Source organism: Arenibacter algicola (assembly GCF_000733925.1).
GTDB classification, from domain to species: domain Bacteria; phylum Bacteroidota; class Bacteroidia; order Flavobacteriales; family Flavobacteriaceae; genus Arenibacter; species Arenibacter algicola.
On sequence record NZ_JPOO01000003.1, the window covers coordinates 57672 to 173014 of the forward strand.

The following is a 115343-nucleotide window of genomic DNA, read 5'->3' on the forward strand; positions in this document are numbered from 1 at the left end:
CTTTGAAAGGGAACGAATCCCGTAGTCTGATAGAAACTCATCTTCATCCAAGAGCCGTATAAGGAGTTTTTCCAGTCTATAGCCCCTCATGATCGAAAAAAGATAGTTGCCATCCTTGTTGGCCTCCTCTATATTGGAGATTAGGGAAGCCAGATCTGGTCTGGTCCTAACAATTTCGGCGGCCCTTATTTTAAACTCCTTCAATTGTTCAAAGAGGTCCTTGTGAATGATCTCAACGGCAAATAAGGGAATTATACCTACCAAGGAACGTACTTTCAATCTACTTGTTGCCCCGTTGGAAAGCTCAACTACGTCGTAGTAAAAGTCGTCCTCATCATCCCACAGGGAGATATCTTTTTTCCCTATATGGTGCATGGCCCAGGCAATATTCAGGAAATGCCTGAAGAATTTGGCCGCAGACTCCTCATACACTTTGTTGGTCTTGGCCAGTTCCAAAGACATGCGCAGCATATTTACCGTAAACATGGCCATCCAACTTGTCGCATCGGCCTGCTGCATTCTGCTAACGCCAGGGGGCATGTGATTGCGATCGAAAACCCCAATGTTGTCCAGACCCAAAAATCCACCTTCAAAAAGATCGGTGCCATGTTTATCTTTTTGGTTTACCCACCAAGTAAAATTGATAAGTAGTTTTTGGAAGGCATGTTCCAGAAATTTGGTGTCCCCTTTGCCAGTGCGCAGTTTATCCTTTTCGTAGACGTTCCAAACCGCCCAAGAATGAACAGGTGGGTTAACGTCACTAAAATTCCACTCGTAGGCCGGGATTTGCCCGTTGGGATGCATATAACTCTCCCGCAATACCAACAGCAATTGTTCTTTTGCAAAATAGGGATCTATTTCCACAAAGGAAACCATATGAAAGGCAAGGTCCCAGGCCGCATACCAAGGATACTCCCATTTGTCGGGCATGGATATTACATGCCTATTGGTAAGGTGTTGCCAACTAAAATTTCTAGCGGCCACACGGAAGGGTTTTGGTTCCCCGGGCCCCCCAAAAAGCCATTTAAAAACATCATAGTAGTAGAATTGCTTGGTCCACAACAGACCTGAAAAGGCACTTTTGGCAATGGATTGGTGGGCTTCTGGCAGATCGGTCTTTAGGATATTGCCATAAAAATCCTCACTTTCTTTTATTCTTTGATCGAATACGGCGTCAAAATCGGACCAGGGATTCTCCAATTTTTTCTTGCTTAGCCGTATCCTTATGCTTTTTTCTTCTCCCGCCTTAAGTTTAAATTTATACCATACGGCCGACTTGGATCCATTTTTTTCTGGATTTACAGTGGGCTTACCATTTACCACATGGTCATTGATGCCATCCTTAACATAGTCCACCTCATTGTCCACATTATAAATACGTTTGTTGTTGGTCTCATTTTCACAGAACAGCTGTTCACCATCTTCATGGTAGAAATAATGCCTTCCGTTTCTTATACTTCTGGATTGTATACAATTATCGCCTATAGATTTGATACTAGGACGGCTAAACCGCTTATTATGCTTCCAAAAATTTCTAAACCAGAGGTGTGGAAGTACATGTATCTTGGCCTTTCTGCGACCTCTGTTGACCACCGTGATTTTCATTAGAATATCTTCTACATCTGCTTTGGCATATTCAATATAACAATCAAAATAGGCATTGTTATTAAAGGATTTGGAATCCAATAGCTCATATTCCATGTCTTCCCGGCTGCGAATGTTGTTATTGACCAACTCCAGATATGGAAATTTTTTCTGTGGATATTTATATAGGTATTTGCAGTAGGAGTGGGTTGGTGTGGATACCTGATGAAAATATAGTTCCTTAACATCTTCCCCGTGATTACCCTGGTTATTGGTAAGACCGAACAAGCGTTCCTTTAAAATTTTATCCTTTCCATTCCAAAAGGCAGGCGCCAGGCACATTATTTCCCTAGAATCGCAAAAGCCGCCTATACCTTCTTCTCCCCATCTATAGGCATTGCTACGTGCTTTTTCATGATCTACAAAATCCCACGCATGTCCATGCTCACTGTAATCCTCCCGAACGGTGCCCCATTGTCTTTCCGCCAAATACGGACCCCATTTTTTCCAATTTTTGTAATTGTCGGGAACTGCCAGTCTTTCTTCCTCAGCAATTTTCGGGGTAAAATGTGCCATTGAGATCTTGTTTAGGTGTAAATAGTAGAATTAAACCATAGATGTTAAAAACCGGTATGTTCTATAGCTATACATAAAGTTTGAACAACTATTTTTTAATACTGGTATTATGGTAAAAATAAGATTAATTAATTCAGTTGGTAAATATGCAGTTCAATATTGCCTAATTGTTATTTTTATGGACATACTTTTGTTATCTCATTAAAAAATAAGGTCCAAACTAAGGAAGTCATATTGTATTTACGCGGTTTGGGTAGTTGCCCAATCTTACTTTTACGAAAGGAGATAGCTTTTTTAAGGATTTGTTGGACAATCTATAGTGTCGGTCCTTTTAAGGTATTGATGCGCAAGCTGTTCTTTTTAATTGGCAACTACATTAGCAGGAATGTTGCTTTGCATTGCGTCTTCAATTTTGTCCAGAAGGTCTTCCGGTTCAAAAGGTTTAAAAATGAAACCATTCATGCCACTTTCGATAATTTTGCTCTTTACCTCCATAAATACAGAGGCGGATAGTGCCATTATGGGGGTAACTGTATTAAATTTTCTTATTTCTTTGGAAGCGGTATATCCGTCCATTATCGGCATCTGAATGTCCATAAGTACGGCATCATAATTATTTTCCCGAACCTTGTTTACAGCCTCTTGTCCGTCATAAGCCACATCAACGACAAGGTTGGCCTTTTCCAAAATTTGTCTGCCCACCATAACATTGATCTGATTGTCTTCCACCAACAAAATTCTTTTTCCCTTTAGATCATGTTCTTTTTTCTTGGTGGCTTGTTCCAGTTCATCGTTCGAAGCCAATTTTAACTGCAAATCGAAATTAAAACTACTGCCAACGCCCGGCTCACTATCAATTTTTACTTGTGACCCCATGGCTTCCACTATACTTTTTACAATGGGCAGCCCTAGGCCTGTTCCACCATACAAGCGATTTGTACTGGTTGAAGCTTGGGTAAATGCTTGCCATACTTTTTCATGCTGATCCTGGGCAATGCCTATACCGGTATCCTTTATTTCTGTATGCAAAAGGACAGTATCTGTGGTTTCGTTTAGTTTTGTGATCCTTAGGGTTACACTTCCTTCATCGGTGAACTTGATGGCGTTTGAAACTAGGTTGTTTATTACCTGGTTAAAACGTACTATATCTAACTGTACAATGGGAAGATCATCATCAATTTCCAATTCAAGGGTAATACCTTTCCGTAAACAACTGGGCTCATGAATTTTTTTAATTTGTTTTACGGCCAACATTATATTGGTAGGAATTGGATCCAAGGTAATTGTTGTGGATTCCATTTTACTGAAATCCAAAACATTGTTAAGCAGGTTCAGCAAAATCTTCCCTGAGTAGTTCAGCGCTTCTATATTCTGCACCTGATCTTGTCTTGGATTGGAATCCCCCAATATGTGCGAGAGGCCGGTAATAGCATTTAAAGGGGTCCGTATCTAATGGCTCATCATACTCAAAAATCTTGATTTGGCGTTGGATTCCTCTATGGCTTCTTCGCGCTGGTTGTGGATGCTGGAATAATACTGGGCATTTATATAGGAGAAATAAATTAACTGATAGGTTACCAATAAAATAGTGGTACCAATGGAGACAGGATAAACATATTTACCAGCCAGTTCAGGATCCATATGGATATTGGTGAACAGATTAAAATCCGTATAATACAAGAGAAACCAAAGTAGCATTGAAAGTCCGGAAAATAGGGCTATAATCTGCCGCTCACGTCTAAAGGAAAAGGTTACAAAGGGTAGGGCCAGGGCGAACATTAAAATAAACTCAACACTACCTGCTTTTCCAATAAATGAAGCCGTGATGGCAACACTTATATTAAAGGCAATCATGTAGATAAAGCGCGCAAGGGTGAGGTTTCCTTTTTTAGAAACAAGCGCCGAAATAATAAAAAAGGGTACCGTAGCCCCAATATATGTGCTCAATTCCATCAAACCCAAGCTCCTGGCAATAAAAAACCAAATTGTGGATATCATGGTTGTTAATATTGATAAGCAAAATACCAGTTTTACTCGTCTAGAAGAGAATTCAGCCATTGGTTTTAATAAATTAACGCAAAATAGGTGTACAATTGGTACTGGAACCCGCCATTTTTGCGATGTTTATAGAGTTCACTTCACTAGAACGATTATATCCTTTATTTATTATAGGTAAATTCTTACAATTTAGATTGGGAACCCAATCTTGCAGGGAGAAGGGATTATATTAAAGAGTGAAAATTCATCAATAGTTGTATGTGATTAAATCTCTTCTATTATTGATTTTCCGCAGGATTTATTACCACTTGTCCATTGCCAATTTTCGTAAAGTCTGATTTTTCCGTTGGACAGAATTTCCGGTTTTGAATTGCAGACCCCGGTCATTAATTCTCCTTTAGCGTTAACTTGATGATACCGCATGTCTATATTCCCGTCCGGGTCTACCAAACCTATCAAATGTCCTCTTATAATTTCCCCACCTTCATAATCGGAAGTCAATATATTGCCTTTTTGCCGGTATTTAAAAATGGTTTCAGCGGAAGTTTCCCCATTTTCCGAGTTTTGGACGGTTCTAAATTTCTTATTGTTATAATTCATGGGGATCTTTACATTTAAAATCAATCCTACTTGGTATATACTATTTCGCCCCCAAAAATCGTCATGGCTATCTCCGTATTTAAAAGCTCTTTTTCAGCAACCTTCATTAGATCCTGGTTATAAATAGTGAAATCGGCTAATTTACCAACCGTTATAGAGCCCTTAATGCCCTCTTCAAAGGCTCCATAGGCCGCATCCAGGGTATATGATCTAAGGGCCTGCTCCCGTGTCATCTTTTCTGCCGGCTCATAACCTCCATCCGGGGTACCTTGTAAAGTCTTTCTTGTTACACTGGCATAGAAACTCGCGATTGGGTTTAGTGGTTCCACTGGTACATCGGTGCCGTTCACTATGGGGATACCACTTTTTAAAAGGCTTTGCCACATATAGGCACCTTCTTTTATTCGTTGTTCTCCCAAACGGTCAATTGCCCAAGCCCTATCCGAAGACATGTGTATGGCTTGCATTGCCGGAATAACTTTTAATTGGGCAAATCGGGGTATATCTTCAGGATGTAAATGTTGAGCATGCTCTATCCGGAACCTGTGATCGGTTGCCAATTGGGGCAATTCGGTAAAGGCCGATTCGTACCGGTCCAGCACTTCCCTATTGGCCCGGTCGCCTATAGCGTGTGAGCATACCTGAAAACCGTACTCTAGACCGTTAATTGCGGTTTCTTCCACAAAATTCATTGGGAGGGTTTCGTGGCCAAAATGTCCAGGCCTATCGGTATAGGCTTCCAACAACCAAGCCCCTCGCGAACCCAAGGCCCCATCACAGTTTAATTTCACGGAGCGGATAGTTACTAAATTATCGGGATCCACTATTGGACCCTTTTTATACCATTCGTTCAACAACTCTTTGTCTCCGCCCGTTAGCATGCCGTACAGTCGAATTTTCATTTTATCCTTGGCTTTCATTTCTTCGTATAGCGCAATGGTCTCTCTACCTATTCCCGCATCGTGAAACCCGGTAATACCATTTTTATGGCAGGCGGCAACCGCCATTTCAAATGCTTTGATATCTTTTGCAGGAGTGTTCTCGGGTATGTGTTTTGTAATAAGGCTTTGGGCAAGCTCATTGAAAATACCCGTTGGCCTTCCCATGGCGTCCCGCATTACTTCACCACCTTCGACCTCAAATTTGCTGATTCCTTCCTTGTCCAATTCCATTAGGCCGGCAATTTCCATGGCCTTGGCATTGGCAAAACCTGCATGACCACTGGCGTGCCCCAAGTAAACCGGATTGTCAGGGGAAACTGCACTAAGTAAGTCATGTGTTTGAAAGCCATTTACTGTTTCTGAGGGCATTTCCGTCCATTTGCTTTGATGCCATCCTCTGCCCGTAATCCATTCTCCCGGCGCTGCAGTTTTAACTCTCTCGGCTACAGCATCTACTATTTCTTGATAGCTGGTGGTGTTATTGAGATCTAAGTTCAATTCATTGTAACCCAATCCCATGAAATGGCCATGCCCTTCTATTAATCCTGGCGTCATGGTTTTATCATTAAGATCCAACAGTTGTGTTTGGTCGTTTTTGTATTGTTCGGCTTCGGCAAGACTACCGGCGAAAAGGATAGTGTTGTCCTTCACGGCTACTGCTTCTACCATTGGCCTAGTAGCATCTACAGTATAAATATTACCTCCAAATATAAGTAAGGTGGCAGATTCATGTACCGTACCCTTGCAGGCTGTGAAAAGCAGGAAGCTTATGGACATTCTTACGAAAAGAGAATATCGTAATCGCATAAATATTCGTTTTAAGAAAGCTGAATTTACAATTTTAGGTGGAAACTAAAGGCAATGCAATGAGCAATTCCATTTTTTCAATAAAATTATTTACCAAAGGATGGGCAGCTTTTTTAATTGGAATAGAGATTAAAAAATTCTTCCGTATCCTTAATATCATTTAAACCCAAGATCCAACAAACTTCAGAAAGGTCCGAAAAATCCCTTCCACCTTGAGAAATACTCTTATTGTTGTAGCGCCCATCTTTTCCGTTATATTCATTTGAAATTTCAAAGGCGAGTTCCCAAACTTCAAGCAATTTTGGATTTGTAATTTTGTCCTTCCAATGGGTATATACTGCAGAGTTAAAACCAGGTGTCCCATTACCTACCACATTGCCGTCCGGTATTTTATGATAATCGGTGTTATTCTTTACGAATTCCAAAGCATTTGGAGAGGTAGATTTTTCATTCCAATCAGAATGTTGAACCACATGTATATTTTCGTTCGTGTTTATTTCAGGTAAACTAGCCTTAATGGATTGAATAAGTAGGGCAGTAAAATCTGATTGTCCCGCTTCAGCTATCCATACATGGCCTTCATTTAAGAGGGTTTCGGTTATTTTGGACTTAACTTGTTCAACGGCGGTTTGTATATTATCATGTGCATCCGTCCAATTGTCCCTGAATGCCAGCTCAAACAATGGATTGGGAGGAACGTACAAGCCGTTCTGAATACCGTAAGTGCCAGCAACGGCGTGATAATTTATGTTAGAATAAGTGACGTTGGACATGAGTGTAAAAAAAGCAGCTACGGTGTGGAGGTCATCTACATCGGTTTTACAATCATATTGAACCAATAGGAGGTCTTTTTCAATATTGAAACTTCCTACTTGCAATTTGCTGTTATCTATGTCATTACTTCTGCATGATAATAATATTATCGCTACTATAATTAATGTTCTTGATACCATTATTAGCTAACTAAATTAATCACAATTTACGTTTTTTACTTAACACAAAAGCTCACTGTGACAATTTATCAATATTACCATCTAGAAAATGTTTTAAATTCTTTCTAGGGTACGGTGTTTAAAATTAATTGAGCCTTTTTTAAAAAAGTAATATTGATTCTGTGGCTAAGGACAGCTAATATGGATTTTTATTCAGTCTTTAAAGGCGGGTAATAATTAATGCAACAAGTTTGCGCAGTCTTAGGGTAGAACTAAATACTGATTGTTACTTTATGTTCCGCGGTTTGGAACAATAGACATTCTGGGTACACCAAGACCATATTATCCCGATTATTCTTTCCCAATAATATAATCTGCAAAATAGTTCTGGGAATCTGTTATCCTGCCCACAATTTTAAGTCCCGTATTTAAACAGATATTTTGAATGGTAGCGTCGTCGTATTTTCTTGAAATTTCGGTGTGGATCTGTTCTTCTTTTCTGAAAGCGACTTTCATGTCCAAGCTTTTAATCTCTACCTCTTGATTGACAATACTTTTGATAGCGCTTTTGGCTACTCCTTGCTCTTCGTCATACATAGGCGTATGTTCAAACAAATCGGTGTTAAAATCTGCATCAAGTTCGCTGTTTATTCTACTCAATAAATTAAGGTTAAACTCGCTGGTTACCCCCTGACTATCGTTGTAGGCAGGGAGTACAATGTCCTTGCTTTTCTTTAAATCCACGCCAAGTATAAGTTTATCACCTTTGGATAAGTTCTCACTAAGATGGGTCAAAAAGAAATTGGCCTCCACATTCTCCATATTTCCAATATTGGAACCTAGGAACAGTACAACTTTGGGAAGGGGAGAGGGTTTTAAATCATGTAGGATATGAAAATAATCCCCTAGTTTGGGACAGATTTTTTTATTAGGGAATTGTTGCTTAATATTTTCTTCGATTTGATTTAGGGCTTTTGCAGAAATATCAATCGGGCTGTACTGGTATTGAAAGCAGAGGGTGTCCAATGCTTTTAGTAATTCCATGGTCTTATACCCATCACCAGCACCAAGCTCAATTAGGTCGAAGTTTTTTTGATTTGTAATACCTAGGAGATTAATGATTTCAGAAGCTTTGTTTTCAAAAATTTCAAACTCTGCATTGGTCAAATAATACTCCGGCAATTTCATGATCTTAGAAAAGAGTGCAGAACCCTTTTCGTCATAAAGATACTTAGAGGAGAGGCTTTTCGGGCTTTTGCTGAGCCCTTCTTTAACATCGATGGCGAATTGCTTGTTCATTTTGCTAATCGTATTCCGGTAAATTGCCATTGGGCATTTGGGTGAAAAAAATTGCGATAAGTTGGTCGGCTATGCTTTGGTGAAGTGGCTATTGAGGCTCCACGGAGAACCATTTGATTAATCATAAATTTGCCATTGTATTCCCCTATTGCACCAGGGGCTTTTTTAAAACCGGGATAAGGCAGATAAGCACTGTTGGTCCATTCCCACCGCTGCCCCCAATTAAGTTGGCTCGAAGCTATTTCCCACTCAAATTCTGTAGGCAAACGCATGCCTTTCCATTCAGCAAAAGCCATGGCTTCATAAAAACTGATATGTTTTAAAATGTCATTTTCCTTTATTTTCTGAAACCCTTTTAAGGTATAATGCATCCATTGCCCATCTAGCTGATGCCAATACAAAGGCTTAGAAACTTGGTTTTGTTTTAACCACGACCATCCTTCATCCAACCACAGGTTAAAATCCATATAGCCGCCAGCTTCAATAAACTCAATGTACTCCCCATTGGTCACCAAGCCTTTTTGAATTTCAAAATCGTGCAAATACACTTTATGGACTCCTAATTCATTATCAAAACAAAATCCATCTCCCTGATAGCCAATGGTGTAAACCCCTTCTGATATTTTTACATGTCCTGACTCCCTGTTACTTTCTTGATCCAGTAAGCTGGTTTCCACATCATAAGCAGGAAAAATGGGATTTTGCCCAAACATATATTTGATATCGCTCAGCAATAATTCTTGATGCTGTTGCTCGTGATGCAGGCCTAAGGTTACTAATTGAACCATTTCGGCATCCAACTTTTGCTGTAACAATTGCCCCATGGCCGTATCCACATGTTTACGATAAGCATACACCTCGTTAGTAGTGGGTCTGGTAAGATTACCACGTTTTGCCCTTAAAACCCGATCTCCTGCATTGTTGTAATAACTGTTGAACAAGTAGGGGAAATCTATATTGAAAAGCTTATAATCTGGGAGATGGGGAAGTAATACAAAGGTTTCAAAAAACCAACTGCTATGTGCCAATTGCCATTTAACCGGACTTGCAAATTCCGCTACCTGGACTACATAATCCTCTGTTTGGAGCGGTTTGCAGATTTGTTCCGTATAAGCCCTAACGTCATTGTATTGGTTTATCAAGTCCATTATTCAAGTCCTTTTTTATCTGGATTCCAGAACGGTTTGGTTTTAATTTGCTTGGTTTCCCAAAGAAGTTCCTGTCTAAAAAACCGGTTTAAGGCAACACACACTCTACTATCGCCTGCTATATAGACTATTTTTCTACCTTTAAATTTAGAGACTTTTTCGCTCACCATGGCAATTAATTCCTCGGTAGGATTTTTTGGCAATTGGTAAAAGTTGAAAGGGTGGGAGCCATCTATATCGGGAAATAGGTCCTGTTTATCTTGACTGTACACAATGCTTTCCACATGTTTGTCTAAGCCTATATTTCTAAGGATCATATAAAGATGGGATAGTGCGGAAAGGTCTCCTATCATCATATAGTTATCAGCAGTATCCTCCGCCAAAAAGTTGCCTTTTTTGTTTCTAAAATATATTTTTTGACCCACCTGGCATTTTTTTATCCATTGACTTCCAATTCCGTTGCTGTGGGTAGCAATGGCCACATCTAAATAGGACTTCTCTTTGTTGATATCCCAAATGCTATAGCTTCTCATTTTGTCTTTTAAGGACAATTCATCATTGCCGATCCCGAGTCCCATACGTAGGAAGGAACCTGGAATAAAATTGATTTTGCCAATGGTTTCGTTTTCTAAACGTATTTTATAAGCAGCCTCGGAAAGTTTCACTTTTTCAGTGATTACTGCCTCATTTAAAACAACGGATTTTATTATGCTTTCAATAAAACTCATGCCTTTTGTTTTTTTGAATGATTTTGATGATAATTTTCTATCATGGTTAAAGGGGATTTATGCGGTCTTCCAGCGGCTTTTTCATAATCTGAAACCACTTCGTTGGCTCCATTTCTAATGCCTTCATAAATTCCTGCAATGATGGTACCAAGAAATTCACCCAAGGCGGCCTGCCGTTCTTTCTTATAGTCTTCAACGGAAATTGAAGTAAATTTTAAATTGGTTTTGTACACTTGATTTATATATTCCGCCAATTGAGTTTGGGTAATTGCTTCCCCGACAAGGTTTAAGGTTTGGCCGTTTAGTTTATCATTTAAAAGGAGTTGTGCGTAGGCAAAACCTAATTCTTCCCTACTGGTATAGGTGCATTTTCCGTCAGCGGCACAGTTGGTAATTCCACCTTCCTTTATATAGGTGTCCATGTACTCCAAGTCGGGTTCAATATAAATGCCGTTTCTACCAATAATCAATTGTAAACCAGAGCTACGGACATCTTCTTCGGTCTGTCGATTACTTTGCACCACCGGGCTGAAGGCGGTATTTTCTTCATCGCCAACGATGCTGGTGTACACTATTTTTTGCACTCCATTTAACTTGGCGGCTTCAATCACGTTACGGTGTTGCTGAATTCTCTTCTGAGGTTGATCCATTCCAGAAACCAATAACACTTTATCAACGCCCTTTAAAGCCGCATCAAAATCTGTACGACTGTTGTAATCCCCTTTTCTGATTTCTATATCCAAGTGTTTGGCCTTTTCTGGTGTGCGTGCAATGCCTATGACGTTTTCCTTACCAATTTCCTTAATCAGCGCTTTTGCTATTGAAGCTTCTAATTGACCGCTTACGGATGTTACTGCAATTTTCATGGGTTATATTTCTTTTAATTTTCTTTGATGTATTCGATATGCCAATATGCTTTTTTTAATGGGGGGTATTCTTATAATAAATCCCAAGCCCACAATTACCGCATAGATCAGCCAGGTTTTATCCAAAAGCGCCACATGTAGTAAACTAAGTACAATAGCAACATATGCCAAACTTTGTAATTGTTTCCACTTTGACTTTAACCTTTTCATGGATTTTCTGTTTGATGTAAATAGTAACGGAAGCAATATTAGTACGGCTATAAAGCCGGCAATGTAGTTTGCTTGGGTAAAAGTTTCCAAAAGACCTTCGCCCCACACAAATATAATGAAGTGAAGTAGGCTCCATACCGCTGTGGCAATGCCCATGGCTTGGCGTACAAAAAGGTTATTGATGCCAAACAGAATAAAGAAGGGAGTACAGGTTAATACGGCTGTCATCCAACGAATGGCAAACTCCCCGGAAATGTGATACAATATGTCCAATGTGGATCTACCTTCACTTGCAGTATCTTCAATCATGCTAATGGATAGCCCATTTGCATAATCAATATTGACCATCCCGAAAATGATAAATAAAGGCAAGATCGCCAAAATGGCTACAAGCATCCACCCGTAGTTTCGTTTTATAAACTTCATTCTATTTATTTGTCGTTAAAGCTTCCAATTCCTTTTCCAAGGATTCGGCTTTTTCTTTAAATTTTTCCATAGCTTTTTTTAGTTGAGCAACTTTTTTAAAAACTTCCTGGTCTTAGATAGCTTCATAAATTATCTGCCCATCCTTTTCTTTAATTTTGGATTTACTGCCACAGCTTGGGCAATTTGCTACTTGACTCATAGTTTTATTTTTTTTACAAAATTGCCATCTCTCTGGCTATTTTAAAAGGTGAATGTAATCCTAAGAATGGTGATTTTGGAACTACGGATAAATACTGTTATAATGCCTTATCTTTCAAATTTTTCTCCATTTCATAGGAATAGGAGAGGTAATAGTTTCTCGCCGGGGCATTAATTTGTTGTGCTGCCAAGGCCCTTAAAAGCCTTATCTTAACTTGGCTGACTTTTACTTTTTCATAGTCGGTTGCCAGCAGATAGTCCGCCAATTCCAATCCCCATTGGTAATCACCTTGTTCCAATGCCCTATTTAGCTGTTGAAGCATTTTAACCTCACCACCTGCCAATTCAACCATATGTTTGGCCTCTTGTGTGGAAGATAAAGGATAAAGGTTGGTGGGGTTTCCATCAAACCAGCCAACATAGTGTAAAAATATAGATCGAACGCCCCATGGAACCGAACCGTAGAATTCCTGTAAGTTGGGTTGATCTATTAGGGAATCTGCCAACTTAACGCTGTCAACGGTTTGTTGCAGTGTATACCCCTTGTTCACAGCATCTATGGTCTGTTGGTAGACGCTTAAGATTGCTGTTGCGTAGTTTGTAAGATTGTCATGGACAAGTTTTGTTCCTGAGACAGGACGGGTATGGCCTGGTACTAGGAACTCCACGGGGTAGGTACTCATTTTTTGAATGGATTCGCCCCAAGATTTTACATCCCTATATTGCGAGCCACGAATGGCATAAAGGTTTGGAAATGATTTGTAATAATTATCTCCTGTGAACAATGTTTTTAAATCGGGAATCCACACAAATAGCTCGTCATTGGTTTCCCCATCGGCCGCATGCAGTTCAATATCTATGCCGGCCAGGTTAAGGGTTATGGAGTCTTGAAAAGTGAGGTTGGGCGGTAAATATCCTTTTCCCGCTCTATCTGTTGGGGTACTACCCGGAGCCACACCTCTATTGATAATCTCATTGGCCGGTAAATCGCGCCCAAATTGCCGTATGTTTCGCTGTTTTAATATAGGCTCAATCGGTGAATGCTCCTGCAATTCGTCCTTAAACCCCTCCCTTGCAATGATCTTAACATCTTTGTTGTTGCCAACAAAAGCAGAAGTGCCTCCAGTATGATCTAGATGGCCATGCGTATATATTAGGGCTTCAACGGGTTTATCGGTTATATTCCGGAATTCTTCCGCTACCTTTTCCGCGGCTCCCAATGCACGTAACGCATCGATAATCACTACCCCTTTTTCCCCAACAACCATAGAGGCATTGGAACCATCATAGCCCACCGCCACATATACCTTTTCATTCAGCTTGATTATTTCGGGTATAAATTCGGCATTCTGACTTTTTAATTTGGTGATATTTGGGTGTTCTTGATCTTGTTGTTGTAGTGAGTTCTCCTGGGGTGAATTTTGGCATGCCTGTAACAAAACAATTCCCCAAAAAAGCATGGTTGCCCTAACTATTGATATATATTTTGTAGCGATTTTACCTTTTTCTATTTTCATTTCTATCCGATTATTTCATATTCAATTTATGGACTATATAATTGGAGACCAAGAGATCAATAACTAGTTCCTTTTGAATTAATACTGTTATTTTGGAATTGAACTTTTGTCTTTAGTTGGTTCCAATATGTTTTATTCCATACAAAGTTGCCATTAATCTTGGGGTTCTAAAAGGTGAATGTTTTACCGTAAATGGTAAAAGTGGAACCATAGCCTTAGAGCGCCATGAATGTTATAACTTTTTTAATAAGAGTCCGATTGACTTTTGATTGTTCAGGAGTTTGTTCGTTCAATGTCATCCTTTGGGGACAGAATCATTAGTTTTACTAAATTATTCAGGGCTATATACATGTCCCTTTATATGGAACTCACTATAATTAAGTTCAACAAAATAAAAATCTGATGAAGTTAATGGAGTCCTCATCAGATTTAATTTCAATTCTATATGTCACCAATTCATCAAATAAAATAGTAGCAATAGTTTGAACCTTATTCGGCCTGTTTTAAATGATCTATAATCCCACTTTTAAACACTGTTTTTAGGGTTCTTTCAGGTCTATTTTCGTATCCTATTATAACGGAATTGTGGACTAGCATTTTTTCAAAATCAAATACTAGGGTCAAATAATCCTTTATGTCTGTTTCATGCCAATTCATTAAATAAAGTCCATTGCCAATTTTACGGGAACGATAGGGAATATCTTGATTTCCTTTTCCTTTTCCAGGTCCGGCAACCCATTCATATTTAGTTTTGCCATTGTAAAACTCAATGTGTACAGCAGTGCCATCCTGATACTGGAAGTTCATGGAATAACCGTCCAAGAAATGTTCGGGTTGTCCAAACTGAAAATTATTTCCGTCTGTTGTTTCATTTTGTGCATTACCAATTGTAACACTTAATATGGTTAGAATAAGTAATGACCTTAATTTTGTTTTCATTTTCTTAGATTTTAAAGTTTGGTACAAAGTTGACCATATACTTTAAAATTAGGCAGGTAAATCTTGGGGTAAGAATGGTAAATATGGGAACGATACTTTTATATATCAGCTTTGAATTGTTTGGGGGTAGTACCAGTATGCTTTTTGAAGAATTTGGTAAAGTTCGTCACTTCATCAAAACCCATGTCATATCCTATTTCCTTCAAACTGGTATTTGTACTAACAATAGCTCTTTTTATTTCCAGGGTTACAAAATCATCAATAAAATGTTTGGCAGTGTTCAAGGTGAATTCTTTAACGATCTGGTTTAAATGTTTGGTGGAAATGTGCAGCATTTCCGCATAATCCTTTACGTTGCGGGTCAACTTAAATTGTGCTTCTACCAAGTTTTTAAATTCGAGAAAAATAGGATAGTGCTGATGGTTTTTTTTGGGTAGGTCTGCGGTCTGGGAAAGGCGTTCCAATCGTAGTAGATATAATTCTAGCATCGCAGCTACTATATTCTTTTGGGCGTAGCTGTTTTCCTCTTCCAATTCAACTTTTAATTCGGTTATAAAAGTCTCATTAAAGTTACCACTTTCTACCAAAGGCTTGGAAATATGGTAATTGTAAAGATGTGAAATAAACTCAATGGAGGATTTGGAAAAATAGTTCAGAACAAATTCCTCGGTAAACAAAATAAGGAATCCCTCATAATTAGGGTTTTCCTGAAAAGCATGTACTTGACCCTTGGCTATTTTTAATACCGTCCCTTGTTTTAATGGATATTCCTTCAGGTCTATTTGGTGGGTTCCCTGACCATTGGTAACAATCAACAACGCAAAGAAGCCTACCCTATGTGGTAAATTGGGATTATGGCTTAAACCTCCCTTAATTTTAGCAAACAGCTTGGATAGATTGAGGCACTCGAAGTCTTTTTCATTTTCTTCGCTCTCAAATGATATGTTGGGAATAGTTTTTAAAGGGTTCAACCTAGTAAGGATTAGTTTTTAATAATGCTCAATATAGGAATTAATAATAATTACTCCCTTGCAACCCTACACTAACTTGCCTTCTAAAAGGAATGTTTATCAATGTACCAAAAATGAATAGAATAAGTACAGTGATCGCAATTTGCCACCGATCTTTTTTTTCTTCTTTGTACTAGATAATTGTAGATCCAACTAAGTTTATCGATAGATTAAGCTTGTTTTTTAGATGCCTTTTTTATGATGGAATAATTTTTTTGCACATATCAACATACTGGTTCCGAGAAACTTGTTTCCATTCCTTACTGCGCAAGGGAAAAGGAATTTCAGAGTCTATTGCCAGCGCTTTTTGGGTAAGGTGCTTCAGCCCTTTTATTATTTCGTTCAAGAATTTTCATTCTAAACCATTTAATAGCATAGACTAAAATAGTAATCCAAGCAATTGAGGTGAATACTCCTTTTAAAATAGTAAGGCTACTTGATAAAAGGACCAAGGTTTTGGTTAACTCCAAAGATTTTGAAATCATTAATATGACGCATATGTTCTCTGCATAATCAAATAGCATTGCCACAAATGGAATAACCAATAATATTGACGCTATTTTGCTTTTGGTTTCCGTTATACTAAAAAGTCGAAATATAATACTACTTAAGAATAGCGCCAATAAAATAGGATATAAAAGATCCAACAAAGTTAATTGCGGGAAAAGGTAGAGGGATGTAGTCTCGTTATTCAGGTTCTCCACAATTGATTCGGCTACGGAAACGGAATATCCCAAAGTTTGGAGGTCGAACACTTTGGTTCCAATTCGGTCATTGATCACAGGCAAAGTAAATATCATCATCATAAGCAGGACCAAGTGGCTTGCAACAAATAGAATACAGATATTCTTTACCGAGGAGGCCTTAATAAGTAAGGAATTTAAATTTGACATAGAGCTTGTTTTTGATTAGAAAACAAAGGTGGTCAATACACGGAGAGATTCCATTAACAAATGTTAAGCGTTAAGATTGTGTTCTTAATCTACTTAAGGAAATTGTAGTTAATCCTAAATATGATGCTATATCCGAATGCGGTATAAGGTTTTCGATATTTGGAAAATTATCTCTCAGAAGCTGCAACCTATCCTTACCTTTAAGGGAAGCCAATGCTATTTCTTTTTGGACCTTCCCCATTAGTTCATTTCTTAAAACTGTGTTTCCAAAATGTCTTATTTCAAGATCTTCTACCATTAATTTTTCGAATTCCCCGGCATTGATGGTTGCCATCTCCATATCGGTCAAAGCGCGAATATTAAGAATGGATCTGCCCTCCTTATTTCTTGTTGTGCTGGGAGATATTATAGAGCCCGACATAAAAAAAGAAATCGTTACATCCTCTCCTTCCGGTGTGTAAAGAAAACTTTTGCAGATTCCTTCCGTAATAAAATACTCCAGATTATTATTTTGTCCAACAGTTGTAATTAACTCTCCTTTTTTTACTTCATGATATTCCGCTATCTCCTGGATTTTTGCTATCGATTTACTCGAAATAGGCGATACAGAATTAATAATGGGACTAATGTTGTCGTACATCTCTTAAAGTAAAAATAATGGACACAAACCCAATAAATGGATTTGTGCCGGTTGTTTAAGCTTTGACTGGCAGGTGTAAGATAGCGTTATTTAAAAAACTAAGGCCTGAAAACCTGTAATTCCCACATTATTTATATTTAGAGTAATCATTATTTCTTTGATAGGAATAAGGTTTATTCACCCCTTAATTCTTCCATTTCTGCAAGGGCCAAGTCGAGCTTTTTTAATATTCCTCCATAAATCGTTTTTACATCCTTTCTATGAATTGCCTTACTAAAAATGCTCATCAATACAGCCATAATTATTACGATAATCGTGGTTGGGATATGAAGTCCTAATACCAGATCATTTGAGCTCCCAGCAACTATTTCCCGCTTGTGTGCAAACATATCGGAAAACCAAATTCCGAAATAGAAAACAAGAATTAATACAGGATATACAGCGCTATACATTTTTCCATACCTATCAATAGATTTGGATATCCAATCCTTAAAGGCTTTTAAAAAAGTATAACTACTTTGCCCTTTGTCAATTTTTTCCAAAGATTTTAATTCCTGGTAGGCGGTGTAGGCAACCCAGAACATCATTATTAAAACAATACTGCCTGCTAGCACGGCTCCTGCGAAATATGACGCTATAAACAGAAGTGAGGAGCCAATTATAATTCCCCATATATTGAACAGGAACATTTTTTGGAATTTATCGATGATATGAATCGACTTCTGGTTGTAAATGTCGTTTATCTTGGGAGCAATTAAGGCATTACTATTTAGGAAACCTTCTTTCCACATAGTTTCAATTGATTTTTCCATCCAATATTTTTTTTAGTCGTTCTTTAATTCTTTTTATACGGACCCCAATGTTATTTGGGTTGGTGCCAATGATATCGGCAATCTCCTGATAGGATTTTTCCTCGAGATAGAGCAAAATTACCCCCCTGTCAACCTCGGACAATTGCCTAATTGCAGCATATAACTGTTTAAGGGAATCGTCATTAAAAGCACGGGGCTCATCCCATATTTCTGAGGGTAGCTTATCCGAGGCCAGGCTCGGACGATTGTTTTTATGTTTCCTCAACAAGGTCATACTTACATTCAGAGACAGTCTATATACCCATGTAGACCACTCGGACTGTGCACGAAAGTTATTTCTGCTTTTCCAAATTTGTAAGCACACCTCTTGGTAATAATCTTCAAAATCTTGCTGGTTATTGGTATATGCCCTGCATATCTTTATGATAATTGCGGCATAAGGCAAAATAGATGATGTATAAAAATCGTTGCTCAATCTTCTGGTTTAAGGGCTTGCTTAATTTACAATAACATTTTACCTGCGGCCTTGGCCTGCGAATCCAAATTACGCCCTATTGCCAGGCCGATTAGCATTCCGAGGGCTATTCCAAACGATATCCCCAATGACCGCTCCAAATTTGAAAGTACCACTATTCCAAAAATAATTCCAAAAGAAGCTCCTAATCCTAAACCCATATTGGTATAATAGTCTTTAATAGTCAAGGAAAAAGTATCTTTCAAATATTTTTGAAACAACTTGTAAGTTCGTATAAAATATTTTCTATTTTTTGTGCTATTTGAATTTAAACCAAAACCATCTAGTTGCTGTTCAATAGATTGGATTTCAGCGTCTGATAAATAACAGTTCTCTAAACTGGTCAATATCTGAATGAATTTTTGGTAAATCTTAATTTCAGATTTTTCAGTTGTTTTGGATTCCAGATTTTTGAAATGGTCAAGTGCATTTTGTAGTGTCATAATTTTAATCTTTTCTTGGTTAGTGGCTGAAATCAAAGATTATTACACCCTTTGGGTAATTTTTTTTAAAAGATATGGGTTGCACTAGAAATATAGCTCCCTAGGATATTGGCCATAAGCCTGCGAAGGTGTGGTGTAGGAGGGGGGGCGCTTACCCTGATGTCTTACCCTTGCTCAAAGTCCTTTACTATTTTATCTATTCTATAGCAAATAGGAAAGATTGTGCGGCCGTATAAATATAAACAAAACTGGAATTGAAGACCAATTCAGGCTTTGCTTCATAGTAGGTACTCTTCTGCACGTATTATTTTCTTGCTAAGAATTTTAGTAATTTTTCAGGATCCTGTCGGTTGTCCCAAAACCCGGTGATTATAATTTTTTGATGTTGAATTTTGTAAAGTATGCTATAATGTCCCAAAATAATGGCTCGGGTATTTTTGTAATTTGTAGGTTTCCCCATTTCTGGAAGTTGTTTCAACAATTCTGTTCGCCCTCTAATTGCTAGGTTCAATTTCTGAGAGTATAGCCTACTTTTATTGCGTTTGTTCCAATATTCAAAAGTATAGTTTCGTTGCTTTATGGCCGTTTGTGTCCAAAATAGAGTTAGTCCATCCATTCAGAATCTTCTTTTCTAAGATCGCTTTCTGAAATCAGATTATCGTTTTCGATGTCCATTTCGCTCATCATGAGCATTTCAATGTGATGAGAATCCAAGGTTAGTTGGTTATCAATTTCGGTAGAATTTAAAATACTCTCAATTGCAGCCAGTAATTTTTCGTTTTTGGTGACCATAATTTGGTCAATCAATCTGCTTCTTAAATTATCGAGAGTTTTCATACTGCTATTTTTAATAAAATTCTGAAAATTTATCGGATATAGCAAATAATACACATTGCCCCTGTTAAGGCAGTTGAACGGGGGAGATTCGCTAACTCTTCCATCGTACTCTTGGTCAAGGTCTTTACTATTTTTTCAAAAGCAAATTAAGGAAGATTGTGCGGACGTATAAATATAAACAAACTGGAATTGAAGACCTGTCTGGATTTTTAATACCCTATAATTTATTTGTTACATTTCTTATATACTTGGTTACATATGTAGCATCTGAAAATGAGTACTTTATATAGTTTTATGGTTGAAATTGGATATAATTTTAAATCAGAGAACATGAAAACAAAGTTGTTATTTATTCTTTCCATTTTTTCCGTAGTAGTTATTGGTAATTCCTGTGCAAGCGACAATGAAGCTTGTCAAGAGGATCCTGAAGTTTGTGCTTGTTTAAACAATCCTCTAGCATGTATTTCTCCAGTAGGAACCAATGAGGTACAGGCAGATTCCCTAAATGCCGTATCCAAACTCCCAGTTAGAAAGGAGTAGACATAATCCAAGTAATAAGTTAAAAAGAAAATTTAGCTCATATAATTCAAGAATATGAGCACCAGACTGTTTTTTTTCTCCTTCAGCCATTTCTTTATGCTTTGGGTAGCGCGACTGATATGCTTTTCCACGGCCTTTTCCGAGATATCTAATTGGGAAGCTATTTCCTTGTGCTTGTAGCCCGATTTCTTGCTGAGCAAAAAGACTTCCCTGTTCTTCTTTGGTAGTTGATCTATGGCCGATTCCAACAGTTGCATCCTTTCTTCCAATAATGATTCATCTCTTTCTACAAAATCTAACAAGATGTTATTTTTAAGCTCTAAAAGTGCAACTTCTTCTTTTTTAAGTTTCCGGTATTCCTTAAGAAAGGTATTATAGACGGCTCTATATAGGTAATTTTTTAGTGAAGTTCTAATGTTGAGGCTATCCTTTTTAATCCAAATTTTCACCAAGGTTTGTTGTACAATGTCTTCAGCTCGATCCTGATCCTTGGTTAAATTATAGCAATAAACCACCAGACCTGTATAGTAGAGTTCATACAGTTTTTTATAGGCCCTTTCATCTCCCTTCTTTAGGCTTTCTAATAAAAAAGTGTCTTGGTTGTACAAAATTTGATTATGGTTGGTTGGTGATGAAACTATGTAAAAGTGATAAATTTTTAGTGAAATATAAAAAAAAGTTAAAAATAATGTAGGGATTGGGGAAAAATCGGGGTCATACTTATGTAATTGATAATAAAAAAATGAAAAATAATAGGTTGGAAAATCTTATTCAAGACTATTTGGATGGTAAAATCGAGGAAGCCAAGATGTATGAGGATATCCAAGATTATCCCCTGGAAGAGGTGAAGAAGTGTTTTTCGGATTCCATGGAAGTAGATTATTTGATGTCCAGGAAATATTTAGAGGTAGATAAAGAAGTTGCGTATAAGGACTTTTTGGAACAAATTAAATTACATGCCCTTGATGTTCCAGAACAAAAGAAGGGAGTAATCCGGACGATATGGAAATATGCTGCGATTTTTATTGGACTAGTCGGATTGGGGTTAGCGATATCTTTTTTATCCAAATCCAGCAATGAGAGGGAAAATATAATTGTAGCCCAGGAAGAAGTAAACCTGCAACTAGGTAACGGTAAGCTTGAGATTATTAAAGAAACGGGTAGCACCAATATTCTGGATACTAAAGGGAATGTGATTGCAGTACAAACAGGAGATAAGATTAAGTATAAGCCCACAACTAATCCCAAAGAAATACAGTACAATGAGTTAAATGTACCCTACGGAAAGAAATTCGAGTTGGAACTTGCCGATGGTACTATAGTATATGTTAATTCAGGATCGGTTTTAAGATACCCTACCAGTTTTTCTGAAAGTAAAAGTAGACAGGTTTCCCTAAAGGGAGAGGCCTTTTTTAAGGTGGCCGAGGACAAAGAGCATCCTTTTATTGTCAATTCGGGTTCCGTCAATGTTCGCGTACTGGGTACGGAATTTAATGTATCCGCCTATAACGAAGATTTGGAAACCAGTACCGTATTGGTTTCAGGTAGTGTTCAGTTGTACGATTCCTTGTCGGTGGATAAGCAACAAAGAAAGGTACAACTAGTTCCAGGAGAAATGGGAACATGGAGTAAGGATCAGCAGAATTTTAAAAAGGACAAGGTAGATACTTCTATTTATACCTCTTGGGTGCAAGGGAAACTCATATTTAGGGATATGCCTTTTAAGCAAATCCGTAAGCAATTGGAACGCCGCTACAATGTAACCATTGTAAATACCGATACGGCTTTGGACAAGAATACCTTTAGTGCCAATTTTGAGGAAGAAAGTATAGAAGAGATACTGGAAATCCTGGATAGAACCTACGGAATAGAATATACGATCAAGGAGAACCAAATAATTATTAAAAAACAATAAAAATCAATATGGCCTATGAATTAAAAACCTAAAATTAATAGAAGGACCAACCCTTAAAAAAAAAATCGGAAAATGCTCGTAACATTTCCCGACTTAAAGATTTGGTCAAAAAATAGTGTAACCATTTAATAACCATAACAAAAGTATGAAAAAACTGATTAAAATCGGGTGTGCGCTTATGTGCGCCCTAAAGTGGGATCTTAAAATGAAGCTGACTGCCTTTTTTCTTTTAGTATGTATGCTGCAGATCAATGCCACCACATACTCCCAAAAAACTAGGATATCCTTGGATATGAACGATGTACAATTAAGTGAGGTACTTAACAGGATAGAGACCATTTCCGAGTTCAGGTTTTTTGTGGACACTCAGAAAATCGATGTAAAAATAGAAGTTGATATAAAGGCTGATAAAGAAAAGATTTTTGATATTCTAGATAAGTTATTTAAAGGAACAAATATTACTTATGAGGTATTCAAAAAGCAAATATTACTCAAAAAGTTAGATTACAAACCTATACAATTACAGTCTATTGGTCCAGACCAAAGTGTAATTGAAATTAATAAACCGCAACAGACCATTACAGGAAATATTTCTGATGAAAATGGAACCCCGTTGCCTGGTGCAAACATACTGGAAAAAGGTACAACCAATGGTACCCAGGCCGATTTTGATGGGAATTTTACAATTTCTATTGAAGATGAAAATGCGATTTTGGTTGTTTCCTATATAGGCTTTGCTACCAAAGAGGTTCAGGTTAATAGCCAAACAAATCTAAGTATTAATTTAGAGGAAAGTTCGGCTGGTCTTGATGAGGTGGTTGTAGTAGGGTTTGGAACACAGAAGAAGCTAAACCTTACCGGTGCAGTTTCGAGTATTCAAAGTGAAGATTTGGAGAATCGGCCAATAACCAGTGCGAGTCAGGCACTTCAAGGAGTACAAGGGGTGTACATAAATCAAATTGGAGGACAACCAGGAAATGATGCCGCAACGATCAGAGTAAGAGGTGTAGGAACATTAAACGACAACAACCCTTTGATTCTTGTAAATGGAATAGAATTTTCCATTAATGATTTAAATACAAATGACATTGAAAGTATAACTGTTTTGAAGGATGCAGCCTCAGCAGCAATTTATGGGTCGCGGGCGGCCAACGGTGTGGTTTTGGTAACTACCAAGAAGGGATCGCAAAAATCGGAGATATCCTATAGTACCTCAGTTGGTATACAAGAGGTTATTTCCTTGCCTAGAGTTGTAAAGGATCCTATTCAATGGATGGAATTGTATTCCCAAGCACAATTGAATTTTGGTACCAGTGAAAATGCATTAGTTTTTCCTCAGAGTTTAATAGATGAATACCGGGCAGGAATGCAAACTGATCCATTTACATATCCCAACAATGACTGGTATGATATAATGTTTGATCCGGCATTTATTCAAGAACATAATTTGAGATTTACTGGAGGAAGTGATAAAACTTCTTTTGCTCTTTCATTGGGTCTGTTGGATCAAAATGGGGTACTAAGGAGTTCGGATTCCGATAGGTATACAGCGAATCTGAATATTAACTCAGTAATGAATAAAAATGTAACCCTAGGCGGTACATTTAATGTTTCTTACAAAAATAGGGATGAACCTGTTGTTGGCATATCCGAAGCCATGCAAATGATCTTTAAAGCTCAATCTTATCACCCAACGAAATTGGAGGATGGAAATTATGGAATGAATTTTTTCGACATTCCTGGGCACCGTAGATTTCGAAATCCGCTGGCATTAACCGATGAGGGAGACAGTGATATACGGAACTTAAAATTGTTTCTAAATACTTTTGCCGAAATTAGTCTACCTTTTGATATAAAGTACAAGATTAATATGGGATTCACAAGTGATGCCCAACGACGAAAGATATTCACCCCTCAAATAGTACTTTATGATGCAAAAACAAAAGAGCCTACACAAATTCAAGCTGGAGGAAATCCTTATGTAACCTTTCAAGGGCAAGAAAGAGGAGTGGACCAACGGGACGATGAATCACAAAACTGGACTATTTTTAATACTTTAAATTGGAATAGGTCCTTTAATGACAATACCGATTTATCCATACTGCTGGGCAATAGTTATGAGAAATTCAACCGAAGTTTTTTCACGGCAAGTAATGAGGGATATTTAAGTAATAATTTATATGAACTAAATGCCGGGAGTACCAATCCGGTGGTGTCTGGTACTACTACTGAATCCAGCCTGATATCCTATTTTGGCCGTGCTAATTATGTGTTGGCCAATAAGTATTTGTTTGAGGCAAATTTTCGTTATGATGGATCTTCCAGGTTTGCCCAGGGTAATAAATGGGGGTTCTTTCCATCAGTTTCAGCTGGATGGAGGTTGAACGAAGAAAATTTTCTAAAAGATGTAGAATGGTTGGGTCAACTGAAAGTTAGGACATCATGGGGGCAATTGGGTAATGAGCGCATAGGATTATTTCGTTATTTGGATTTAATATCCCCAGGTCAGGATTATATATTTGGCGGTACAATCAACCCGGGTACTGCCGTTCTTGTTGACAATGATGATGAAATATCATGGGAGACTACTACCATTTCCAATATTGGTATAGACGCTACTTTTTTTAAGGGAAAATTATCATCTAGTCTTGAGTACTTCGATAAGACAACAGAGGATGTTTTAAGGCCAGTTGGAATTCCGTCACAAGTTGGGGCCTTGGGTGGTCCAATTAGAAATATTGGTACCATTGAAAATAAAGGAATTGAATTATCTTTAGGATACAGGAATGTAATAGGTGATTTTAGATATGATGTTTCGGGTAATCTTACCTATATAACAAATAAGGTAGTTAACCTGAATGGCGAGATAATCCTTGATGATTTTTCTTCTGACGGAAGAGGTCCTTTTAATATTACCCAAGAAGGAAAGCCTATAAATCAATTTTACTTATATGAGGCGGATGGCTTATTCCAATCACAGGAGGAAATTGATTCACATGCTTTTCAGGGTACCGATACACAGCCAGGATATATACGTTTTAAGGATTTGGACAATAACGGTACCATTGACCTAAATGATAGAAAGGCAACAGGCAATACCATACCAAAATATACATATTCTTTCAATATAAAATTGGCATACAAAAACCTTTCATTAAATACGTTTTGGCAAGGGGTGGAGGATGTACAAACCTATAATAAACATGTATCGGGTGTCCCCTTTTGGTTCGGAACCTCCTTACCTGTGGGTTGGGCAAATGATTCTTGGACTCCGGATAATAGGGATGCCAGTTTTCCAATTATAACTAGATACCAAGATACTCAGAATACACTTTTTAGAGATAGTGATTATTGGCTACTTGATGCTTCGTATTTAAGGTTGAAAAATATTCAATTAACTTATGATTTTAAGCCAGATTTATTGAGTAAAATAGGAATGACCAAGTTGTCCATTTTTTGTAACGCTCAGAACCTGCTTACGTTTACTTCCTTGAAAGATTTTGATCCCGAAACGGAGTTGCTAGGCAATGATTTCTTCAATTATCCATCAACGAAGATTTATACTCTAGGTTTCAACCTATCATTCTAAACTATACTGTCATGAAAAAAATCATATATATTTCCACAATACTTTGTGGGCTAATAATATCTACTAGTTGTTCCAGCGATCAATTAAACTTGGAACCTGCAGATCAGAGTAACGTGGAGACTTTTTGGACCTCTGATGTAAACGCTGCTTCTGCACTTACCGGTTGCTACGAACCATTGTTGGGCCCTTATAGGGGTGAAGGATCTTGGTTGTTAAAATTGGAGGACATAACCCCAAATTCGTTTGAGATTGACGATGGTAGTGGAGCTTCCTCCATTGCCAGAGGAGATAATAATCCTACATTGCCTCTTATCAATTCTCGATACAGTATTTGCTATGAGGGCATTGGGCGAACAAATACTTTTTTGGCTAATATTGATTTGGTACCTATGGACGAAGAATTAAAAAAACGTTATAAGGCCGAAGCGCGATTTTTAAGAGCATTTTATTATCATAATCTAATAGAGTACTATGGTGGTGTACCTTTAATTTTAGATCCTCCTAATAATAACGACCAAGGTCAATTACCCCGTAATACCAAGGCCGAAATACTCGAGGTAATCTATTCTGATTTGGATGCGGCAGCTGCCGATTTACCAACGTCGTATACTAGCACAGATAAAGGCCGGGTAACGAAGGGCGCAGCCTTGGCTTTTAAAGCCAGGACTGCATTATATAATGAGAACTGGGACGAAGCACTTTCTTCTGGACAGGCAGTTATAGATTTAAATGTATATGACCTATTTCCGGACTATCGTGGACTTTTTCTTTTAGAAAATGAAGGAAATAATGAGGTAATATTCGATATTCAATTTCAGTTTCCGGAAGTAACCAACAATTACCACGAGTTGTTCCAACAAGGAAATGTTTTCAAAGATCTGTTTGAGGCTTATTTAATGACCGATGGAGAACCAATTACAAATTCAGGATTATATGATCCCGCAAATCCAAGCGCCAACAGAGACCCAAGATTATCCCAAACATTGATAACAATAGGCTCAACCTTCAATGGCCAATTGGTAACTGGGGATGAATTATTTGCAGATTTAACAGGTTATGCATTTAAGAAATACACCTATTTTGTAGATGATGTAGCTCGTACAGCTCCTCAGCCAAACCAATCCGAAATAAACCCAATTGTTATTCGATATGCTGAAATTTTACTAATTATAGCAGAGGCAGAGAATGAATTAAATGGACCTTCTGATAGGGCATATGATGCTATTAATTTGGTTAGAAATCGTGTTTCAGTGGACATGCCGGATGTTACTCCAGGCTTAAGCAAGGAAGAATTTCGAGAGGTTGTCCGATTGGAAAGAAGAGTCGAGTTTGCTGGTGAAGGACTCTATTATAAAGATATTATAAGATGGCGGACCGCTGAAGCCGTTATGAACGCCGATGGTTTGGACAAAGATGGCAACGTGATAGAAAGACGAAGTTTTAATCCAACAAGAGATTATCTTTGGCCTTTGCCAGATAGGGATATTTTGCTGAACCCTAACTTGGAACAAAATCCCGGATATTAAATCTCACCTAATAGGTAAGCAAGGAAAATCACTTCTCTATTTAGTTTTATAAGAGGAAATACTGTAAAAAAGAATTAGCATATAAACCATTCTTTTTAAAAATTAGATTGAATTAATTCATTAAAATCCAATGAGAGTATTTAGAAAATTATGTCATATTGGTTCAGGGGTTTTATTTTTATCCCTGTCTATACCAGTTTTCTCCCAAACTTCCGTAAAAAGTCAACCCAACGTCATTGTTATTATGACCGATGATCAAGGCTCTATAGACCTCAATAGTTATGGGGCTACCGACCTGTATACCCCCAATATGGACAGGTTTGCCAAGGAGGGGGTGAGGTTCACCCAATTCTATGCGGGAGCACCCGTTTGTTCTCCCTCACGTGCCGCCCTAATGACAGGGAAGACCAATTTGAGGGCCGGTCTGGAAGGCAATGTCCCTATTCCGGAACACGCGGAAAGGAGCGGAGAATACGGTCTACCAACAGAACAAATTACCATGGCGGAGATGCTCAAACCCAGTGGCTACTACACCGCCTTAATTGGTAAATGGCATCTTGGGCACAGGGAGCAGAACTTGCCCAACGGACAGGGGTTCGATTATTTCTTTGGGCATCAGCGGGGTTGTATCGATAATTATTCCCACACCTTCTATTGGGACGGACCGAATAAACACGACTTGTATAGAAATTCACAGGAGGTGTATTATGATGGCCAACATTTTTCCGATCTAATGGTAGAGGAAGTCAAGCAGGTGATCAACCACAGGCAGGACAAGCCGTTTTTTATTTATTGGGCGTTCAATGCACCCCATTATCCCTACCAAGGAACTACAAAGTGGTTGGACCATTACAAAGATCTTCCAACACCTAGAAAAGAATATGCCGCCTTTGTGTCCAATACCGATGAGAAAATTGGCCAAGTTCTGGATTATCTGGATGAGATGGGTATAGCGGATAATACCATAGTTGTTTTTCAATCCGATCATGGACATTCCTTGGAGGAAAGGGCCTTTTGGGGAGGGGGTAATGCAGGACCCTATAGGGGAAGTAAATTTAGTCTGTTCGAAGGTGGAATCCGTGTACCGGCCATTATTCGCTATCCAGGAGTAATCCCCGCAAATGAAGTTAGGGATCAGCTTAGTATGGAGATGGATTGGTTTCCTACCCTTGCAGAATTGACCAATTCCAAAGTGGCGACGGATTTGGATGGGAAAAGTCTTATGCCCATTATTCTGGATAACAAAAAGGAATCCGTACATGAGGTGGTGCACTGGCAATTGGATAATTATGATGACAAAATGGCCCAATGGGCAATACGTAAGGGTCCTTGGAAACTTATAGGTAATGTAAGGGAGCCCATTGGCAAAGGGGAGAAAATAGATTTAGATAAATTGTATTTGGTGAACCTGGATAATGACATTGGTGAAAAGAACAATTTGGCCAAGTCCGATCCAAAAAAGTTGAATGAACTATTACAGTTGCACACTACATGGATAAAATCGGTTCGCTCAGAAATGAAGCAGTAGCTAATATTATTTTCCTCATTCGTTAGTCATAAAATAATTTGAGTTAGTTTAGTTGCAAAAGGAACATTGGGAGACCATTGTTCCTTTTTCGTTGCAGTTACCTTTACCTTTTTTAAATTGTATCAAAGTCTTTTTTGGTACTCATGCCATAAGTCAAATTCCAAAAGTCCTCCCAATACATTTTTGACTATTTAAACAATTTTTTGGTCAGTAATGTGCATTACTTACAAGGATTTTGATAACGAAGAAAAAAAAGATGTTATCTTGGTTGGTAACTTTTATGATTTTAATCCAGTTATGGAAGACAAGATGCGCCTCAGGGGTTGTTGTTGCTCTACAAGGGTGGTAATAAATTAAAGGTTGTAACCAAAAAATTAAAGTAGTGTACCACTTCAACGATTAACCAAAAATTTAAGCTTATGGCCATGGCCGATAAAAGTATAGTAATGCTGGGGTGTTTTGACACCAAGGGGGAAGATTTTTCCTATCTCCTAAAAAGTCTTGGGGCACTGGGCCAGCAAGTGATTACCATAAACACGGGGGTCATGGAGACTTCAGTTGACTTCCCCATAGATGTGGACCAGGATGCCGTAGCCACGGCTTCTGGCGCTGTCCTGGAAACTATCCGCAAGTCCAATGATCGGGGCAGGGCGGTGGAGCTGATGGGAAAGGGTGCTGCGGCCATCCTGTCGGAACTGGCCGAAAAGGACAAAATCAAGGGCGTCATCGGCATGGGCGGGGGAGGAGGTACCTATATCATCCTGGAGGCCATGCAGGCGGTGCCCTTGGGCATCCCCAAATTCTGCCTGAGTACGGTAGTGGCCAAGGACCTCTCCAGACAGATAGGGGTAAAGGACATTACCCTCATGTCCTCGGTAGTGGATGTGGCAGGGCTCAACAGTATAAGTAGGCTGTTGATACGGCAGGCGGCATCCGCGATCACCGCCATGGCGGATACCAAGGTGGATGCCTCGGAGGAAGCCAAAAAGAGCATCGCCATCAGTATGTTCGGGAACACCACCAAATGTGTCGACAAATGTACCGAACTGTTAAAGTCCAAGGGCTACGAGGTTATGGCCTTCCATGCCACCGGGGTGGGCGGGGCCACCATGGAATCGCTGATCCGGGAAGGGGTCTTCGACGCGGTGCTGGACGTTACCACCACCGAACTTGCCGATGAGCTCTGCGGGGGCATATTGAGCGCCGGACCAGACCGACTTACCGCTGCAACGGAAATGGGGATCCCCCAGATCGTGGTGCCCGGATGTCTGGACATGGTGAACTTTGCTCAAATGGACACGCTACCCGAGAAATACAGAACAAGACAGCTCTACAGTTGGGCTCCGGACGTGACCCTAATGCGCACCAATGTGGCGGAGAACGGGATACTGGGAAAACAGTTGGTGGACAAGCTGATAGGGGCCAAGGCCCCTGTGGAGATCCTCATCCCGCTAAAGGGCATATCCCAGATCGATAGCGAAGGGGATATTTTTTATGGACCCGATGCGGATTCGGCCCTGTTCGGGGCCATAAAGGAAAATGCAAAGGGACATGTTGAAGTCGTTGAAATGGATGCGCACATCAACGATGAAGCTTTTGCCAAGATGTTGGTGGAGCGTTTGTTGAAAATAATGGAATAGAGAGTACTACCATATATAGTCCAAAACAGGCTCTTAGTTTTGGAAAAAGAGTTGAGATAAAATTGCATAACCAGAAATGGTATTGGGCAAACCCTATCACAAAACAGCATTTTTTGAAGGGTCTTGAATTAATTTTAGATTAAGGGTTTCGCAATTTTTGGGCCCTTTTGTTAATTAATTTATAACTATTCCTTTTAAATTTAATTTTTATATAGTGGAGCACTATATTGCAGGCCATTAAGCCGGTTATCATTGCTTATACGCCTCAAGCAGAATAAATAAAAAGAATTCAGTTACCATAGCCAACCTAGAATATGAATACTACCAACGATTTTAAACAGTTCGAAAGCTTAAACGAGGAACAACTACCCGTTGCCAAACATAAATTACATGATTGGACCCATTTTGCCGGACTATATGCCGCAGAACATGTAGCGGCAACCGAGTTCGTTATAGGAGCTACCTTTGTAGCCCTGGGTGCAAAAACAATGGACATTTTATTGGGTCTATTGATCGGGAATATATTGGCCGTTCTCAGTTGGACATTCATCACTTCCCCAATTGCTGTGGATACCCGTTTAAGTCTATATACCTATCTCAATAAGATTGCCGGAGATTCCATGACAAAACTCTATAATTGGGCCAATGTCATCATCTTTTCGGTCATATCCGCAGCTATGGTAACTGTTTCCGCTACTGCTGTTAGATTTGCTTTTGATATCCCTGCCCAACTCAATTGGTATCCAACCAATATGTGGTTCATTTTAATTGTCTTGTCCGTAGGTATCGTAGTGGTATCCATTGCGCTCTATGGCTTTAATGCTGTTTCCGAATTTTCGGGCCTATGTGCCCCATGGTTGTTCGTAATGTTTACTAGCGGGGCTATGGTGCTTTTACCTGCATTGTCACTTGACGTTTTGGATAAAACCTTACCCAATGGTTGGAACGATTTTATAAGTTTGGGTGATCAGTCAATATGGACAGGAACCGATAGCAATGGGGAACCGGGCATTGGATTAATAGAAGTCATCGGCTTTGCCTGGGCAGCCAATACCATTACCCATTTTGGACTTATTGATATGGCCCTCTTACGTTTCGCCAAAAAGAAATCCTATGGTCTGGCTACCAGTACAGGTATGATGTTCGGGCATTATGTGGCCTGGATTGCTGCCGGTATAATGGGTGCCGGAACCGCAGTAATTCTGGGGAAGGCAATTGTAGAATTGGATCCAGGTGATGTTGCCTATTATGCCCTTGGTTGGTCCGGATTTGTGATTGTAATTGTTGCAGGTTGGACTACCGCCATTACAAATCTTTACCGAGCAGGTTTGGCCGCACAGGCTATTTTCTTTAACCATTCCCGAAAGAAAACTACCATAGTTGTTGGATTGGTAACCATTGCTGTAGCCTGTTTTCCTTTTGTATTTTCACAGATCCTTCCGCTACTTACCTATGCTGGTCTTTTGGTGGTTCCAGTGGGGGCCATCGTATTTGCTGAACATCAAATTTTTCCTAGAATTGGGTTTACCCGTTATTGGTCGTCCTATCGTCAGTTAACCTTTAGTACTCCCGCGGTAGCTTCATGGGGCTTGGGATTGGTATTTGGTTTTGGATTGAATACACTTAATGTAATGTCCTTCTTCTATCTATTTATTCCCACTTGGATTTTTACTATCTTGGTTTATACCTTATTGGCGGCCCGCTATGGTGCCAAGGAGAAATATCCGGAAGCTGAACAAAAAGAAATTGCACGCAACCAAGAGATTGCAAAGTTTCATGAGCACCAGGCCAAAACAGAGGCCAAGCCCCTTGTAGTTGTATCCATATTTTCCAAGGTTCTTAAAACCATAGCGATCATAGCCCTGATCATTACCTTAATTCTGGCCTCAGTAGTATTATTTGGCAGTGATGATGAAAATATGTACCTGGAAAATCGGGAAATATTTTATAGATATGCATTTATTTGCACCATCATTTATTTCGTAACGGCCTATTGGGCTTTGCTACGCATAAAATCAAAAAAAGCAAAACTTTAATGAAACAAACTATACTTCTTAAGCAAGAAAATTTGACTCAGTTGGGCAAGTTAATTCCTGTCCCTACTTATAATCGCAAGGCACAAAAAGTGGGAATGGTACATATTGGAGTAGGTGGTTTTCATAGGGCCCACCAAGCCTATTATACACACAAGCTTATGGAAGGGTTTGGTGACAATGAGTGGAGTATATGTGGAATTGGCTTGAGGGAAGGGGATAGAAAAATACATGATGTGCTTAAAAAACAAGACGGACTTTACACTTTAATCGTAAAGCATCCGGATGGCACGATAGAGCCACAGGTTATAGGTTCCATAATCGATTTTAAACTGGGTCTGGATGAGACCGATGCCGTTCTGGATATCATGGCACATCCGGACACAAAAATTGTTTCCCTTACCATTACGGAAGGCGGTTACAATTTTAACCCGACCACTGGAGAATTTGATTTTGCCAATCCAGATATCCAACATGAATTGAAACATCCCGAAAGTCCTAAAACCGTATATGGGTATTTAACAGCTGCTTTAAAAAGGCGTCGTGATGCGGGACTTGCGGCATTCACCATCATGTCTTGCGATAATATTGAACACAATGGGGATGTTGCACGCAGGATGTTGCTGGCGTTTGCTCGGAAACAAAATATGGCCCTGGCCGAATGGATAGAAAAGGAGGTGTGTTTTCCTAATAGTATGGTAGACCGGATAACCCCAGTTACAAGTCAAACGGATATAGAATATTTGGAAAATACCCAAGGTATAAAAGATGAGTGGCCGGTTACCTGTGAGCCTTTTATACAATGGGTGGTTGAGGATAAATTTTCGAATGGGCGACCAGAGTTCGAAAAGGTGGGGGTACAATTTGTACCCGATGTAAAACCCTATGAGAAAATGAAACTCCGTCTACTTAATGCGGGCCATTCCGTACTGGGTATTCTGGGCGCTATTTACGGCCATAAAACCATTAATGCCTGTATGGAAGACGAGACTTTCGTTACCTATTTAAGGGCATATATGGATGAAGAGGCAAGTCCGGTACTTGATGAAGTAAAAGGGATAGATCTCAATAAATACAAGGACAGTTTGCAGGAACGCTTTGCCAACCCCAATATTAAGGATAGTGTTAGCCGTATTTGCTCGGAAAGTTCTGCCAAATTGCCAAAATTTCTAATCCCGACCCTTCTGGAAAATTTGGCCGGAAAAGGAAGCATTAAATTTGCAACCTTGGTACTGGCTGCCTGGTGCTACTATAGTGATAAGGGGCTTGATAAGAATGGGCAACCCCTTGAAATTATAGATGCCATGAGCGGCGAATTGCAACGGGCAGCACAACAAGCAAAAACGGACCCGCTTGCATTTATAAGACAAGAATCCCTGTTTGGTGATCTTGTTCAAAATAAACACTTCACTGAGCTCTATTTGGATTTGGTACAGAAAATTTATGAAAAAGGAGATATCAAAAAGCAAATGCTAAGTATGCTCTAGAGCATGATTCCGTTATAGTGTGTGAAAACCTAAGGTCCAAATAATTTTAGGAATGGTCCAGGGCTTTTCCTATATCAAGTTATCAAGCAATTTTCGCCAATTTTGGTGCTGCAATATTATAGGGCAGCGTAAATTTGAAAGTACTGCCTTTTCCTTTTTCACTTTCCACCCAAAGTTGTCCATCCAATTTTTTTACAAATTCCCTGCAAAGGACCAGACCTAAACCGGAACCTTTTTCGTTCGCCGTGCCAGGCAAGGTTACATTAGTGGTTAAATCGAATATTTTTTGAACTGTATTTTCGTCCATACCCACTCCATTGTCGGATATAGAAATTTCCACATAACCCTGATTTGTAATGGCTGCAACCTCTATTTGTCCGCCTGGATTTGTGAACTTTATGGCGTTCGAAATTAAATTGCGTAAAACGGTTCCTAAAATATTTTCATCAGTACTTAGTTCAATTTCATCAGTGGCGGAAAAATACAAGGAAATGTTCTTGGCTTTTGCCTGGGATGTTTTAAGTTCAATGATGTGCGATATAACTTTAGATAAGTTAATTTTTTCTGGGTTGAAACCAAGTTCTCCAGTTTGTGATTTTGCCCAATTTAATAAGTTATCCAGCAAACTGAGTGTATTCTTGGCAGTGATATTTATTAGATCTACAAACTCTTCAGATTCGGAATTTTCGGTGGCCGCTACCTTTTCCGAGAGGAGCTCGGAAAGGCATAAAATGTTGTTGAACGGACTTCTTAAATCGTGGGCTATAATTGAAAATAATTTATTTTGGGTCTGGTTCAAAGCTTCCAGCTCTAGTTTATCCTTTTCAATGATCTTATTTTTTCGAAGTATTGTTTTTTGGTCTACTTCTTTTAAAAGCATTATAAAACCTATACTAATAGCACTGATTACAAGGACAGAAATTATTAGAAACCAATTATTGAAGGTAGAGTTCTGGAGGAAAACATATGAGTCGCCCAATTGGTATACGTGAATAGCACGAATTAGTTGGAATATTGAATACAAGAGAAGTACTCCACTTAACAGGATGGAAAACTTGTATTTATTTTTATTGAAAAATAGATAATAAGCACCTATCCCATAGAAAAGTGAACAGGAAACTATGCGTGTAATACTAAGCATGGTGTAGTTTTCTTCAGCTAACAAAATCACGGAATAAAACAGGCAAACAAAAACAGCGTAAATCCATAAAAGTTTTTTTCGCACTTTACCATCAAACGAAACAAGTCCAAACGAGGTAAATGCAAAACAAGAAATCATAAGGAAATTATTTATGCGCAAACTGAGCAAAGCAGGAAATAAGTCCCTATTGGCATACATGAGAATGGCAAGGGTTTGAAACGTAATACCCAATGCAACCAGCAACAAATACCATTGTTTGTGCTGATAAAAATATTGATAGATAAACAAAGCAATGATAAATAAATTATTCACCGCTAAAAAAAACAATATCGAGGGGTAGTCTAAGGTCATTGGTCGCTATTCATTTTATTTTGATAAAGATTAAAAAAAATCGCGCAATATTCTCTTTTTTTAATGTTTTTTGGGAAGCTTAAATGGATTTATGTGCTTGTTTAACCCTTCGACCTACGGTATCTGCTGTTTCTGGACAATTATTACAATTACCCTCAAATTTTAGCCGGACCCACTAAACAGCGAAGCTGTCTAACAAATAATTTAAATTTGTGAAAAGCTAAAAAGGTCCAAGATTAAGGATTATTTACTTATGGTAAATGGAATGTTAATATGTAAGGTTAGAATGCTGGGTAGGTTGGAGGATTACGTTTCATGGATTTCACTGTTACAGGTCAGAGTTACTTACTTTACCTTCAAAGAATCCTTTTAAAACTAACTTCATTCCCCAACTCATCAGTTCTTTGAATTCTTTGTTGTCCAATCCAGAGACATCCTTGGCAACAATAAGAGGTTCTATTCCCATTAAGATGGTCAGAAAGTGCACCAAATCTTTTTTTTCTTTAGGTCTTAGACCGCTTTTCATTAAAGCAAGCTGTAGCGTCTTGTTCCGTCTTGCACCACGTTTCTTTTCAGAAGCAGATGTGAGAACGGCGCTCAAATATTTTCTAAAAGCATTTTCATTGTTTACAGCATGGTCATTGTAATAATTTTGGATACCCAATATTGTATCATTAAGCGAGTAGTCCTTAAGATCTTCAATTATGTCTTCTGGAGTTTTAGTTCCAATGTCTATTCCTACCTCATAGGAGAGTATTTCTAGATTGGGATAGTATCTGTAAATGGTGGCCCTGGATATTTCGGCGTTATTTGCAACATCTTCAAGATTAAAATCTATCCCCTGGCGGACCAATTGTTTGGCACTTTCAAGGATTTTGCTCCTTGTTTCCAACTTTTGATTAATTCTTCCGGTTTGGATGTATTCCCTTTTCATGAGACAAATATCTTATAAAATTTGCTGAAGTCAAAATTCTGTTCTATATTTATGAGACAAAAATCTCATATATGAAAAATGGTTATGCAAAATGGGTAGTAGGACATAAGATAACTACCCATGATACTACTGGAAATTACGATTTAGCAGTTATAGAAACCCCTGCAAAGGTAAAAGGGCCGCCACCACATACCCACCAATCCTACAATGAGTCATTTATGGTCGTTGATGGTGAAGTCCAATTTTTTATTGGCGGGGCAATAAAGACTTTAAAGGCAGGGGAAGTTATAGATATTCCACCCCACACATTACATACCTTTGAAAATGTGAGTGACAAACCTTGTAAGCTCATCAATATTCACAGTCCCAAGGGATTTAGAGGATTCTTTGAAGAAATGGGAATATCGGAAGAAGAAACGGATGCCCAAATGAAATCAGTTGCCCCGGAAATGGTGCAAAAGGTAATCCAATCTGCAGCTAGTTTTGACATGCATATTAAAATGTAAATGATTCAAAGCTTGTTGCCACGAGCTGGAAGCAGAACTTTTTAAATGATTAGTGTTAACACCCAAAGCAATAGGCTTGGAGCTTTGGTAGTATAAAATTACACCTCCATTTTGCTCGAGTCGTTGTTATTGTTTTTAATTAGTGAAACTCAATTTTGAGAAGTAAGTAAGACGCACTGAAAATTGCAAGTTGAACTAATCCCGCCTTTTTCGGCGGGATCTAGGTTCAAAACCTCTCGACTCCGCCAGTCTGTCCGACCAGGCAGGCCCGAGGAGACAAAAACATTAGTTTTAATTAATGATCTATTAATTAAGTTTTATCAATTTTTAATTGTTAATGAGTTGTGTAGGGTAATGTTCTCTGGTCGAGCCTGCCTATCGGTAGACAGGCACATCCCGATGGTTATCGGGAGAAACCTCATTTCAATGTTCTAAGCGTCCAATACCTCTCGACTCCCCTCGAGGAGACAGAAACACTAGTTTTAATTAATGATCTATTATTTAAGTTTTATCAATTTTTAATTGTTAATGGGTTGTATAGGCTAATGTAGTCTGGTCGAGCCTGCCTATCGGTAGACAGTCGCATCCCGATGGTTATCGGGAGAAACCTCATTTCAATGTTCTAAGCGTCCAATACCTCTCGACTCCGCTCGAGGAGACAGAAACATTAGCTTTAATTAATGATCTATTATTTAAGTTTTATCAATTTTTAATTGTTAATGGGTTGTATAGGCTAATGTAGTCTGGTCGAGCCTTCCTATCGGTAGACAGGCGCATCCCGATGGTTATCGGGAGAGACCTCATTTCAATGTTCTAAACGTCCAATACCTCTCGACTCCGCTCGAGGAGACAGAAACATTAGTTTTAATTAATGATCTATTATTTAAGTTTTATCAATTTTTAATTGTTAATGGGTTGTGTAGGGCAATGTTGTCCGGTCGAGCCTGCCTATCGGTAGACAGGCGCATCCCGATGGTTATCGGGAGAGACCTCATTTTAGTGTTCTAAGTGTCCAACCCCTCAACACCCATAAACCAATGGTATAGAATAATTGGAAATAATTGGTAACTTTAAATGTCCCGCTATTTATTCTAGAATATGAAAAAATCCAAAAATACCGATGCCGAAATCCAAGGTTCCAGAAGGGACTTTTTATCCAAGACGGCGCTGGCCAGTGTGGCCTTGCCACTCTTGCCCGGCACTATAAGCGGGGCTTTCAATAATACATCAAACTCAAAACCACTCCCTATGAATGCAGAATCTCCAAAAGTCTTATAGGCCAATACGGCCCTTGGTTGGCCTCACAAATGCAGGATCCGCCCAAGTTGTCGTTCCGAAACGACATATGGTCCAATATCGAGGATTGGAAGCCCAGTGCCCATGCCAAGGCCCAGGAACAGATAGGTGAGCCTTTGATTAAAGAAGCTATTACAGTTACCGTTAAAAGGAAATTCAATTACGACGGACTCCATATAGAGGAACTTACTTGGCAATTGCCCTACGGAAGACCGGTGGAGGCTATTTTTATGAAACCTGAAAACAGCACAGGGAGGCTGCCCGCTATTTTGGGCCTGCACGACCATGCCGGGAAAAAATATTTTGGCAAAAGAAAGATTACCAAAACTTCAGATAACCAGCATCCGCTTATCGTGGAGCACCAGAAAAGCGATTATGAGGGTAGGGCATGGGCAAATGAGATGGCCAAAAGGGGTTATGCCGTTTTGGTACATGATGCTTTTTCCTTTGCCAGCCGGCGGGTGTTCTATGAAGATATGGCAGGTATTGAATGGGGCCCGTTAAAAGCGGAGGGACGCACCGATGAAAACCCTGAAGATGTCAGGAACATAGAAGCCTATAACGAATGGGCAGGCCACCATGAACATGTTATGGCCAAATCCCTTTTTTCTGCCGGTACATCCTACACCGGTATGGTACTGGCCGAAGACCGTATTGCTCTGGATATCCTGAGCGCTAGAAAAGACGTGGATCCCGATCGGATAGGTTGCGGTGGACTCTCGGGTGGGGGACTACGTACTGTTTTTTTGGGGGGAATGGATGCACGCATAAAATGTGCCGTATGCGTAGGTTTTATGTCTACCTGGAAAGATTTTTTACTGAACAGATCCTACACCCATACCTGGATGACCTATGCGCCGGGCCTGGCGAACTATCTGGACTTCCCTGAAATTTTTGGACTGCGGGTACCCCTTCCTACCATGGTGCAGAGCAATAATCAAGACGGACTATACACCTTGCCCGAAATGAAAAAAGCAGATGACATTCTAGCCGAAGTCTTTGCCAAAGCGGGACATCCCGAAAAGTATAGCGGAAAATTCTATGATGGCGGACATAAGTTTGATGTCCAGATGCAGAATGATGCTTTTGATTGGTTTGATATCTGGTTGGGGAAATAAGAGGTTTTCTTATAAATTATTACCTTGGTTTTAAGGAGCCAGCTGTAGCAAGGGCAAGGTCTTGGGTGAAATGCTCTATGTACGCCTTCCTGCACCCTATGTAAAAACCCCTTGATTTACTACTAAAATAAAAATAGATCTTTCCTATGTTGCATTAATCTACATAGTATCAACAAATCATTGAACATTGATTTCAAAGTCTGTGGTGTGGTCTATCTTCTTCCGCGGTGGAGGTGTCATGGCCGCACCCTGAGCGGAGTCGAAGGGTCGGACAAGCAAAGAAACCGAAGGTTCATGAATAGCTTGAAATAATAAGTAGAAATTAATGAACTAAATCGGAGATTCACGAAAACCGATGAAAACAGTAACAACCACTTGAGTACAATGAAAGAGGATGATGGTATTCTTGGATCCTATACGTTTGCCTAAACACATCAACTAAGCATGATCCTCAAATGAAACACTGGAAAAATACAGCCATAAAAAAAAGCAGCTCCTTAAAGAACTGCTTTTGAATAAGCTTAAAAAGAGTTGTGGATTATCCCTTTACGGTAACCTTTTCTACAACAATAGATTTTATGCCATCTTTTTCCACCACTTTTCCGGTTACTTCTACCGTTTCAGCAGCGTTTGAAATGGCTTGTTTATAGGCATCGGCAGCGTTGTGGTCTTCCACCAAAAGATAAACCATTCCGTTTTCACTGAGAATTCCGGCAGGTAATCCTTTATCCAAACAGGCTTGGGCGCATTTTTTGTGGCCTTGTCCCGTAGCTTCTTGTGTAACATAACAAGACATGTCCAAAACTTCTCCTTTGATAGTTTCACTGCTTTGGGCAAAAGCGTTGGATGAGAACATAAAAAGAAAAGCCGTCAATAATAATCCGAAATAAGGAGTTTTTGTATGTTTCATAGTTGATGATTTTGTTAAACGGTTTACTTCTAAAAATACGATAAAAATGGCAGATATTTGTATGATTGTAAGGAAATTATGGGGCGATTACTAGAATTGTTTTCAAAAAAAGTTTTAAAAAAATTCATTAGTTTAGTCCTGATGTAGAGGTATTTGTGGTCTTTTATTATTGAAAGTATTGCTTTTTTTGAACATGAAATTATGAATCCTAGCTTAAAGATCGTCCTTGTATTACTTGTGGTATTCCTACTGCTCCAAATGCCTATATTGAATCCTGAAAAAAATTATGTGGACGCCGATACCGAGGTGGACATTACGGATAAATATGAGGTGCCAATGAATATCCAAATGGATCTGTATGTGGCCTGCTATGATTGCCATTCCAATTATACCGAAGACTATCCCTGGTATTATAACATACAACCTGTAAGTTGGTGGATGAACAGCCATATTAACCAGGCCAAACAGGCTTTGAATTTCTCCGAATTCGCCACCTATCCCTCGGATACTGCGGTCAAGAAATTCGAATCCCTACACTTGGTCATGAAAGAAAAGACCATGCCACTTAAATCTTACCTATGGCTGCATGAGGAAGCCAAACTAACGGACAAACAATACCAACAACTTGCCGACTGGGCAAAAGAAATGCAGCAAAAAGTGGAGCAAGAAATTGATTCCACCCAGAATTAATTGAACTAGCCTTGTTTTTTTTTAAAGGTTCACCATTTGCATGTTAAAAGCTAAGGACTTTTTAAAATGCTAGTTATCTTTTATTTCTGCTAACTCAATATGTAGTTTTTGGTCTCCATAATTCACATAGTTCAACTTTACAAACCCAAATTTTTCATGAAACCAATAGGTCACTTCAGAACGGCCAAGGTCAAAGTTTGATACAGCTTTAACTTTCCAACAGTTTTCCAGTTCGCCATAGGTTGTTTGTATAGTTTCTTTGGATTGTATTTCGAAGGTACTTCTTATTTTCATGTGGGACCAATCCCCCCAACCTTCCTGCAATTTTATATCATTGTCCGTCCATTTTTTTCCTACACTCAAAGGGAATTTAATTTGCGGAAATGGAGCTACCTCTGTGAAGTTATATTGGTTAGACCTGAATGGATGCATCCATATTTCTTCCACATTCTCTCTTATTCCTGTACTTACTGTTTGCCACCATTCATTGGAAATGGCGCTCTTGTTGAGTTGATATAAATTGATGTTATCAATTGACTCCTTGTCAAATTCATATTTTACCAGAATCTCGTCCTGTTTTTCAGGATTATGTTCCCATCTCTTCCCTGTTGCCATTAATAAAATACGCTCCTTGGATAGCAATTCATTAGATGCGCTATAGAATGCTGCATCAAAAGCGTAAATTCTACAGGGTTTAAAGATTTCCCTTCTTTTTTCTATCCTTAGAACAGAATCTAATTGAGGAGTCATTTCTCCAATTATGCTTGCTCTATAATCGTACTTTGGCATTGGTTCTGGAGCACAAATAAAGTCATCACTTTTATTGTTGGCGCAACTTCCAAGGAGAAAGACGATGCCAAAGAATAGGTTCAGTTTATATTTCATAGCAGGTAATAGTGTGAAAGACAGACAGTACGAGCCTGCCTCGTCGTCATGCAGGTGTGACGCCTGTCGGCCGATAGGCAGGCTCGCTCCAGCAGGGGGGGTATAGCTTTGTGCGTTGTCATTTGTAATAATCAAGTACATTCAATTTTGGTGTTCCTGAATTTGGTTCCTCAATTGGTTTTTCGAATTTCATAATAATTGGCATTGGGAAATCTACACCAGTTACAACAGCTTCTCCTTCTCCAAGAATAGGTAAGAAGTCCAATGTGTTTTTATTAGCGGTACTACAAGCACTACTTATCGCTTCTTTATCATTAAAATTTATTAGTCTATGAACTATAAAAGTTCCCATTTGACTTAAAGTGCCTTTAGGAATATCTCTTGGCATTTGTGTAGCGATACATAAAAACAAGCCATATTTTCTACACTCTTTTGCTATTGAATCAAATGCGTCTAAAGGTTTAGATTCAAAGTATTCGTCCTTTATAGATTTGTTCAAAAATTGATGTGCTTCATCTACTAAAACAACAACAGGGGAATTTTCAAAATCTCTATTTCTGGCTTTATTCAATAAGTATTTTCCTATTGCGTTGACTAATGTTTCTCTTACTTGAAAATCGTATTTAACATCTTTAAGATTTAGTCTTAAAAGTTTGTCATCTTTATTATCAACCGATATAAAGTTATTAATTAAGTCAGTTATATCATTTTCTTTCTTTTCTTCTTGAAACCCGAATACTTGATTTAATTCTGGTGTATTACCTAAATTATTTACTCTTGAAATTAAACTCACACAATATGATACATCGTTCTGAGAAATATCGCCCCACGTTGTACCATTGTCCCAAACACATTCTTCGTTTAATTGTCTAGTCAGTTTTGAGAAATCAAAATCTGCCATTCCGTTTTCGATAACTCCTATGTTTCTAAAGTAGAAAACTTCATAAGGTTTTTTATTACATCCTTTTTTCTTTATAAGTCCTGATTCTACAGGTATTTCTTTGCCATCAAACTTTAAGTTTTCACCTTCACACAAACTCGCAATTTTCAATGACCTTATAGCTTCCATTAATTTAGGGGTTTGAGTTCGCGGTGAAGGTTTTAGCATAAAGAATAAATCGTCAATTGTTAACTGAGAATAATGAAAAACACTTTCTCCATCTCCAATATTGATGTTTTTTAAACCGTCATATTTTCCATTGTATTCACCAGTTGCATCTATTAATATAGCTTTATTGCCAGTTTTTATTAAAGCTTCGATTAGTTTACTTACAGTAAAGCTTTTTCCTCCTCCAGTTGTTCCTACAACTGCACAATGTCTACCAAAAATGGATTGTAAATTAACTTTGACAGCGATATTTGGACTTGAAACTAAATGGCCTAAATTAACTGCTGTAGTATTCTCTTCATTCTTAATACCGAATCTTGACATATATTCTTGAACTAAATCTCCTGAACTCACAAAAACTTTAGCTCCAATATTTGGATACGTAGTTAAACCTTTTTTTACTGTCAATGGGTCATATAAGTCAAAGGATAAAAGTATTTCTATTTTACCTGAAGGATGAAATTCACTAGTTTGAAATGCTTTTTCACTTAAAGATAGTCTCTCTGATTCAGGAAGTAGTAATTCAGTTATTCTTCCTAAAAACCCATAATTACTACCTTCAATTACGACAAAGCTTCCAACCAGACCACCATTAAATTCTTTACCATAATGAGTAAACCCATTTAGTAAAACAGATGACGGAAAATGCACTTTTACATATTGAGGAAGGACTTGATTAATGTAACCAAGAAAATACTCATGTCTAAATGGATTAATCTTCTTGCTATCCATTATTTAAATTTATGGATTGGTGATTGAAGTTCTCATAGGTTTTTATTTCTGGGTAGTGCTTCGCAAATTCCGTAAAAGATTCTGCGGTTAATAGAATCCTTTCAGATTCTTGAGCTACTTTTTTAATTTCATTCAAGGATGGTGAAATATTATCAGATTCAAAACCAGGGTCAATCGAAGCGAGTCTAAATCCTGGGTTTTGATTTAACGCTTCTTCAATAGCTGCATTTATATGTTTATCATTGAAACTATAACCTATACAGATCAATAAAGTGTCATTATTTTTTCTTAGATTTCTCTGGAACCTTGCCATCATTTCAAAAAATGGTTGACCATAAGAATCCTCATATTTCGCATCTCTCGGATAAACCATTAATGGTTTGTCTGGCCTATTATTAATTTTTACCTTTTGGTCAGAATTATCTCGTTCCCAGTTTAACGAACCGTGTAGTTTATGAAGATGAAAAACCCGTTGAATGAAGTTGTCTTCTTCCTTTAATTTACTTCCTTCTCGTTGAACAATATCATAATCGAAATACCTACCACTAAATGTTCTAGGGAATGTAAAAGAGAACCCATCGACAACTATCGCATTTACTTCTGTAGCAGCATATTCAAATAATAAGTCATAGTTGAGTGTGAAAATTTTAATTCTTGGATTAGTTTGTTTGCGTTGTAATAATTTTTCTAAAAACGTTTTATGAGGAAAATTCTCCGAAGGCGCAGGAATAGTGCATTTATCTTTTATTAACTTGAAAATTTCATCTTTTATAACAGTTAGTTTTGTCTTAACACCTCCAATTTCTATTTCAACATCTTCAACGAATTTACTATAACCTTCAATATGAGAAAGCAATGCTTCCAGGTTTTTTTCTTCTGACTCAAATTTTACCGCTTCTCGTATAATTTTAAAACCATCAATTTCTGGTGTTTCCTCAGTTTTATCAATTCTATACTTTTCTTCTGTTTCTTTCCAAAGTTGCCACATTGAAAGTCCACCTACATCCATTGAAGAACCAGCTCCTGATAAAACAAGTAGATTTTTAAATGGTTTTTTGAAAAAGTCTGTATAAATTTTTCTTTTCTCGCTGTTGGCATCTGCTAGTGTTGGCTTAATTGAATTACCTTCATCATCTTTTTTGCTAAAAGGTTTTAAGTCATCAATGGATTTCAACTCTCCTTTATCGTAAACAGGATTTTTTACTTTAAGTTGATTTGTTTTTCCACTCAAAAGAATGTATTTCCATATTTCTTTTTCCATTTTTTACTATTTGTTTATTGGTTTAGAGCGTTGGCAAAAACAGCTCTTTTGGTTTTTTAAGCGTTCGTTTTCGTCTCGGTGACAAACAAAAGTACTGTTTGTACGCCTGGGTTTTCAGCTCGCTGACAACGGTAAATGGTATGAGTAGTGGCAGATTTCTTGGAACTTGCCAGTCAAACCGCTACGCAGTTCTAGTAGGACAAAACCCTGATATTGACCGTTTTAACTGTTATTTTTTATACAAAATACTATGCGTTCGTTTTTATTTTTTCAGATGTCTTTTATACAATCTTTTATAGGAGCTAGTATTTTCAGAAATATTATCTACGACTTCTTGAATTGATATATTTATATTGTTCAAATAAAGTTTAGTGATATTAACCAGAAAATATGACCATAAAAAAAGATAGTGGGCATGAGAATATGTCTGCAAAGAAGCTTTACTGCTTTTAAACGGAGAAAACGTATTCCCATGAAAACGTTCATTTCGGTATGTGTATAGTAATCCATTCACAACCAAATCAATCTTTTCATTTAAAACTAAGTTATAGCTATTGTTCTTTGCACGGTTTGTGCTTTTAGGTAAATCTACATTGTCTCCATTAAGTAATTTAAATATGATTCGACCTACTTTTCTGGTTTTATCTCCATTAGTCAAATTTCCATATTTTGTATACAAATCTTTGAGAAGCTCATCAATTTACAAATCTATATTTCCATTTGTCATGGCAATTCTAGTATATAATGGATTGGCTTTGGGACAGGTAATTGAGTAATTATCCAACATTCGCTTAGCCAAATACTCATATGATTGAGAGGGCATTAATTCTAGAAAATTCTCAATACAATCCTTTATATTCTGGTTATTTGAGATAATATCATCCCAATAATTTATTTTGGAATATTTTATTAAATCAGAGACATTCGTATTTGGTTTTCCTTTGTGTTTTTCATAAGCTTTCCCCATATAAAACTCAAGTCCCTTCCATGAAAAATCAAAAGCTAAATCCATTTTTAGAGGTAATACATCTAGTGATTCAATAAAATATGAAATATAGATATGGTAATCCTTATCAAGTTCATATGGGTACAATAGAGGTTTAAATAGTTTTAATTCGTAGTCTGTCAAATTACTTTGGATTCTATTTAGGAAATCCAACTCTATCGGGAACAGATAGTCGTAATTATTTTCTTCTAATCTGGGGGTCCAAGTATTAACTCTATCTATTCGTAGTTTCTTAAATTTCTCAGATATTTCTTGAGTATTATTTGTCATATATTTCTACTATTTTATCATTTTGCATACTGCATCACTAAATGACGTACAACGTACGTAGATAGTAATTTGTTACTATACCCATTTATGAAACTACAAGCCAACCAGCCAGCACCTAAATACCTACTAGTGTCCTATAATTCTTATAAATCCAATAAAATTTTCGTGGGTGGGCAGCGGGGGGAGTACTACAACCAAGAGTTTGTTTCTAACCTTCTAAGTTAGCAAATATTGGTTTTGGTATTTGCTTTATCGATGAAATACAGGTTTATCCGACAAATGGCACATTGAGTTGAATGTTATAATGTTGAAGGTTATAAAGTTCACACGCCTACGACGTATACGATAAAAAACGGGCAGACATGGTGGTCGGGAAGTAGAGGAGGGCTCAAATCCAGTAGATTTTACGTAGCGGGTATGTGACCCTTAGAATTAGCTAATTAATACTTTGTTCAAGATAGTTTCGCATAAATGATGGGTTTCCCAAATATCCTCTATTGATTCAGGATTATAGTTTCTTTCTTCCAAAACATTAATCCAATCTTCAATCATATGTACAAATCCTCGTTTGTATAGAGTAGATTCCCAATCATCAAACTTCAACGTATTTTCTTCTTCTTTTGTAAAATGGGTACCAGAATTTAAATTATTGATTACCCATTTATTCCCCACTGAAAAAAAATCGATCTTTTCTTCAGTAATACCACTAATTCTATTCATTCCTCCAAGTAGTAGCGTTTCCCCTTGTTGCCATTGGACCTGAATATTTTCTAGCTTTTCGTCTTTAACTCTAGAAACAACATTTATATTCCGAATAGGCCCTTTACCTAAAAAACGAAGACTATCAATTACATGGATGAAATCATCAAAAATAAAAATTCGCGGATCGCCTGCTAGGTCAACCCTATTCTTTTGCCACGATATTTGAATAGGGTTCGGTACTTCTGATAATGTTTTTATTAGAGGAGCAAACCTTCTGTTAAATCCTAGATACAGGGGTAATTTATTTTTAGAGGCTATATCCAATATCCTTTCGGATTCTCCCAGTGAATAGCTCAAGGGCTTGTCTACAAAAACTGGAATTTTAGCTTCCAACAATTTTGGTATAATAAGTACATGACTTTCAGTTGAACTGTGAACCATTGCTGCATCTGGTTTTGAGCGTATTAGTTCATCCAAACTTGAGCAGGTTTTATGTATTCTATATTCATTGGAAAGTTTGTTTAAAGTATAATTATTTCTTGTACAAAGAATTGGATCTACTTTTGAATGATTTGCTAAAATTGGTAAATAGGCCTTTTGAGCAATCTTCCCTAATCCAATTAATGCAATTTTAATTTTGGGCTTATTTGACATATAATGAATCTAAGGAATTTAAATTGGATTATACATTAGTAGTGGTATTTGGTTTAATTATTTCGGATAACGCATTCGAAAATGAATCCTGATAGTTAGTGTTGTTAGACTATTTGGGCATAAAAAAGTTGGAGCGGGTCGGTGCCGACCCTTTAAACCGACCCATCGTAGTGGGCCATGGTAGCAAAAACAGGCTTGAAATTATGAACGTAAATAAATATATTTTCATAAATGTATTATTAATAGTTGCACGCTACCCAATTCCATTTCGCTTTGTACCAGGCAAGTTTGATTGTTTGGCAAAACCAATGCAAACGCAGTTACTGGTACATCCAAATATTCTATCTTTAGTAAAAGTAAACCAATAAATACTAAATTGTTCAATGAGAAGATAATCTTCATCCTAGCCGTCTAAATATTTTATTTCCATAACTTATTGGTCATCAACTTGTTCACTATAAAGTATTATATTTGGTTAGTAGCAGACTTACAAAGAAATGGCATATACCAAAAAGTTGAACCAAAGTTATATCTATTCTGGCCTTTACCTATACAGAAAGATTAGGTCTGCAATAACAATGACACCCTTAATGGAACATAAGCTGAACGAATGAGGAATTTTGCTTTTGAGAGTTTGCGCTTATTTGATATTGATCGTTGGAAAATCGGTTATGTAAAGACCAGGGTGGACCAAGAAAGTTTACTATTAAGATGCTGTTTCCGGTCAATGGAAATTGTTAGCCTATGGAGCGGTTGCTAATTTTAATTAAAACTGGAATTATTGCGGGCCTGTTCCCCGGTACAAAATGAATATTAATGTTATTACCCAGAATCTGGGCTATTTAAATTAAAAATTATGTCTAAAAAAGGTATTGTTTCATTAGAAGGCTCAGACCGAAGATCTTTCATAAAAAAGGCTGGGGCGGCTACACTTTTCAGTGCAGCGACCCTAAACTCTGGTTTTGCAAATCCATTCCTTACGCAGAATAAAGTATTAAAGGTTGGCTTGATAGGTTGTGGTGGTAGAGGTACTGGTGCGGCCGCACAGGCACTAAGTGCAGACCCTGATACAGTGCTGCATGCTATGGCCGATATTTTTGAGGATAGATTGACCAGTTCCTTGGAATTGTTGAAGAAAGAACATGGGCAACGAGCAGATGTGAAGCAAGAAATGCAATTTGTTGGTTTTGACGCTTATCTGAAATTAATTGATTCCGGTGTAGATGTTGTGCTTTTGGCCGAGCCCCCAGGATTTAGGCCAAAACACTTTAGCGCGGCCATAGACGCCGGTAAACATGTGTTCTATGAAAAACCCGTTGCCGTGGACGCGCCTGGGATACGTAAAGTCCTGGGAGCTGCAAAAAGAGCCAAAGAAAAGAACCTTTCCATAGTTTCTGGCCTCTGTTTTAGATATGATTTACCAAAACAGGCCCTTTTTGGAAAAGTATTGGGTGGAGATATTGGGGAAATAAAATCCATTTCCTCAGTTAGAAATGGGGGTGAACTTTGGCATAAAGAACGCCAATCGGATTGGAACGATATGCAATATAAAATGCGCAACTGGTATTATTACAATTGGCTGAGCGGGGATTTTATTGTAGAAATGTTCGTACATAGTACAGACATGATTTCCTGGGCCATGGGAGAAAGAATGCCATTGAGTGCAACCGGGGTAGGTGGTAGGCAGTGGCGTACAGATAAAAAGTACGGCAATATTTATGACCACTTTGCCGTAGAATTTGATTATGGGGGTGGTTTAAAAGGAAATGTTTCCACAAGGCAACTGAGTGGCGGTTCGTCCAGAAACTCTGTAGAGGTCGCCGGTACAACAGGAAATGCATTTTATCAGGGAAATAGGCACGAGATTTGGGGCAAAAATGAATGGAAGTATGAAGGGGAGTCAAACGATATGTACCAAAGTGAGCACGACGGATTGTTCAAATCCATTCGTATGGGAAGTGCTATAAACGATGGGGAAATGGCCGCCAATAGTACCTTGATGGCTATAATGGCTAGGGATGCTGCTTATTCCGGACAAACGATAAGTTGGGAAGAGGCCATGAACTCCAACGTATCCCTTGGTCCCGAGAACGATGAGTACAGTTGGGATTTAAAATATGATGGTCCAGGAATAGCGGTTCCGGGCATCACCAAAATGGTCTAATTATAGATTTAGCAATTTAGAGGTGAAGAGTCCTTAAAATTGCTATTTTTATGGGAATGCTTTATTCTGCTGTAACCTAAAACTACGTTCGGTAATCTGTTAAACAGCCATTTTATTTTGATAAATAATTGAACCATAAAAACATGAAGAAAATTTCGATTAATAGAAAATTTGCCCTTTTATCGGTATTGTTAATTATAATGATTGCTTACCAGGCCGAGGCGCAGAACGAAGCATTTGAATTTGAATTTGGCGAGGAGGATACTTGGGAGAGTTTGATTTCTGGGAAGTCGGGAGAAGAATCTACCATTAAATGGATCAATGTGAATACCGTTAAAGAGGGTTGGACCGTGGGTGCAGATGGGGTATTGGTAAACCTGGGCCATCCAATTGGGGTAGTAAGATCGGAGAAACAATATGAAAACTTTATTCTTCACGTAGAATGGCGACATATGGAAGCTGGGGGCAATTCTGGAATATTTGCATGGAGCGGTGCCGATCCAAAGGGGAAATCCCCATTGCCGGACGGTGTGGAAATCCAGATGTTGGAATTGGACTGGGTAAACATAAATGCAAAAGATGGTGTTCAGCAACCCATAGCCTATGTTCATGGGGAAGTTTGGGGTGTAGGGGGAGTAGTGACCCTACCAGATAATCCACGGGGGGAAAGAAGTAAGTCCGTAGAGAATAGATGTAAGGGAAAGGGAGAATGGAATACCTATGACGTAGTGTGTGTAGATGGGGTCATTAAACTTTCTGTTAACGGCAAATTTGTGAATGGTATTTCTAAATCCACTCAAAAGAAAGGTTATTTCTGTCTAGAATCTGAAGGTGCGGAGATTCATTTCAGGAATTTAAAAGTAATAGAATTACCGCCAGGGGTAACTAGTGCTGAGCAGATAGCTCCTTTGCTTAATAAATAGTTGGGAATCCTATGGATGAGTAACAACAAGTCTGATTCTAAAAGGTGAGGTTTTCCGTTGTTTCCAAAGCATATTCAGTTTTACCCTTAGAATTCATTGCCTAAAATAATATAACCAACCAACCCACCTCCATGAATAACTCAGTAAGATTACGTTTATCCGTTCTAATGCTTTTGGAGTATTTTATCTGGGGAGCGTGGTATGTTACCATGGGCACCTATCTGATGTCCTCATTGGAGGTAAATGCAACACAAGTGGGGGCGGCATATGCAAACCTTTCTATAGCAGCCATTATCTCTCCTTTTTTCGTTGGACTGGTTGCTGACCGATTTTTCTCCGCACAAAAGGTATTGGGAACATTACATTTAATGGGTGCTGCCACCTTATATTTTATAAGTACCGTGGAGCATTTTCAAATTTTTTGGTGGTTGATTTTGCTATACACATTGTTGTATATGCCTACGATGTCCTTGGTTAACTCCATTTCCTTTTCGCAAATGGAGGATCCCGATAAGGAATTTCCACGGATTAGGGTTTTAGGAACCTTGGGCTGGATAGCAGCGGGACTTTTAATAGGGTTTATGGAGTTGGAGACCTCTTATATGACCTTCCGCATTGCGGCATATTGTTCTTTGTTGCTTGGTATTTTAAGCTTCTTCTTGCCAAGTACCCCGCCTACCGGTAAAAGCGCAAGCATTTCAGCCATATTGGGACTAGATGCCTTGGTTTTATTCAAGAAAAGATCATTTGTTGTTTTTTTTGTCAGCTCTATTCTAGTTTGTATCCCATTGGCTTTTTATTACAATTTTGCCAATCCTTTTCTGAATGACGTAGGGATGGAAAATGCTGCCGCTAAAATGACTTTGGGGCAGGTTTCCGAACTTTTATTCATGTTATTGATGCCCCTTGCTTTTAGAAGGCTCGGAATTAAAAAAATGATGCTGATAGGTATTTTTGCCTGGGTAGCACGTTATCTTTTATTTGCTTATGGGGATATAGGTGCAGGAATTTGGATGTTATATTTTGGAATTATATTACATGGTGTATGTTATGATTTCTTTTTTGTTTCCGGTCAGATCTATATTGATAAGAAGTCCAAACCCTCCTTTCGAAATTCCGCCCAGGGGCTTATCACTTTTGCAACTTATGGGGTGGGAATGTTTATTGGCTCATTTGTCTCAGGAGCAGTAACCGATAATTTTCTCGTCGACATTAATGGCATATTGAGCTACCAATGGGAATCCATTTGGCTGGTTCCAGCAATAATTGCTTTATTGGTGGGTTTGATATTCATGTTTTTCTTCAGGGAAAAACTTGTAGGAACCTTAAAAGTAGACAACAAGATGCCGCACATTTTACCTAATACAGACAATAAGGGACAAAAGGATTTGGAGGGCGGTTTGGCCGATAGCGCTGATCCAAAAACAGAACGATAATTCCCTAAAATAAGTGCTGGTAAAATTTAATATTATGGTCAATAAAAGCAATCCAGTGCGTGTTCCGATAGTGGGGTTTGGAAATATGGGCGCATCCCTTGTAACGGCTTATCACAATTTTAAAGCAGCTTTGAAAACTACTAATCCGAATACAAATTAATGCCAATATCAGATAAAAACTATAAAAATTAAACAGATGAAAAAACCGTGGATTGCCTTTTTAATACTATTAACGATTTCTTGTGTGGAAAAGAATGAATATTATACTTTGGACGATTTTGACAAGGTAGATAAAATTGATACACACATTCATGTTTTTGCTGATCGGAACAGTTTTGTAAATCAAGCAAAGAAAGACAATTTTCGTTTGCTGAATATCATGGTCGACCTTTCAAAAGGTGAGGAACTTATTAAAGAACAATATGATTATTGTTTAGCTCAAAAGAAAGGGCATCCTGAGGATTATGAGTTCGCTACCTCCTTTTCTATAGAGGATTGGGATAACCCTGACTTCACAAAGAATACCATTGCCTGGTTGGACAAGAGTTTTGAAGAAGGGGCCATAGCTGTAAAGGTTTGGAAGAACATTGGCATGGTTTTTCGTGATAAGGATAACGAGCTAATAATGGTAGACAATCCCAAGCTGGATACGATATTCGATTATTTAGCCAGTAAAAAGATACCCTTGGTAGGTCATTTGGGAGAACCAAAAAACTGTTGGCTTCCGCTAGATGAAATGACAACCAATAACGATCGAAAATATTTTTCGGAACATCCACAATACCATATGTACCAACATCCGGAACTACCTTCTTATGAAGAACAGATCGCCGCTCGGGATCGTATGCTGGAAAAACACCCCAATCTTGTGTTTATTGGGGCACACATGGGGAGTCTAGAGTGGAGCGTGGATGAATTGGCGAAACGGTTGGACAAGTTTCCAAATATGTCCATAGACCTCGCTGCCAGAATGGGGCAAGTTTTTTATCAAACTGTAGAAAATAGGGAAAAGGTACGTGCCTTTTTTATTAAGTACCAAGATCGGCTCCTCTATGCAACCGATTTGTCCGATGATGGCGAGGAAAATGTCGGAGAAATGCAGAAGGAGATGCATAAAATGTGGCTTACGGATTGGCGATTTTTCGTTACCGATGAGCTTATGGCCAGTGATCTTGTAAATGAAGAGTTTAGGGGATTAAAACTTCCTAAGGAGGCAGTGGATAAAATTTATTTCCAAAACGCAAAAAAATGGCTTAAGATGTTTCCAACAAATGGAATTTGAAATTTTGAACAGTTCGGTGAACCATTTTAAAAGAAGAAAATTTCTAATATCATAGATCCAATAAAGTTTTCTGTGGTGGGCAGCGGGGGAGTGCTAGAACCAAGGTTCTGTTTCTCTTCTTCTAAGGTAACAAATATCGATTTTGGAATTGTTCTAATCGATGAAGTACAGTTTTGTTCGACAAACGAGCGGAGAAGTTGAAAGTTATAATGTTCAAGGTTCAAGGAACTAAGTTTGAATGTTTTAATGTTGAAAGTTATAATGTTGTAATGTTTAAGGTTATAATGTTGAAGGTTCTAAGGCGTTCTTGGCAAGGGGGTACTTTTTTTGGCCGCTTGACCATGCCGCCCCAAATTAACTTTCAATTTAATATCTTTAAAAATTAAGCCTGTGAAGGGGCTATAAGTTTAAATGATAAAACACGGCCTTAACGCGTTTAAGTGATATATAATCTATGTCTTACGATATACTGAAACAAAACTTAAAGAAACATTTAGATCTGTCCAATGCGGATCTAGACCTTATTTGTAGCTACTTTAAACCTGCTGGTTTAAAGAAAAAGGAATTTTTATTGACCCAAGGCAGTATCTGTAAAATGGAAGGCTTTGTATTGGACGGCTGCTTTAGAGTTTTCACCTTCGATAAAAAGGGAAATGAGAACACCCTATATTTTGCCGCCAAGGATTGGTGGCTCATGGATATTGATAGTTTTATGAATCAGACCCCTTCTGACCTGAACATACAGGCCTTGGAAGACAGCGAGGTTCTTTTAATTGATAGGCAGGATAAAATGGCGCTCTATGAATCGCTTCCCATTGTAGAAAAACTTTTTCGGATAATATTTCAAAAGGGACTGGTTTCGTGGCAAAGGCGGCTAGTGCGCAATCATAGCTTTACTTCTAAAGAACGATATTTCCATTTTATACAGACCTATCCGGACATCTCCTCCAAACTTATGGATAAACAAATTGCCAGCTATCTGGGGATAAGTCACGAGTTTTTAAGCAAGATCAAAAAAAATATAAAATAATTTTCCCTAGTTGAACTTGTTCAACTTTTTTGCCATCTTCATTTGGGATATTTGCATTGCATAAAATGTAAATAACGATGAAAAATAAAATTCCATTATCAAAAAGTATTACCTTTTTAGTTCTATTAATTCTACTAAGTACAGGGACGGTTTTTGGGCAATCCCCAACCGACATTCCACACGAAGATGCCTTAAAGGCCGTATTGGCCGCTAAGAAAAAAGCGGAACAAATGGATGTGCTGGTAAATATTGCAGTGGTCGATGCAGGAGCTAACCTAAAGGCTTTTGTCCGTATGGATGGTTCCTATTTGGGAAGCATAGACGTAGCGATCAAAAAGGCGAAAACGTCGCGCTATTTTGACATCAATACGGGCGATCTGGGCAAGCTTACCCAACCCGGGGGCATTATCTATAATATTGAACTTTCCAATGACGGACTCGTTACCTTTCCAGGGGGAGTTCCCATAAAAAACGAAGCTGGAAAAATCATAGGAGCCATTGGGGTTAGTGGTGGTACTATAGAGCAAGATCACGACATTGCCACTGTTGGAGCAAAGGCCATCTTGGATTAAACAATCCAATACATTATAAAAAAGCTTAATATCATGAATATCATAAAAATATCCGTCGTTTTCATTGCACTACTGTTGTTCCAAATTAGTTGGTCGCAAAGCTCAGATGATTTAATGCCTTATTTGCAGGATTTTAAGAGCGTATCCGCCAATAATACGGTTACCATAACCAGTTATGAAAAAGACGGCTCCCATTACGTGTATGCAGGCGGCTTTGGAGGGATTGATATCTTCAGCCTAGACAAAGAAGGCAAACTAACGCCCATAGGTACCCAAGAGCTCTATAAGCAAGAGGGACCTGCTAGGGGAATGGTCGCCGGCAGTATTGAGGGTACGGACTTTTTATTTGTAGCCAATAAATACGGTAACGCCATAGAGACATTTAAGATCTTGGATAATGGAACCCTGGAACAGGTTTCCCTAACCATGGATACCGATGAAACCCACCTTGGTATTGCCATTACCCTACAACTAGTTCATATGCAACAGGCGTCCTATCTCTTTATTGGAGGCCTGGAAGAAACACCCGGCCTAAGTAGTTTTAAAATTCTGCCCGATGGAAAACTGACCCATGTACAATCCATGGCCGATAATGACAAGATTTACACGGACGGTATCATTGGGATGTATACCCATAAAATTAAAGGAAGAACATTCTTATATACCGGAGGATTTCAGGACAATGGTGTAAGTAGTTTTAGAGTGTATGAAAACGGTTCCTTCAAAAATATCAACAATATTGGGGACAATACCACCGATAGGTATTTGACCGGAGCCTACCCGGTGACCGGAGTAAATTTAGGCGAGAATTATTATGTAATTGTAGGTCATAGACACCATAAGTATTATGAGAGAAATGGTTTTATTAAAAATACGGACTTTGTATACCACGGTGATGGGGTAAGTGTTTTTAAAATAAACAGAAAAGGAGCTTTGGTACCGCATTTTGTTTTAAAAGATGATGAAAACACCAAGTTGCAAGGGCAAACAAGAATTGAAATTGTTTCTGTAACAGACAAGGAAGCTGTATTGGCAGTGGGTACCAGGGACGATGCCAGTATTCAACTTATCAAATTGGACGAAAACGGAACGCTGAAGCCCTTAAATTATTTGGAAACCGGGTTCTCCATTTACTACGGTCTAAGATCCCATCAAATAGAAGATGTAAACCTGCTTATTGCAGGCTCCAATAGGTTCGATTTAAAGAAGGTGGCCGCCTACAAGGTTTTGCCCAAAATAGATAGGGGCGAAAAAGTATTAAGGCATATCGTAAACCTAAAGTATAAGGAAGAAGCCTCCAAAGCGCAAATTGATGAAGCCGTTTCCGTGTTTGAAAATCTTAAAAACGAAATCCCAGAAATTGAGAGAATAGAGTGGGGGGTCAACGATAGTAAAGAAGGGGCCAGCAAAGGTCTGACCCATACTTTTACCCTAACCTTCAAGGACGACCACGCCAGGGAAATTTACCTTTTTCACGAGGCACATATAGCCTTGGTAAATAAAATAGGCCCCATAATAGCTGATGTTTTGGTGATGGATTATTGGACGGAAGAGTAGTAGTACAAAAAAACAGTCAATTCATTTCCAGTGAACCGCAGCGAGAATTTGAACAGGAACCTATTAAAAGATTAAAAATGAAAAGTTTACAAAATAAAAAGGCAATTATAACCGGAGGCGGTAGAGGGTTGGGAAAAGCAACTGCCCTGGCATTTGCCAAAGAGGGCATTGATTTGGCCATTACGGGTAGGAATGAAAAAGTACTAAAGGAAACCGTTGCCGAATTGGAAACCTTTGGTGTTAAGGCCATCTATTCGGTATTTGATGTAGGTAATTATGAGGAAGTGCAAAAGAGTATCAAAAACATAATAAAGACCTTGGGGACCGTTGATATTTTGGTCAACAATGCGGGAATGGCGGCCATAGGCTCGTTCAATGAAATGGAAGTGGGTACGTGGAGTAAAATTATCCAGACCAATCTGATGGGGATGTATTATGTTACCAAAGAAGTATTGCCACATCTAATAGCTAAGAATGAAGGGGACATAATTAATCTCTCTTCTACGGCAGGTTTAAAAGAAAATGCGAACGTATCGGCCTATTCGGCATCAAAATTCGCTGTTATAGGTATGTCCGAATCGCTTATGAAGGAAGTGCGCAAAAACAATATTAGGGTAATCACCCTAACGCCGAGTACCATAGAATCTGAAATGACCATAGAACTGGGCATGTTAAGCAAAGGCTCTGAAAATGTATTGCAACCGGAAGATTTTGCGGAATTGATCCTAGCCGGTCTAAAACTTCCAAGAAGGGCAATGCTCAAAAGTGCCGCCTTATGGACTACCAATCCGTAAATAGAAATGAAAGCGGTCCAAAGCACGCGACTATGGAAAGTGCATGGATGTATTGAAATATTAAAGTCGCCTAGATTTTTTTGGATACTTTTTTAACAGGCTCGTATATCTTCTACAAGAGGTATTTATGAATACTGGGCATTTTATTGAAGGAAAATAATAATGACTCCAATAGCTAGATAAACCTTTTTTATTTGCGTTAGGGACCGCGGTGGCATCCCCGCAGCAAAGCAAGGGATATAGCCAAGGGCCCGACCGACGAAGGAGGGAACGCCCAAAGAATTAAGCCGGACAACACATCTTACTTGTGCCAGCAAGGGGGCTAGCAAGGGGCTTAAAAAATTATGACTTTATTTGGGCTTAGCTGGGTGGCTCCATTTTATTTAAATATGCCATCAAATCCAATACTTCCTCCGTACTAAGGTTGTTCAAGAGCCCTTCCGGCATCATGGATTTTTCGGAAACGTCCCTTGTCCTTATCTGGGATTTGTTAATAATAATCGGGTCTTGACCCACTATTCGTAGAGTTATGCTTCTGTTGTTTTCTGCAATGACATTTCCGCTATAGCTACGGCCGTCCTGAGTGGTTATGACCACTAGTTTATAGTCTTCCTGTACATCTCCACTTGGGTTTAATATGTTGCTTAACAAATAGGTGATATTGGTTCTGTTGGAGCCAGTAAGTTCGGGGCCAATTTTACCACCCTCCCCATGCAGAATGTGGCATGTGGCGCAGGTATGTTTAAATATTTCCTCGCCTTTAAGTGGGCTTGCCGTGCTTAGGGCATCGTCCGTCAATATTCCTTGGTATTTTTTGTACTCTACTTGTAAGGTCTGGGATATATCATCAATAGGCCCCCAAATTTCCACAAAACCATTTCCCAGAACCGCCCTCAACTGAAGTACTATGTGGGCGGGAATGTCCGATTTGGGTATGATACCCTTTTTTAGGGCATCCCCTAAAATTTGACCATATATGGGTCGTGAAGCCATCGTCATTATAGCCTCTTCCTTTTCTTTCCTTGTTAGATCTGCATATAGGTTGAACAAAACCTTGCCCAATTCCTTACTGTCGTAGGCTGCTATGGCCTTAATGGCCTGCAGTCGCAAATGTGGGTCTTCCAATAGTTTTGGTATCTCATTTTGTAAAGCTGGATTTTGTTGCGCTGCCAAGCCCTGGATCCCCTTTCTTTTATCTTCCGGTTCTGCCTTCTGATCTTTTATAATGGCCAACATTTTTTTAGATGCTTCCGCATTCCCAAATTTATGAGCTATTGCATCGGCTATGGACGATAAAGCGGAATCCTCTTTTAACAATGTATATACCTTGGCCCAATTGGTGGGCTCTTTTATATCAATATTCCCTTCCAAGCCGGCCAGCATACCTTGCAATAGTTCCGATTGGACTTCTGATTTTTGCCCTACTGCAACGGTCAATTTTTCCAATTGGTTCCCATCCACTAGTCGCCTCCCAATTTTTTGTGCAATGGACGGAATTCTAATTTCCATGGCTAGCAACAATGCTTTCTCTGGCTGCTTCGCGACTATTGGCTCTATACCGAACCATAGCATCAGTGGGATATTGGGATCGTTTATATCTTCATGGAAACGGACCAAAGATTCAGCAATGGCCCAGCGGTCAATTTCAGCGATTCGTTGAAGTGCCGCTGCAAGATAACGGCGAACTACGGCGGAGGATTCATTTTTAGCCATATCGGTCAACTTATAAAATGCTTTTTGCGAAGGCTGCCCATCTTCGACCAAGAACTGGATGGCCCAGCCCCTTACATATTGGTCTCTGTCATCCAAGAGTTCGGCCAGTCTGTCGACGTTGATGCCGTTTGTTATTTGAAGGGTCCATAGGGCACGTAGTCGGATATCCTCGTTTTTGTGCTGAGCCAATATATCCTTCAGGCGGGAAATTGCTGCACTGTCCAGGGATTTCCTAGAGGCTCTGTATTGTAAAATGACCCGTGCTCGTTGTGCATGCCAATTACTTTTGCTCAATTGCAATTCCACTAGTTCTCGATCACTTTTTTTACTGAGGTCATCAAATCTTCCGGGCCAATCAACTGCTTGTGACACTGCAGGCATAATTCTATATACCCTGCCCGTATCTTTATTTATCACGGCATCCCCACATATTTCAGCATCGTGCCAATCCAGTACATAAAGGTCGCCTGCTGGTCCCACTTCCATGCTAAAGCCTACCCATTGTGCATTGTTTGCCATCATAAAATCTTCCCCGTGACTGGCCGTAAAACCTGAGCCGATAGGTGTTAGGATATCCGAGAGCACGGCATGTTCATGAATATTGGCCATGAAAAGTCGCCCTTGTTGATCTGCAGGAAAAGCATCTGATTGGTAGATCCTTGCCCCACCGTGTGCCGAGCGATGGCGGTGGTCCACTATAGTTTTAATATCTTCATAGACATATGGATTGAAGTGTTGGCCGCCCTGCCTGTGATAAGTACCACCTTGGATGATGTGGAACATATGGGGGATAACACAGGCCGTAATAAACAACTGTCCCTTGGAATCATAATCGATGCCCCAAGGGTTACTAAAGCCGTGTGCAACTACCTCAAACCTATCCTTTATGGGATGATAACGCCAGACTCCGCCGTTGATATCTACTCCTTCAGCTTCCAATAGGTCGTTTGGAAAAGCATCCCTATGCTTATAGATACGTCCCTCTCCTTTGGGCTTTCTTATTTTGGAAGGGGTTGCAAATCCCTCGAGGCCATAAAGCCAACCATCCGGACCCCAGTGGAAACTGTTGATGGTCTCATGCCGGTCACGAATGCCCCAGCCCGTCAACAAAACTTTTGTGTCCTTTTCATCTGCCTTATCGTCCGCATTTTTATCCGGTACGAAAAGTAGATTTGGCGGAGCGCCTATAAATACCCCACCATGACCGACCGCAATGGCCGATGGGAATGGAATGCCTTCCAAAAATACTTTTTTACTGTCCGCAACACCGTCACGATCGGTATCTTCCAATATCAAAATACGGCTATCCCCTGAACTGGAAAATCCTTCGGATCGGGACTCATAGTCCCTGTTTTCGGCAATCCACATTCTTCCTTTGTCGTCCCAACAAAACGCCATGGGCTGCGTAATCATTGGTTCTGAGGCAAAGCTGTTCACCGTATAGCCAGGTTTGATCGCCATTGCTTCCACAGCTTCTTTGGGGCTTAAAAGCTTGGCATCGCGTCCTTCCTGCTTGGCAATGCCCCAAAGCGATGCCGTATTGTACATGCCCTTATCACCGACATAACCCCCCCAAAGGTCATCCAACACCATATCATCCAATTCACCTGTATAAGCGACTATCTGGTGTTGGAAAATTTTTGTTTCCCCTTTTTTTATGTGCCAATCGCCCAATCGGGCGGGGACCGGGCCTACGCCCAATTGCCCGTCTACTCTCCATGGTTGCGGATAATCCTTATTATCTTTATGATCAAAAATTGCAATATGGCCCCAGTGGTCAAGGCCTTTAATTTCCATGCCAATATCTACCCACATGGCTCGTTGCCCATCCGCTTTTTCGTTCTTTTGTCGGGCGGCATTAATTACTTCACCCTTATTACCTTGTTTCCATGGCATTCTTAAAAAGAGTCCTCCATAATCGAATTGATTGATAGTTAGATCGATAAGCGCTTCCCCTTGCCATTCCAATGTCAATAAATATTTATTGTCCTTTTCTGTAAAGGTCCAGGTCTGTGTTTCTTTTAGGATAGGAGCTTTAGATTCATCCAACATATGGTAAACTGTTTTCCATTTCAACTCTTGCCCTTCGGCGATTAGAACTTCTGCTGCTTCTCTTTGCCAGTAGCCCCCGTCAGGATGGTGAAAATAATCACGGCCAATTTTTTTTTGGATATGTCTTGGTTTATCAGGATTGTAAAACCATTCTTTTAATTCCTCAGGTTCGGCCCCAGTACCGTTTATGCGGGTAAATCCCCAATAAAGACCGGTCTGGTGTTTATGATGTCCCGGACTGTATTCTGTAAGTTCTGTATTGGAGCCAGGGGCCAAAATGGGATGGATATAGGGACGAAAATTGGGTTTTGTGTTCTGTGTTACCACTGCAGCATATCCACCGTCCGGAACAATACGTATTTCATTATCGGTCTGTTCAATGTAAAAACTTGATTGTTTTACATCGGCTGGAGCTACATCTTTTTCCTTCTTAGGCTTGCATGCCAGGAGACATATAATTCCGATCAATACTATTAAGATTCTTGGCATAGTTTTCTTTTTATGTAATGGTTGGTTTTAAAAGGGTCATGCAATTGTCCAATTGGATCTTCAAGATATTCAATTTAAGTGGATTAACTAAAATTAGTAAATGAGTATTGTCCTGTTTCCTTTTATAAACCTAGGATTGTTACTGCAATATTTTTGTTGTGGATTAATCTATTAACTGGGAAGTACGGGTTACTGCAAATTGTGCTATCGTCAATTTAGAAAGTTGACACTCTGAAAAAATTATGTGATTGTAATAGACGCGGAAATCGAAGGCATAAAAAAACGGATTGGCAGTAAGCAACCCGTTGGTTCTTATGATCTTATGTTTTGCAGCGAGAACAACAGTTGAACTCCTGATCCCAGGGTTGTGAATTTTTGCTTGGATTTTTAAAACCCTTTATTTAGCTGACTTTCCAGATACCCTTTTATCTTTTAGTAACACAGCGAATAATAGTATCTCCCCGTTCCAGCAGGGTAGGAGCAGATAAGCGTCTATACTTATTGTTATGCGCTATTTCTTATTTCAACGCATCAATTCCTGCTTTCACAATCTTCAAAATCCGATCGGCATCCTGTACACATCCCTCCCATATACCACTCTGTGTAGCTGCCCAAATTTTAATATCATTGGGCAATTCTGGATGTGGTCGAAGTTGTGGATGTGGTAATCTATTTGAAAACAATTTGGCTATTTCGGCTTCACTTAATTCGACATTGGGATTGCTGTGTGAGGCTATTAGGTTTATACTTCCACTTAGATTATCGCAATCAATTTTGATTTCAATGATATCTCCATCCTGAACCTTTCCAATAGGTCCTCCTACGAGAGCTTCAGGACCAACATGTCCTATACATGCTCCTGTAGAAACGCCAGAAAAACGTCCATCGGTAATTAGGGCTATCTCTTTTCCAAAGGATAATTGTTTCAGAGCGCCCGTGATTTGGAAGGTTTCTTCCATTCCTGTGCCACTTGGGCCTGTTCCCATCAATATGATAATTTGACCTGGTTTTACCTCTCCATGATTAATTGCCTTCATGGCATTGGCTTCAGAGACAAATACTTTAGCAACTCCTTTTTTATAGTATATGCCGTTGTCATCGATCATTTCTGGAGCAATTGCACCGCTTTTGATCAGCGCTCCTTCTGGTGCCAAATTTCCAGTGGGGAAAGTTAAGGTGCTTTTCATGTTGGCCTTGTTTGCTGCTTCAGGTGATAGTATCACTTTATCAGGATGTGCATCAGGATTAAATGTCTGGAGGTTAAATCGTACTTGTTTACGTCTATCTCTTTTATTTTCAGCTTCCCAAGCGTACATTTTGCCTCCCTGCTCCCAGACATCCAAATTTTCGCCCAATGTTTTGCCCGTAACTGTGAGGCAGTCTTCTTTCAGCAGACCTAATTTTCGCAAATGTAACATTACCTCTGGTACTCCACCGGCAGCATATACGTGTGCCGTGGAGTATTTCCCTGCTGGGAGCACATTGACCAATCGAGGCGTTTGTCGGTTGATATTCTCCCATTCTTCCCGGGTAGGCATCTTTAATCCGGCTGCATGGGCTATAGCAGGAATATGAAGTAAGAGATTAGTGGATCCGCCAAAAGCTGCATGTACGACCATAGCATTGTACACGGCATCTTGTGTGAGGATCTGACTGGTATATATATTGTTTTCTGCCAAATTAACCAGGGCAATGGCCGAATCTTCAGCAAGGGCATACCAGATTTTCCCTCCCGAAGGCGCAAGTGCCGAATGTGGCAATGCCATTCCCAATGCTTCTGCTACGACTTGGGAGGTGGCTGCCGTTCCCAAAAAATGACAACCTCCACCTGGTGTCCCACAAGAAGCACATCCTTGGGACTGGGCCTCTGCCAATGATATTTCTCTATGGGAAACAAGCGATGGCAAGGATTGTACCGAACCCAAATCTTTGATTCCTTTGGCGATCAATGTCACTCCACCGGGCATGATAATCGTAGGTAGATCAGCTTCATTCGCCAATGCCATCATCATCGCAGGTAGGCCTTTATCACAAGTAGCTATGCCCATTACCCCTTTGCGATTGGGCAAAGAGCGTCTTAAGTCTCCTAAAACTGTGGCGGCATGATTACGATAGGCCAAGGAATTCATCATGCCTGTAGTACCTTGGGTACGTCCATCACATGGGTCGGATACCGATACATAATAGGGTTTGGTAGAGCGACTTTTGAAAGCGCTTGCAGCCACTTTTGCGGCATCTCCCAACTCGAAATGACCTGAGTGCATGCCCAGTGCCAGTGTCTCTTCACCGTTCTTTAATCCTCCTGCAGTACTCATTATAAGGAATTCTGACTGATTTACATCTTTATGATTCCACCTCATCCCGGCATCCTGTATTTTGCCAAAGATGTCGCCACTGGGCTTGTTTTCATAGTCTTCCCGTGATATTGGTAGTCGCCCTTTCCTAGGAGTAACTTCTAAAGGGAAATAAAAGGGACTGTTCTCTTGGAAATGCTCTTTATCTTTATTGCTCATATTTTTTTAAAATCGCGGTACTGTGGAATCAAGTTAGTCTATCTGTTAAAAGGGAAAATATTTTCTAAAGGATATGTTCTTAAGGTTTCAAACCGCATCACGTTTTTTCTGGCGGGTTTGGATTTTTCTCTTCGTTTATTACAAAGCCAGATCAACAAGATTTGACAACTTAGTAAATATAAACAAAACATTGAAGTTGGAAATCAACCCTCATTAATTTTAGCCGGTATGTGTGTACTGTTTTGATTCAGTTTATTCAATCCATTACGTTTATTATTTTCCTTTGGGGGTATATCGTTCTTTTCCGTGTCCAACTTTTTGATAACCATTGCCAATTTTCGGACATTGAATGATGGCCTCAACTAAAAAACTGACAGCATCAAATAGTTTTTCAGAAAGCTTGCAGTTGTATTCATCATTTTCCAAATAGTAGAGTAGAGGATTTCTGTTTAGTTTTTATAAACTCCCTATTTACAGTAGTTCCTGGATGCTAAAGTATAATATCGTGTTCCAGAACGTGTTTAGGGGTCAATCCCAAATGTTGTGTTTAAACCGTGAAAAATAGAACGGACTATGGCCAAGTTTGTGTTCTGTTCATTTTTGCATCGCCCAAATCCAGAGCATTCATGAATACCTTTAAAAATCAATAGACCATCCCATGAATAAAAAACGACAAGGGCCCAACAATCAAGTTGCGGTGTATATTGTTTAGAAGTAGCCCACGATAGCCGGACCAATTTGTTGATCAGCCCCATTTATCCAATGTGGATCCCATTCGAATTAAACCGATAAGAAACACATAGAATGTCTGCTGTTTTGACGTTAGAAATCACAGCATATTAATTTATCAAAATACGATCTGTGGCTCAAAATATAAACTAATTTTGCTCGGTTTAAATTTTTTGTCTATTATAAGTAAATATCGTTTTGGATGGATCAACTAATACTCTATGCTGGGTTTTTAATCGCTGCCTATGCAGTTATTGCAAACGATGTTATACAGACCTTGGGGACGTTTATAGCCTCTAACACAAAAATAAAATGGTGGTATCTTTGGGCATTCGCTGGATTCATACTTACGGCAACCATTCTTTATGGTTGGTACGCGAATACAGGGGATGTATCTTATGGTAGGTTATCCGAAATTCCCTTGCCCCATCCTTTGCCGTGGTGGTATCTTTTGGCTCCCATTTCTTTATTGATCATTACCCGTATCGGTATTCCGGTCAGTACTACATTTATGATACTGAGCATATTCTCCTCCGGACAGCTTATTGAGAAAATGATTCTTAAATCTATCTTTGGTTACTCGTTGGCCTTTGTGGCTGCATTGGTCCTATATCTTGTGATATCGAGGAAATTTGAATCCAAAGCATCCATTCGTTTGATGGACAAAAAGAAGCAAAGGAGATACTGGCTGGTCGCACAATGGTTTTCTACCGGTTTTTTGTGGTCTCAATGGCTAATACAGGATTTTGCCAACATCTATGTCTTTTTACCCAGACAGTTGGGAGTAAACGAACTTCTTGTATCCCTTGGGGTCATCCTTTTGATTATGGCCTATATATTCCGTGTAAAGGGGGGTAAGATACAAGAAATCGTCAATCAAAAATCGAACACCCAACATATACGGTCGGCTACCATCATAGATGCCTGCTATGGGTTGTTGTTGTACTTCTTCACTTCACTCAATAATGTTCCTATGAGTACCACTTGGACTTTTATAGGAATTTTGGCCGGTAGGGAAATTGCTATCAGCTATCTTATGCATAAAAAGGAAATGAAAAACACTTACCGATTAATAATCAAAGACTTTGCAAAGGTCAACATAGGACTAATGGTAAGTATTTTGATTGCCTATCTTATTCAGTTTTTTAAGGATTAATGTATTAGAATTATGTTCCTTACAAATTTTGGATAGTTGCCAAATTACGGCTGTCGGTTTTGTTTTCTGGAAAGATGGGCCATAATTCTAAAAATAGAATCCCTTGTTATAAGGCTTTCCCCTAAAAAAAGGAAACATCGTACAAATGGGAAAATCAATAAAGCTTTAAATAGGCTGCTTTAGCTCACGATATCGAAAATTATAAGCTAGTGCATAGGGTTACTTATTTTAACGGGTGTTTTTTCTCCATTTTGTAGGTAGGCTACACTTTCTAAAGACATTTTGGGCAAAAATACGGAAATAGAAGTCATAAAAAAACGGATTGGCAGTAACCAATCCGTTGATTTTTATAAACTTAAGTCTTGTAGCGAGAACGAGAGTTGAACTCGTGACCTCCGGGTTATGAATCCGACGCTCTAACCAACTGAGCTACCTCGCCATGCCGTTTTTAACGGGTGCAAATATAAAGTTAATTTTCTGTCCTATCCAAATTAGATTGCTAAAAATATTATCTCGGTTTTATTTTTTAATCATTTATAAATATATATATTGTCCGCCATAAACACTATTTAGAATGAGCGATAAAACAAAATTTGAAGTTGAATTTGTAATTCAATCCTCTCCACAACTACTATATCAATATATATCTACCCCCTCAGGACTTTCCGAATGGTTCGCAGACAACGTAAATTCCAGAGGAGAAATGTTCAATTTTATTTGGGACGGCTCTGAAGAGCAGGCAAAATTATTAAAGCGCAAGAGCGATGAATTTGTAAAGTTTACTTGGGTAGCGGAAGAAGATGATAGTTTTTTTGAAATGCGGATTATAGTAGACGAAATAACTAAGGATGTTTCCTTGTTTATTACAGATTTTGCAGATGAGGATGAAGTAGACGAAGCTAAAATGCTTTGGGAGAACCAAGTATCCAGTTTAAAGCAGGTTTTAGGTTCGGCCTAATCCATTAATGGAATAAAATGTATCTTTGGCCTTGATTTTTCAAGGCTTTTTTTATGGTTAATTTTAACGGAAACCTACTTTCTAAAAACACATCTTACCTTAATCACGAAAATAGGGGACTGCGCTATGGCGATGCCCTGTTCGAGTCCATCAGGGTAGTAAACGGAAAAATATTCTTTTGGGAGGACCACTATCTTAGGCTTATGGCCTCTATGCGGATCTTGAGAATGGAAATTCCTATGAATTTTACCATGGAATTTTTGGAAGAACAGTTATTGGCCTGCGTGGAAGCCAACGGCCTGTTGGAGAAACCTGCCCGGATACGATTTACCGTATTTAGAAATAATGGCGGTCTATACCTGCCACAGACCAATGACGTATCCTATATTATTGAAGCCAACTCTTTGGATTCCCCCTTTTTTACTCTTAATAGCGATGCCTATGAAGTGGAACTTTTTAAGGACTTTTATGTTAACGCGGATATGCTTTCTACCTTAAAGACGAATAATAAGGCAATCAACGTTGTAGGGAGTATTTTTGCTTCCGAAAATGGTTACCAGAACTGTCTGTTGCTAAACCAGGAAAAAAGGGTAGTGGAAGCACTTAATGGCAATCTCTTTTTGGTAAAGGACCAACATATTAAAACCCCGTCCCTAAAAGACGGTTGCTTAAACGGAATTGTGCGCAAGAAGCTAATCGGTATTTTAGGTTCGTTGGACAAGTACCAATTTGAGGAAGCTTTTATTTCTCCCTTCGAGCTGCAAAAAGCGGATGAGCTGTTCATAACCAATGCAATCACAGGTATTCAGCCCATTACAAAATATAGAAAGAAGGGGTACGAAACTAAGGTGGCAGCCGATTTATTGGGCAAGCTAAACGCTGCTGCAAGGTTGAACTAAATATATAAGTTTAATTTAGGTTAGGGTTTTCAGGGGCATTGGACCATATCAGGTAATTGCCTCCCAATTCCATCATTTTTTCTTTCCAAAAAGCATTGGAAGATTTTTGGATAATGGCACTTTCATAGACATTTTTTACCACGACCCAAGATTTTGAATGCAATTCCTGATCCAATTGAAGGGAAGACCAACCGGAATATCCCAAAAAGAAGCGGATATCGTTTTCAGAAATCACCTTATTATTGATCAGGTCCACAATAGAACCAAAATCTCCGCCCCAATAGATTCCGTCGGATATTTCAATACTATTTTCTATGAGTTGTGGAACCTTGTGGATAAAATAAAGATTGTCCTGTTCTACAGGCCCCCCATTATAGACCTGAAAAGGGATATCTATTTCGGTTACCAGATCATTTATACTATAGTCCAAAGGCTTATTAAGTATAAAACCAACAGACCCTTCATGGTTGTGCTCCGCCAACAGGACTATAGACCTGTTAAAGGAAACATCACCTGAAAGTGTAGGCTCAGCAATAAGGAGTTTGCCTTTTTTTGGCTTTTCAGCAACCATATTGTTTGTTCTAGTATCTCTAAAATAAAACAAATCTGTTAATCTGAAAAGTGTTTTGTACAAAAAAAGCACTTCCTGTTAAAGAAGTGCTTTCTATGTATAATAATATTATGACTAGTTTACTGCACCGCTCAAATCAGCACCTGCCTTAAACTTCACTACATTTTTAGCTGCAATTTGGATAGTCTTTCCAGTTGATGGATTTCTACCTTCTCTTGCATTTCTTTTAGATACAGACCATGATCCGAAACCTACTAGAGATACTCTACCACCTTTTTTTAGAGAACCTTCAACGTTTCCTAAGAAAGATTCCAATGCCTTTTTAGCTGCGGCTTTAGTAATGCCAGCATCAGCTGCCATTGCATCGATTAATTCTGTTTTGTTCATAATTTCGATAAATTAAGTGTTATTAATTATAATTAAATACTTCAACAAATTTATACGGATTTGCCAGTAACGCAAGTAAAATGGGGGGAAATCCGCAATTTTGTTGATAACTTGAAACGTTTGTTGATAAAGTAGGGTTTTTTTTACGATTTCCCACACCCCCAATGAACATAGGGGTTTACCCAACATAGGCGTTTTCTGCCAATTTTAATCCGTTCAACACCTCTTTGGTGGTCATTTTTCTTTTTCCGGGCAGTTGAATTTCCAATAAATTGATGTAACCTCCCTTTACAGCTACCTTTAGTTCGTTTTTGGTGGCAGCAACTGTCCCTACCTTTAATTGGTGAGGTTCCAAATCCATTTTGGCGGAGTATATCTTTAGGAACAGATCATCCTCCCCGTTGTGCAGGGTAGTCCATGCGGTTGGAAAGGGGCTTAATCCCCTAATAAAATTATATATGCTTGTAATATCCTGGTTCCAATCAATTTCACAGGTCTCTTTGTGGATTTTGTGCGCTTCCTTTAAGGGTCTATTTTCCTGCTGCTTGGATGGGGCTATTTCTTTATTCTCCAATTTGTTAATAGTTTCCAATACTAGGTCTGCTCCCAAATGCATCAGCTTATCGTGCAAAGTGCCGGCAGTATCCTCTTCCGAAATGTTGGTTTTCTTTTGAAGCAATATGGCCCCAGTATCAATTTTATCGTCTATAAAGAAGGTGGTCACCCCAGTTTCCTGCTCTCCGTTGATGATAGCCCAATTAATTGGGGCCGCTCCACGGTATTGGGGCAGGAGGGAAGCGTGAAGGTTAAAAGTGCCCAACTTTGGCATTTCCCAAACCGCTTTGGGCAGCATTCTAAAAGCCACCACAATCTGAAGCTCTGGATGTAATCCTTCCAATTCCTCTATAAAATTGGGATCCTTTAAATTGGTGGGCTGCATAATTTTTAGTCCATGTTCCATGGCATAAACCTTCACGGCGGATTCGTGTAATTTTCTTCCACGGCCGGCCGGCTTGTCGGGAGCAGTAATTACTCCCACAATATTACTGTTGCTTTTAACTAGCTTGTCCAAAATGGCCACGGCAAAATCCGGGGTACCCATAAATACTATTCGTGGTTTGCTCATTTTTTGATTATTTCGTACTGGTTAATAGAATTTACGCTTATTCTCCTCTCTTCCAATAATCGCTGTAAAGCCAAAATAATGGAACTTTCCTTATAGGTCAATAATTTTATCAGCTCTCTGGAACTTTCTTTTCTCACCATCAAAATTTGTAGAATATCCTGTTCTATGATTTTAATAATGTCATTGTTTATAGGATTCTTTTGCAGACATACGTCACATTTACCACAGTTCTCCTTGCTGGCTTCACCAAAGTATTTAAGAATGTGCCGACTTCTGCATTGTTTGGAATCCTTTATATAGGTCAACATACTTTCTACATTGTCCTTTTTAACCTGCTGTATCTGTTTTATTTTTTTTGCGAAGATATTGATAGTACGTTCATCCTCCCTGGGTACCAAAAATGTAATTTCCAGATCGCTGTGTTGGGCATGGTATTCGATTATTTCATCTTTTTCCATTTTTTCCAATACCGCTATTACCTCATTTTCGCTTGTGTTGGCTTTTCGCGAAATCAATAAGGGATTGATTTTGGTGTCAAAATCGAATATACCACCGTAAGTTCTAAGAATGGTTTGGACTATAGTTGCCGATGCCCGGTTTTTTTCCAGGTAATCAAATATTTGATGCTTGGAAGCTATCATCCGTATACTTGTTCTTTGTGAAAATGCCTCGGTCAGGGATATAACGGAGTTTTGATCCAACAGCCTTAAACCGTTATACGTTAAGGTAGTATTTAGTTTGTAGGTTTCGCAAAAGGAATTGAAGGGCAATTGAAAGGTTTCGCCACTGCCTTCCCCAAAGGGAATCTGAAAATAGTTGGCCAGTTTTCGGTACAACAACTTAAGAAAGTCCACATCGGGCAAGACCCCTAAAAATTGTTTTCGTACCTGGGCTTCGTCCGTGGGGTTGGTAATTAAGGCAGCATTTGCCGGTTTTCCGTCCCTTCCGGCCCTTCCGGCCTCCTGAAAGTAATTTTCCATACTGTCCGGAATTTGGTAATGTACCACAAGGCCAACATCCGGTTTATCGATCCCCATTCCAAAAGCATTGGTGGCCACCATGATCTTTACCTTGTTTTCCAACCACTGGTTTAATCTGGTATCCTTGTCCTTTTTGGAAATACCACCGTGAAAAAAGGTGGCCGTATGTCCTTGCTGGGATAGGTAATAGGCCAATTCCATGGTCATTTTTCTACTTCGGACATAGACTATGCTGCTCGTATTGGTCTGGGCGCATAATTCCTTAAGGCGGTATTTTTTGTCCTCCTCCCAGTAGACATTAAAATTAATATTGTTTCTGGAAAAGGAATCCTTCACCACCAATGGTTGTTCCAAATGTAAATTGTTGCAGATATCCTTGACCACCATCTCCGTAGCCGTGGCGGTCAATGCTATCATAGGCACATTAGGTGCCAATTCCTTTAAAATATGGCATTCCAAGTAGGCAGGTCTAAAATCGTTGCCCCATTGACTAATGCAATGCGCTTCGTCAATAGCAATAAGGTTAACGTTCATTTGCCGGATGCGCTCCTGTACCAATTCCTGTTGTAGTCTTTCCGGGGAAAGGTATAGGAATTTATAGTTGCCATACAGGCAATTGTCCAAAAGGTTGTTTACTTCGTCAAAAGAAATGCCCCCAGTTAGGGCAATGGCCTTTATGCCCATTTTTTTTAGGGTGTCTACCTGGTTTCGGATCAAGGCTATTAAGGGCGATACCACAATACAAATACCTTCTCGGGCCAATGCCGGTACCTGAAAGCACAAGGATTTGCCACCTCCCGTTGGGAGCAGGGCCAAAACATCCTGTCCGTTCAATACGGCGCTTATGATGTCTTCCTGGGAATTTTTAAAATCAGGAAACCCCCAAAATTTTTCCAGTATATCCTTAGGGTGCTGCAGCACTATAGCCTTTTTAATTTATTAAGTATAAAGGTAACTCTTCCTTCTACGGTTTCCTTGGGTACATTTATAATTTTGTAGCCATATGTGCTGTAGGCCTTTTCCAAAAAGGTATGGATACGCTCTGCCTCCTCAAAGTTTTCATAGCGCTCATTGTCGGACTCGTGTATTTCTTTCCAAGGTGGCAGTAAAAATACGTGGTCGTATCTGAAATTCTTACAGCTTTCTACAAAATGCTCACCATAGGACTGACCAAAACAATCCATATAGGCCACTACGTCCGGTATACCGCGATCATAAAAAACAATGGGTCTGTCTACCTCACTGGCTGCCTGAAATTGCCTGATCCGGCCGTCTATAATTCTTTCGCTAAACAGTAAAGGATCCGAAACAAATAACTGTGGAATTCCTTGCTGCCTGGCTTCCAAGGTAATCTCGCGGGATATTTCACTAAAACAAAAGAAGCCTTGCCTTTCAATTATTTCTATGATAGATGTCTTTCCCGTACTGGGTCCACCTGTGATGACAATTCTTTCTAAATCCAAATAGCGGCGTTTAAGGTTTTGCAATTACATGCATAAAATGGTGTTGCAAAGTAATGAAATAGGCCTAAGATTAAAAAATTGACAATGATACTTTATATATTTGCAAAAACATTGGCATGGATCAGGATAAATCAGAGGAATTTTATGGTAGATTACGGGAACAATTAGCTGAAAGTAGCAAATGGCCTTCCAACTACCTGTACAAGTTTATAGTACCTACCGACACAACAAAGATTAAACAGATACAGGATATTTTTGATAATACGGGGGCGGTAATCGAATCCAAGCAGTCTAAAAATGCAAAATATACCAGTTTGAGCATTACCGTGAATCTTAAAAATCCCGATGAAGTAATACAAAAATACAAGGAAGTAGGGGAGGTTAAAGGGGTAATATCACTCTAAAATAGTATTTGTGGCATAATTTTGTTAATTTGCAGACGTTATAAGAGTACTTCCTTATCATAAATAAATAGCAATAAATATTTCAATTTGAATTTAGTAGAAAACTTAGAATACAATACTGAGCGACCAAAGCTCATTATACCCGAGTATGGACGTCATTTCCAGAAAATGGTGGACCATGCCATCTCCATAGAGGACGATGCGGAACGTAACCGTGTGGCCCAGGCCATCATAAGTGTTATGGGCAATATTCAGCCACATTTGAGGGATGTACCCGATTTTCAACATAAACTATGGGACCAATTGTTTATCATGTCCGATTTTAAATTGAACGTGGAATCGCCATTTCCCATCACCTCTAAAGAGACCTTGCAAAAGCGTCCCGATCCATTGGAATACCCTCAAAATTTTCCGAAATATAGGTTTTATGGAAACAACATAAAACGTATGATCGATGTGGCCGTTAAGTGGGAAAAAGGTGATATGCGAGACGGATTGGAATATGCCATAGCCAACCACATGAAAAAGTGTTACCTTAATTGGAACAAGGACACAGTGGACGACAAGGCCATTTTTAAGCATCTTTACGAGTTGAGCGACGGACAAATAGATCTTGCCAAAGAAGGGGAAAACTTGACCGAAAGTGGCCAATTCCTTAAAAATCGTGTGGCAAAAACACCTAGGACCAGTTCTGGTAAAAAAACGCAAAGAAATCAAAACCGCGGTAAAAAGCGGTATTAATCTTCTCCAACCTTAATGGGAACATTTAGAATAGAAGGCGGTCATCAATTACATGGTGAAATTACGCCGCAAGGGGCAAAGAATGAAGCATTACAAATACTCTGTGCCGTACTACTTACTTCAGAAAAAGTATCGATTACCAATATCCCGGATATTGTAGACGTAAACAAACTGATATCCTTATTGGAGGATTTGGGTGTTAAGATCCAAAAGAAAGGTCAAGGGTCTTATACTTTTATGGCAGATGACATTAATTTGGAATACCTGCAATCTGCCCAATTTAAAGAGGACGGAAGGGGCCTTAGAGGGTCCATTATGCTCGTAGGTCCATTATTGGCGCGATTTGGTAAGGGGTATATTCCAAAACCGGGCGGTGATAAAATAGGACGTAGGCGATTGGATACCCACTTTGAAGGTTTTATAAAATTGGGTGCCAAATTTAGATATAATAAGGAGGAACACTTTTATGGTGTTGAAGCCAAAAAATTGAAGGGCACCTATATGCTCTTGGATGAGGCTTCGGTTACCGGAACAGCGAATATTGTTATGGCCTCAGTACTTGCGGATGGCAAAACCACCATATACAATGCAGCCTGTGAACCTTATTTACAGCAATTGTGCAAAATGTTGAATAGGATGGGAGCCAAAATTACGGGAATCGGCTCCAATCTATTGGAAATAGAAGGTGTTGATAGACTTGGAGGCACAGACCACCGTATGCTTCCGGATATGATCGAAATCGGTAGTTGGATCGGCCTGGCCGCAATGACTAGGAGCAATCTAACGATTAAAGATGTTAGTTGGGACGATTTGGGCCAAATTCCTACTGTTTTTAGAAAGTTGGGGATACAACTGGAACGAAAAGGGGACGATATCGTTATTCCCGAACATAAGGATGGTTATGAGATCCAGAATTATATAGACGGTTCCATTTTAACCGTGGCAGATGCGCCATGGCCTGGCCTTACGCCAGACTTGTTGAGTATTATTCTGGTAATGGCCACCCAAGCAAAAGGTGAGGTCTTGATCCATCAAAAAATGTTTGAAAGCCGTTTGTTCTTTGTGGATAAATTAATAGATATGGGGGCCAAGATTATTCTTTGCGATCCACATAGGGCTACTGTTATAGGTCATAACTTCAAATCCAGCCTAAAAGCCACCACCATGGTGTCTCCGGACATTAGGGCGGGTGTTTCTTTGCTGATAGCAGCCTTGTCCGCTAAAGGCACTTCTACCATTCATAATATTGAACAGATAGATAGGGGTTACGAAAATATAGATACAAGATTGAGGGCTATTGGTGCCAAAATCACCAGAGTTTAGTCAAGAATAAAACATTATAAATTAAACAAGGACTTTCCAAACGAAAGTCCTTGTTTAATTTTGTAGATGCACTAATGTATTTGTATCAAGACTTTAAGAATGCCATTGGGTCAAGGTGTCTATGAGCTTATTGCCTTACAAATTTTTTCGCCAATAGTCAAAAGATCGCTCACTTCTTCCTCGGTAAAATCATAAGGAACGGGTTTGGCAATTCCCAAGGTTCCAAATAATTTCCCATTGAGCATCATTGGAGCAGCTATGGAGCCTTCAACTTTTGTTTCTTTGGCTGCAGGACGCGCCACCCCGGAATCATCGGTTTGTAGGTTGCACATTTCAACCGGTTCACGCCGTTCCGCCGCTATTCCCGCCATTCCCTTACCAATTGGAATCTCGGAAAGTTTGGGGATTAAAAAGGGTGGAATGCCTTGATGCGCCTGGACCTTTAACAATCCGGATTTTTCATCCAAAAAATGAATAGTACCCGTAGTACAGTCAAAAGCGGAAATCACAGTGGAAAGGACTTCCTGCCAATTCGTGGCCTTATTTTTAAGGAGGGAATCTATTACAGTAGCCCGTTGCTCATTGTCCTTGTTCATATGCTTCAATTTATATTTTTGGTTAAAAGCCAAATTTACTAAATCTAGCCAAATTATAGACTGGATTTTTTAATCGTGCTTGGCGTTATTGACTTCTATCCAATAGCCTTCGGGATCTGTGAGATATATCTGTCGTACTCCATCCGAACGCAAGGTAACCGCTCCTTTTGTCCCCGGCCAATCCTCATATTCCACGTTGTTACTTTCCAAATGTTCAATAAAGGTCTCCAAGTTTGGTGTGGATAAACAAAGGTGCATGGATTTATGCTTCTTCATTACCACTGTATCCTTATAGATCAGATGCAGCTGTGAATTGCCCTGGACAGCAAACCAACGAAAGCCAGGTGCTTTGTCAGGGTGTGGAATTTCCTTTAACTTTAGAATGTTGGAATAGAAATCTGCAGTAGTGTCCAGATTATTGACGATTAGGGAGGAGTGGTCGATCTTAAAATCAAAGCTTTGAGCATGGATTTGAATGCTAAAAAAAAATAATATTGGAAATAAAGATTTATACATATTAATAGGTTTTAATTTTTAAATAGGATAATGATATAAGGTTGAAATAGGTTGAATACAAAGCGCATAATTTTGCAGGAAAGAAAGGTACTTAAAAATGAATAAAATAGTAAGTGCTCAACTGTTTTAGTGGTTATTTTTGAGGTATTATAATTTTTTCCATTACCACATAGTCAATTTCGTGTTTTCTAAAAGCAATGTTGGTGACTTCCAAACCAAATTTTAAATAAAATTCTTTTTTGTCCGTTCGGGCATTGCACCATATTTTGTATGCTTTTTTGTTTTTGGCGTAGGCCATGAGATGGGAGAGGAGTTGGCTGCCATAGCCCTTTCCCTGTTCTGGGATAGCCGTGGCAAGTTTGCGGAACTGTGCAATGTTGTTTTCTATAAATAATGAGGCAACTGCAATTAAGGTATCATTTGAAAAGAGTCCAAAATGGATTCCCTGTTCATCATTGGGAAGGACAATATAATCCATAGGCATGTTTGGCCACATTACCTCATGCCTTAATGGGTAGGTTTCTACCGCCGATATCTCTTGAACTTGAATATAATCAGTCATTACCCACTAACAAACCTCTTACAATTAAATATTGTGCCGCGGCATAAGTACCCATTACCAGAATGTGTGATCCCGGTATAATCACAAGAAACTTATTGATGGCAAGAATACTATCGGACAAGACAAAGAACATGGCTCCAATAAATACCAATTGGAAACTTATATGATTAACCTGATCCTTTCTACTGTAAGCAGAAACGGCCATTGCTAGAATACCTAAGATGTAAATAATTACAGGGATTTTTAACGCCCCCAAATTATCCTGAAGAATTATGAACAGGGTAGTGCCATAGACCAGCAATAAGGCGGCTACCACGCCAATTTCCTTTTTAAATATAGTTTTGCCCTGGATAAGAAAAACCAAGGAATAAGTTATATGGGCAAGCAGAAAAGCTATTAGTCCACACATAAAATACAAGGGTGAGAGATGATCATAGAGCAGGAATATGTCTCCCAATAAGGAAAAGAAAAGCGCTAACAAACTGTACCGATATATCTTTTTGGCAAGCTGCCTTCCATATACCCCAAAAAACAATAGTAGTGAAAGGAGTATAAGCGGTTTGGTGAACTGCCTTAGGACTTGATAATGCAGGTATCCTGTCACCAGATCCAAGAGTACCAAAAGAATAAATACGCCAATAAAGGCATTCTTCATTGTTTTCATGCTAAAAAAATAATACTCTAAACGTTAGGTTTGCGAACTATATAGTTTTCTTTTTCTAACCACAATAAAACAGAGAGCCAATTGGAGAACTACCGCAATGGCATTGGTAAGCCAAAGGGCTACGGTATTAAAACGGATTCCGTAAAAACACCAAAACAGATAAATAAATACCCAGCCAAAAATAAAGCCATTGGAGAGGCTGCTGGGACCTTTATAGCGGTATTCTTTATAGACCTGTATAGCTATGACCAGACAGGCACTTAGGCCGGCTGCAATTCCTATGCTTTCAAAAATGTTTTCTGGGATACTGTGTATGATATTCATGCAATAAGGGTTATTGGTTTTAAGTTTGGATTTTGATCAATATATAATTATTCGCTTCTGTACTTTAACATGATATCCTTGAACAACTCGCTTGTGGAAGGAGGCGTATAGCTAATGGCATTGGCACCTGCTTCTATGGTTCTTATAATGTCTTCCTCCAAATGGCCTCCTGTGGCCAAAATGGCTATATCGCTGTCAATATCCCTAATGCGCTTAACAATGTCAGCAGTTTTACCCGCTCCTGAAACGTTAAAGATATCCACCCCAGCGGCTATTCTTCCTTTTATGTCATCCTTTTCAGAAACCATGGTAATGGTAACTGGAATGTCAATTTTCGACTTTAATCTGGCTATAAGTTCATTGGGAGTTGGTTTGTTCAAGACAACCCCCAAGGCTCCTTGAAACTCTGCATGCAAAGCCAGTTCCACAGATCTTTTACCTGTTGTAATTCCACCACCAACACCACAAAATATAGGTTTGTCGGCTGCCAAAATCAAGGCATGGCTAATTAGAGGCTGGGGAGTAAAGGGATAGACGGCAATTATAGCATTGGCATTAGTGTTTCTAATGATGGCAACATCTGTACAGAAAAGAAAAGATTTTAGTAATTGCCCAAAAACACGTATTCCTGAACAAGTGTTGATTGCCTCGGGCACCTCCACTATATTTTTTCTTAGTTTACTCCCAAAAGAAGGTACCTTGATCATAATGCGGCAATGAATTAGGTTATAAGAAACAACAACACTGTTGGTAAATATGCTTTAGACTAGACCTAATTAAATATAGTCTTTTTTTTTGTTTGGTACAGGAAGGAAGATTTGATGCAAAGTCAAATTAATGGCCGAATAGAAAGCCTACAATTTTATTCCCCGAGTAGTAAAGGAAATTCCCTGTTGTCCTGTAGTCGAGATCATAACGGCTTCAAAAATAGGCTCGTGATTATGAGATTCCACAGCCCAATCAAAAACAAAATTGGCGCCTGTACCCCCATGTTCATCATCTTGATCGATAACAATTTCTATGGTTTCCAAAGGTTTCAGAAATATAGGCTTGTTAAAATAGGTGCGAATAAGATCTCCTTGCGTATTGTAATATTCAGCTTTTAGGATATATATAGAATCGGTGTTACTAACATTCCTCATACTTGCCGTAGCCGTTAAATGATGCAGCGTTCTTTCCGTGCCATCGTATATGGACGAGTATATGGACAAATAAGAACTACCTTTAATAAGTGAGTCCTGAGCAGGTAGGGCCAAGGATCTCTTTTGCCAATTAATGGGGTCTATATGACTTACGGCCTTTTCCTCGGAACAACTAATAATCATTGGCAAGGAGAAGAGGACAAGACATATTTTGAGTCCTGTTAAATGGAAACTTTTAAGAAATATATTAATCATTCTTCTAGACTTCGTTTAAAACATTACATCATTAAAACTTGAAACTAATGCTCCCTTTACGATCGCTTAGTCCAGCATAAAGATACTCTTTAATTGGTGAATCGTGCATTTCAAATTTGTCGATAGATATAAGTTTTTAGCTTTTGCCGTTCATATAAAACGATAGGGCCCCGGACGGACAATTTGCGATCTGCGATTTCAATTGTTCGGTCGTTGCCATCTCTGGCTTTATCCACGGTTTCCCTTTTGGATCATAAACCTGTGGCAAGGTTTTGACGCATACTCCAGCATGAATGCATTTTGAAGGTTTCCAGACTACAGTAATTTCACCATTGGTGTATTCCTTTGAATTTTCTTTCTTGTCCATAATTACGCGATATTAATTCCTTTTAGTACTAATTTTTTCCAATCTGGATGCCTTTTTATGTAGGAAGCTACAAAGGGGCACATGGGAATCAAGGTCAATTCCTTACTTTCTATATCCTTCAAGACATCCTTAACCAAGGCGGAGGCCACTCCTTGGCCTTCCAATTCCTTGGGAACCTCCGTATGGGTAAGATAAATTTTATCTTTTGTCCTTATATATTCAATTTTGGCAATAACGCCATTAATATGATATTCATATTGCTTTCCTTCCGTATTATCTATTAATTTGTATTCCATAGCTATCGTTATTATTTATACAATATAATCCAATAATCCTATTTCCAATTTACACTTTATTCCTCCAAATAGCCAAATTTGCCCAAATTATAATCTTTTATTGCTTGGGCTATTTCCTCACGGGTATTCATTACAAAGGGCCCTTGGGCAGCTATTGGTTCGTTAAGAGGCTCACCGCTTAAAATTAGAACAATCGACTTTTTAGTGGCCTCGATATTAAAGTCTTCACCCTCATTTTCAAAGAGGACAAAGTGATTTTCGGCTACAGTCTGCGTTCCATTCACCTTTATTTCCCCGGCAACTACCAGTAAGGCAGTATTGTAGGCAGCTGGAAAGCTAAAACCCGCTTTACCACCTTCTTCAATTCTAGCATTCAACATATTAACAGGGGAAAAGGTTGATGCTGCGCCGGCAACATTTTTATAGCTCCCCGCAATGACTTCAATGAGCCCTTTATTGTCTTCCAACTGATATTTATTTATCTGGGAATTGGTTATTCCCTGATATTTTGGAGCAGACATTTTATATTTTGCTGGAAGGTTTACCCAAAGCTGTGCCATTTGAAAATACCCGCCTTCTTTACTAAATTTCTCTTCGTGATATTCCTTATGAAGTATCCCTGAGGCTGCGGTCATCCACTGTACATCCCCTACGCCAATCACCCCACTATTGCCCGAACTGTCATGATGGGCTACTTTCCCCTGATATGCTATGGTAACCGTTTCAAAACCCCTGTGCGGATGTACACTAACACCTCTAGGTTTATCGGTAGGAGGGAAGTAAAATGGGGAATTGTAGTCCAAAAGAATAAAAGGATCCATTCTTTCCATATCCAACCTATATCCACTGGGGATAAAGTTATGTACCCTAAATCCGTCACCCACATAGTGCGGTTCCCTTGGAGCCACTACTATTTCTATATTCTTTGTATTCATCTATATCTATTTAATAATTATATAACAATAATACAAGGAAATGGGATTCTGTGCATTGATGTATGATAAGTAATGTAATCGCTAGTTAGGCTTAAAATTCTTATGAGCCAATTCTTTTCGTACCCTACTAAGACTCTCCGGGGTAATGCCCAAATAAGAAGCAATCATCCATTGTGGCACTCTTAAGGTTAGATCGGGGTATAATTTAATAAAATTCATATATCTCCTTTCAGCACTTGCGCTCAACAAAAGATTTATTCTTTTTTGTTGGTGTCTAATGTGGTTCTGAAGGGCAATTTGATTGTAGTTTCTAAATGAAGAACTTATTTCACTGGCTTCGTTTATAAAGTCCGAACTTATTAAAACTACTTCGGTATCCTCTATGGCATCGATAAACAAATCTGAAGGTTCATTAAAAAAAGCACTGCTCCTATCGGAAACGATCCAATTTTCTGAACCAAACTGAATTATATGTTCCTTACCTGCGTCGTCAACCGTATAGGACCGTAAAAGACCATTTTCAACAAAGAAGGAATGTCTACAAACTTCTCCCGGACGCAAAAGCACTTCCCCTTTCTCAATATTTCTGAATTCCACTTTTTTTATAAGCAGCTGAAATTCAGGTTCCGCTATATTCGCCTTGGTTTTTAGATACTTAGTGAAGTTTTGCATAAGAATCTTTATTGGGAATGTTTGTTTTTATAATGAAGGTAGGATGATCGTATAATTTCGGAAAGAACGTCCATATCAATATCCGATAATCGTTTTACATACAGACAGGCTTTGCCCGTTTTGTGGGGCCCCAATTGTTCCAATAGATCCTGGTAATTGGAAAATCCAGACATGATGTAGATTGAAAAATTGGACTTTCTAGGGGAAAATCCCGTGATGCACATATCTCCTTCCCGACCAGAATCGTATTTGTAATGATAACTGCCAAAGCCGACTATACTTTCACCCCACATTACTGCAGGTTCAAGGGTTATACTTTTAAACAATTGCAATAATGCATGTGAATCCTTACGCTTTTCTTCGCCCTCAACAGAATTTAGAAAGGCTATGACGGAATTATTGTTAGGTCTGGTTTTGTTCTCTGTCATATATCAAATATTGGCGTTCTATAAATTTAGTAAAAAAGGAGTAAAACATGATAGGCTATATATCATTATCGATTTGGAAAATATTATTATTCGTTGGATACAATACTACAAACCCACTTCCAGATTAGGCTTTTAATATGTAATTTAGCAGAAACGTTCTAAACACTTATCAACATGAAAAAAATAACACTTTTAGTATTTATGATTGCTGTATCCTTCGGACTACAGTCACAGATCTCAACGCCGGCAGCGAGTCCGTCCTCTACTTTGATCCAAAAGGTTGGATTGACCGATGTAACGGTGGAATATTCCAGGCCATCCATGCGTGGAAGAACCATTTTTGGGGATTTGGTGCCTTATGATAAATTATGGAGAACAGGGGCCAACGCCAGGACCAAAATAACCTTTAGTGAAAATGTAAAGATTGGAGGTCAAGAACTTAAAGCTGGTTCCTATGCTATTTTTACCAAGCCGGGAGCTAGTTCCTGGGAAGTTATTTTCTATACCGATTACAATGGTGGCGGAACTCCGTCTGATTGGGATGAAAGCAAGGTAGCCGCCAAAACCACTGCTCAAGTGCAAAATCTGCCATTTGAGGTTGAAACTTTTACGATTTCTATAGATGGCCTTTCTGATAACGCTGCCACTTTAGGCATGTTTTGGTCAGATGCATATGTAGGTGTTAAGTTTGATGTTCCTACGGACAAGGCTGTAACAAGTTCAATAGAAAAAGTAATGAAAGGCCCGGACGCCAATGATTATTATGCAGCTGCTGTATATTATATGAATTCCGGTAAGGATATCAATAAGGCCAAGGAATGGATGGATAAAGCCATGAGCATGACGGAGAAACCAGCTTTTTGGCAGTTGAGACAACAATCATTGATCTACGCTAAGGCAGGTGACAAAAAACAAGCCATTGAAACTGCTAAAAAATCTTTGGCCGCTGCCGAAGCAGCAGGTAATGATGATTATATTAAGATGAACAAAGATTCCTTGAAAGAGTGGGGGGCCATGTAATATATTGGCGTACCAAATTTAAAAGAGGGCGTCTAAAAAGTATTTCAACCCCTCCATAATTTGCGTATTTGAGAATAGTTCTCCGATACCTACCCGAATAAAAAAGAGGCTGTCTTGACTTTTTAGACAGCCTCTTTTTTTTGAAAGATTTATAACTAAAACCAATTAATTAATGGTTGGTAGCTCCTTGAATTATAGTACTGACCTTTAAGTTAAAATACTTCTGGCAAATGCAATCAATATTTACTCGCTGCTTCCAATATTTTCAGAGACGGATGGTTCAAAACGTTTTGGGTTCTTATTTCCTTCAGTGCTGCAGCATCATTATGATACAAAGCCAAAATCAACTTGCCCATAATGGTATTGATATTTGAAATTCGATTTATGGAGGATTCCAGTTCGGCGCTCTTTCCCAATTTTTTAAGGGACAATAGTTCAAACAGCTCATTAGCGGATACCATCTTCTTATTGTTATTTTGATAGGACAATATGTTGGTCAATAACTGTTCACTTTTTCTGGAATCTTTAAGCAATTCAAAATTGACTGCAAGTAGATAATCCTGTAGTCTTTCATCGGCATGGAAAGGTTTTCCAACTCCCAGATTTTCCGGCCATTCTTTTGACGATTCCAAGAAGGATATAGCCCTCTTGTAATTCTTGGATTGCATATTATCCAAAGCCATTAAAATATGGGCATCGGTATATATCTTTTTACTTTCGGAGGCATGTTCAAAAGGTAATATCAATATGTCGTTTAAGACTTCAATAGTTTTTCCATATTGATTGTTCAACAGGGCAGATTTGGCATAAATCAATCCTATGTTGGCATTCTTGGGATATTTGGAGTAGGACTTTTTAGCCAATTTATAGGCTGTTTCAATTTTATCATTATCTAAATAAAATTGAATCACTTCTTCCCTAAGTTTCCAATCGGTATTGTTTAGCTGCAGTGCTTTTAAATAATCCTTTTCATTGGCAGCATAATCTTCATTTTTGAACATCTTCGCCCTAAAACGATAAAAAATGTCGGAATCTGGTTCATTTCCACATTCCTTTAAGAGCTGTAATCCTAAAGTCTTTTGTCCTACAGCAATATAATTCTGCGCCAAATAGTATTTAAATTTCCAATTGGCATTTTGGGAGATGGCCCACTGAAGGACATCAATGGTTTCTTGCCTATAGGGGAAAACAAAATCCACAGGATCTGCTATGGCCTTAGCCAAATATTCATTACTGGGCCCAGCAGCCATATCTTGGGTTAAATAAGCAGCCCAAAGGTGTATTTTGGCATTCGATGTTTTGGACAATTTTAGGATCTCCATGGCCTCTGATACCAATCCTATGTACTTATAATATATGGCCAGTTCCAGAATGGATTCATCGGGAAATTCATTATTGATTTCCTTTGGCATAATAAGAGGGGTATCCCCTGATAATAATTGGGATTCTATTAGAGCAAAATGATTTAAGGGATCTATTTTTATTAGTGCGTTATATTCTTCATTAAATGCATTGGACTTGTTGTATTTCCTGTGCAACAATAATTTAATTTTTCGTGCATTTAGGTTGTAGGTATTGTAATCCAACGCTTTATTGGCATATAGATTTGCTCTTTCCAAATTTTGTAACGAGAAATAAATTTCGGCCATTTGGGCATAGGATACAGATCTGTACTTCATGCTTCTGGCAGCCCAGCCAAAAGATTCCAAAGCATTAATACTGTCATTTAGGGCACGATATATAATTCCGGCCAAGTAATTGGCTTCAGTATTATAGGTGTCCAATTTTAAAACCCTATTTACATATTCCAGAGCTTTGTGATAATCCGTTTTTCGATATTCCAATCCTGCCAACTTCAACAATCCATCCTGATGCAAGGGGTCCAAATCCACCAATTCATTTAATTTTTTGCTGGCGAGTTCATAATCCCTAAACTTTAGTGCCTCCCAACCTTCATGGTACAGTTGTTCGCTCATGGAGATCTTTATTGCTTCATCATCAATAAACGGACGTTTTATGAGGGTACTTTCACCATTGGAGGTATAAAATAATTTTTTATCCCCTAATTTTACCACTATTTCCCCGGAGTCCTTTAATGGAAGCTCTTGAGAAAAAACTCCCATGGGCTTTAAGATGATTTCCTTAGAAAAAACTTCTTTCCCATTGATGGATACCGTTAAATTATCACTTAGGTTTTGTAGGGCATTGATACCGATATAGAGTCCTTTACCCGATTCCTTAACGTTAAGGACGCCGTATTCCGTAGCATCTACCATTCCACCAATTTCTTTGAAAGGAAACCAGATTTCTTTCCAACGGTCCATGACATAGGGTTCAAAATTTGCTTGTGAAATTGGGTTGGTTTCTCCTGGAGAATATTGATTAAGAAGTCGCCCCGCTTGGAACTCCATGTACTGTCCATCGGTGTCAGTCAGTAAATCCTCCCAAATAGCTCCCGACCTTGCCATAGACCATAACCAGAGTTTCTGTCCCGGCATTTCTTCATAGGGTGCCCAGTGGCCAAAACCAAAATTTCTATTGTGATAATATCCGCCAAAATAGTCTTTATAATCGCCTACCACATGTTCGGAAATATCCTTATCAAAATTATTGTTTTTATAGAGGGAAAGATCTCTGCCTTCAGCATCTATTGGCCACGGTTTGGCTGCTCCTCCGTGCTCCAAAAATTGATTTCCTGGATAGATGAACTCCAAATCGTCCGAAACAACTGCCGCAGCGGTCATCCAATTGTAATAGGATTGATCAATAGGGGAACCATTGTACCAAGAGGCATTGGTTTCAAAGTAGGCCTTGTCCTTTTCAAGCCTTATTTCTACCCTCCAATCCGTATTTGAGGGTAGGTCGGCGCTACCTACGACACAGCTTACACTTCCATCATCATTTGTTTTTACCACATAATCTACTGGAGTAGCAGTAGACGGGTGATGCCCTATAATTCCAAAATTGAACTCAATCCCGCCAGAGGTCCAAGGTCCACGCATTGAAATATTTCTGAATTTAATAACTTCATTTTTATAAAGAAATTCTTCACCTGTACTTTTCTCTATTGCTCCCCAGACTTTACCTCCTATTTCGGGTAGTACAAAAACTTTGATAAAAGCATTTTCCAAAGTAACTACCTTCCAATTTTTCTTCTTTGCGATATTTTCATATCCTTCATATTTGAAATACGGGAAAATTTTGGCATTGTCGGTCAGGATTGGGATGGGGTTAGGCTTACTGAAGTCGTACGTATCCAAGGACATTATTTCTTCCTTTATTGTCGCAGATGGCGATTGGGCCATGCTTCCAAGACATAATCCCAATGCAATTATTAAGCTGATAATCTTTACTTTCACTTTACTATTTTTTAGTTGATTCTATTTTATACATTGCTATGCCGTCATTGTTTCTTACGAACAGTACTACCTCTGTTTTGTCGGCCAAGGTAAGTTTGGTAATATCCCTTATTTCTCCGTCAATATTTAATCCACTTTCCATTACAGTTGAAGGTTTAAAATTGCCTTTTCCGTCACCACACAGGACCAAGCCTTTATTGGCATCATATCTTCCAAATTTTACCCTCGTTCCAAAAAAATTACCCCCAACAACCACGTCTTCGTTGCCATCATTGTTAAAATCCCCATTTAATATCCCATATATTGGTGAAAACTGTGTTTCGATTGGCAAGGGTACGATCTTAAATTTTCCATCTCCCAGGTTTTCCATATAACTGGTATTGAAATTTTTGGCTTTTAAGACCATAGCCCCTTTTAGTTCCTCAGGGCTAAATACATCCGTAATTCTGGCAGATGCATAGTCTGAATAATTTAAATATTTGCCTTTGAGCCCACTCAATTGACCCACCATGTCATCTTTTGAAAAAACAGGAAATTCCTCTCCCAAGTTATAGGAACACAATATGGGATCTAAAGAGCCATTGCTATCAAAATCCTTGGTATACAAAGTTACTGGTTCGGAAGGCGAGGTTTTTAACTGGGAATTTCTTCCAAAATTTCCTACTATATAATCCATATCACCATCCTTGTCAAAATCACCTTGTTCAATCCTGTTCCACCAGCCCTCGGAATCGTTCAGGCCATTGTTTTCATATACTTCCACAAGTTTACCACTTACATTTTTGAATGTCCTGATTTTCATCCATTCACCTACCAGAATTAGATCATTAATATTATCATTATCAAAATCGGTCCACAAAGCATCTGTGACCATTCCGGGATATTCAAGATCTGGGTTTACAGTAAAGGTGATATCCGTAAAAGTGCCTTTACCGTTGTTCTGCAAAATATAACTTCTTGGTGCGGTGGGATATTTACCAGGAACCAATCGGCCGCCCACAAAAAGGTCCAAATCCCCATCTCCGTCAATATCACTGGCCTTGACACAGGAATTGCTGGAAAGCATCTTTGGTAGGGCATTAGTATTTTTGTAGAAATTGCCCCTGCCGTCGTTAATGTAAAGTCTATCTTGTAGTTCAACTGAATCTTCATCAAAATCGTTTCCGCCACTTACCACATAAAGATCCATATCCCCGTCCTTATCCGCATCGAAGAAAAGTGAGCCAATGTCTTCCGATTCCTTATCAGTAATGAATATTTTTTCATTGATGGACAGGAACTTGCCCGAAGACGTCTGCTTAAACATTCGACCTTCACTTCCTTTGGCGCCACCGACATATATATCTTCGAGACCATCATTATTCACGTCCGCTTTAGTTATTGTTGGTCCTTGGGTAGATAATTTATGGGGGAGTAACTGTTCACGTTTAAAATCGTTATAATCATTCTCCAAATGCCGGTAGGGGATAAGACTATCCATAGTAATGTCTGTAAAATAGGTTGTTCCAACTATCCGTTCGGAATTATTTTCCAATAAAACTGCATCCTTTTGATTTAGGGTAATGGTTTCATCCGCCTTTATATCATTTAAAATTTGCACTTGGCCATTGGGCCAAATAATTTTAAGTTCATCTACGGACGTAGCATACCCAAGACCAAAAATAAGATTAAAATCTACGGAAGATTGAAAGCCCCTAGTGGGCATAAATTCTTGCATAAGTATTTTGTTTCCAATGGTCAAAGTAACTTTGGAGCCAATGCCAGAGGTATTTTTTCCTTCACCCTTAAAATTAATTTTTAAGTGATGGTTGGTAGTGTGCAATTCACTATTGTTTCTGTAAACAAAAGGGTATTCATCTATGTTATTGACCACAAGATCTAGATCCCCGTCATTGTCCAAGTCGGCATATAAGGCCCCATTGGAAAGCGATTTCTGATTTAGTCCCCAGGCTTCATTGACTTTGGAAAAAGTAAGGTCGCCATTATTTTGATAGGTATAATTCTCTTCAATGGTAGCAGGCATATTCTCCAACAAATCTGTAATGGCCGTCTCTACCCCGGTTTTATTTTGATTAATTCTATCCTGAACTGCAAAATTTAAAAAATCCATATTAGTGTAGTCCCGTTTTACACCATTGGTAATAAATAGATCTTTAAAACCATCATTGTCCAAATCAGTGAAAAGAGAGGCCCAACTCCAGTCGGTATTGGAAACGCCCGAAAATTGCCCAATTTCGGAAAAAGATTTCCCCTGATTGTTTAAATGCATCATATTTCTCATGGTCTGATAATAGAATCCGGATTTCTCCAAGAAGGTGTTTTTGTCATAATTGTCCGGACCGGAGACCATCTTTAATCGGTAATTGTTTTCCGGGAGCATGTCCAAGGTCATAATTTCCGGAAAGCCATCATTATTGATATCCGCTACATCCGAACCCATGGAAAAATGGGAGGTGTGCCCAATAAATTCTTCAAGACTTTCGGTAAAGGTGCCATCATGATTATTGATATACAAATAGTCCTGTTCCTTAAAATCATTCGAAATATAAATATCTGGCCAATTATCATTATTCATATCCGAAACGGCAATTCCCAATCCAAAACCCAAAACATTTGAAACAAGTCCGGAAGATTCACTAACATCTACAAACTTTCCATCATCGTTTCTATAAAGTCGGTCTTCATAGGCAGGGTTTCTTTGTTGCTTAAGGTTATTGGATATTTGCCTAAAGCTTGAATATTCCTGTGAAGAATGGTTTACCACATATAAATCCAGATCGCCATCCTTGTCATAATCAAAAAAAGCACCCTGAGTGGAGTAACCACTGTCATCAATACCGTATTCCGCTGCTTTTTCTGTAAAAGTTAAATCCCCATTATTAATAAATAATAGGTTTTTTCTTTTATAATCGTCCTTGGCGGCCGATCTACATACATAGATATCCAAAAAACCATCCCCGTTAACATCGGCCATGGTTGTTCCGGTATTCCACAGACCCTCGGCAAATACCCCTGCCTTTTGGGCAATTTCTTCAAATTTAAAGTTGCCTTTATTGATATATAGCCTACTTCCTACCATGCTGGCCGTGAAATAAAGGTCCGTAAGACCATCATTGTTGATATCACCAGCGCTTACCCCACCACCATTGTAGATGTAGCCATAGGTTAAAATATTAAATTCTTCTGTTTCCTGTAAAACAGGTTTAAATGTAATTCCAGTCTTGTTGCTCGGCATTAGGGAGAACATTTTGCTATCATCAACACCTTGGCAAGAAAAAATAAATAGTGTAGTGACAAGCAGGTATATTTTGGTGATATTTTGAAACATAGTAATTAGGAATTTTTCAATATAGGCTAGATTTTGTGAATTGTATTATAAAACCAAAAGCCTATGATATAAGGGTAAAAATTAAAGAAGGTAAGTTAATTAATTCTATGGACTAACCACAATAAAAGCTTGGGATATAATATGATTTTCCGAACTCCAATATAGATTTTTAAAATGGGTAGTAACCTGATAAAACAAAAGCCTGTGACTTTTAAATCACAGGCTTTTTCTTAAACACTAATATATTTCAAAAATTAAAAGTTTGGTCCGCCAGTATCCCACCATAGTCTGGTACCAATTTCATCCGGTCCACCTAATTTGTCCGTTGCATCAGCAACACCCGCAGCATTACCTTCGCGTTCTGAATTCACGAACGGCATTCTTTTTATTGCTTCTCCATCAGGTATAATTCCCCAATCGGAATTACTACTGTTTTGATATACCGGAGGTAGTTTAGGATAACCTGTTCTTCTATAGTCTACCCAAGCTTCCATTTCGTTGGTATAGGCCGCAATCCATTTTTGGGTAATAATTTTCTCCAATTTAATCTCATTGCTGGCAGCTTCATCCCAAGCAACAGTGGTTGTAATCTGATTAACAAAATCGTTAACAGCACCTGCTGCTACAGGGTCATTATAGTCTATTGGCAAACTGGTATTGTCCGCCAAATAGGCATCAACACCACCTGCTCCCCATAATTCAAAGGAAGCCCTAACACCTGCTTCATAGTTGGCTTGTGCATCTCCGGCACCGGCCCATCCCCTTAGAGCAGCTTCTGCCTTAATAAAGAATACTTCGTCGGCACTCATTACCTTACGTTTGGTAACCTTGGCTGGATCATTAAACGATACGTCGATAGTAGAGAAGCTCAAACGATCATCCTTGGCAACCAATTCGGCACCATTACGGATTCCTTTATAAGGCCAGTCTGGGTGATCTGTAACTAAAGACATATCACTCACCGGATCAAAGAAAGGTGCAATACGGTTATCTTTATACCCTATCAAGATAGACTCCATAGTGGCACTCATTCTAGTATCTCCCCATTCAAAGCAAATTTGTGCTGGGTGAAATTTTTGACCGTACAAGGATATATTGAAATTATCTGCATTGGTCTCAATAAGCCCTACTGGATCAGCCATAGCTTTTTCACCTTGAGCTTTAGCCAAGTCTGGAGCTACCTTAGAGATACGCATGGCCAATTGCAACCTTAATGAGTTGGCATATCTGGCCCATTTACTAACATCACCACCATAACTGGCATCAAAATTATTTAGACCAACATAGTCGGTGTTGGCACTGAAAACTGAAATGATTCTATCTAGATCACTAAAAAAAGCATTATATAATGTTTCCTCGCTATCATAAAGTGCACTTCCTGTAGAACCATAATTGGTATAAAGAATTGGTCCATAATAGGTAGTAACCCTGGACATGGATACAATTCTAATTAAATTGGCCCATTCCACAAAGACGTCATAACCATCTGCTGCAGCAATATCAATAACCTGTTTGGCAGGAGCCATTACATTGTTATACTCCCTGGCCCAGTAGCCATTCCAACGTATGTAGTAGGTAGTGTTGTTTACACCTCCAACAAATGGGGTAGGAGTGGCCAAATGCTGCGCAAAGGTAACATTGGTCAAGTTATGATCTACTTGGTTACCAAATATTTGGCTCAGCATAGAGGAATAAAATGCCCCTACATGATTAAAATCCTGCTTTAATGATTCACCGGATATTTGATATGGATTGGTATTCGTTTCTTCAAAATCGTTGGTACATGCACTAAAGGCAATGACCATTGTAATTAGATATATTAACTTTTTCATCTTTTATAAATTAGAATGTTACTTTTAGATTAAATCCATAAGTTCCTGTAGAAGGAAGATTAAAGTTATCCAATCCCTGAGCATTTTGATTGGTACTCATTGCCAATTCTGGGTCGAAAGGAGCATCTTTGTAGATATAGAACAAATTGTTTCCAATGAACGACAATGATGCTGCAGATATTGGTAATCCTAATTTTGACACATCAATATTGTAACCCAAAGAAAGTTGGTTAACCCTAATATTGGTACGGTCATAAACATAGGCCTCTCCAACACCGTTTCTATCACCTATGGCTCTAAACCAAGTTTCGGCATCCACAGTTGTAATGGCAGCTCCAGAGGTCTGGTCTACACCATTAACCGTAACACCACCGGCATCCCTTGCATCAGCAGTTCTTTGGGAAACTCCGGCACCGTCCAACATGGATTCGGTTTGGCTAAACACGTTACCTCCAAATTTACCATTTATTTGCATACCAAGTGTAAATCTCTTGTAACTAAAGTTGTTGTTCCAGCCTAAGGTCCAATCAGGATCCAAATTACCAACAAGCTCAGTAGTTGGAGTCCTTAAAGGTTTTCCGGCATCAAACAAGATTTGTCCTTGATCGTTCCTTAAAAATTTTAAGACATATAGGTCATTGAACGCTCCACCCTCAACCAATTTTGATTGATAACCTTCCGAGGACCCAAGATTGATTACCTTGTCGTCATCTGGTCCTATATCCACAATCTCATTGGTGTTGTTGGTAAAGTTGAAGGCCGTAACCCATTGAAAATCATCAGTCTGAACAGGGGTTGCGCTAAGCGTAATTTCCCAACCTTTATTGGTAATTTCACCTGCGTTGATGAATTTAGTGGTGTATCCACCCTCAGATTCGGACTGCAATAACGGTACTTGAATAAACTGATCTTTACTGGTTAGACTATAATAAGTAATGTCCAATCCTAATCTGTTTTGAAAAAATCTCCAATCTGCACCAAATTCCAAACTCGTAATTATTTCTGGTTTTGCGTCCAAAAATGGCTTTACTGTATTTCTGTCTACACCACCATTACCCGCAATTGTGTTTTGTGGGTTAATTCTGTTAAAGGGTACCTCGTTACCAACTTGGGTGTAGGAGGCTCTTAATTTACCAAAACTAACGGCCTCTGGCATGGTGAACATTTCACTAAGAATACCGGTTATACCCACAGAAGGATAGAAATAAGAATCATTTCCGGTTAGGGCCAATGTTGAAGCCCAGTCATTTCTTCCGGAAAGATCCAAGAATAACATTTCCTTAAATCCTAATTGAAGGTTGGCAAAAGCACCTTGTTTTATAACAGATCCGTCATAAGTAGAACTTACCTGAACGTTAGTTGGTAAGTTTTGAAAATTAAACTCATTAGGATAAAGTAAACCTATAGTACCTGTACCTACGCTTACACCATCACCGTAAACTGTTTTCTGATAACTTGCTCCCAATACCCCGTTTAAACTAAAACTATCACTTAAATCGGTATCGTAGCTAAGAATGGCATCGGTATAGACCAATTGGTCATCATACTTTCTGTAATCCCAAGCACCTTTTGGGTGTACGTTAGTGGAGTTGGAGGTAGCGGCATGTTGCTGTTCGAATTCTTTTACAGCATAATCATAATTTCCCCTAACCTGTAATTTAAGCTTCTCGGAAATCTCATAATCAAGACTCAAACTACCTATTATCCTTTTACTTTCATCAGTTTTTGGTTGCTTGTTAACTATCCAATAAGGATTGGATTGATGGTGATCCACAACAAACCAGTTCTGCGCAAATAAGTTTCTGTCATTATCAAAAACTTCGTAATTGTTTTTGAAATCATAAAAATTTCTCTGTCTTGGAAACATATATAGCCCTGTTAATGGGTTTAGGTAATACCCTGCAGGCAACCTATTTTTTGTTTCCTCCAAAGCCATAAGAACACTGGAAGTAACAGTTACCTTATCATTGAACATCTTAGTGGATTGTTTAAAGGTAAAGTTGTTCTTCTGGTATTTATTCTCTGGTGTTATTCCGGAAGCAGTTATATTTCCGTAAGAAAAATAGGCAGTAGTCTTATCATTACCACCACTAATAGTAACGGTATTATTGAAATTATGACCTGTTTGGAAAAATTCTTCCACATAACTACTCTGATAATCACCAGGGGTTGTAGACCAGCTTTCCTTGGCATTACCATTTGCCCCATACTTAAACTGCAAATCTGGTAATTCAAGATAGTGTTCGAAGGTGTAACCAGAATTTAAGCTTACGGTAGTTTTACCAGACTTACCTGCTTTGGTTGTAATAACAACTACCCCATTGGCACCTTGACTACCATAAAGTACAGCTGCGTTAGAACCTTTCAGAATACTGATACTCTCAATATCGTCAGGGTTAATAGCTGAAAGTCCGTCACCCGAATCAACTCCTCCCCACATTCCTGGTTGTCCACCTTTGTTGTTGGCCATAGGAATACCGTCAATTACAAATAATGGTGAGCTATCGCCACTAAGGGATTTGTTACCCCTAAGAACAATCCTTGTAGATCCACCAGCACCAGAACTACTTTTCTTAATTTCAACACCGGCAGCTTTACCGGATATACTGTTCATGAAATTAGGATCTCTGGTTGCGGTCAACTCATCTGCCCTAACAGTCTGCTGGGCATAGGTTAAGGTTTTTTCTTCCCTCTTAATACCCAAAGCCGTTACAACCACTTCTCCCAGTTGTTCCGCATCTTCCTGCATGGATACATTAATAGTGTTTGATGCACCTACAGTAACGGATTGGGTCTTCATTCCTAGAAATGAAAATACCAATACGTTCCCGCTTTCTGCCTCAATGGAATAATTCCCATCAAAATCAGTTTGAGATCCAGTTGTGGTTCCTTGTACCAGTACGTTTACACCTGGTAGTGGGGAACCATCCGTAGCATCGGTAACCGTACCTGTCACCGTTTTGCTTTGCGCCAGTAACGGATAAGCTCCGAACACCAGTACAAAAAATAATAGCAATTTTTTGACCATAATAAAATTGTTTGAGTTAATAAATTAGTTGTTTGTTAATATTAAGTTAAGAGTGAAATTAATCTTTTTTTTTAATAAAACAAATAGTTTCAGTGTTAATGTGTTCGAGCACATCAAATAAAACCTTAATTTTTATAAGGTCGAAGTTGGAATGTATTCCTCACAAGCAACCTAATTAAAGGTAATAATGGGCATTTTCTGTGGTGATAATATCTATAGGAAGAAATTCCTGTGCGGGTAAAGGTTTTCCGAATAGGAAATGTTCGGCCAAATAATTAACACTCAGAAAAGCCTGCCTTTTTGGTTTTTGGTGTATTAAAAATTTGATATTCCCCTGTTTCAGGTACTTAATATTGGGTTTTAATAAATCGTAACCTATTATAGAACTGTCATCTTTTTTAAGATCTTGAAAGGCTTCTACCAACATATATGCCTTTGAATTAGTTACAAAAAAGGCATTGATTTTGGGGTTGTCTTTTATAAATTGGGATACTTCATGTTTAAAAATGTTTTCTTCCGCGGAATTAAAAGTTTTGGAAACCATAATGTGATCGCCATCCGACTTTTCTGTAAAAAATTCGACAAAACCGTTTTCCTTTGATTGCATATGGGGTTCTTTATTGATATGGATGATGGCTATTTCATCATTCTTTCCAATTATTTTCTCCATTAAACTTGCTGCAACCCTACCACTTTGTTTTAGATCCTGACCAATAAAAATTTGTTCTTTAAAGCAATTTATATGGTTGTTGAAGAGAACTACCGGAATTTTGGTCTCAGAACACCTTTTTAAAACCAATTGAGATTCATTTTCAAAAATGGGAGCCATTAAAAGAACATCGGGACGTGATTTAATAGCTTCCTGAGAATGTTCTACAAAAGATGATTTATTTCTAGGGTCATAAAAATACTTCCTGATTATTATACCAAAAGGGGTGAATTGGTCGGAGGCTTCCAAAACTCCTTCATTGGCAGGAATCCAATATGGATCATTATTGGGATCCGGAAGTAGAACATGTATACTATAGGTTTTGTTTCTCTTGAGATTCCTGGCAATGGGATTGGGTTTGTAGTCTATTTCCTTAAGTACCTTATCAACTTTTTCAAAAGCATTTTTGGAAACCTTGCCTCGTTTGTGCAATACCCTATCTACTGTTCCCTTGGAAACACCTGCCATTTGGGCAATGTCCTTTATCGTATATTTCTCCTTAATCATGCTAGTAGTTGACCCGAGAACAGGATTTAATTTTTGGCATATAAATAAACTCTTAACAGTTTGCTAACATTAAATATAGAAATATTCCTTACAAATTACCTAAAATTTTCGTGCACTTGAATAATATTAGGTATTAACCAACCATCAAACCTACTTATATCCAGCAAAAATGGAACGGTGCTAATTTGTCTTTAGGTATTACTGCAAAACTAAAACAAATGACATAAAGAAAAGTATTATGCTTCTATAGGAGGATTTTTAAGAAGACGATCAAAACCTTCCAATATTGTAGCCAATACTATTATTAGGCAACATCCGAAAGCATTTAACCACAAATAGGACATCCAATCGTAACTCCAGCCAATAATTACGATGCACTGTGTTATTAAGGCTGCTACAAAAACCGCATTGCCCTTTATAAATTTAAAAAAGAAGGCGATCAGAAAAATACCTAGAACATTCCCATAAAAAATAGAGCCTATAATATTGACCAATTGAATGAGATTATCAAATAGGTTGGCCACACAAGCAATTGCAATGGCTACAGCGCCCCACATAAGGGTAAATAACTTTGATACCTTTACATAATGTGCCTGTGTAAATTCACCTTTCTTATTTCGTTTGTACAAATCCAAAGATGTAACCGTTCCCAAAGCATTTAATTCAGAGGCGGTTGAGGACATTGCAGCTGAAAGTATCACAGCCAATAAAAGACCAATAAGTCCTTTGGGCAGAAAATTTAAAATAAAATGAATAAAAACATAATCTTTGTCATTTGTCTCTACACTTTCATCGGCCATAGAAATTAGTGCTTGGGCCGCCTGCCTATTTTCCTTATCCTTATTGTTAATACTTACAATGTGTTGTTTGGCATCTTCAATGGCATCGTACTCCTTAAGATCAAGGGCTCCGGAAAATTTATTCTGGGCCATTCTTTTTTCACTCTCCAAAACCAAATGTTCTTCTTCCAATATCTTATAGTCTTCCGAATAGGAAGATTCCATTATGGCATTGGTAGCAGCCGGATTAAAGTTTAGAGGAGAATGGTTGAATTGAAAAAAAATAAATACCATTACACCCACTAGTAAAATAAAGAATTGCATTGGTATTTTTAGCAATCCATTGAAAATTAATCCAAGTTGACTTTCCCTAACCGTTTTTCCGGAGAGATATCTTTGCACCTGACTCTGGTCCGTCCCAAAGTAGGCCAAAGCAAGAAAAAGTCCACCTGTAATTCCGCTCCAAAAGGTATAACGGCTTGTGGTATTGACACTAAAGTCCAAAATATTCAATTTATCACCTGCCCCGGCAATTTTCAGGGCCTTGCTAAAAGTAATGTCCTCCGGCAAATAACCAAGTATAAAAAAGAATGCGATAAACATTCCTGTCATTATAATAAACATTTGTTGTTTATGTGTAACACTCACAGCCCTGGTACCACCAGAAACGGTATAAATGATAACAAGGATACCTATTAGAATATTTAAGGTTTTTAAGTCCCAGCCCAATACGGCGGAAAGAATAATTGAAGGAGCAAAAATGGTAATCCCGGCAGCAAGACCGCGTTGAATTAAAAATAACAATGCTGCCAGGGTCCTTGTTTTAAGGTCGAAGCGGTTTTCTAAAAATTCATAGGCGGTATATACATTAAGCCTGTGATATATGGGAACAAAAACAAGACATATTATAATCATGGCCAATGGCAGGCCAAAATAAAACTGAACAAACCCCATTCCGTCATGAAAGGCCTGTCCGGGAGTGGACAAAAATGTAATGGCACTGGCCTGGGTTGCCATTACGGATAGTCCTATGGTCCACCATTTGGCATCGTGACCACCAAGAACATAGTCCGTTACATTCTTACTTCCCTTTGTTCTCCAAACACCATATCCAACAATGAACATAAGGGTTCCGACAAGTATGATCCAATCTATTGCAGCCATTTTATCGGTTTCCGGTCATTATTAAATAAAAAACAATTATGTAGATAATATTGAGCACTATTACTAGCGTATACTCTTTTTTCCAATCAAATTTCTCGAACATAACTATTCTTGTTATTTGTTTTTTACTTTTGGCTTTCCTGTTGTAGGGAAAGCATATTGGCAAACAGTCTGTAAGCCCCGGTTACACCCGCCGGTAATTCCCTGAAAAAGCTTAATCCCGTATAAATATAGTTCCCCTTACCGTATGGTGCAACTAAAAGGCTACCAGATAAAGCTGGTTCCCCTTCATCGTTCATTGAAAGTATAGGAGTAAACTCCTTGGACCATTGATCTGGAAAATACAGACCACGTTCCTGTACCCAGCCATTAAAATCGTTTTGGGTTATTTTATTTGGATAATTTACAAGGGGATGCGTTTTGGCCAGTATGCTTACATTGGAGGTTTCATCGGTTACCCTGTCACGGCTAATGGATAAGGGGTAGGGGGCCAGGTTTTCCATGTCCAATCCATTTCTGCCAGCTGTGTTGTATTGAATAATCAAGTTACCGCCCTCCTTTACATAATCCAATAAATAACGCTGCTTAAATTTTAATTCATCCACTACATTGTAGGCCCTTATACCAACAACAATAGCATCAAACTTGGCCAAGGATCCGGCTTGTATAGCTGTTGGGTCTATTTTTTCAACCTTATATCCAATTTGTATCAGACTTTCGGGAATTTCATCGCCAGCCCCGTTTATATATCCAATGTTTTCTCCATTCTTATTAATGTCCAGTCGAACCACTTTGGTTTCGGAAGGCATGAGCACCGATTGTTTGGGGATATGGTCATAGGATATTTCTATCAATTCTTTGGATATTTCCTTGCCATCCACCTTAATAATGGGGGAGATATAATTTTCATCTTCAGTTGAAGGTGGAGTTAAGATAAAATGTAATATTCGTTGGTCACCTTTTTTTCCTATTTCAAAAGGTTGTATTTCCTGATCAACCTTCCAACCTTTTCCAAAACACAGCTGTAGTTCCCCCTTAACATTATCTTTAAGTGCTTTTATTGTAACCGGTATTTTCTTGGGTTCGGAGTTGGCAAAAATGATCACCTTATCCTTAAAACTAGCTGTAGCCTCCGGCAATATTTCAAAAGGTTGATATATTTCCCCTTTTTCAGGTTTGGAATATCTGTATACAATTGGTTTTTTAATATTTATGGTAAATCCGAGGAATTCCATTTCAAAATTCACCTCAAAGGCATGGGGAGTTTCCGGTTTACCAATTAGATTTTGGTCCTTTACCATATACATTCCCGTAGTGCCTTTACTGTTTAACCAATATGGACTAGTGTATTCCTTATTGCTAGGAACATTTAGATTTATTTGGAACAATTCCTTTTTGTTTTCCTTTAGGGCTATATTTTTATTTATACTATTATCCGAGCCAGTGGAAACTGTTAACAGATTGATATTGGCATTGCTTCTGTTCAGTGCTTCAATATGTATATCGATAGTACTTCCGGGATAAGTGTTGGATTCTGAGGCGGTTGCTTCCAAATAAAGTCCACATACCGATTGGATAATATCCTCCAACTCCTTTTTCTTGATTTCCTTCCAATGCCCGTCCTGCAATTTCAAAATGGCCTTATACCCTTCAATAAGTTGTGGCAAGTGTTTCGACGGTTGGGCAAAATCGAAATTTCTTTCAATTTCATATAAAATTTTCCCAACTGCCTCACCACCTTCAACGCGTGACCAAGTAGTATTTATTCCGTCGAAAATATCGGATTTGTCTTTTGGGAGGTCGCCCTTTAAAAGTTCTATATACTCGTTCTCACTGCCTCGTGTAGCCAATCTTCCAAAACCTTGGCACAAATGCTGGCTACTGGCAAGTGATGCTATTTCGTTGTTTGAAACTCCCCTTAACGGATAGTAGACCCCAACATCCAGATCGATCATTTTGGATTTGTCCGCTTTTTGAAATTTATCCTCACTGCCGTAAAACCACCAAGAGGTATTAAAAAAAAGTCGTTTTGGTTGCCATACCTCCGTGCTTTTTAATTGTTCCGGATATATATATGGATTGTTGGTCAAATCGAAGGCCTCATAGCTCAGCATGGCAGAAGAGGTGTGGTGTCCGTGGGTAGATCCTGGTGATCTGTGGTCAAATCTATTGATAATAACATCTGGTTTAAAATTGCGTATAATCCAGACTACGTCGCTTAACACCGCCTCTTTGTTCCAGATCTTAAGGGTTTCATTCGGGTGCTTGGAGTAGCCAAAATCGTTGGCCCTTGTAAAAAATTGTTCTCCGCCATCAATACGCCTCGCGGCCAACAATTCCTGTGTTCTTAATACTCCCAGTAACTCCCTAAGCTCGGAACCTATCAAATTTTGGCCTCCATCCCCGCGGGTTAGCGATAAGTAGGCCGTTTTAGCCTTTACTTCATTGGAAAGATAGGAAATTAGTCGTGTATTTTCATCATCGGGATGAGCAGCAATATATAGTGCCGAACCCAAAAAATTTAATTTTTGAATGGAATGAAAAATGTCCGAAGATGTATTTTTTTTTGGTGCTTGAGCGTCAATAAGTTGGCATGAGAGTAGTATCCCAAATAAGAATACCCAAGGAAGGCGCATATAATTTATGTTTTAGTTGGTTCCCAAATATAAAGATATAAAATCCGTAGCTGTAATTTTTACAACTACTTTAACAACTTAAAGAACATCGCTGCTTTCCAAGGAGTCTTCATAGGTTTGCGCCAAAGCTATGGCTTTCTGAAGCATCATGTTATTGGGGTAGGTAAAAAGCTCTCCATTATTCCTTCTGAGATGTACATGAAAGGCCCTTATATCCTCAATAAGATAAACTTCATTGGGCAATTCAATTTCCTTGTCCATTATTTTTATCTTATCCCCGATCTTAAACGGAAATGAAAAAAATAGTATAACCCCAGCAGTAACATTGCTCAATATGGACCATTGAGCAAAAAGGGCCACCCCTATAACGGCAAAAACTGAAGAAAATACCAGGCCGATATCCTTCATTTGCACACCCCAAATCAGAATCAAGGCAACTATTCCAAAAGCAGAAAGTCCAACAGTGGAGTATTTTACGATCAAGCGCGTACGTACCTCATTAATATCACTTATTTTACCAACTTTTTGAATTGCTTTGGTACCCAAATACTTTAATATCAAGAGGACCAATAAACATATACCAGTGCCTAAAAGTTCATTTTTGTACTCCAAATAAAATGTTTCCATAGAAATTATAATCCTAAACTGTCGCGCAAAAATACATCACTATTTTTGTTTTCCTGCCAATAAGCCCTTTTTAATGTTTTTATTTTTGTTGCCGTGGAAGTAAGTGTCTGTGAATTGGGGCCAAACCCACTTTTATATGTTTCGGACCAATTTTCAATGGTATGTGGGAAGGATTTGGAAAAGCTGATTTCCAAAGTTCTTTCCAAATCTGGATAGGTAATTTTGTAGGTATTAAGAGTTGCTTCAGTATTTAATTCTGCTTGTGCTTCATAGGCTTTTACTTGTTTGTGTGCCAAACGTAAATATTCCATAGAGGGAACCATTTTTACATTACCTATAGGAAGATTGTTAGGGTTGACCCTTATTTTGTTCCAAATCTCGTTTTCCAAATCCGTTTTGTCCAATGTTATGGTCTGATCCCCTTCGCTTTCGAAATAAGAAAAGGAATTCACCTCAAATTTATCCCTGTTGTTCAACTGGGCAAATACCTGGCCGCACCATTCCTGAACGGAGGTGGTAAGTTTTATGGCATGTTGATTATCCGATACGGGAAAAAAACTGCTGCTCATAATAGAGTAGGGGTAGATACCTGTTAAGAAGTTTTTGGTACTGTTTAGTTTTAGTACAGATATATTGTTGGGGTTGGATTGATCGGCCTTCACCTGTTTGTCCGCCAAAAAAGGCTCGGTAACGTATATTAAAACCGCACTTCCGTCCCTAAGTTCACCATAGCGGGCCTGTTCCAATTTATAAGAAGTTATTTCGGCCTTCCCCGCAAACCAATATTCTTTGAACTCCTCGGATAAGTGAGTTTTTATTGGTTTAGTCTTGGACATTTTCATGTCATTTTCTGCTGGGGAAATGTTTTCGGATTCTTTAGCATTTTCCTTACAAGCGCTAAAAAGAACCATAAATAATAGTATATGTACAAAAATGAAGGTAAACAGACGTTGCATAGAAATTAAATTTTCCTAAAATTATTCAAAATAACCTAGCCCACCATGGCCATTAACGTTTTGTAAACCAATTGGGTTGGCAGGCCTACCACATTGGTATAGGATCCCTGGATCTCTTCAATTCCAATAAGACCTATCCAATCCTGAATGCCATAGCCCCCAGCTTTATCGAAAGGGTTATAGTTTCGGATATAGTGGTCCATCTCCCAATGACTCAATTCCTTGAATTTTACCCTGGTAGATTGATTCACAGTTTGTTGACTTTTGTTCGTTGTTAAACAAACGGAGGTAATTACTTCGTGCCAATCGTTGGAAAGTGTCTTTAACATGGAAAAGGCTTCGTCAAGATCGGCAGGTTTAGCCAAAGAGATACCGTTATGCCAAACCACGGTATCGGAAGTTATGAGAATATCCCTGCTCTCCAATCTTTTTTCATATCCAGCAGCCTTTAATTCTGCCAGATAATCTGAAATTTGCGAGCCCTGTAGATAATCGGGATATATTTCGTTTACATGTATCGGATGTACTATAAAATCTATTTCCATTTCCCCAAAGAACTGCTTTCTTCTTGGGGAGGCCGAAGCTAATATAACCTTATATTCCTTTAATTTGTTATTGGACATACTTTAGTCGTTCTTGGCGCTGAAATTTTCGGCCCAATGCCCTCTCACTTTCAATACCTGTTCAATTACGTCCCTTACACATCCATCACCACCATACTTGTGGGAAATGTATTTGGACATTGCCTTTACTTCTGGTACCGCATTTTGTGGGCAACAAGGAATACCTGCCAATCTCATTGGGGGAATATCTGGAATGTCATCACCCATATAAAGAACATGCTGTGGGTTTATATTGTAAATATCCAAATATTCGTCAAAAGGGTCTATTTTATGATGTGCCCCCATGTGTATATCGGTAACTCCCAAGCCCCTTAAACGAAATCTTACGCCTTCGTTGGTACCACCGGAAATAATACAGATATTATATCCTTGTTGAATGGCCACCTTTACGGCATAACCATCTTGGACGTTCATGGTTCTTAACATTTCTCCATCAGAGGTGATCAAAATTTTTCCATCCGTAAATACCCCATCCACATCAAATACAAAAGTGGTTATGTCCTGAAGCAGTTCCTTATAACTTTTGTCCATATTTTTCTCCTATCAATTTGCTTAACAAGCTGTAAATATCCTGATTATTTTTATTCTTTAACAGATTTAAATGGCTTTCCATAGTCTTAACATCATTTCTTTTCGCTGGTCCGGTTTGGGCATCGTAAGGAGCTAGATAATCCAATTTATTCACGGTTTCCTTAATCAAAGGGTTTAGCATGGAAAATGGCAAATGATGTTCCGTACATATATCATGGCCGATCGTAAAAAGATAATTGGTAAAATTATTTACAAAAACTGCAGCTAAGTGAAGCGATTTCCGTTGGTCGCTAGTAATCTCATGTACTTCCAAAGTGATGAGTCCTGCCAATTTCCTTAAAAGGTGCATATCTCCCTTATGTTCAGCTTCTAGGCAGATAGGAACCTTTTTAAAATCGATTGTTTTGCCTTCACTAAAAGTTTGCAGTGGGTAAAAGACTCCTCTATTATTTAGCTGTCCAAGCGATTTTAAGGTTACACTTCCAGAGGTATGGACTACTATTCCCTCTTTCTCCTTTAGATAAGGTGCTACCAGCGCAATGGCATCATCGCTCACGGCTATCATATAAATATCGGCGTCCGCAATTTGGGTGAAATCCGTTCCAGTAAGAACCTTATCCTTAAAATGGGCCAGGTGGCCTTCGTTCCGACCAATTACCTGTAACATATTTATTTCATCAACACCTAAAAAGGCATCGAACAAATGTTTGGCAACATTGCCAGTTCCCAATAATACAATAGATATCATAGTCAAAAGTAATTATTAAATCAAAATTATGGGTTGCTGCCAGATAAGTTTTTTAATAATCTGTTCCCAAGTTAGATGTTTAAAAAAGGGAGTTTAGTAGTTTGAAATCTCAAAAATTTTATTAATGGGGTTTATTCAATTAACAAAAGATTTAATAATTAAACCCTTATAAAAATGTATTTTTGCATGCTTAAATCAAACCTTTCTTGCCAAAATGATTGAACTCCTTAAAAAAATCTTCTTTTCCACACGTTTAACGGCCGTTTTATTTATTGTTTTTGCTACTGCCATGGCCTTTGGGACATTTATTGAAAGCTGGTACAGTACGGAAACCGCGAGAATTTGGATATATAACACCACATGGTTCGAGGCCATCATGGTATTTTTTGTCATCAATTTTGTTGGGAATATTGCTCGTTATAATCTGTTAAGAAAGGAAAAATGGGCAGTACTTATTTTACACCTCTCTTGGATTTTAATTATTCTTGGGGCATTTGTTACCCGTTACATAAGCTTCGAAGGTATGATGCCAATCAGGGAAGGTAATACGGAGAATGTTTTTTATTCGGACAAAACCTACCTCACAGTTTATGTGGATGGGGAAATAGACAACGAGCCCAAACGGAAGATATTGGAGGACGATATATTGGTTACCTCTGAAGCTATCAAATCCAATTTACCCTGGAATTCCGATTTTAACGGACAACCATTTACCATTTCCTACGTGGGCTTTATTGATGGGGCAAAAGAAGGTTTGGTCGAAGATTCCAATGGAAAGGAATATTTAAAGATTGTAGAGGCAGGTGATGGGCAACGTCATGATCATTATTTGGAAAGTGGAGAAGTTAGCAGCATCCATAATGTGCTGTTTTCCTTGAACAAGATGACCGAAGGAGCTATCAATATTATTGAGTCTGATGGTAATTATCAAATAAAATCGCCCTTTGAAGGGCAATTTATGAGAATGGCCGATCAGTTGCAGGGAGAATTACTGAAAGATAGTCTTCAAACGCTGCAATTAAGATCCCTGTACACAACTGCGGGCATGCAATTCGTAATTCCTGAGCCTATTATCAAAGGGTCCTATGGAGTTATTGCTATTCCTGAGAATGAAAAAACTGAGAATGACCTTGATGCCTTGATTGTGGATATTAGCAGCAATGGTGAAACAGTACGCAAAAAATTATTGGGAGCAAAGGGCATGGCCAATTTTTCCGGGGAATTTGAGCTAGGAGGATTGTCCTTTAATATGTCCTATGGATCTAAAGTGTACACCTTACCTTTTGGAATTAAATTAAACGATTTTATTGCCGAAAAGCATCCGGGAACAGAGAAGAGCTATGCTTCTTTTATGAGCAAGGTTACCATTGAGGACGAACGTCCTTTTGATTATGACATATATATGAACCATATATTGGACCACAAGGGGTATCGTTTTTTTCAAGCTAGTTTTCACCCTGATGAAAAGGGCACCGTATTGTCTGTAAACCACGACTTTTGGGGTACTTGGATAACTTATATTGGATATTTTTTACTGTATGCCGGACTTATGGGTATTATGTTTTTTGGTAAGACCAGGTTTAAAAGTCTTGGTGCTTCCTTGGAAAAATTAAAAAATAAAAGGTCCAAACTTGTAGTTCTATTTATTCTGGGCGGCAGTCTAAATATGTTGGCACAGGAAAATGTGGAAGAAGATGGGCATGCACATAACAATATGCCAACACCCCAGCAGATAGATTCACTTTTGCATGTAATAACACCTTCCAAAGAACATGCGGCCAAGTTTTCAGAATTGGTCGTTCAGGATGCCGGAGGGCGTATGAAACCTATAAATACTTTTTCCTCCGAACTGTTGAGAAAGCTTAGTCTCAAGGATAAGTATACCGATTTTAATTCCGATCAAGTATTTCTATCCATGATGTTGAATCCGGCAGCCTGGTACAATGCAGAATTTATAGCCTTGGACAAGAAAGGGGATAATGATAGCATTAGGAAGATTTTAGGGGTAGAACACGGTAGAAAGTACATCAAGGCTACGGATTTTTTCAACGAAAAGGGGGAGTACAAGTTGACATCTTATCTACAGGAGGCCTACGCTACCAATACACCTAACCAATTTCAGAAAGATTTTAAAGCCTTGGATGAACGTTTGGTACTTTTGGATCAGGCATTGGGAGGAAAAATTGTAAAGATATTCCCTTTGCTGAATGACGAGAACAACAAATGGATCTCTGCGGTGGAGTACAGGGCAGGGCAGTTCCAAGTATCGGATTCCCTTTATGCCAATTTTATAAAAAATGCCGTTCCCTTTTATTTAATGAGCCTGGAAAAGGCCGTAAGGAATGGCGACTATTCTGAAGCCGATAAATTGTTGGCCGCATTCAAAAAGAACCAGGAAAATCACGGAAGTGAAGTATTGCCTTCGGAAAATAAGATTAAAGCAGAAATATTTTACAATAAAGCAGATATATATAATAAGCTTTATAAGTATTATGCCCTGGTTGGTCTGTTAATGTTTGTTCTCTTGGTATTCCAGATTATAAAGGATAGAAAGGCGCTTCGGTTCAGCATAGCCAGTATTAAAGTCTTAATTTATTTGTTTTTCATCCTGCACACGCTTGGACTAATTATGCGATGGTATATTTCCGGGCATGCACCTTGGAGCGATGCCTATGAGAGTATTCTATATGTTTCCTGGGCAACTTTGGGTATGGGGCTGCTGTTCAGTAAAAAGAGTGATATGACGGTCGCTGCGGCTACTTTTGTGACCGCTATGTTATTGTGGATTGCCCACCAGAGTTGGGTAGATCCCTCCATAGCCAATCTAGTCCCAGTGTTGGATAGTTATTGGTTAATGATACATGTTGCGGTAATTGTTGGTAGCTATGGTCCCCTCACCGTGGGTATGATCCTTGGGGTGGTGAGCCTGTTGCTTATCATAATGACCAACAACAAGAACAAAGAAAAAATGGATCTTAACATAAAGGAACTTACCATTATCAATGAACTTTCCTTAACGGTAGGCCTAGTTATGTTGACTATAGGTAATTTCTTGGGAGGGCAATGGGCCAATGAAAGTTGGGGTCGATATTGGGGATGGGATCCCAAGGAAACATGGGCTCTGATCTCCATTATGATCTATGCATTTGTAGTTCATACAAGGTTGATCCCTGGTTTACGTGGTAAATGGATGTTCAATTTTCTAAGTGTGGTTGCTTTTGGAAGTATTATGATGACCTATTTTGGGGTAAATTTCTATCTCGTAGGATTGCACAGCTACGCCAGTGGGGCACAGGTTATTACCCCCACTTTTATTTATTACACCGTTTTTGGGGTTATGTTGTTGGGAGCTGTAAGTTACTGGCGCAATAAAAAATACTACGCCAAGTAATTTTGATATAGTGCAAAATTTATGCAATTTTGTACTATTATGAAGTAAAGGAATTATGTTTTTTGTAGACATCATAGTAGGAAGGTTAAGAATTCATGTTTTGAATTCTTAACTATTGATGGTGTTTATTTTCTTCGTATAACATAATTCTTTACCATGCCGGATACAAACAAACTTACTCCAGCTAGATTATATGAGTATTTTATTATTGCCTTAACGGGCAAGGACTCTGATTTTACCACTGGGAGCATCAGAAAGGCCATATTTATGCTTTCCATTCCTATGGTATTGGAAATGCTGATGGAATCTATTTTTGCCTTGGTGGATATTGCATTTGTATCCAGGGTTAGTGTCAATGCGGTGGCCACAATAGGACTCACAGAATCGGTGATTACATTGATTTATGCAATAGCCATTGGCTTAAGTATGGCCGCAACGGCAGTTGTAGCCAGAAGGGTTGGTGAAAAAAATTTACAGGGAGCGAGGGAATCGGCAGTACAGGTAATCCTTTTGGGGATAACTGTGGCCATTATCACTGGAATAATTGGGGCTATATACTCCAAGGAAATCCTTGGTTTAATGGGTGGAAGTACTGAACTTATTCAAGAGGGCCATGGATACACCCGGCTGATGATCGGAGGAAATATCACTATTTTACTACTTTTCCTAATAAATGCAATTTTCCGGGGAGCGGGGGATGCCTCGGTGGCGATGTGGATATTGGTTCTGTCTAACGGTCTCAATATTATTCTTGATCCAATCTTTATTTTTGGATGGGGGCCTATACCCGAATATGGGGTTATGGGCGCTGCAATAGCAACCAACTTTGGAAGGGGAACTGCAGTCTTGTTTCAACTGATAATTTTGTTCTATGGATGGAGCAAGATCAAAATTGGTATTTCCGATATCGTAATCCGATTTAAGGTGATGATGAACATCATTAAAGTTTCTGCTGGTGGCATTGCACAGTTCTTGATCGGTACGTCCAGTTGGATATTTTTAATGAGGATTATGTCCGAATTTGGGAGTGAAGTTTTGGCCGGTTATACCATTGCCATAAGGGTAATAATGTTTTCATTAATGCCTTCCTGGGGAATGAGCAATGCGGCAGCTACTTTAGTAGGCCAAAATTTGGGTGCCAACAAACCGGATAGGGCAGAAGCATCTGTTTGGAAAACAGGCAAGTATAATGCCATATTTATGTTTTCAATTTCAATAATATATTTATGCTTTGCAGAAAAAATTATTTTGCTCTTTAATACCACTCCGCAAGTTGTTGAATATGGCACTTTATGCTTACAGATTATTGCGGCAGGTTATGTATTCTATGCGTACGGAATGGTTTTGACCCAGGCATTTAACGGAGCGGGAGATACAAGGACCCCTACTAAAATTAACTTTTTAATTTTTTGGGTATTACAGCTTCCCTTTGCATATGTTATGGCTATTACATTTAAGTTTGGAGCGGTTGGGGTATTTTTGGCCATTTCAATAGCTGAGATTTTGCTTACCGTATTAAGCTACGTACTCTTTAAAAAGGGTAAATGGAAAGAAATTAAGGTATAAGCTATTTTTGTAACTTTATGCACCATTATCTTAATCAATTTAAACAGAGAGAATGAAACAGCAAAATAAAGGCCTTAATACCATTTGTACCCATGTTGGGCAGTTAGAGGACAAGGAATTCAAAGGGGCCATTTCGCCATTGTATATGGGAACAGCCTATGCCTTTGAAGACATCGATGTTAAGCGTTACCCACGATATTTTAACACTCCCAACCAAGTGGCCCTGGCCAAAAAGATAGCAGCCTTGGAGCATGCCGAGGCAGCGTTGATTTTTGGAAGCGGTATGGCCGCCATCAGCACCTCCCTCTTGGCATTTTTAAAGGCTGGCGACCATATAGTGATACAAAAGATTATTTATGGCGGTACCTATAATCTGGTGGTGGAAGAATTTGAAAAGTATGGCATATCCTACTCCTTTACGGATGGTTTTGGAGCTGAGGATTTTGAAGCCAAAATTCAAAAAAATACCAAAGTTGTCTATATTGAGACTCCATCAAATCCATTGTTGAACATAACCGACTTAAAGGCAGTTGCCGATATTTCTAAAAAACATGGTCTTGTGTCCATGATAGACAATACTTTTGCAAGCCCGGTTAATCAAAATCCTATCGATTTTGGAATAGACGTGGTAATACATAGCGCTACAAAATATATGGGCGGACATTCCGATATTTGTGCGGGTGCCGTAGCTTCTACCGAAGTTAATGTTAAGCGAATTTTTCAACTGGCTAAAAATTTTGGCGGTAGTCTTAGCGATTACACTGTTTGGTTATTGGAAAGGAGTATTAAAACCATGGGAATTAGGGTTAGGGCCCAAAATGTAAATGCCCAACATATGGCGGAATACCTATATGCCCACAAAGACATATCTGCCGTATATTATCCTGGCCTGCCTTCACATCCGGGCCACGACATCGCAAAAAAGCAGATGAATGGCTTCGGAGGCATGTTGTCATTTGAATTAAATGCTGATTTCAATGCTTCCAAATTTCAAAAGTCCTTAAAATTGATAAAACCTGCTATGAGTTTGGCGGGGGTGGAAAGTACAGTGCTTTCTCCAACCTTAACGTCACATTCCCTTTTGAGTCCCGAAGAGCGAAAAAGGCAAGGTATTGCTGATGGTTTAATACGCTTTTCTGTTGGAATAGAAGAAACCGAGGATTTAATTGCAGATATTGAACAAGCCTTGGAAAAGGTGAGAAAGGAAAAGGAAATGGCGGTTTAGATTCACGTTCGCCCAAATTATCGGATATATAGTATACTAGTAATAAATTTGAAGATTTAGAAAGATTATTTGAAAGCTTTCAAGAACAAAGTAGACATAGATTAAATGAAATTAGACATATTAGTATTTGGTGCGCATCCTGATGATGCCGAATTGGGGGCAGGGGCAACAATAGCAAAAGAAGTGGCCAATGGCAAAAAAGTAGGTATCGTGGATTTGACCCGTGGGGAATTAGGTACCCGTGGCTCGGCCGAAATAAGGGATAAGGAAGCTGCAGCTGCTGCTGATATTTTAGGGGTAGCTGTCCGTGAGAATCTAGAATTTGCAGATGGTTTTTTTACAAATGACAAGAAGCATCAGTTGGAAGTAATAAAAATGATCAGGAAATATAAACCGGAAACGGTATTGTGCAATGCCGTTGAAGATCGGCATATTGATCATGCCAAGGGCAGCAAACTGGTAAGTGATGCCTGCTTTCTAAGTGGACTTGTAAAAATAGATACCAAGATAGATGGGGACGAGCAGTGGCAAGAAGCCTGGAGACCAAAATTGGTGCATCATTACATTCAATGGAAAAACCTCGAACCGGATTTTGTGGTGGATGTATCAGAGTTTATAGATGTAAAGGTTAAAGCCATAATGGCATATAGTTCCCAATTTTACGACCCCAAAAGTAAGGAGCCGGAAACACCCATAAGTAGCAAAAACTTTATAGATAGTGTTGTTTATAGGTCCAGGGACCTTGGTAGGATGGTAGGCATAGCCTATGGGGAAGGTTTTACTACCGAAAGATTCGTTGCTGTTAAGAGCCTTGATAGCCTAATTTAGGCCGATTTTTGGAACTGTTTTTTTCCCTTGGGAACGGTGAAATAGAAGGTGGATCCTTCATTTATTTCACTCTTGACCCATAGGGTACCGCCATTTTTTATGACCATTTCACTGCAAAGAGATAGACCCAGTCCTGTTCCCTTTTCATTATTGGTACCATAGGTGGTAATGTTGGTGTTTTTTGATAATATTTGTTCCTGAACGTACTCGTCCATACCAATCCCATTGTCCTTTACAAATACTTCCAGATAATCCGGCCTATCTACATAGCCAATGGTAATATGTCCGTTGTTTGGGGTAAACTTTAGGGCATTGCTCAAAAGATTTCTAATTACAATATCCATTTGATTTTCGTCGGACCAAATTATAGCCTTATTGACTATTAAATTGTCCATGGTAATCATTTTGGTAAATGCCAATTCACTTAGTAAATTAATATTGTTCTCTACCAGAGCGTTTAGATCTACATTGGTAGGGTCGGTAGTGGCTTCCCTCATTTGCGATTGACCCCAAGTAAGAAGGTTGTTCAAGGTAAAGGAAATACTATTTACGTCGTTCTTTAATTTGGGAATAAATTCTTTGAACTCCGATTCCTTTATATCACCGCTGTTCAGTAATTTTAATAGTCCCTCCAAAGCCCCAATAGGCCCGCGAAGATCATGTGCAATAATAGAAAAAAGTTTGTTTTTGGTGTTATTGGTCTCCCATAGCTCCGACTCTCTAAGTTCTAGATCCTCCTTTTGAACTTCGAGTTCCCTGTTCAATTTTTTTAAGATTTTCTGTCCCCTAACAACTAAAAATGCTATGGCGCCCATAATGATAACAAATAGTATAGCAATATAGATATAGAGGCGCTGTTTTGCCAGGGCTTTTTCATTTTTTAGTACCAGTGCTTCCTGCTGATTTTTATGGCTGATTTCTGTTTTCAACATCGTCATACTCATCTTGTTCTCATCCCTGGACAAGGTATCCGATATTTGCCTAAAAATTTCATGATATTTAAGGGCTGAAGCGTAGTCCTCCTGATTTTTATATACTTTATAAAGAGTATTGGAACATTTCTTGACACCCTCCATAGATTTAATAGTCGAGGATATTTCATAGGCCATCATCGCATAATTTTGTGAAATGCTGTCCTTTTCCAATCCAAAATTAGCTTCTGCCATCCCATTGTACAGATCTATTATCCCGCGGTCATCCTGAAGATTTTCATGCAATTCTGCACTTTTATCGTACCAATATAATGCTCTGGTAAATTGCTTTTGTTTTAGGTATACCTTGCCTTTAACCTCATAAGCATAGGCAAGCCAGTCCCATACCTCACCTTGTTCAAAAATTTTGATACTGCGGTTTATTTTAAACAGGGCATTTTGGAAATCTTCTGTTTCAGCATATATGGAAGCCACATTGCTCATGGTCTGGGCCGAGTTTATATCATTGCCTATTTTGGAGTTTATTTTTTCAACTTTTTCGTAAAAATATAGTGCCTGATCATAATCTTTTTGTGTAGCGTATAAGTCGGCCACATTTTCATATAGGATGGACTCCATTTTTCTGTTGCCATAGGCTTGGGCCAGTTTAATATTTTCCAAATAGCCTAGCAAGGCCGTTGAATAATTGCCGATATAGACGTTTTCATTGGCCAATTCATTACCAATTCTCAGGGATAAGTCATGATTATTATCCTTTTTGGCATTTACCAATGCCATTTCATAATTGTCTATTGCTTTGGAATGCTCACCTATATCCGAATAATAGGTTCCTAGGTTGAATAAAGATTCACTTACACCTTTTTTATAATCTATGTTGCTACTTAATTTCTGGGCTTCGCTGGAAAGCAATAAAAGACTGTCTGGATTTAAAAATCTAAGCTTGGCGCCTAGATCCATTAATAATCCAATATATATGGTATCCTTATTGACCTGTTTCTTCTGACTTCGTAAAGTGGCGATTTTTTGACTCAATTCTCCAACGGAAGGTTCCTGGGCGGAGTTGATTCCACAAGAGAAAAGGAAAATCCAGAACACGGTTAATTTTAATTTAATCTCCCGTGAACATATTTTTAATGCTTTAAAAGACATTTATCCTAATTTATCTGTTGATAAAAATATCTTTCCTTTAAAAAATAGTCTAATTTATGTTGTGAAAGTGGGGTTTTTTGTGTGTTTCGTCCAGTATTATGAGTATTTGGTCGATAAATAAGATGGAAAATTATGGTATAATTCGCTATATGAGCATTTTATGAAATGATGTAAAATAATCTAAAATTTATTTTGAACGATAGCACTAAAGATTTATCTTTGCCACCGCTTACAAATGGTGGTTGTAGCTCAGCTGGTTAGAGCATCGGTTTGTGGTACCGAGGGTCGCCGGTTCGAACCCGGTCTTCCACCCAGAAATACAACCCTGTCAGAAATGACAGGGTTTTTTTGTGATTCAATGTTTCGTTTTAGGGGGAACGTCCAAAACATGGATCAAGAACAATTGTTGTGTTTATGCAAATATTGTGGTTAATCTATAAAGGAAGAATTCTAGGATCAAGAACAATTGTTGTGTTTATGCAAATATTGTGGTTAATCTATAAAGGAAGAATTCTACGTTTTTGACTCCTCTGAATTGCGCTCTAAAAGCTTTTATTTTTGCATTGAATGATTCCGCCGATGCATTTGTACTCCTGTTTATAAAATAGTTCAGGATCGACCTATAATTGAGCGATATCGTATTAGCAATAGTATTGAAGGCCCTAAAGCCTGTGTTCTCTACGTCTTTGTACCAATGTGCCAGCTTTGTATATGCTGTTTGTATAGAAGTTGCCGTATTGAATATGTTCCTGAGCCCCTGTACCAGGTCGAAGGCCACCTTTATATCCGGATATTGGGCGAACAATATTTTGCTCCTTTCGGATTGGTTTTGCGTCCAATTGTTGGGCGATTTATAAAGGAGATACCTACTTCTGGCCAAGAGCTGTTTTCTAGTGTCCCCATTGCTAAATTCTTTTGGGACGAATGTCCCGTTCTTTGCCCTTGCTTGCTTTATCTGTTGGTTCTCCCGGTCTATGGCGTCCCACCTATGTTTGATGCGGATGTCCTGAAGGGCCTCCAGTGCCAGCTTCTGTACATGGAACCTGTCCGTTACCTGTATTGCTTTAGGGAAGCATTGTTTGGCGATGGTCTTCATGGAGTTGGCCATATCCAGGGTAATTTCCTTGACCTTGGCCCTTTTTTTGGCCGATATCTTTAGCAGCTGCTCTATGATCGGCTCCACCTTGGTGCCGGAGAATATGGCCACTATGGACCCTTTCCTGCCCTTGGCTTTTTTGTTGGTAATTATGGTGTAGAGCTCCCCCTTGGAGAGTGCCGTTTCGTCAATGGACAGATAAGGTCCCATATTCTCTGGGAATATGAGCCACTGTTTGGCATGTGGTCTCTCCTCCCATTGTTTGAACTCGCTTAAATAATCCCGAAACTGTCGCTGTAGTTTTTTGCCGTTGACCCCATAAAATCCGCCAATGGTATGGCAGTCATTAGCTTTGGTACTGACCAAGTACTTTTAAAAAAGCAGCGAACTCAACGGTCATACGAGTCCCCTGTGCCACTAGATCCCAATCTCTTTGCACGGCTTGGCCAGTGGCCTTGTCCAGCCAACGGCGGCGCTTAATGTGGAGATAAACTGACTTTCCCCTTAACGGAAAATCCTGGACGACGATCTCTTTGTGAAAACCATGGGCTATTAAAGTGCGATGTTTTTCCTCTTTCGGGGTATCTTTTTTTTCTTCAAAATATAAATGAAGCGCACCCTCTTGCATATTATGGGAGACTAGGTCAAAATGGGTCGTTAATACTTCTGGCAGTATAAACTTTAATAGGTCCAATGATAATTCCAATGCGATCGTTTTTCTGCAAAGATCTTATTCTATTTTCAATTCACACACAACTTTTAGGATTGATCCCAAAACATCTCAGATTTACTATATTTACTTCATAAATGGATACGAACGATCATTAAAGTAGATTGATTGCGGATAATGGATATAAATTATATGTCAACTAAATTATTATTCCTTCTTTTAATACTAACAAATAGTCTATTCTCTCAGGTGAATACTATTGAATGGAAACCAGATTATGATTTCAAAATCCCCGATTTTCAAGGCGCAAAAACAGCCATTAATGGGGATATAGACCAAGTATTGGTACAATCTGGAGTTATATTGGATTTTGAATTTCAAATGTCCAACGTTGAATTTATGTTTACAAAGAACTTCAATTCCAAAGTGAGCTGTATATTTAATAGGGATGCAGCAGTGATAATGGCTGCGGATAGTTTGGCGGCAGAAAGACTCATAGCCCTTGTTAAGTTCGATTTTGATCTCTCAGAGCTTTATGCCAGAAAGATCAGAAAGGAACTATATCAAAACAAAAAAACCTTTTCCAATGCCACTTTTTTTCAACCCTATTTTGATAAAATGATAGCTGAACGAGATAAGATTAGTTCAAGGATCTATTCGGAAAGCGATTTTGGCAACGAGTCAGATATATTGGAAAGGGAGCATAAAGTCGTTAAAAAGGAGATCAATGCATTATCAAGTTTCTGCAAAGAGTGCAAGCCCCTAAAAAAACCATAACAAAACTAATTGACCAATCCTTTTGGCCAATCTCAACTAATATAGTTCCATATATTTTTGTACTTCACCAGTTGCGTATAGGCATGGAGTATAACGGGATGCT

Annotated in this window: 97 protein-coding genes and 2 tRNA genes (2 of these 99 cut by a window edge); 33 read left to right on the plus strand and 66 right to left on the minus strand. The window is 38.8% G+C overall.

Annotated features, from left to right (window positions below):
- The 21 genes from U735_RS0110395 to U735_RS0110490 all read right to left on the minus strand — a co-directional run.
- On the minus strand, window positions 1-2160 hold the 5' portion of the coding sequence (locus U735_RS0110395; protein WP_031443756.1) for an MGH1-like glycoside hydrolase domain-containing protein. The gene continues 477 nt to the left of window position 1, outside the view; the window shows 2160 of its 2637 coding nt (coding positions 1-2160); it begins with the start codon at window positions 2158-2160; its stop codon lies beyond the left edge, outside the window.
- Window positions 2161-2520: 360 nt separating this feature from the next.
- On the minus strand, window positions 2521-3609 hold the full coding sequence (locus tag U735_RS25970) for a response regulator (RefSeq protein WP_262482709.1): 1089 nt from the start codon (window positions 3607-3609) through the stop codon (window positions 2521-2523).
- Window positions 3610-4158: a hypothetical protein gene (locus U735_RS25975; RefSeq protein ID WP_232233245.1), complete on the minus strand. Its 549-nt coding sequence runs from the start codon at window positions 4156-4158 to the stop codon at window positions 3610-3612. It abuts the gene before it with no gap.
- Window positions 4159-4422: 264 nt separating this feature from the next.
- Window positions 4423-4758: a hypothetical protein gene (locus U735_RS0110405; RefSeq protein ID WP_031443757.1), complete on the minus strand. Its 336-nt coding sequence runs from the start codon at window positions 4756-4758 to the stop codon at window positions 4423-4425.
- A 26-nt stretch (window positions 4759-4784) separates the two neighbouring features.
- Complete coding sequence (locus tag U735_RS0110410) at window positions 4785-6506, minus strand: amidohydrolase (RefSeq protein WP_031443758.1); 1722 nt, start codon at window positions 6504-6506, stop codon at window positions 4785-4787.
- A gap of 113 nt (window positions 6507-6619) precedes the next feature.
- Window positions 6620-7384 (minus strand): hypothetical protein, encoded by a 765-nt coding sequence (locus U735_RS0110415; RefSeq protein WP_232233246.1) that lies wholly within the window; start codon window positions 7382-7384, stop codon window positions 6620-6622.
- Window positions 7385-7789: 405 nt separating this feature from the next.
- Complete coding sequence (gene egtD, locus U735_RS0110420; RefSeq protein WP_031443760.1) at window positions 7790-8737, minus strand: L-histidine N(alpha)-methyltransferase; 948 nt, start codon at window positions 8735-8737, stop codon at window positions 7790-7792.
- On the minus strand, window positions 8734-9885 hold the full coding sequence (egtB, locus tag U735_RS0110425) for an ergothioneine biosynthesis protein EgtB (RefSeq protein WP_031443761.1): 1152 nt from the start codon (window positions 9883-9885) through the stop codon (window positions 8734-8736). The genes egtD and egtB overlap by 4 nt, the downstream gene beginning before the upstream one ends.
- Window positions 9885-10613, minus strand: a complete 729-nt coding sequence (locus tag U735_RS0110430) for a siderophore-interacting protein (protein WP_031443762.1) — start codon at window positions 10611-10613, stop codon at window positions 9885-9887. The genes egtB and U735_RS0110430 overlap by 1 nt, the downstream gene beginning before the upstream one ends.
- Window positions 10610-11479 (minus strand): NmrA family NAD(P)-binding protein, encoded by an 870-nt coding sequence (locus U735_RS0110435; RefSeq protein WP_031443763.1) that lies wholly within the window; start codon window positions 11477-11479, stop codon window positions 10610-10612. Before U735_RS0110435 ends, U735_RS0110430 begins: the two co-directional genes overlap by 4 nt.
- 3 nt (window positions 11480-11482) lie before the next feature.
- Entirely contained in the window at window positions 11483-12115 is a 633-nt protein-coding gene (locus U735_RS0110440; protein WP_031443764.1) for a ferric reductase-like transmembrane domain-containing protein, read from the minus strand.
- Window positions 12116-12411: 296 nt separating this feature from the next.
- Entirely contained in the window at window positions 12412-13830 is a 1419-nt protein-coding gene (locus tag U735_RS0110445) for an alkyl/aryl-sulfatase (RefSeq protein WP_198036643.1), read from the minus strand.
- A 489-nt stretch (window positions 13831-14319) separates the two neighbouring features.
- The gene (locus U735_RS0110450) at window positions 14320-14769 is read right to left on the minus strand and encodes a MoaF-related domain-containing protein (RefSeq protein ID WP_031443766.1); all 450 of its coding nucleotides are present in this window, start codon (window positions 14767-14769) and stop codon (window positions 14320-14322) included.
- Between the two features lie 98 nt (window positions 14770-14867).
- Complete coding sequence (locus U735_RS0110455; protein WP_103103960.1) at window positions 14868-15740, minus strand: AraC family transcriptional regulator; 873 nt, start codon at window positions 15738-15740, stop codon at window positions 14868-14870.
- Window positions 15741-16063: 323 nt separating this feature from the next.
- Window positions 16064-16672 (minus strand): hypothetical protein, encoded by a 609-nt coding sequence (locus U735_RS0110460; protein ID WP_031443768.1) that lies wholly within the window; start codon window positions 16670-16672, stop codon window positions 16064-16066.
- Between the two features lie 70 nt (window positions 16673-16742).
- The gene (locus U735_RS0110465) at window positions 16743-17312 is read right to left on the minus strand and encodes a Crp/Fnr family transcriptional regulator (RefSeq protein WP_031443769.1); all 570 of its coding nucleotides are present in this window, start codon (window positions 17310-17312) and stop codon (window positions 16743-16745) included.
- A gap of 173 nt (window positions 17313-17485) precedes the next feature.
- On the minus strand, window positions 17486-18124 hold the full coding sequence (locus U735_RS0110470; RefSeq protein ID WP_031443770.1) for a hypothetical protein: 639 nt from the start codon (window positions 18122-18124) through the stop codon (window positions 17486-17488).
- Window positions 18108-18599, minus strand: coding sequence for an RNA polymerase sigma factor (locus U735_RS0110475; protein ID WP_031443771.1), 492 nt, complete (start codon window positions 18597-18599; stop codon window positions 18108-18110). Before U735_RS0110475 ends, U735_RS0110470 begins: the two co-directional genes overlap by 17 nt.
- A 26-nt stretch (window positions 18600-18625) precedes the next feature.
- Window positions 18626-19081 (minus strand): hypothetical protein, encoded by a 456-nt coding sequence (locus U735_RS25745; protein WP_031443772.1) that lies wholly within the window; start codon window positions 19079-19081, stop codon window positions 18626-18628.
- 304 nt (window positions 19082-19385) lie between these two features.
- Entirely contained in the window at window positions 19386-19697 is a 312-nt protein-coding gene (locus U735_RS0110485; RefSeq protein WP_031443773.1) for a type II toxin-antitoxin system RelE/ParE family toxin, read from the minus strand.
- A complete protein-coding gene (locus U735_RS0110490) occupies window positions 19685-19918 on the minus strand; it encodes a hypothetical protein (protein ID WP_031443774.1) in 234 nt (77 codons plus the stop codon). The genes U735_RS0110485 and U735_RS0110490 overlap by 13 nt, the downstream gene beginning before the upstream one ends.
- Window positions 19919-20248: 330 nt before the next feature.
- Here U735_RS0110490 and U735_RS0110495 point away from each other — a divergent pair, with 330 nt between their 5' ends.
- Window positions 20249-20458 carry a hypothetical protein gene (locus U735_RS0110495; RefSeq protein ID WP_146032808.1) on the plus strand — a complete coding sequence of 70 codons (210 nt, stop codon included), beginning with the start codon at window positions 20249-20251 and terminating at the stop codon, window positions 20456-20458.
- Between the two features lie 32 nt (window positions 20459-20490).
- Here the strand turns inward: U735_RS0110495 and U735_RS0110500 are convergent, their stop codons facing one another.
- Window positions 20491-21066 (minus strand): RNA polymerase sigma factor, encoded by a 576-nt coding sequence (locus tag U735_RS0110500; protein ID WP_051892060.1) that lies wholly within the window; start codon window positions 21064-21066, stop codon window positions 20491-20493.
- A 134-nt stretch (window positions 21067-21200) separates the two neighbouring features.
- Between U735_RS0110500 and U735_RS0110505 the strand changes: the two genes are divergently transcribed.
- From U735_RS0110505 to U735_RS0110545, 7 genes are all read left to right on the plus strand, one after another.
- The gene (locus U735_RS0110505) at window positions 21201-22373 is read left to right on the plus strand and encodes a FecR family protein (protein ID WP_051892063.1); all 1173 of its coding nucleotides are present in this window, start codon (window positions 21201-21203) and stop codon (window positions 22371-22373) included.
- A 145-nt stretch (window positions 22374-22518) separates the two neighbouring features.
- On the plus strand, window positions 22519-25962 hold the full coding sequence (locus tag U735_RS0110510) for a TonB-dependent receptor (RefSeq protein WP_031443778.1): 3444 nt from the start codon (window positions 22519-22521) through the stop codon (window positions 25960-25962).
- A gap of 11 nt (window positions 25963-25973) precedes the next feature.
- On the plus strand, window positions 25974-27488 hold the full coding sequence (locus U735_RS0110515) for a RagB/SusD family nutrient uptake outer membrane protein (protein WP_031443779.1): 1515 nt from the start codon (window positions 25974-25976) through the stop codon (window positions 27486-27488).
- 130 nt (window positions 27489-27618) lie between these two features.
- Window positions 27619-29016 carry a sulfatase family protein gene (locus U735_RS0110520; RefSeq protein WP_031443780.1) on the plus strand — a complete coding sequence of 466 codons (1398 nt, stop codon included), beginning with the start codon at window positions 27619-27621 and terminating at the stop codon, window positions 29014-29016.
- A gap of 419 nt (window positions 29017-29435) precedes the next feature.
- Complete coding sequence (locus U735_RS0110530) at window positions 29436-30656, plus strand: Tm-1-like ATP-binding domain-containing protein (RefSeq protein ID WP_051892064.1); 1221 nt, start codon at window positions 29436-29438, stop codon at window positions 30654-30656.
- A 314-nt stretch (window positions 30657-30970) separates the two neighbouring features.
- The gene (locus U735_RS0110540) at window positions 30971-32692 is read left to right on the plus strand and encodes a purine-cytosine permease family protein (protein WP_031443782.1); all 1722 of its coding nucleotides are present in this window, start codon (window positions 30971-30973) and stop codon (window positions 32690-32692) included.
- Complete coding sequence (locus U735_RS0110545; protein WP_031443783.1) at window positions 32692-34176, plus strand: mannitol dehydrogenase family protein; 1485 nt, start codon at window positions 32692-32694, stop codon at window positions 34174-34176. Before U735_RS0110540 ends, U735_RS0110545 begins: the two co-directional genes overlap by 1 nt.
- 82 nt (window positions 34177-34258) lie before the next feature.
- Here U735_RS0110545 and U735_RS25005 read toward each other — a convergent pair whose 3' ends face one another.
- Entirely contained in the window at window positions 34259-35668 is a 1410-nt protein-coding gene (locus tag U735_RS25005) for a sensor histidine kinase (RefSeq protein WP_051892065.1), read from the minus strand.
- A 328-nt stretch (window positions 35669-35996) separates the two neighbouring features.
- Complete coding sequence (locus U735_RS0110555; RefSeq protein WP_034248425.1) at window positions 35997-36602, minus strand: TetR/AcrR family transcriptional regulator; 606 nt, start codon at window positions 36600-36602, stop codon at window positions 35997-35999.
- Window positions 36603-36673: 71 nt separating this feature from the next.
- Between U735_RS0110555 and U735_RS0110560 the strand changes: the two genes are divergently transcribed.
- The 3 genes from U735_RS0110560 to U735_RS0110570 all read left to right on the plus strand — a co-directional run bounded on the left by U735_RS0110560 (window position 36674) and on the right by U735_RS0110570 (window position 39522).
- Window positions 36674-37108 carry a cupin domain-containing protein gene (locus tag U735_RS0110560; RefSeq protein ID WP_031443786.1) on the plus strand — a complete coding sequence of 145 codons (435 nt, stop codon included), beginning with the start codon at window positions 36674-36676 and terminating at the stop codon, window positions 37106-37108.
- 1098 nt (window positions 37109-38206) lie between these two features.
- Window positions 38207-38386, plus strand: coding sequence for a twin-arginine translocation signal domain-containing protein (locus U735_RS25750; RefSeq protein WP_198036644.1), 180 nt, complete (start codon window positions 38207-38209; stop codon window positions 38384-38386).
- Between the two features lie 17 nt (window positions 38387-38403).
- Window positions 38404-39522, plus strand: a complete 1119-nt coding sequence (locus tag U735_RS0110570; RefSeq protein ID WP_198036645.1) for a dienelactone hydrolase family protein — start codon at window positions 38404-38406, stop codon at window positions 39520-39522.
- Between the two features lie 538 nt (window positions 39523-40060).
- On the opposite strand, the gene U735_RS24580 is transcribed toward U735_RS0110570, so the two are convergent.
- Window positions 40061-40432, minus strand: a complete 372-nt coding sequence (locus U735_RS24580) for a hypothetical protein (protein WP_051892069.1) — start codon at window positions 40430-40432, stop codon at window positions 40061-40063.
- 201 nt (window positions 40433-40633) lie between these two features.
- Here U735_RS24580 and U735_RS0110580 point away from each other — a divergent pair, with 201 nt between their 5' ends.
- On the plus strand, window positions 40634-41122 hold the full coding sequence (locus U735_RS0110580) for a heme-binding domain-containing protein (RefSeq protein WP_031443789.1): 489 nt from the start codon (window positions 40634-40636) through the stop codon (window positions 41120-41122).
- 69 nt (window positions 41123-41191) lie between these two features.
- Here U735_RS0110580 and U735_RS0110585 read toward each other — a convergent pair whose 3' ends face one another.
- From U735_RS0110585 to U735_RS0110610, 5 genes are all read right to left on the minus strand, one after another.
- Window positions 41192-42142 carry a hypothetical protein gene (locus U735_RS0110585; protein ID WP_198036646.1) on the minus strand — a complete coding sequence of 317 codons (951 nt, stop codon included), beginning with the start codon at window positions 42140-42142 and terminating at the stop codon, window positions 41192-41194.
- Window positions 42126-43847 (minus strand): ATP-binding protein, encoded by a 1722-nt coding sequence (locus U735_RS0110590; RefSeq protein ID WP_083260664.1) that lies wholly within the window; start codon window positions 43845-43847, stop codon window positions 42126-42128. Before U735_RS0110590 ends, U735_RS0110585 begins: the two co-directional genes overlap by 17 nt.
- Window positions 43840-45108, minus strand: a complete 1269-nt coding sequence (locus tag U735_RS0110595; protein ID WP_034248428.1) for an SIR2 family protein — start codon at window positions 45106-45108, stop codon at window positions 43840-43842. The genes U735_RS0110590 and U735_RS0110595 overlap by 8 nt, the downstream gene beginning before the upstream one ends.
- A 700-nt stretch (window positions 45109-45808) precedes the next feature.
- Window positions 45809-46384 carry a hypothetical protein gene (locus U735_RS0110605; RefSeq protein ID WP_031443794.1) on the minus strand — a complete coding sequence of 192 codons (576 nt, stop codon included), beginning with the start codon at window positions 46382-46384 and terminating at the stop codon, window positions 45809-45811.
- A gap of 432 nt (window positions 46385-46816) precedes the next feature.
- The gene (locus U735_RS0110610; protein ID WP_051892077.1) at window positions 46817-47740 is read right to left on the minus strand and encodes a Gfo/Idh/MocA family protein; all 924 of its coding nucleotides are present in this window, start codon (window positions 47738-47740) and stop codon (window positions 46817-46819) included.
- An 856-nt stretch (window positions 47741-48596) separates the two neighbouring features.
- Between U735_RS0110610 and U735_RS0110625 the strand changes: the two genes are divergently transcribed.
- The 8 genes from U735_RS0110625 to U735_RS0110665 all read left to right on the plus strand — a co-directional run bounded on the left by U735_RS0110625 (window position 48597) and on the right by U735_RS0110665 (window position 57498).
- Window positions 48597-49904 (plus strand): Gfo/Idh/MocA family protein, encoded by a 1308-nt coding sequence (locus tag U735_RS0110625; RefSeq protein WP_031443797.1) that lies wholly within the window; start codon window positions 48597-48599, stop codon window positions 49902-49904.
- A 143-nt stretch (window positions 49905-50047) separates the two neighbouring features.
- Window positions 50048-50827: a 3-keto-disaccharide hydrolase gene (locus U735_RS0110630; protein WP_031443798.1), complete on the plus strand. Its 780-nt coding sequence runs from the start codon at window positions 50048-50050 to the stop codon at window positions 50825-50827.
- 131 nt (window positions 50828-50958) lie between these two features.
- Window positions 50959-52263: a nucleoside permease gene (locus tag U735_RS0110635; RefSeq protein ID WP_083260665.1), complete on the plus strand. Its 1305-nt coding sequence runs from the start codon at window positions 50959-50961 to the stop codon at window positions 52261-52263.
- Between the two features lie 196 nt (window positions 52264-52459).
- The gene (locus U735_RS0110640; RefSeq protein ID WP_031443800.1) at window positions 52460-53545 is read left to right on the plus strand and encodes an amidohydrolase family protein; all 1086 of its coding nucleotides are present in this window, start codon (window positions 52460-52462) and stop codon (window positions 53543-53545) included.
- 454 nt (window positions 53546-53999) lie between these two features.
- A complete protein-coding gene (locus U735_RS0110650) occupies window positions 54000-54575 on the plus strand; it encodes a Crp/Fnr family transcriptional regulator (protein WP_031443801.1) in 576 nt (191 codons plus the stop codon).
- Window positions 54576-54652: 77 nt separating this feature from the next.
- A complete protein-coding gene (locus tag U735_RS0110655) occupies window positions 54653-55147 on the plus strand; it encodes a GlcG/HbpS family heme-binding protein (RefSeq protein ID WP_051892078.1) in 495 nt (164 codons plus the stop codon).
- Window positions 55148-55180: 33 nt separating this feature from the next.
- A complete protein-coding gene (locus tag U735_RS0110660; protein ID WP_031443803.1) occupies window positions 55181-56704 on the plus strand; it encodes a Dabb family protein in 1524 nt (507 codons plus the stop codon).
- A 77-nt stretch (window positions 56705-56781) separates the two neighbouring features.
- Entirely contained in the window at window positions 56782-57498 is a 717-nt protein-coding gene (locus tag U735_RS0110665) for a 3-ketoacyl-ACP reductase (RefSeq protein WP_031443804.1), read from the plus strand.
- 360 nt (window positions 57499-57858) lie between these two features.
- Here the strand turns inward: U735_RS0110665 and U735_RS0110670 are convergent, their stop codons facing one another.
- Together U735_RS0110670 and U735_RS0110675 are read right to left on the minus strand one after the other, a co-directional pair.
- Window positions 57859-61752, minus strand: coding sequence for a PVC-type heme-binding CxxCH protein (locus tag U735_RS0110670; RefSeq protein ID WP_034248431.1), 3894 nt, complete (start codon window positions 61750-61752; stop codon window positions 57859-57861).
- A 518-nt stretch (window positions 61753-62270) separates the two neighbouring features.
- Entirely contained in the window at window positions 62271-64265 is a 1995-nt protein-coding gene (locus tag U735_RS0110675) for a YjhG/YagF family D-xylonate dehydratase (RefSeq protein WP_031443806.1), read from the minus strand.
- A 931-nt stretch (window positions 64266-65196) separates the two neighbouring features.
- Between U735_RS0110675 and U735_RS0110685 the strand changes: the two genes are divergently transcribed.
- Window positions 65197-66150: a hypothetical protein gene (locus U735_RS0110685; RefSeq protein WP_031443807.1), complete on the plus strand. Its 954-nt coding sequence runs from the start codon at window positions 65197-65199 to the stop codon at window positions 66148-66150.
- 365 nt (window positions 66151-66515) lie between these two features.
- Here U735_RS0110685 and U735_RS0110690 read toward each other — a convergent pair.
- Window positions 66516-66589 (minus strand) — tRNA-Met (locus tag U735_RS0110690).
- Between the two features lie 135 nt (window positions 66590-66724).
- On the opposite strand from U735_RS0110690, the gene U735_RS0110695 reads away from it, so the two are divergent.
- Together U735_RS0110695 and U735_RS0110700 are read left to right on the plus strand one after the other, a co-directional pair.
- Window positions 66725-67108: an START-like domain-containing protein gene (locus U735_RS0110695; protein ID WP_031443808.1), complete on the plus strand. Its 384-nt coding sequence runs from the start codon at window positions 66725-66727 to the stop codon at window positions 67106-67108.
- A gap of 53 nt (window positions 67109-67161) precedes the next feature.
- On the plus strand, window positions 67162-68007 hold the full coding sequence (locus tag U735_RS0110700) for an aminotransferase class IV (RefSeq protein WP_031443809.1): 846 nt from the start codon (window positions 67162-67164) through the stop codon (window positions 68005-68007).
- Between the two features lie 10 nt (window positions 68008-68017).
- Here the strand turns inward: U735_RS0110700 and U735_RS0110705 are convergent, their stop codons facing one another.
- From U735_RS0110705 to U735_RS0110730, 5 genes are all read right to left on the minus strand, one after another.
- Window positions 68018-68578, minus strand: coding sequence for a YqgE/AlgH family protein (locus tag U735_RS0110705; RefSeq protein WP_031443810.1), 561 nt, complete (start codon window positions 68576-68578; stop codon window positions 68018-68020).
- Between the two features lie 114 nt (window positions 68579-68692).
- Entirely contained in the window at window positions 68693-68965 is a 273-nt protein-coding gene (locus U735_RS0110710; RefSeq protein WP_031443811.1) for an HU family DNA-binding protein, read from the minus strand.
- Window positions 68966-69143: 178 nt separating this feature from the next.
- On the minus strand, window positions 69144-70091 hold the full coding sequence (gene fmt / locus U735_RS0110720; RefSeq protein WP_031443812.1) for a methionyl-tRNA formyltransferase: 948 nt from the start codon (window positions 70089-70091) through the stop codon (window positions 69144-69146).
- The gene (locus U735_RS0110725) at window positions 70088-71992 is read right to left on the minus strand and encodes a RecQ family ATP-dependent DNA helicase (RefSeq protein WP_083260666.1); all 1905 of its coding nucleotides are present in this window, start codon (window positions 71990-71992) and stop codon (window positions 70088-70090) included. The genes fmt and U735_RS0110725 overlap by 4 nt, the downstream gene beginning before the upstream one ends.
- Entirely contained in the window at window positions 71992-72534 is a 543-nt protein-coding gene (locus U735_RS0110730) for an AAA family ATPase (protein WP_031443814.1), read from the minus strand. Before U735_RS0110730 ends, U735_RS0110725 begins: the two co-directional genes overlap by 1 nt.
- Before the next feature lie 116 nt (window positions 72535-72650).
- Between U735_RS0110730 and U735_RS0110735 the strand changes: the two genes are divergently transcribed.
- The 3 genes from U735_RS0110735 (at window position 72651) to murA (ending at window position 75002) form a co-directional block, all read left to right on the plus strand.
- Window positions 72651-72938 (plus strand): DUF493 family protein, encoded by a 288-nt coding sequence (locus U735_RS0110735; protein WP_031443815.1) that lies wholly within the window; start codon window positions 72651-72653, stop codon window positions 72936-72938.
- An 87-nt stretch (window positions 72939-73025) separates the two neighbouring features.
- On the plus strand, window positions 73026-73679 hold the full coding sequence (locus tag U735_RS0110740) for a DUF4290 domain-containing protein (RefSeq protein WP_031443816.1): 654 nt from the start codon (window positions 73026-73028) through the stop codon (window positions 73677-73679).
- A gap of 15 nt (window positions 73680-73694) precedes the next feature.
- Window positions 73695-75002, plus strand: coding sequence for a UDP-N-acetylglucosamine 1-carboxyvinyltransferase (gene murA / locus U735_RS0110745; protein ID WP_031443817.1), 1308 nt, complete (start codon window positions 73695-73697; stop codon window positions 75000-75002).
- A 119-nt stretch (window positions 75003-75121) separates the two neighbouring features.
- Here murA and U735_RS0110750 read toward each other — a convergent pair whose 3' ends face one another.
- The 12 genes from U735_RS0110750 to U735_RS0110805 all read right to left on the minus strand — a co-directional run bounded on the left by U735_RS0110750 (window position 75122) and on the right by U735_RS0110805 (window position 81759).
- Entirely contained in the window at window positions 75122-75598 is a 477-nt protein-coding gene (locus U735_RS0110750) for a GAF domain-containing protein (RefSeq protein ID WP_031443818.1), read from the minus strand.
- 69 nt (window positions 75599-75667) lie between these two features.
- Window positions 75668-76114 (minus strand): VOC family protein, encoded by a 447-nt coding sequence (locus U735_RS0110755; protein WP_031443819.1) that lies wholly within the window; start codon window positions 76112-76114, stop codon window positions 75668-75670.
- 133 nt (window positions 76115-76247) lie between these two features.
- Window positions 76248-76676 carry a GNAT family N-acetyltransferase gene (locus tag U735_RS0110760; RefSeq protein WP_031443820.1) on the minus strand — a complete coding sequence of 143 codons (429 nt, stop codon included), beginning with the start codon at window positions 76674-76676 and terminating at the stop codon, window positions 76248-76250.
- Complete coding sequence (locus tag U735_RS0110765; protein WP_031443821.1) at window positions 76669-77340, minus strand: lysoplasmalogenase; 672 nt, start codon at window positions 77338-77340, stop codon at window positions 76669-76671. Before U735_RS0110765 ends, U735_RS0110760 begins: the two co-directional genes overlap by 8 nt.
- Before the next feature lie 24 nt (window positions 77341-77364).
- Complete coding sequence (locus U735_RS0110770; RefSeq protein WP_031443822.1) at window positions 77365-77664, minus strand: hypothetical protein; 300 nt, start codon at window positions 77662-77664, stop codon at window positions 77365-77367.
- A 47-nt stretch (window positions 77665-77711) separates the two neighbouring features.
- Window positions 77712-78371 (minus strand): hydrolase, encoded by a 660-nt coding sequence (locus U735_RS0110775; RefSeq protein ID WP_031443823.1) that lies wholly within the window; start codon window positions 78369-78371, stop codon window positions 77712-77714.
- A 147-nt stretch (window positions 78372-78518) separates the two neighbouring features.
- Window positions 78519-79061, minus strand: a complete 543-nt coding sequence (locus tag U735_RS0110780; protein WP_083260667.1) for a DUF3124 domain-containing protein — start codon at window positions 79059-79061, stop codon at window positions 78519-78521.
- A 136-nt stretch (window positions 79062-79197) separates the two neighbouring features.
- The gene (locus tag U735_RS0110785; protein WP_031443825.1) at window positions 79198-79428 is read right to left on the minus strand and encodes a (4Fe-4S)-binding protein; all 231 of its coding nucleotides are present in this window, start codon (window positions 79426-79428) and stop codon (window positions 79198-79200) included.
- A 2-nt stretch (window positions 79429-79430) separates the two neighbouring features.
- The gene (locus U735_RS0110790) at window positions 79431-79724 is read right to left on the minus strand and encodes a GNAT family N-acetyltransferase (RefSeq protein ID WP_031443826.1); all 294 of its coding nucleotides are present in this window, start codon (window positions 79722-79724) and stop codon (window positions 79431-79433) included.
- A gap of 56 nt (window positions 79725-79780) precedes the next feature.
- On the minus strand, window positions 79781-80659 hold the full coding sequence (locus tag U735_RS0110795) for a pirin family protein (protein ID WP_031443827.1): 879 nt from the start codon (window positions 80657-80659) through the stop codon (window positions 79781-79783).
- Between the two features lie 81 nt (window positions 80660-80740).
- Window positions 80741-81331, minus strand: a complete 591-nt coding sequence (locus U735_RS0110800) for a Crp/Fnr family transcriptional regulator (RefSeq protein WP_031443828.1) — start codon at window positions 81329-81331, stop codon at window positions 80741-80743.
- Between the two features lie 8 nt (window positions 81332-81339).
- Window positions 81340-81759 carry a DUF1801 domain-containing protein gene (locus U735_RS0110805; RefSeq protein ID WP_031443829.1) on the minus strand — a complete coding sequence of 140 codons (420 nt, stop codon included), beginning with the start codon at window positions 81757-81759 and terminating at the stop codon, window positions 81340-81342.
- A gap of 174 nt (window positions 81760-81933) precedes the next feature.
- On the opposite strand from U735_RS0110805, the gene U735_RS0110810 reads away from it, so the two are divergent.
- Window positions 81934-82779, plus strand: coding sequence for a DUF2911 domain-containing protein (locus U735_RS0110810; protein ID WP_031443830.1), 846 nt, complete (start codon window positions 81934-81936; stop codon window positions 82777-82779).
- A 236-nt stretch (window positions 82780-83015) separates the two neighbouring features.
- Here the strand turns inward: U735_RS0110810 and U735_RS0110815 are convergent, their stop codons facing one another.
- The 12 genes from U735_RS0110815 to U735_RS0110870 form a co-directional block, all read right to left on the minus strand.
- A complete protein-coding gene (locus U735_RS0110815; protein WP_146032807.1) occupies window positions 83016-86138 on the minus strand; it encodes a DUF5107 domain-containing protein in 3123 nt (1040 codons plus the stop codon).
- A 4-nt stretch (window positions 86139-86142) separates the two neighbouring features.
- Window positions 86143-89466 (minus strand): VCBS repeat-containing protein, encoded by a 3324-nt coding sequence (locus U735_RS0110820; protein WP_069859030.1) that lies wholly within the window; start codon window positions 89464-89466, stop codon window positions 86143-86145.
- 254 nt (window positions 89467-89720) lie between these two features.
- Window positions 89721-91298 carry a SusD/RagB family nutrient-binding outer membrane lipoprotein gene (locus U735_RS0110825; protein ID WP_031443833.1) on the minus strand — a complete coding sequence of 526 codons (1578 nt, stop codon included), beginning with the start codon at window positions 91296-91298 and terminating at the stop codon, window positions 89721-89723.
- Between the two features lie 10 nt (window positions 91299-91308).
- On the minus strand, window positions 91309-94326 hold the full coding sequence (locus U735_RS0110830) for a SusC/RagA family TonB-linked outer membrane protein (RefSeq protein WP_031443834.1): 3018 nt from the start codon (window positions 94324-94326) through the stop codon (window positions 91309-91311).
- A 175-nt stretch (window positions 94327-94501) separates the two neighbouring features.
- Window positions 94502-95542, minus strand: coding sequence for a LacI family DNA-binding transcriptional regulator (locus tag U735_RS0110835; protein ID WP_051892081.1), 1041 nt, complete (start codon window positions 95540-95542; stop codon window positions 94502-94504).
- 236 nt (window positions 95543-95778) lie between these two features.
- The gene (locus U735_RS0110840; RefSeq protein ID WP_031443836.1) at window positions 95779-97485 is read right to left on the minus strand and encodes a sodium:solute symporter; all 1707 of its coding nucleotides are present in this window, start codon (window positions 97483-97485) and stop codon (window positions 95779-95781) included.
- Window positions 97486-97610: 125 nt separating this feature from the next.
- Complete coding sequence (locus tag U735_RS0110845) at window positions 97611-100121, minus strand: PIG-L family deacetylase (protein WP_031443837.1); 2511 nt, start codon at window positions 100119-100121, stop codon at window positions 97611-97613.
- A 78-nt stretch (window positions 100122-100199) separates the two neighbouring features.
- Window positions 100200-100748 (minus strand): mechanosensitive ion channel domain-containing protein, encoded by a 549-nt coding sequence (locus U735_RS0110850; protein ID WP_031443838.1) that lies wholly within the window; start codon window positions 100746-100748, stop codon window positions 100200-100202.
- 5 nt (window positions 100749-100753) lie between these two features.
- Window positions 100754-101704 (minus strand): hypothetical protein, encoded by a 951-nt coding sequence (locus U735_RS0110855; protein WP_031443839.1) that lies wholly within the window; start codon window positions 101702-101704, stop codon window positions 100754-100756.
- 35 nt (window positions 101705-101739) lie between these two features.
- Window positions 101740-102327, minus strand: a complete 588-nt coding sequence (locus tag U735_RS0110860; protein WP_031443840.1) for a Maf family protein — start codon at window positions 102325-102327, stop codon at window positions 101740-101742.
- Between the two features lie 3 nt (window positions 102328-102330).
- Window positions 102331-102858 carry a KdsC family phosphatase gene (locus U735_RS0110865; RefSeq protein WP_031443841.1) on the minus strand — a complete coding sequence of 176 codons (528 nt, stop codon included), beginning with the start codon at window positions 102856-102858 and terminating at the stop codon, window positions 102331-102333.
- Window positions 102842-103606, minus strand: coding sequence for a Rossmann-like and DUF2520 domain-containing protein (locus tag U735_RS0110870; protein WP_031443842.1), 765 nt, complete (start codon window positions 103604-103606; stop codon window positions 102842-102844). Before U735_RS0110870 ends, U735_RS0110865 begins: the two co-directional genes overlap by 17 nt.
- 214 nt (window positions 103607-103820) lie before the next feature.
- On the opposite strand from U735_RS0110870, the gene ccsA reads away from it, so the two are divergent.
- The 4 genes from ccsA to bshB1 all read left to right on the plus strand — a co-directional run bounded on the left by ccsA (window position 103821) and on the right by bshB1 (window position 110616).
- On the plus strand, window positions 103821-106997 hold the full coding sequence (gene ccsA, locus U735_RS0110875) for a cytochrome c biogenesis protein CcsA (protein ID WP_031443843.1): 3177 nt from the start codon (window positions 103821-103823) through the stop codon (window positions 106995-106997).
- 156 nt (window positions 106998-107153) lie between these two features.
- Window positions 107154-108563 carry an MATE family efflux transporter gene (locus tag U735_RS0110880; protein WP_031443844.1) on the plus strand — a complete coding sequence of 470 codons (1410 nt, stop codon included), beginning with the start codon at window positions 107154-107156 and terminating at the stop codon, window positions 108561-108563.
- A gap of 52 nt (window positions 108564-108615) precedes the next feature.
- A complete protein-coding gene (locus U735_RS0110885) occupies window positions 108616-109788 on the plus strand; it encodes a trans-sulfuration enzyme family protein (protein WP_031443845.1) in 1173 nt (390 codons plus the stop codon).
- A 105-nt stretch (window positions 109789-109893) separates the two neighbouring features.
- Window positions 109894-110616 carry a bacillithiol biosynthesis deacetylase BshB1 gene (bshB1, locus tag U735_RS0110890; RefSeq protein WP_031443846.1) on the plus strand — a complete coding sequence of 241 codons (723 nt, stop codon included), beginning with the start codon at window positions 109894-109896 and terminating at the stop codon, window positions 110614-110616.
- Here bshB1 and U735_RS0110895 read toward each other — a convergent pair.
- The gene (locus U735_RS0110895; protein ID WP_083260668.1) at window positions 110613-112697 is read right to left on the minus strand and encodes a tetratricopeptide repeat-containing sensor histidine kinase; all 2085 of its coding nucleotides are present in this window, start codon (window positions 112695-112697) and stop codon (window positions 110613-110615) included. The genes bshB1 and U735_RS0110895 overlap by 4 nt on opposite strands.
- Window positions 112698-112934: 237 nt before the next feature.
- On the opposite strand from U735_RS0110895, the gene U735_RS0110900 reads away from it, so the two are divergent.
- A tRNA-His gene (locus tag U735_RS0110900) sits at window positions 112935-113010 on the plus strand.
- Between the two features lie 162 nt (window positions 113011-113172).
- Here U735_RS0110900 and U735_RS0110905 read toward each other — a convergent pair.
- Entirely contained in the window at window positions 113173-114159 is a 987-nt protein-coding gene (locus U735_RS0110905; RefSeq protein WP_051891899.1) for an ISAon1 family transposase, read from the minus strand.
- On the minus strand, window positions 114140-114499 hold the full coding sequence (locus U735_RS0110910; RefSeq protein WP_031443165.1) for an ISAon1 family transposase N-terminal region protein: 360 nt from the start codon (window positions 114497-114499) through the stop codon (window positions 114140-114142). Before U735_RS0110910 ends, U735_RS0110905 begins: the two co-directional genes overlap by 20 nt.
- 213 nt (window positions 114500-114712) lie before the next feature.
- On the opposite strand from U735_RS0110910, the gene U735_RS0110915 reads away from it, so the two are divergent.
- Window positions 114713-115240, plus strand: a complete 528-nt coding sequence (locus U735_RS0110915; protein ID WP_031443848.1) for a hypothetical protein — start codon at window positions 114713-114715, stop codon at window positions 115238-115240.
- Window positions 115241-115272: 32 nt separating this feature from the next.
- On the opposite strand, the gene recG is transcribed toward U735_RS0110915, so the two are convergent.
- On the minus strand, window positions 115273-115343 hold the final stretch of the coding sequence (recG, locus tag U735_RS0110920) for an ATP-dependent DNA helicase RecG (RefSeq protein WP_031443849.1). Its footprint extends 2029 nt past the window's final position; 71 of the gene's 2100 nt are visible here — the last part of the coding sequence; its start codon lies beyond the right edge, outside the window; the stop codon is at window positions 115273-115275.

What these genes read in the sequence shown, in the direction of transcription:
- U735_RS24580 (WP_051892069.1), bottom strand. Translation starts at nt 40,432, where the DNA reads ATGAAACATACAAAAACTCCTTATTTCGGATTATTATTGACGGCTTTT.
- U735_RS0110775 (WP_031443823.1), bottom strand. Translation starts at nt 78,371, where the DNA reads ATGATCAAGGTACCTTCTTTTGGGAGTAAACTAAGAAAAAATATAGTG.
- U735_RS0110555 (WP_034248425.1), bottom strand. Translation starts at nt 36,602, where the DNA reads ATGAAAAGGGAATACATCCAAACCGGAAGAATTAATCAAAAGTTGGAA.
- U735_RS0110765 (WP_031443821.1), bottom strand. Translation starts at nt 77,340, where the DNA reads ATGAAAACAATGAAGAATGCCTTTATTGGCGTATTTATTCTTTTGGTA.
- U735_RS0110885 (WP_031443845.1), top strand. Translation starts at nt 108,616, where the DNA reads ATGAAACAGCAAAATAAAGGCCTTAATACCATTTGTACCCATGTTGGG.
- U735_RS0110660 (WP_031443803.1), top strand. Translation starts at nt 55,181, where the DNA reads ATGAATATCATAAAAATATCCGTCGTTTTCATTGCACTACTGTTGTTC.
- U735_RS0110845 (WP_031443837.1), bottom strand. Translation starts at nt 100,121, where the DNA reads ATGCGCCTTCCTTGGGTATTCTTATTTGGGATACTACTCTCATGCCAA.
- U735_RS25005 (WP_051892065.1), bottom strand. Translation starts at nt 35,668, where the DNA reads ATGACCTTAGACTACCCCTCGATATTGTTTTTTTTAGCGGTGAATAAT.
- U735_RS25750 (WP_198036644.1), top strand. Translation starts at nt 38,207, where the DNA reads ATGAAAAAATCCAAAAATACCGATGCCGAAATCCAAGGTTCCAGAAGG.
- U735_RS0110795 (WP_031443827.1), bottom strand. Translation starts at nt 80,659, where the DNA reads ATGAATACAAAGAATATAGAAATAGTAGTGGCTCCAAGGGAACCGCAC.
- U735_RS0110630 (WP_031443798.1), top strand. Translation starts at nt 50,048, where the DNA reads ATGAAGAAAATTTCGATTAATAGAAAATTTGCCCTTTTATCGGTATTG.
- U735_RS0110655 (WP_051892078.1), top strand. Translation starts at nt 54,653, where the DNA reads ATGAAAAATAAAATTCCATTATCAAAAAGTATTACCTTTTTAGTTCTA.
- U735_RS0110505 (WP_051892063.1), top strand. Translation starts at nt 21,201, where the DNA reads ATGAAAAATAATAGGTTGGAAAATCTTATTCAAGACTATTTGGATGGT.
- U735_RS0110530 (WP_051892064.1), top strand. Translation starts at nt 29,436, where the DNA reads ATGGCCATGGCCGATAAAAGTATAGTAATGCTGGGGTGTTTTGACACC.
- U735_RS0110440 (WP_031443764.1), bottom strand. Translation starts at nt 12,115, where the DNA reads ATGAAGTTTATAAAACGAAACTACGGGTGGATGCTTGTAGCCATTTTG.
- egtB (WP_031443761.1), bottom strand. Translation starts at nt 9,885, where the DNA reads ATGGACTTGATAAACCAATACAATGACGTTAGGGCTTATACGGAACAA.
- U735_RS0110405 (WP_031443757.1), bottom strand. Translation starts at nt 4,758, where the DNA reads ATGAATTATAACAATAAGAAATTTAGAACCGTCCAAAACTCGGAAAAT.
- U735_RS0110540 (WP_031443782.1), top strand. Translation starts at nt 30,971, where the DNA reads ATGAATACTACCAACGATTTTAAACAGTTCGAAAGCTTAAACGAGGAA.
- fmt (WP_031443812.1), bottom strand. Translation starts at nt 70,091, where the DNA reads ATGAGCAAACCACGAATAGTATTTATGGGTACCCCGGATTTTGCCGTG.
- U735_RS0110755 (WP_031443819.1), bottom strand. Translation starts at nt 76,114, where the DNA reads ATGTATAAATCTTTATTTCCAATATTATTTTTTTTTAGCATTCAAATC.
- U735_RS0110710 (WP_031443811.1), bottom strand. Translation starts at nt 68,965, where the DNA reads ATGAACAAAACAGAATTAATCGATGCAATGGCAGCTGATGCTGGCATT.
- U735_RS0110770 (WP_031443822.1), bottom strand. Translation starts at nt 77,664, where the DNA reads ATGAATATCATACACAGTATCCCAGAAAACATTTTTGAAAGCATAGGA.
- U735_RS0110635 (WP_083260665.1), top strand. Translation starts at nt 50,959, where the DNA reads ATGAATAACTCAGTAAGATTACGTTTATCCGTTCTAATGCTTTTGGAG.
- U735_RS0110780 (WP_083260667.1), bottom strand. Translation starts at nt 79,061, where the DNA reads ATGATTAATATATTTCTTAAAAGTTTCCATTTAACAGGACTCAAAATA.
- ccsA (WP_031443843.1), top strand. Translation starts at nt 103,821, where the DNA reads ATGATTGAACTCCTTAAAAAAATCTTCTTTTCCACACGTTTAACGGCC.
- U735_RS0110675 (WP_031443806.1), bottom strand. Translation starts at nt 64,265, where the DNA reads ATGAGCAATAAAGATAAAGAGCATTTCCAAGAGAACAGTCCCTTTTAT.
- U735_RS0110695 (WP_031443808.1), top strand. Translation starts at nt 66,725, where the DNA reads ATGAGCGATAAAACAAAATTTGAAGTTGAATTTGTAATTCAATCCTCT.
- U735_RS0110805 (WP_031443829.1), bottom strand. Translation starts at nt 81,759, where the DNA reads ATGACAGAGAACAAAACCAGACCTAACAATAATTCCGTCATAGCCTTT.
- U735_RS0110735 (WP_031443815.1), top strand. Translation starts at nt 72,651, where the DNA reads ATGGATCAGGATAAATCAGAGGAATTTTATGGTAGATTACGGGAACAA.
- U735_RS0110490 (WP_031443774.1), bottom strand. Translation starts at nt 19,918, where the DNA reads ATGAAAACTCTCGATAATTTAAGAAGCAGATTGATTGACCAAATTATG.
- U735_RS0110445 (WP_198036643.1), bottom strand. Translation starts at nt 13,830, where the DNA reads ATGAAAATAGAAAAAGGTAAAATCGCTACAAAATATATATCAATAGTT.
- U735_RS0110700 (WP_031443809.1), top strand. Translation starts at nt 67,162, where the DNA reads ATGGTTAATTTTAACGGAAACCTACTTTCTAAAAACACATCTTACCTT.
- U735_RS0110495 (WP_146032808.1), top strand. Translation starts at nt 20,249, where the DNA reads ATGAAAACAAAGTTGTTATTTATTCTTTCCATTTTTTCCGTAGTAGTT.
- U735_RS0110430 (WP_031443762.1), bottom strand. Translation starts at nt 10,613, where the DNA reads ATGAGTTTTATTGAAAGCATAATAAAATCCGTTGTTTTAAATGAGGCA.
- U735_RS0110610 (WP_051892077.1), bottom strand. Translation starts at nt 47,740, where the DNA reads ATGTCAAATAAGCCCAAAATTAAAATTGCATTAATTGGATTAGGGAAG.
- U735_RS0110665 (WP_031443804.1), top strand. Translation starts at nt 56,782, where the DNA reads ATGAAAAGTTTACAAAATAAAAAGGCAATTATAACCGGAGGCGGTAGA.
- U735_RS0110790 (WP_031443826.1), bottom strand. Translation starts at nt 79,724, where the DNA reads ATGGAATACAAATTAATAGATAATACGGAAGGAAAGCAATATGAATAT.
- U735_RS0110800 (WP_031443828.1), bottom strand. Translation starts at nt 81,331, where the DNA reads ATGCAAAACTTCACTAAGTATCTAAAAACCAAGGCGAATATAGCGGAA.
- U735_RS0110640 (WP_031443800.1), top strand. Translation starts at nt 52,460, where the DNA reads ATGAAAAAACCGTGGATTGCCTTTTTAATACTATTAACGATTTCTTGT.
- U735_RS0110825 (WP_031443833.1), bottom strand. Translation starts at nt 91,298, where the DNA reads ATGAAAAAGTTAATATATCTAATTACAATGGTCATTGCCTTTAGTGCA.
- U735_RS0110895 (WP_083260668.1), bottom strand. Translation starts at nt 112,697, where the DNA reads ATGTCTTTTAAAGCATTAAAAATATGTTCACGGGAGATTAAATTAAAA.
- U735_RS0110470 (WP_031443770.1), bottom strand. Translation starts at nt 18,124, where the DNA reads ATGGAAAAATCAATTGAAACTATGTGGAAAGAAGGTTTCCTAAATAGT.
- U735_RS0110450 (WP_031443766.1), bottom strand. Translation starts at nt 14,769, where the DNA reads ATGAAAACAAAATTAAGGTCATTACTTATTCTAACCATATTAAGTGTT.
- U735_RS0110870 (WP_031443842.1), bottom strand. Translation starts at nt 103,606, where the DNA reads ATGATATCTATTGTATTATTGGGAACTGGCAATGTTGCCAAACATTTG.
- U735_RS0110465 (WP_031443769.1), bottom strand. Translation starts at nt 17,312, where the DNA reads ATGTACGACAACATTAGTCCCATTATTAATTCTGTATCGCCTATTTCG.
- U735_RS0110670 (WP_034248431.1), bottom strand. Translation starts at nt 61,752, where the DNA reads ATGCCAAGAATCTTAATAGTATTGATCGGAATTATATGTCTCCTGGCA.
- U735_RS0110650 (WP_031443801.1), top strand. Translation starts at nt 54,000, where the DNA reads ATGTCTTACGATATACTGAAACAAAACTTAAAGAAACATTTAGATCTG.
- U735_RS0110850 (WP_031443838.1), bottom strand. Translation starts at nt 100,748, where the DNA reads ATGGAAACATTTTATTTGGAGTACAAAAATGAACTTTTAGGCACTGGT.
- U735_RS0110860 (WP_031443840.1), bottom strand. Translation starts at nt 102,327, where the DNA reads ATGTCCAATAACAAATTAAAGGAATATAAGGTTATATTAGCTTCGGCC.
- U735_RS0110880 (WP_031443844.1), top strand. Translation starts at nt 107,154, where the DNA reads ATGCCGGATACAAACAAACTTACTCCAGCTAGATTATATGAGTATTTT.
- U735_RS0110435 (WP_031443763.1), bottom strand. Translation starts at nt 11,479, where the DNA reads ATGAAAATTGCAGTAACATCCGTAAGCGGTCAATTAGAAGCTTCAATA.
- U735_RS0110460 (WP_031443768.1), bottom strand. Translation starts at nt 16,672, where the DNA reads ATGTCAAATTTAAATTCCTTACTTATTAAGGCCTCCTCGGTAAAGAAT.
- murA (WP_031443817.1), top strand. Translation starts at nt 73,695, where the DNA reads ATGGGAACATTTAGAATAGAAGGCGGTCATCAATTACATGGTGAAATT.
- U735_RS0110595 (WP_034248428.1), bottom strand. Translation starts at nt 45,108, where the DNA reads ATGGAAAAAGAAATATGGAAATACATTCTTTTGAGTGGAAAAACAAAT.
- U735_RS0110410 (WP_031443758.1), bottom strand. Translation starts at nt 6,506, where the DNA reads ATGCGATTACGATATTCTCTTTTCGTAAGAATGTCCATAAGCTTCCTG.
- U735_RS0110685 (WP_031443807.1), top strand. Translation starts at nt 65,197, where the DNA reads ATGGATCAACTAATACTCTATGCTGGGTTTTTAATCGCTGCCTATGCA.
- U735_RS0110520 (WP_031443780.1), top strand. Translation starts at nt 27,619, where the DNA reads ATGAGAGTATTTAGAAAATTATGTCATATTGGTTCAGGGGTTTTATTT.
- U735_RS0110545 (WP_031443783.1), top strand. Translation starts at nt 32,692, where the DNA reads ATGAAACAAACTATACTTCTTAAGCAAGAAAATTTGACTCAGTTGGGC.
- U735_RS0110750 (WP_031443818.1), bottom strand. Translation starts at nt 75,598, where the DNA reads ATGAACAAGGACAATGAGCAACGGGCTACTGTAATAGATTCCCTCCTT.
- U735_RS0110810 (WP_031443830.1), top strand. Translation starts at nt 81,934, where the DNA reads ATGAAAAAAATAACACTTTTAGTATTTATGATTGCTGTATCCTTCGGA.
- U735_RS0110785 (WP_031443825.1), bottom strand. Translation starts at nt 79,428, where the DNA reads ATGGACAAGAAAGAAAATTCAAAGGAATACACCAATGGTGAAATTACT.
- U735_RS0110865 (WP_031443841.1), bottom strand. Translation starts at nt 102,858, where the DNA reads ATGGACAAAAGTTATAAGGAACTGCTTCAGGACATAACCACTTTTGTA.
- U735_RS0110840 (WP_031443836.1), bottom strand. Translation starts at nt 97,485, where the DNA reads ATGGCTGCAATAGATTGGATCATACTTGTCGGAACCCTTATGTTCATT.
- U735_RS0110760 (WP_031443820.1), bottom strand. Translation starts at nt 76,676, where the DNA reads ATGACTGATTATATTCAAGTTCAAGAGATATCGGCGGTAGAAACCTAC.
- bshB1 (WP_031443846.1), top strand. Translation starts at nt 109,894, where the DNA reads ATGAAATTAGACATATTAGTATTTGGTGCGCATCCTGATGATGCCGAA.
- U735_RS25745 (WP_031443772.1), bottom strand. Translation starts at nt 19,081, where the DNA reads ATGACACTACAAAATGCACTTGACCATTTCAAAAATCTGGAATCCAAA.
- U735_RS0110855 (WP_031443839.1), bottom strand. Translation starts at nt 101,704, where the DNA reads ATGCAACGTCTGTTTACCTTCATTTTTGTACATATACTATTATTTATG.
- U735_RS0110605 (WP_031443794.1), bottom strand. Translation starts at nt 46,384, where the DNA reads ATGACAAATAATACTCAAGAAATATCTGAGAAATTTAAGAAACTACGA.
- U735_RS0110560 (WP_031443786.1), top strand. Translation starts at nt 36,674, where the DNA reads ATGAAAAATGGTTATGCAAAATGGGTAGTAGGACATAAGATAACTACC.
- U735_RS0110830 (WP_031443834.1), bottom strand. Translation starts at nt 94,326, where the DNA reads ATGGTCAAAAAATTGCTATTATTTTTTGTACTGGTGTTCGGAGCTTAT.
- U735_RS0110835 (WP_051892081.1), bottom strand. Translation starts at nt 95,542, where the DNA reads ATGATTAAGGAGAAATATACGATAAAGGACATTGCCCAAATGGCAGGT.
- U735_RS0110625 (WP_031443797.1), top strand. Translation starts at nt 48,597, where the DNA reads ATGTCTAAAAAAGGTATTGTTTCATTAGAAGGCTCAGACCGAAGATCT.
- U735_RS0110580 (WP_031443789.1), top strand. Translation starts at nt 40,634, where the DNA reads ATGAATCCTAGCTTAAAGATCGTCCTTGTATTACTTGTGGTATTCCTA.
- U735_RS0110820 (WP_069859030.1), bottom strand. Translation starts at nt 89,466, where the DNA reads ATGTTTCAAAATATCACCAAAATATACCTGCTTGTCACTACACTATTT.
- U735_RS0110485 (WP_031443773.1), bottom strand. Translation starts at nt 19,697, where the DNA reads ATGGATGGACTAACTCTATTTTGGACACAAACGGCCATAAAGCAACGA.
- U735_RS0110590 (WP_083260664.1), bottom strand. Translation starts at nt 43,847, where the DNA reads ATGGATAGCAAGAAGATTAATCCATTTAGACATGAGTATTTTCTTGGT.
- egtD (WP_031443760.1), bottom strand. Translation starts at nt 8,737, where the DNA reads ATGAACAAGCAATTCGCCATCGATGTTAAAGAAGGGCTCAGCAAAAGC.
- U735_RS0110510 (WP_031443778.1), top strand. Translation starts at nt 22,519, where the DNA reads ATGAAAAAACTGATTAAAATCGGGTGTGCGCTTATGTGCGCCCTAAAG.
- U735_RS25975 (WP_232233245.1), bottom strand. Translation starts at nt 4,158, where the DNA reads ATGATATCCACAATTTGGTTTTTTATTGCCAGGAGCTTGGGTTTGATG.
- U735_RS0110515 (WP_031443779.1), top strand. Translation starts at nt 25,974, where the DNA reads ATGAAAAAAATCATATATATTTCCACAATACTTTGTGGGCTAATAATA.
- U735_RS0110705 (WP_031443810.1), bottom strand. Translation starts at nt 68,578, where the DNA reads ATGGTTGCTGAAAAGCCAAAAAAAGGCAAACTCCTTATTGCTGAGCCT.